At 70.7% G+C, this 115,343-nt stretch carries 92 protein-coding genes, 2 tRNA genes and 1 pseudogene (1 of these 95 running past the window's edge); 47 read left to right on the forward strand and 48 right to left on the reverse strand.

Annotated features, from left to right (window positions below; genetic code table 11):
* Nucleotides 1-456 precede the first annotated feature (456 nt).
* Complete coding sequence (locus tag ABZ027_RS22635) at nt 457-1,221, reverse strand: TIGR03936 family radical SAM-associated protein (RefSeq protein WP_356771067.1); 765 nt, start codon at nt 1,219-1,221, stop codon at nt 457-459.
* 48 nt (nt 1,222-1,269) lie between these two features.
* Nucleotides 1,270-2,391 (reverse strand): hypothetical protein, encoded by a 1,122-nt coding sequence (locus ABZ027_RS22640; protein WP_356771254.1) that lies wholly within the window; start codon nt 2,389-2,391, stop codon nt 1,270-1,272.
* Nucleotides 2,392-2,950: 559 nt separating this feature from the next.
* Here ABZ027_RS22640 and ABZ027_RS22645 point away from each other — a divergent pair.
* Nucleotides 2,951-4,078 (forward strand): hypothetical protein, encoded by a 1,128-nt coding sequence (locus tag ABZ027_RS22645; RefSeq protein ID WP_356771069.1) that lies wholly within the window; start codon nt 2,951-2,953, stop codon nt 4,076-4,078.
* 12 nt (nt 4,079-4,090) lie between these two features.
* Here ABZ027_RS22645 and ABZ027_RS22650 read toward each other — a convergent pair whose 3' ends face one another.
* On the reverse strand, nt 4,091-5,554 hold the full coding sequence (locus ABZ027_RS22650; RefSeq protein ID WP_356771071.1) for a hypothetical protein: 1,464 nt from the start codon (nt 5,552-5,554) through the stop codon (nt 4,091-4,093).
* A 141-nt stretch (nt 5,555-5,695) separates the two neighbouring features.
* On the opposite strand from ABZ027_RS22650, the gene ABZ027_RS22655 reads away from it, so the two are divergent.
* Nucleotides 5,696-6,280, forward strand: coding sequence for a TerD family protein (locus tag ABZ027_RS22655; RefSeq protein WP_356771073.1), 585 nt, complete (start codon nt 5,696-5,698; stop codon nt 6,278-6,280).
* Between the two features lie 116 nt (nt 6,281-6,396).
* Here the strand turns inward: ABZ027_RS22655 and ABZ027_RS22660 are convergent, their stop codons facing one another.
* Complete coding sequence (locus tag ABZ027_RS22660; protein WP_356771075.1) at nt 6,397-7,482, reverse strand: FUSC family protein; 1,086 nt, start codon at nt 7,480-7,482, stop codon at nt 6,397-6,399.
* 307 nt (nt 7,483-7,789) lie between these two features.
* Here ABZ027_RS22660 and ABZ027_RS22665 point away from each other — a divergent pair.
* Nucleotides 7,790-8,591 (forward strand): annotated as a pseudogene (locus ABZ027_RS22665) (alpha/beta hydrolase).
* Between the two features lie 43 nt (nt 8,592-8,634).
* On the opposite strand, the gene ABZ027_RS22670 reads toward ABZ027_RS22665, so the two are convergent.
* The 12 genes from ABZ027_RS22670 to ABZ027_RS22725 all read right to left on the reverse strand — a co-directional run bounded on the left by ABZ027_RS22670 (nt 8,635) and on the right by ABZ027_RS22725 (nt 24,872).
* Nucleotides 8,635-9,177, reverse strand: a complete 543-nt coding sequence (locus tag ABZ027_RS22670; protein ID WP_356771076.1) for a dihydrofolate reductase family protein — start codon at nt 9,175-9,177, stop codon at nt 8,635-8,637.
* Between the two features lie 170 nt (nt 9,178-9,347).
* Complete coding sequence (locus ABZ027_RS22675; RefSeq protein WP_356771078.1) at nt 9,348-11,309, reverse strand: TIGR03960 family B12-binding radical SAM protein; 1,962 nt, start codon at nt 11,307-11,309, stop codon at nt 9,348-9,350.
* Between the two features lie 135 nt (nt 11,310-11,444).
* Nucleotides 11,445-13,031, reverse strand: a complete 1,587-nt coding sequence (locus ABZ027_RS22680) for a CYTH and CHAD domain-containing protein (RefSeq protein ID WP_356771080.1) — start codon at nt 13,029-13,031, stop codon at nt 11,445-11,447.
* 45 nt (nt 13,032-13,076) lie between these two features.
* Nucleotides 13,077-14,276: a rod shape-determining protein RodA gene (gene rodA / locus ABZ027_RS22685; RefSeq protein WP_356771082.1), complete on the reverse strand. Its 1,200-nt coding sequence runs from the start codon at nt 14,274-14,276 to the stop codon at nt 13,077-13,079.
* Nucleotides 14,273-16,528: a penicillin-binding protein 2 gene (mrdA, locus tag ABZ027_RS22690; RefSeq protein ID WP_356771084.1), complete on the reverse strand. Its 2,256-nt coding sequence runs from the start codon at nt 16,526-16,528 to the stop codon at nt 14,273-14,275. Before mrdA ends, rodA begins: the two co-directional genes overlap by 4 nt.
* A 116-nt stretch (nt 16,529-16,644) precedes the next feature.
* Nucleotides 16,645-17,325 carry a rod shape-determining protein MreD gene (mreD, locus tag ABZ027_RS22695; protein ID WP_356771086.1) on the reverse strand — a complete coding sequence of 227 codons (681 nt, stop codon included), beginning with the start codon at nt 17,323-17,325 and terminating at the stop codon, nt 16,645-16,647.
* 12 nt (nt 17,326-17,337) lie between these two features.
* Complete coding sequence (gene mreC / locus ABZ027_RS22700; RefSeq protein WP_356771088.1) at nt 17,338-18,285, reverse strand: rod shape-determining protein MreC; 948 nt, start codon at nt 18,283-18,285, stop codon at nt 17,338-17,340.
* Nucleotides 18,286-18,452: 167 nt separating this feature from the next.
* Entirely contained in the window at nt 18,453-19,472 is a 1,020-nt protein-coding gene (locus tag ABZ027_RS22705) for a rod shape-determining protein (protein ID WP_123999956.1), read from the reverse strand.
* Between the two features lie 270 nt (nt 19,473-19,742).
* Nucleotides 19,743-20,156 carry a nucleoside-diphosphate kinase gene (gene ndk, locus ABZ027_RS22710; protein ID WP_356771090.1) on the reverse strand — a complete coding sequence of 138 codons (414 nt, stop codon included), beginning with the start codon at nt 20,154-20,156 and terminating at the stop codon, nt 19,743-19,745.
* 64 nt (nt 20,157-20,220) lie between these two features.
* Entirely contained in the window at nt 20,221-20,577 is a 357-nt protein-coding gene (locus ABZ027_RS22715) for a DUF4233 domain-containing protein (RefSeq protein WP_356771092.1), read from the reverse strand.
* 9 nt (nt 20,578-20,586) lie between these two features.
* Nucleotides 20,587-22,086: a folylpolyglutamate synthase/dihydrofolate synthase family protein gene (locus ABZ027_RS22720; RefSeq protein WP_356771094.1), complete on the reverse strand. Its 1,500-nt coding sequence runs from the start codon at nt 22,084-22,086 to the stop codon at nt 20,587-20,589.
* 161 nt (nt 22,087-22,247) lie between these two features.
* Entirely contained in the window at nt 22,248-24,872 is a 2,625-nt protein-coding gene (locus ABZ027_RS22725; protein ID WP_356771096.1) for a valine--tRNA ligase, read from the reverse strand.
* Nucleotides 24,873-25,008: 136 nt separating this feature from the next.
* Between ABZ027_RS22725 and ABZ027_RS22730 the strand changes: the two genes are divergently transcribed.
* Nucleotides 25,009-26,034: a hypothetical protein gene (locus tag ABZ027_RS22730; protein WP_356771098.1), complete on the forward strand. Its 1,026-nt coding sequence runs from the start codon at nt 25,009-25,011 to the stop codon at nt 26,032-26,034.
* A 72-nt stretch (nt 26,035-26,106) separates the two neighbouring features.
* On the opposite strand, the gene clpX is transcribed toward ABZ027_RS22730, so the two are convergent.
* The 5 genes from clpX to ABZ027_RS22755 form a co-directional block, all read right to left on the reverse strand.
* A complete protein-coding gene (gene clpX / locus ABZ027_RS22735) occupies nt 26,107-27,393 on the reverse strand; it encodes an ATP-dependent Clp protease ATP-binding subunit ClpX (protein ID WP_356771100.1) in 1,287 nt (428 codons plus the stop codon).
* Between the two features lie 171 nt (nt 27,394-27,564).
* On the reverse strand, nt 27,565-28,245 hold the full coding sequence (locus ABZ027_RS22740) for an ATP-dependent Clp protease proteolytic subunit (protein WP_356771102.1): 681 nt from the start codon (nt 28,243-28,245) through the stop codon (nt 27,565-27,567).
* A 68-nt stretch (nt 28,246-28,313) separates the two neighbouring features.
* Nucleotides 28,314-28,922: an ATP-dependent Clp protease proteolytic subunit gene (locus ABZ027_RS22745; protein WP_028807494.1), complete on the reverse strand. Its 609-nt coding sequence runs from the start codon at nt 28,920-28,922 to the stop codon at nt 28,314-28,316.
* A 310-nt stretch (nt 28,923-29,232) separates the two neighbouring features.
* Complete coding sequence (tig, locus tag ABZ027_RS22750; RefSeq protein ID WP_356771104.1) at nt 29,233-30,657, reverse strand: trigger factor; 1,425 nt, start codon at nt 30,655-30,657, stop codon at nt 29,233-29,235.
* Between the two features lie 214 nt (nt 30,658-30,871).
* Nucleotides 30,872-30,948: transfer RNA gene (locus ABZ027_RS22755), tRNA-Pro, on the reverse strand.
* 129 nt (nt 30,949-31,077) lie between these two features.
* Here ABZ027_RS22755 and ABZ027_RS22760 point away from each other — a divergent pair.
* A tRNA-Gly gene (locus ABZ027_RS22760) sits at nt 31,078-31,151 on the forward strand.
* Between the two features lie 257 nt (nt 31,152-31,408).
* Here the strand turns inward: ABZ027_RS22760 and ABZ027_RS22765 are convergent.
* Nucleotides 31,409-31,603 carry a hypothetical protein gene (locus ABZ027_RS22765; RefSeq protein ID WP_356771106.1) on the reverse strand — a complete coding sequence of 65 codons (195 nt, stop codon included), beginning with the start codon at nt 31,601-31,603 and terminating at the stop codon, nt 31,409-31,411.
* Nucleotides 31,604-32,146: 543 nt separating this feature from the next.
* On the opposite strand from ABZ027_RS22765, the gene ABZ027_RS22770 reads away from it, so the two are divergent.
* A complete protein-coding gene (locus tag ABZ027_RS22770; protein ID WP_356771108.1) occupies nt 32,147-33,373 on the forward strand; it encodes an acyltransferase family protein in 1,227 nt (408 codons plus the stop codon).
* Here ABZ027_RS22770 and ABZ027_RS22775 read toward each other — a convergent pair.
* From ABZ027_RS22775 to ABZ027_RS22790, 4 genes are all read right to left on the reverse strand, one after another.
* Nucleotides 33,370-33,882, reverse strand: a complete 513-nt coding sequence (locus ABZ027_RS22775; protein ID WP_356771110.1) for an HD domain-containing protein — start codon at nt 33,880-33,882, stop codon at nt 33,370-33,372. The two genes, ABZ027_RS22770 and ABZ027_RS22775, sit on opposite strands and share 4 nt — an antisense overlap.
* The gene (locus ABZ027_RS22780) at nt 33,879-36,329 is read right to left on the reverse strand and encodes an FtsX-like permease family protein (RefSeq protein WP_356771257.1); all 2,451 of its coding nucleotides are present in this window, start codon (nt 36,327-36,329) and stop codon (nt 33,879-33,881) included. Before ABZ027_RS22780 ends, ABZ027_RS22775 begins: the two co-directional genes overlap by 4 nt.
* Nucleotides 36,329-37,087 carry an ABC transporter ATP-binding protein gene (locus ABZ027_RS22785; RefSeq protein ID WP_356771112.1) on the reverse strand — a complete coding sequence of 253 codons (759 nt, stop codon included), beginning with the start codon at nt 37,085-37,087 and terminating at the stop codon, nt 36,329-36,331. Before ABZ027_RS22785 ends, ABZ027_RS22780 begins: the two co-directional genes overlap by 1 nt.
* A 183-nt stretch (nt 37,088-37,270) precedes the next feature.
* Nucleotides 37,271-38,449, reverse strand: coding sequence for a PP2C family protein-serine/threonine phosphatase (locus ABZ027_RS22790; RefSeq protein WP_356771114.1), 1,179 nt, complete (start codon nt 38,447-38,449; stop codon nt 37,271-37,273).
* Between the two features lie 161 nt (nt 38,450-38,610).
* Here ABZ027_RS22790 and ABZ027_RS22795 point away from each other — a divergent pair, with 161 nt between their 5' ends.
* Nucleotides 38,611-39,921 carry a GNAT family N-acetyltransferase gene (locus ABZ027_RS22795; RefSeq protein ID WP_356771116.1) on the forward strand — a complete coding sequence of 437 codons (1,311 nt, stop codon included), beginning with the start codon at nt 38,611-38,613 and terminating at the stop codon, nt 39,919-39,921.
* 6 nt (nt 39,922-39,927) lie between these two features.
* Here ABZ027_RS22795 and ABZ027_RS22800 read toward each other — a convergent pair whose 3' ends face one another.
* Both ABZ027_RS22800 and ABZ027_RS22805 read right to left on the reverse strand, forming a co-directional pair.
* Complete coding sequence (locus ABZ027_RS22800) at nt 39,928-40,734, reverse strand: DNA-formamidopyrimidine glycosylase family protein (protein ID WP_356771117.1); 807 nt, start codon at nt 40,732-40,734, stop codon at nt 39,928-39,930.
* A gap of 76 nt (nt 40,735-40,810) precedes the next feature.
* Nucleotides 40,811-41,296, reverse strand: a complete 486-nt coding sequence (locus tag ABZ027_RS22805) for a ribose-5-phosphate isomerase (protein WP_356771119.1) — start codon at nt 41,294-41,296, stop codon at nt 40,811-40,813.
* Nucleotides 41,297-41,511: 215 nt separating this feature from the next.
* Here ABZ027_RS22805 and ABZ027_RS22810 point away from each other — a divergent pair, with 215 nt between their 5' ends.
* The gene (locus ABZ027_RS22810; RefSeq protein WP_356771121.1) at nt 41,512-42,948 is read left to right on the forward strand and encodes an amino acid permease; all 1,437 of its coding nucleotides are present in this window, start codon (nt 41,512-41,514) and stop codon (nt 42,946-42,948) included.
* Between the two features lie 366 nt (nt 42,949-43,314).
* The gene (locus ABZ027_RS22815) at nt 43,315-44,535 is read left to right on the forward strand and encodes a transposase (protein WP_356771123.1); all 1,221 of its coding nucleotides are present in this window, start codon (nt 43,315-43,317) and stop codon (nt 44,533-44,535) included.
* A 34-nt stretch (nt 44,536-44,569) separates the two neighbouring features.
* On the opposite strand, the gene ABZ027_RS22820 is transcribed toward ABZ027_RS22815, so the two are convergent.
* Complete coding sequence (locus ABZ027_RS22820; protein WP_356771125.1) at nt 44,570-46,552, reverse strand: protein kinase; 1,983 nt, start codon at nt 46,550-46,552, stop codon at nt 44,570-44,572.
* A gap of 244 nt (nt 46,553-46,796) precedes the next feature.
* Between ABZ027_RS22820 and ABZ027_RS22825 the strand changes: the two genes are divergently transcribed.
* On the forward strand, nt 46,797-47,513 hold the full coding sequence (locus tag ABZ027_RS22825; protein ID WP_356771127.1) for a hypothetical protein: 717 nt from the start codon (nt 46,797-46,799) through the stop codon (nt 47,511-47,513).
* Between the two features lie 139 nt (nt 47,514-47,652).
* Here ABZ027_RS22825 and ABZ027_RS22830 read toward each other — a convergent pair whose 3' ends face one another.
* On the reverse strand, nt 47,653-48,228 hold the full coding sequence (locus ABZ027_RS22830) for a biotin transporter BioY (protein ID WP_356771129.1): 576 nt from the start codon (nt 48,226-48,228) through the stop codon (nt 47,653-47,655).
* A gap of 461 nt (nt 48,229-48,689) precedes the next feature.
* Between ABZ027_RS22830 and ABZ027_RS22835 the strand changes: the two genes are divergently transcribed.
* The 7 genes from ABZ027_RS22835 to ABZ027_RS22865 all read left to right on the forward strand — a co-directional run bounded on the left by ABZ027_RS22835 (nt 48,690) and on the right by ABZ027_RS22865 (nt 56,601).
* Nucleotides 48,690-49,892, forward strand: a complete 1,203-nt coding sequence (locus ABZ027_RS22835) for an ROK family protein (protein WP_356771131.1) — start codon at nt 48,690-48,692, stop codon at nt 49,890-49,892.
* Between the two features lie 302 nt (nt 49,893-50,194).
* A complete protein-coding gene (locus tag ABZ027_RS22840) occupies nt 50,195-51,259 on the forward strand; it encodes an ABC transporter substrate-binding protein (RefSeq protein WP_356771133.1) in 1,065 nt (354 codons plus the stop codon).
* Nucleotides 51,256-52,125: an ABC transporter permease gene (locus tag ABZ027_RS22845; protein ID WP_356771135.1), complete on the forward strand. Its 870-nt coding sequence runs from the start codon at nt 51,256-51,258 to the stop codon at nt 52,123-52,125. The genes ABZ027_RS22840 and ABZ027_RS22845 overlap by 4 nt, the downstream gene beginning before the upstream one ends.
* Entirely contained in the window at nt 52,101-52,835 is a 735-nt protein-coding gene (locus ABZ027_RS22850) for an ABC transporter ATP-binding protein (RefSeq protein ID WP_356771137.1), read from the forward strand. The genes ABZ027_RS22845 and ABZ027_RS22850 overlap by 25 nt, the downstream gene beginning before the upstream one ends.
* Entirely contained in the window at nt 52,832-54,187 is a 1,356-nt protein-coding gene (locus ABZ027_RS22855; protein ID WP_356771139.1) for an LLM class flavin-dependent oxidoreductase, read from the forward strand. Before ABZ027_RS22850 ends, ABZ027_RS22855 begins: the two co-directional genes overlap by 4 nt.
* Nucleotides 54,188-54,199: 12 nt before the next feature.
* Nucleotides 54,200-55,096 (forward strand): TauD/TfdA family dioxygenase, encoded by an 897-nt coding sequence (locus tag ABZ027_RS22860; RefSeq protein ID WP_356771141.1) that lies wholly within the window; start codon nt 54,200-54,202, stop codon nt 55,094-55,096.
* Between the two features lie 113 nt (nt 55,097-55,209).
* The gene (locus tag ABZ027_RS22865) at nt 55,210-56,601 is read left to right on the forward strand and encodes an amino acid permease (protein ID WP_356771143.1); all 1,392 of its coding nucleotides are present in this window, start codon (nt 55,210-55,212) and stop codon (nt 56,599-56,601) included.
* Between the two features lie 24 nt (nt 56,602-56,625).
* Here ABZ027_RS22865 and ABZ027_RS22870 read toward each other — a convergent pair whose 3' ends face one another.
* Nucleotides 56,626-57,249 carry a histidine phosphatase family protein gene (locus ABZ027_RS22870; RefSeq protein WP_356771145.1) on the reverse strand — a complete coding sequence of 208 codons (624 nt, stop codon included), beginning with the start codon at nt 57,247-57,249 and terminating at the stop codon, nt 56,626-56,628.
* Nucleotides 57,246-58,757, reverse strand: a complete 1,512-nt coding sequence (locus tag ABZ027_RS22875; RefSeq protein ID WP_356771147.1) for an FGGY-family carbohydrate kinase — start codon at nt 58,755-58,757, stop codon at nt 57,246-57,248. The genes ABZ027_RS22870 and ABZ027_RS22875 overlap by 4 nt, the downstream gene beginning before the upstream one ends.
* A 519-nt stretch (nt 58,758-59,276) precedes the next feature.
* Here ABZ027_RS22875 and ABZ027_RS22880 point away from each other — a divergent pair.
* The 3 genes from ABZ027_RS22880 to ABZ027_RS22890 all read left to right on the forward strand — a co-directional run bounded on the left by ABZ027_RS22880 (nt 59,277) and on the right by ABZ027_RS22890 (nt 62,157).
* Nucleotides 59,277-60,308, forward strand: coding sequence for a 2-hydroxyacid dehydrogenase (locus tag ABZ027_RS22880; RefSeq protein WP_356771149.1), 1,032 nt, complete (start codon nt 59,277-59,279; stop codon nt 60,306-60,308).
* Nucleotides 60,309-60,339: 31 nt separating this feature from the next.
* Nucleotides 60,340-61,767, forward strand: coding sequence for an FGGY-family carbohydrate kinase (locus ABZ027_RS22885; protein WP_356771151.1), 1,428 nt, complete (start codon nt 60,340-60,342; stop codon nt 61,765-61,767).
* 159 nt (nt 61,768-61,926) lie between these two features.
* Nucleotides 61,927-62,157 carry a hypothetical protein gene (locus ABZ027_RS22890; RefSeq protein ID WP_356771153.1) on the forward strand — a complete coding sequence of 77 codons (231 nt, stop codon included), beginning with the start codon at nt 61,927-61,929 and terminating at the stop codon, nt 62,155-62,157.
* A 213-nt stretch (nt 62,158-62,370) separates the two neighbouring features.
* Here ABZ027_RS22890 and ABZ027_RS22895 read toward each other — a convergent pair whose 3' ends face one another.
* Nucleotides 62,371-63,030, reverse strand: a complete 660-nt coding sequence (locus ABZ027_RS22895; RefSeq protein WP_356771155.1) for a DsbA family protein — start codon at nt 63,028-63,030, stop codon at nt 62,371-62,373.
* A gap of 167 nt (nt 63,031-63,197) precedes the next feature.
* Between ABZ027_RS22895 and pepN (ABZ027_RS22900) the strand changes: the two genes are divergently transcribed.
* A complete protein-coding gene (pepN, locus tag ABZ027_RS22900; protein ID WP_356771157.1) occupies nt 63,198-65,789 on the forward strand; it encodes an aminopeptidase N in 2,592 nt (863 codons plus the stop codon).
* 206 nt (nt 65,790-65,995) lie between these two features.
* Nucleotides 65,996-67,117 carry a hypothetical protein gene (locus tag ABZ027_RS22905; RefSeq protein ID WP_356771159.1) on the forward strand — a complete coding sequence of 374 codons (1,122 nt, stop codon included), beginning with the start codon at nt 65,996-65,998 and terminating at the stop codon, nt 67,115-67,117.
* A gap of 115 nt (nt 67,118-67,232) precedes the next feature.
* Here ABZ027_RS22905 and ABZ027_RS22910 read toward each other — a convergent pair whose 3' ends face one another.
* The 3 genes from ABZ027_RS22910 to ABZ027_RS22920 all read right to left on the reverse strand — a co-directional run bounded on the left by ABZ027_RS22910 (nt 67,233) and on the right by ABZ027_RS22920 (nt 70,953).
* Entirely contained in the window at nt 67,233-68,390 is a 1,158-nt protein-coding gene (locus ABZ027_RS22910) for a serine hydrolase domain-containing protein (RefSeq protein ID WP_356771161.1), read from the reverse strand.
* A 99-nt stretch (nt 68,391-68,489) separates the two neighbouring features.
* On the reverse strand, nt 68,490-70,250 hold the full coding sequence (locus tag ABZ027_RS22915; RefSeq protein WP_356771163.1) for a TIGR03767 family metallophosphoesterase: 1,761 nt from the start codon (nt 70,248-70,250) through the stop codon (nt 68,490-68,492).
* A 199-nt stretch (nt 70,251-70,449) separates the two neighbouring features.
* Nucleotides 70,450-70,953, reverse strand: coding sequence for an NUDIX hydrolase (locus tag ABZ027_RS22920; RefSeq protein ID WP_356771165.1), 504 nt, complete (start codon nt 70,951-70,953; stop codon nt 70,450-70,452).
* A 241-nt stretch (nt 70,954-71,194) separates the two neighbouring features.
* Between ABZ027_RS22920 and ABZ027_RS22925 the strand changes: the two genes are divergently transcribed.
* Complete coding sequence (locus ABZ027_RS22925) at nt 71,195-74,515, forward strand: S8 family serine peptidase (protein ID WP_356771167.1); 3,321 nt, start codon at nt 71,195-71,197, stop codon at nt 74,513-74,515.
* A gap of 65 nt (nt 74,516-74,580) precedes the next feature.
* On the opposite strand, the gene ABZ027_RS22930 is transcribed toward ABZ027_RS22925, so the two are convergent.
* Together ABZ027_RS22930 and ABZ027_RS22935 are read right to left on the reverse strand one after the other, a co-directional pair.
* On the reverse strand, nt 74,581-75,405 hold the full coding sequence (locus tag ABZ027_RS22930) for a hypothetical protein (RefSeq protein WP_356771169.1): 825 nt from the start codon (nt 75,403-75,405) through the stop codon (nt 74,581-74,583).
* Between the two features lies 1 nt (nt 75,406).
* Nucleotides 75,407-75,940, reverse strand: coding sequence for a sigma-70 family RNA polymerase sigma factor (locus ABZ027_RS22935; protein WP_356771259.1), 534 nt, complete (start codon nt 75,938-75,940; stop codon nt 75,407-75,409).
* 314 nt (nt 75,941-76,254) lie between these two features.
* Between ABZ027_RS22935 and ABZ027_RS22940 the strand changes: the two genes are divergently transcribed.
* Nucleotides 76,255-77,271, forward strand: a complete 1,017-nt coding sequence (locus ABZ027_RS22940; protein WP_356771171.1) for an aspartate-semialdehyde dehydrogenase — start codon at nt 76,255-76,257, stop codon at nt 77,269-77,271.
* Nucleotides 77,272-77,343: 72 nt separating this feature from the next.
* On the opposite strand, the gene ABZ027_RS22945 is transcribed toward ABZ027_RS22940, so the two are convergent.
* From ABZ027_RS22945 to ABZ027_RS22960, 4 genes are all read right to left on the reverse strand, one after another.
* A complete protein-coding gene (locus ABZ027_RS22945; protein ID WP_356771173.1) occupies nt 77,344-77,691 on the reverse strand; it encodes a type II toxin-antitoxin system PemK/MazF family toxin in 348 nt (115 codons plus the stop codon).
* On the reverse strand, nt 77,678-77,908 hold the full coding sequence (locus tag ABZ027_RS22950; RefSeq protein WP_356771175.1) for a ribbon-helix-helix domain-containing protein: 231 nt from the start codon (nt 77,906-77,908) through the stop codon (nt 77,678-77,680). Before ABZ027_RS22950 ends, ABZ027_RS22945 begins: the two co-directional genes overlap by 14 nt.
* 309 nt (nt 77,909-78,217) lie before the next feature.
* Nucleotides 78,218-78,517, reverse strand: coding sequence for a hypothetical protein (locus ABZ027_RS22955; RefSeq protein WP_356771177.1), 300 nt, complete (start codon nt 78,515-78,517; stop codon nt 78,218-78,220).
* 71 nt (nt 78,518-78,588) lie between these two features.
* Nucleotides 78,589-79,071, reverse strand: coding sequence for a DUF1203 domain-containing protein (locus ABZ027_RS22960; protein WP_356771179.1), 483 nt, complete (start codon nt 79,069-79,071; stop codon nt 78,589-78,591).
* A gap of 112 nt (nt 79,072-79,183) precedes the next feature.
* Here ABZ027_RS22960 and pepN (ABZ027_RS22965) point away from each other — a divergent pair, with 112 nt between their 5' ends.
* Nucleotides 79,184-81,763, forward strand: coding sequence for an aminopeptidase N (gene pepN, locus ABZ027_RS22965; RefSeq protein ID WP_356771181.1), 2,580 nt, complete (start codon nt 79,184-79,186; stop codon nt 81,761-81,763).
* Nucleotides 81,764-81,859: 96 nt separating this feature from the next.
* Here the strand turns inward: pepN (ABZ027_RS22965) and ABZ027_RS22970 are convergent, their stop codons facing one another.
* Nucleotides 81,860-82,849, reverse strand: coding sequence for an EamA family transporter (locus tag ABZ027_RS22970; RefSeq protein ID WP_356771183.1), 990 nt, complete (start codon nt 82,847-82,849; stop codon nt 81,860-81,862).
* Nucleotides 82,850-82,965: 116 nt separating this feature from the next.
* Between ABZ027_RS22970 and ABZ027_RS22975 the strand changes: the two genes are divergently transcribed.
* Nucleotides 82,966-83,475, forward strand: a complete 510-nt coding sequence (locus ABZ027_RS22975) for a MarR family transcriptional regulator (protein WP_356771185.1) — start codon at nt 82,966-82,968, stop codon at nt 83,473-83,475.
* A 23-nt stretch (nt 83,476-83,498) separates the two neighbouring features.
* Here ABZ027_RS22975 and ABZ027_RS22980 read toward each other — a convergent pair whose 3' ends face one another.
* Nucleotides 83,499-84,992 (reverse strand): FAD-dependent monooxygenase, encoded by a 1,494-nt coding sequence (locus tag ABZ027_RS22980; protein ID WP_356771187.1) that lies wholly within the window; start codon nt 84,990-84,992, stop codon nt 83,499-83,501.
* Between the two features lie 129 nt (nt 84,993-85,121).
* Here ABZ027_RS22980 and ABZ027_RS22985 point away from each other — a divergent pair, with 129 nt between their 5' ends.
* Nucleotides 85,122-85,700 carry a TetR family transcriptional regulator gene (locus tag ABZ027_RS22985; protein ID WP_356771189.1) on the forward strand — a complete coding sequence of 193 codons (579 nt, stop codon included), beginning with the start codon at nt 85,122-85,124 and terminating at the stop codon, nt 85,698-85,700.
* Nucleotides 85,701-85,866: 166 nt separating this feature from the next.
* Here the strand turns inward: ABZ027_RS22985 and ABZ027_RS22990 are convergent, their stop codons facing one another.
* The 3 genes from ABZ027_RS22990 to ABZ027_RS23000 form a co-directional block, all read right to left on the reverse strand.
* Nucleotides 85,867-86,154 carry a hypothetical protein gene (locus tag ABZ027_RS22990; protein WP_356771191.1) on the reverse strand — a complete coding sequence of 96 codons (288 nt, stop codon included), beginning with the start codon at nt 86,152-86,154 and terminating at the stop codon, nt 85,867-85,869.
* A gap of 170 nt (nt 86,155-86,324) precedes the next feature.
* Nucleotides 86,325-88,430, reverse strand: a complete 2,106-nt coding sequence (gene malQ / locus ABZ027_RS22995; protein ID WP_356771192.1) for a 4-alpha-glucanotransferase — start codon at nt 88,428-88,430, stop codon at nt 86,325-86,327.
* Nucleotides 88,431-88,628, reverse strand: coding sequence for a hypothetical protein (locus tag ABZ027_RS23000; protein ID WP_356771261.1), 198 nt, complete (start codon nt 88,626-88,628; stop codon nt 88,431-88,433). It abuts the gene before it with no gap.
* Between the two features lie 309 nt (nt 88,629-88,937).
* Here ABZ027_RS23000 and ABZ027_RS23005 point away from each other — a divergent pair, with 309 nt between their 5' ends.
* The 7 genes from ABZ027_RS23005 (at nt 88,938) to ABZ027_RS23035 (ending at nt 96,445) form a co-directional block, all read left to right on the forward strand.
* The gene (locus tag ABZ027_RS23005; protein WP_356771194.1) at nt 88,938-89,702 is read left to right on the forward strand and encodes an ABC transporter ATP-binding protein; all 765 of its coding nucleotides are present in this window, start codon (nt 88,938-88,940) and stop codon (nt 89,700-89,702) included.
* The gene (locus tag ABZ027_RS23010) at nt 89,699-91,912 is read left to right on the forward strand and encodes a permease (RefSeq protein ID WP_356771196.1); all 2,214 of its coding nucleotides are present in this window, start codon (nt 89,699-89,701) and stop codon (nt 91,910-91,912) included. Before ABZ027_RS23005 ends, ABZ027_RS23010 begins: the two co-directional genes overlap by 4 nt.
* Before the next feature lie 155 nt (nt 91,913-92,067).
* A complete protein-coding gene (locus ABZ027_RS23015; protein ID WP_356771198.1) occupies nt 92,068-92,682 on the forward strand; it encodes an RNA polymerase sigma factor in 615 nt (204 codons plus the stop codon).
* On the forward strand, nt 92,679-93,581 hold the full coding sequence (locus ABZ027_RS23020) for a zf-HC2 domain-containing protein (protein WP_356771199.1): 903 nt from the start codon (nt 92,679-92,681) through the stop codon (nt 93,579-93,581). The genes ABZ027_RS23015 and ABZ027_RS23020 overlap by 4 nt, the downstream gene beginning before the upstream one ends.
* 91 nt (nt 93,582-93,672) lie before the next feature.
* Nucleotides 93,673-94,461: an ABC transporter ATP-binding protein gene (locus ABZ027_RS23025; protein WP_356771201.1), complete on the forward strand. Its 789-nt coding sequence runs from the start codon at nt 93,673-93,675 to the stop codon at nt 94,459-94,461.
* A complete protein-coding gene (locus ABZ027_RS23030; RefSeq protein ID WP_356771203.1) occupies nt 94,458-95,798 on the forward strand; it encodes a hypothetical protein in 1,341 nt (446 codons plus the stop codon). Before ABZ027_RS23025 ends, ABZ027_RS23030 begins: the two co-directional genes overlap by 4 nt.
* A complete protein-coding gene (locus ABZ027_RS23035) occupies nt 95,795-96,445 on the forward strand; it encodes a hypothetical protein (protein WP_356771205.1) in 651 nt (216 codons plus the stop codon). Before ABZ027_RS23030 ends, ABZ027_RS23035 begins: the two co-directional genes overlap by 4 nt.
* A gap of 129 nt (nt 96,446-96,574) precedes the next feature.
* Here the strand turns inward: ABZ027_RS23035 and ABZ027_RS23040 are convergent, their stop codons facing one another.
* Nucleotides 96,575-97,111 (reverse strand): HNH endonuclease, encoded by a 537-nt coding sequence (locus tag ABZ027_RS23040; RefSeq protein WP_356771207.1) that lies wholly within the window; start codon nt 97,109-97,111, stop codon nt 96,575-96,577.
* A 350-nt stretch (nt 97,112-97,461) separates the two neighbouring features.
* Between ABZ027_RS23040 and ABZ027_RS23045 the strand changes: the two genes are divergently transcribed.
* The 13 genes from ABZ027_RS23045 to ABZ027_RS23105 form a co-directional block, all read left to right on the forward strand.
* A complete protein-coding gene (locus ABZ027_RS23045; protein WP_356771209.1) occupies nt 97,462-98,556 on the forward strand; it encodes a mechanosensitive ion channel family protein in 1,095 nt (364 codons plus the stop codon).
* A gap of 243 nt (nt 98,557-98,799) precedes the next feature.
* A complete protein-coding gene (locus ABZ027_RS23050; protein ID WP_356771211.1) occupies nt 98,800-100,011 on the forward strand; it encodes an ROK family transcriptional regulator in 1,212 nt (403 codons plus the stop codon).
* Between the two features lie 61 nt (nt 100,012-100,072).
* Nucleotides 100,073-101,416, forward strand: a complete 1,344-nt coding sequence (locus tag ABZ027_RS23055) for an ABC transporter substrate-binding protein (protein ID WP_356771213.1) — start codon at nt 100,073-100,075, stop codon at nt 101,414-101,416.
* Nucleotides 101,417-101,418: 2 nt separating this feature from the next.
* Nucleotides 101,419-102,384: a sugar ABC transporter permease gene (locus ABZ027_RS23060; RefSeq protein WP_356771215.1), complete on the forward strand. Its 966-nt coding sequence runs from the start codon at nt 101,419-101,421 to the stop codon at nt 102,382-102,384.
* 1 nt (nt 102,385) lies between these two features.
* Nucleotides 102,386-103,279, forward strand: a complete 894-nt coding sequence (locus tag ABZ027_RS23065; protein WP_356771217.1) for a carbohydrate ABC transporter permease — start codon at nt 102,386-102,388, stop codon at nt 103,277-103,279.
* Between the two features lie 114 nt (nt 103,280-103,393).
* Nucleotides 103,394-104,659, forward strand: a complete 1,266-nt coding sequence (locus ABZ027_RS23070) for a 6-phospho-beta-glucosidase (protein ID WP_356771219.1) — start codon at nt 103,394-103,396, stop codon at nt 104,657-104,659.
* Nucleotides 104,650-105,621 carry a BadF/BadG/BcrA/BcrD ATPase family protein gene (locus ABZ027_RS23075; protein ID WP_356771221.1) on the forward strand — a complete coding sequence of 324 codons (972 nt, stop codon included), beginning with the start codon at nt 104,650-104,652 and terminating at the stop codon, nt 105,619-105,621. Before ABZ027_RS23070 ends, ABZ027_RS23075 begins: the two co-directional genes overlap by 10 nt.
* Nucleotides 105,622-106,064: 443 nt before the next feature.
* Nucleotides 106,065-107,549, forward strand: a complete 1,485-nt coding sequence (locus ABZ027_RS23080; protein WP_356771223.1) for a hypothetical protein — start codon at nt 106,065-106,067, stop codon at nt 107,547-107,549.
* Nucleotides 107,550-107,563: 14 nt separating this feature from the next.
* Nucleotides 107,564-108,622 carry a glutamate ABC transporter substrate-binding protein gene (locus ABZ027_RS23085; RefSeq protein WP_356771225.1) on the forward strand — a complete coding sequence of 353 codons (1,059 nt, stop codon included), beginning with the start codon at nt 107,564-107,566 and terminating at the stop codon, nt 108,620-108,622.
* Between the two features lie 45 nt (nt 108,623-108,667).
* Complete coding sequence (locus tag ABZ027_RS23090; protein WP_356771227.1) at nt 108,668-109,999, forward strand: hypothetical protein; 1,332 nt, start codon at nt 108,668-108,670, stop codon at nt 109,997-109,999.
* On the forward strand, nt 109,996-112,602 hold the full coding sequence (locus ABZ027_RS23095; protein ID WP_356771229.1) for a tetratricopeptide repeat protein: 2,607 nt from the start codon (nt 109,996-109,998) through the stop codon (nt 112,600-112,602). The genes ABZ027_RS23090 and ABZ027_RS23095 overlap by 4 nt, the downstream gene beginning before the upstream one ends.
* The gene (locus ABZ027_RS23100) at nt 112,603-113,961 is read left to right on the forward strand and encodes a PP2C family serine/threonine-protein phosphatase (RefSeq protein WP_356771231.1); all 1,359 of its coding nucleotides are present in this window, start codon (nt 112,603-112,605) and stop codon (nt 113,959-113,961) included.
* Between the two features lie 111 nt (nt 113,962-114,072).
* A protein-coding gene (locus tag ABZ027_RS23105) for a VWA domain-containing protein (protein WP_356771233.1) crosses the window boundary here: on the forward strand, nt 114,073-115,343 show its 5' portion. Its footprint extends 76 nt past the window's final position; the window shows 1,271 of its 1,347 coding nt (coding positions 1-1,271); the start codon lies at nt 114,073-114,075; its stop codon lies beyond the right edge, outside the window.

Consider the following 115,343-nt stretch of genomic DNA (forward strand, 5'->3'; position numbering starts at 1 on the left):
CCCGCACGGCGAAGAGCTGCCCCTTGCCTCCGGCCGCGCCGACGACGTTCACGTCCTCCGAGCGCGTGGTGGTCTGCCAGTACGTTCCTTCGGCGAGAAGCGGCCCGGCGCCGACGACGCGGCGGCAGGGTGTCGCTGGGGGTGTTGGGTTCGGAACCCTCGGTGGGTTCGGTCGGTTCGAGCATGCGGGCTGGTCTCCCGTCAGGCTCCCGGGCGCCGCGCTGGTCCGGCGTCGATCATGTCGATCGCCGTTGACGTCCGCGGCTCGCGCGATGCGCGGTGCCGCCGTCCGGGGCGCGGGCGCCGCACGGGAGCTCTCTGTGTCCTGTCTCACCGGTTCCGTACGCCCATTGCGTACGGCCTGGCGAAAGTCTTGTGGTCGGTGCGCTGCCCGACCCAGGTGGCTCCCGAGTCCGAGGGCGACGCTACGACGTCCGTCCCTACGCGGAACCTTCCTTACGCCGACGCCGTCGCGGCGGCAGCGGGGGCGGCCGTGGATGGGGCCGTCACTGCCTCGCGGTCAGGCGCGAGCGGGTCGGTCACCGTGCCGGTCTCTTCATCGAACAGCCCCTGCGCCAGCCTGGTCACCGCTGCGGGGACCGGCGGCGCCAGGTCGGCCACGGCGCGAAGACCGGACAGGACGTCGTCGGGTCGTACGGCAGGCGTCACGTGCCGAACAACCAGCCGCAGTATCGCACAGGGCTGGTCGATAGGCCTATCAGCCTGGGAACTGTGTGTTTCGAGCTGGACCACCGCCGCGCGCGCGTCGAAGGTCCGGACGCCGTTCTTGGTCTTGCGCTGGACCTCGACCGCCTCGGCGGCGTTGAAGGCCGCCACCGCGCGCTCGGCCCCGGCCGGGTCCACTCCGTCCAGTCGCAGCTCCCAGACGGAAGCCGTGAGCCGGTCGGCGAGTCCCGAGGTCCGGGCCTCGACGGCGTCGATGACATCGAGGCCGGTCGGCATCGACTCGTCGAGCAGAAGTCTCAGTCGCTCCGGGTCACGCGCCTCGGTGAGCGCGATCTCCAGATACTCCGCCTCGCTGCCGGTGCCGGTGGGTGCGGCATTGGCGTACGACACCTTCGGATGCGGCGTGAACCCCGCCGAGTACGCCATCGGCACCTCGGCACGGCGCAACGCACGCTCGAAGGCGCGCTGGAAGTCACGGTGGCTGGTGAACCGGAGGCGGCCGCGCTTGGTGTAGCGCAGTCGGATGCGCTGCACCGCGGGTGCGGGCGGCGGGCCTTCGGGCTGTCGCTTGCCCAGTGTCGTTCAGTCCTTCGTGAGAGCGGTCGTACTACTACCAAGAGTACGTGTCTCGGCGCCCGTCGGTTCCCGCCGGTCCACCTTCTGTGACTGCCCCGGCTCCCCGAAGACCATGCGCCGGAAGTCGGCGCGGGCCTGTCGTACGGACTCCCGGGCCGCGGCGAGAGCCTGCCGGGTGGCCCGTCCGACGCTGCGGGCGGCCTCGGCGGCGGGCCGCAGGACGAGGTCCCGGACCACGTGTCCGACCGGGGTGAGGACCGTCCGGTACACCCAGCGCACCGGCTCCACGAAGATCCACCGGAGGAGCGTCCCGAGGAACCGGCCGACGGCGAGCGAGATGTGCCCCGCGATCCGCCAGGCGTGCCCCAGGGCGTCCGCGACCTCCCTCCCCACGACGGCGAGCACCCGGCCGACCGGTACCAGGATCCAGCGCCACAGGGCGAGGGCGGGCAGCACGAACAACACCCGGCTCCCCCAGTAGAGAGCCGTCCCCACCCCGGTGACGATCATGCCCAGGGTCCACACCAGCCCCCGCGCACACCAGGCGATCGCATGCCCGACCGGCGTGAGGACCCACGTGTACAGCCACCCCACGGGGACGAGGACGAGGTGGCGCACCAGCCAGGCCAGCACGCCGAAGATCCCGAGCCCCAGGGCTCCGAGCACCGCGCCGAGCCCCCGCAGCGCCCACCTGACGGCGTGCCCCACCGGGGTGAGCACACGCCCGTACACCCACGCCAGCCCGGCGCCGATCCCCCGCGCGACCCATGCGAGGGCGTGCCCGAGAGGCGTCAGCACATACCGGTACAGCCACCGAAGCGGCACCACGACGAGCACGTTCCCGAGCCATCCGAGAGCCTGCCCGAGCGGCACCACGACGTACCGCCACAGACCGACGAACGGCCAGACGAACAGGGCCCTGCCGAGCCACACCAGCGCCCGCCCGAACGGCCTGAGCACGGTGTCCCTCAGGACGCGCCCGGCAGCCACCAGCGCGTCCCACACCATCCGCACCGGTACCACCAGCACGAGCACCACGATCCGCACGGGGATCCGAATCGCAACGGCGAGACACCCCTCGGGCGTTGCCTGCCGCTGTGGCTGAGCAGGTCGCTTCTCCAGTTCCATGACGGCGTAGACGCCTGAAGTCACCCGTCCGGATCCCGTACCCCCGCGGTCTGCCCCACTCGTTCTCGAAATCCCCACTCCGACCGACAACAGCGGGCGCCGAGCCAGGCGTTCGCGTTGCGGGATGCCGCGCCCGGGTGAACAGTGGATTCATGGGCCCGGGTCCGCAACGGATGAAGCACACACCACGCGAAGCGCATCTGGAACCACCATGGCCAGATTCTTCCGGCGACGCGCCTGGCACAGCGTCAACGCATCCCTCTTGGCTGCGGCGCTCGCATGTCCAGCCGGCCTGACGAGTGCGGTGACAGCGTTTCAGGGCCCCAGCGAGAGCAGAGCGCAGTCGTCACCCGTTGACACGCCACCGCCTCCGCCCCCTGGCGACACGCCGCCTCCCGAGTACACGCCGCCCCCCGAGGACACGCCGAGCGATCCGGCGACGCCTCCGCCCCCCGACAGCCCGCCCCCACCGAGTGACACGCCGCCGTCGGATCCGGGGGACACACCGCCCTCTGACCAGCCGTCACAGCCGCCAGGTTCCGATGAGGCGGACACAGGGGTGTCCGACCCTCCGGCGGAACAGACCAGACAGATCGAAGCCGCCACGACGCGTCTGGCCGCGACGAAGGATGACGTCCCCGAGGAACTCGTGGCGACTGTTGACGAGTTGACGACCACTCTCGAAGCGGTCGAATCCCCGCACACGTCGCCTCAGGACAGACAGAAGGTCATCGAGAGCATCAACCACCTGACCACCGCGCTGACAGCCAGCGGTGACGACAGCACACCCGCCGAGCTGCGCAAACAACTGATCCCGCTCGTGAAGCAGGCGTCCTCGGCGCTGAAGACGGGGTACGACCCGCAGGTGCCGTCCGAGGCGCGTTCCTTCCTCCTCCTGGTCGTGAAGCGGACGACATCCGCGCTGGGCGTGATCTGCGCCCCCGGTACGCCGCAGAAGCTGCGGGACCAACTGATCGCGACCTCGGAGGTGGTGAACCGCACGGTGAGTACGGGAGTGGTGAACCACACGGTGAGTTCGGAAGCGCTGAGCCCGACAGCGAGGGCGCACCCCGGCGCGGAGAGATCCGGTTGGTTCGCGATGCAGCTGAGTGCCGCGGTGCAGACGGCCGCAGCCCAGCCGATGCCTCAGGAGAAGAGAGACGCTCTGGTCGGGACCGCGTACGAGCAGAGCAAGCAACTGGAGGTCCTCACCGACCCCAAGACGTCGTCGAACGACCGGGCCGAAGCCGCGCAGGACATGGAGGATCGGTCCACTCAACTGCGTGACCAGCAGGAGGATGCCGCTTCGGATCAGGCGGCGGAAGACCCCATAGGCAAGGCGGCCGAGGGCTGCGCCAACGCCATATTCGAGACGACGTCAGAGCACACACTCGCCCAACGGCTGAAGAACCTGATTCCCGACAGCTGGTCCCCAGAAGGGGTCAAGGACTTCTGGAAGACCCAGGAAAAGGGGGACGAGCAGCTTGACGTCTACGTCCAGTTGCAGAACGACACATACGCCCACGCCCCCGTCGAGATCTCGTCACTCATCATCAAGCTCGCCGAGATCGTCCCGAGGAGCCAATTGCTCTCCGCCATCGGCCCTCCGGGTTCCGCCAGATGTCTGTGGACAGCCACGTATCTCGACGAGGACTACGGGGTCGCCGTAGGGAGCTGGCTCGAGTAGGCCGCGCCGACGTCAGGCACCGGAAGAACTCAGCAGTTCCGCGAAGGACACCTCGGAGTTCGCCTGCGCTTTCGCGGCCCCGTACCGCTCCAACTCTCTCTTCTCCTCCTGCACCAGACGCCTCTCCCCTTCGAAGTGGAACGACGAGATGGCCGCCGTGGGGTCGCGCCCCGGAATCCAGGTCGCCGTCACATAACGCGGGCTGCGCGTCACATTGATGAGGTTATTGTTGTGCCGCACCCTCCCGTGATAATAGATCTGCTGGCCACACCCCCCTTCCGGGCGGCAGTAGTACCGCCCCGCGTTCACATCCCATGAATAATGAGGAGTTTTGAAATCCTCCACGTCGAGCTTCCCCCGGTCCTTCCTCATGTACGAGATCCTCAAGTCGACGCTCACCACGTCGAACTTGGGTTTTTTGGGAAACTGGACCACGTGTTTGAGCGTGTATTCCTCCCCGCTTTCGAGCCGGTTACCAGGGCCGTAGAAATGCCCGCTACTGATCGTACTGTACGCGAGTTTACCGATATAAAGTTCCGCTTCCCCCGAGTCCTTCCCCCGCTGCCCCGCACTCTCTCGCCACTCCCGCACCAGGCCCCCGTTGTTCGCGCGTTTGTAGTAGAAGGCAACTCTGCCGCGGACCGTGTAGTTGTCATTGAGGATGTACACCGGAATTCCTCCGGTGTTCTTCATGTAGAGCGTGATCGGGACCTGCAAGAACCCGAGCGACCGGTCCGTCCACGACTTCCCGAACTCCGCCTTCACGGTGAGATGCATCGGGGCCGCCGTGGGCTGGTACATGGTCGAATACGCCAGGCTGACGCCGGTCAGGACCGCGGTGGCGACCACTCCGGCCGCGAACCTCTTGGGCTGCGGGACGCCCTTCCACGATCTGTCGCGGACAAGAAGGCACAGTGCCCACAGGGACCAGCACCACAGGGGCATGAACACCAGCGCATAGGGGGTGAACTCCGTCTCCTCGAGCCACATGAACAGCAGGAGACTGTCGGTGGCCAGCGCGATGAGCACGCCGAGCAGGACGATCGCCCCGGAGGCCCGGAACTGCCGTCTCCCCGAGTAGTCGAGGGCCGCGAGCGCCGACAGGCCCTGCACCGCGCCGGACAGGACGAACACAACGCCGCTGATGCGTTGCGCGAAGGTCAGGGCCCCGGAGGCGTCCGGCCACCCGATGACCGCGCTGAGGACCATGGACGCGAGCAGACCGCCGACCATGAGCACGGTGACGGCGCGCCTTCTTCCCGTACGGTCCGGCCACGTCCCGCTGTCACCTCCCCGCCAGCAGAAGGATGCCGGATCCTCCAGATCCAGGTCCTCCGGGTAGCCGAGGCGCCCGAGAATCCTCCGCAGGTCGCCCGCTGACCAGGCTCGGCCCGCCGTCTGTCCGTCCACGACGACCCGGCGCAGCCCGCGACTGTCCGGCGGCTCGACAACGACCCAGGGGCGGATGCTCCTCATTGACCCAGGCTCGAACCCGGAACGGCCCGCTGCACGCGGGGCTACACCGTTCGGCCGCGCGGGGCCCGAGCGGCGATCACTCGCCAGGGTTTTGACCGGCCTGCCCTGGGTCCTCGGCGAAAGCCCAGGCAGTATGTGCCCATGATTACACTCACGAAGGAAGACGGCCCGGCCGATCTGGACGGGGTGACCCATCTGTCCATCGGTGTCTCCTGGGACCCCACCGCCGGCGCCAGCGGCGGCGTGATGGGCAAGTTCCGCCGCAAGACCGGCACCGATCTCGATCTGATCGCCATCGCCATGCACGACGGGGACCCGGTGCGCCTGGCCGGCCTCGACTCCCTCGACCCCATCGGCAACGGCTCCCTCCTGCACAGCGGCGACAACCAGACCGGCCACGGAGACGGCGACGACGAGACCGTCACGGTCGAGTTCGCGAAGATCCCGCCCCACATCAACTCGATCGTGTTCGTCGCAGCCGCCTACAAGAAGGGCAGCTCCTTCCAGAAGGCACGCAACATCAGCTTCAAGGTGTACGACGCGACGGGCGGCAGCACCCAACAGGTCGCCGACATCTGGCCCAGCATGCTCACCACGGACAACGGCTGCGCCGTAGCCAAGGCCGTCCGTTCCGGCGACGCCTGGAAGCTCGAAGTCATCAACGTCACCGGCAAGATCAAACAGGGCGACGAGCTGGCCCTGATGCGCTTCGCCGCGAGCAAGTAGCAGCGGACGTCCACCAGAAGCAGCCGTCACAAAAGGAAGCGGTCCAGCCTGGGCTGGACCGCACCCACCGCCGTTGACGCGGACGTGCGTGCCGCAACTGACCGGAGCCGGACGCGTCACCCCGGTTGTGGTGGCGCCTTGGCGGTGCGCTTGGCGAGCAGTCCCGTCAGCAGCATGACGGCCAGACTGATCCCCACCCCGCACAGCGTCCACAGCACCCGGTAGCCCTCCGCCGCGTTGTCGGAGGGCTGCGGCAGGCCCACCAGGATGAGGACGCCGGCGGCGATGGCGGCGCTGTAGAGCGCGTAGTTCCAGAAGCGGATCCCCGCCCCGTGCATCAGCAGGACGAGCGCGACCACTTCGAGCCCACGCTCCACCGCGAACAGCCTGAGCCCGCTCTCGCTCGCCGGCACCCACAGCAGCAACGCGGCCACGACCGCACCGATCAACGCACCGGCAAGACGCTGCGCGCCGACCAGCGCGGCCTGCTCCAGGCTCGGCTTCATCGCGATCATGGCCGCGATCGGCATCCAGTAGCCGTGCGACAGGTCCAGTCCGAAGGCCAGCGCGACCGTGCCGGCGATGACCACGGCGCGGATCACCGCGAACAGGATCAGCGGACGGGTCAGCTTCCTTCGCGACCTGTCACCCGGGAGCTCCGAGAAGGGCTGGCCCTGGTCCGTACGCCCAAGGACGAGCCACCACAGGAACGTCACCACGATCCACAGCGCCGCCCCTCCGATCCAGGACAGCACCTGAGCCCAGACGTAGCTGGTGACGTGGCCCCCTTGGTGGAGGCTGAACTCGTATCCGACGGCGACGATGAACCAGATGTTGAGAAGCAGGGCGTTGACGAATCGGTGTACCCCGAACGCGGCCGCCAGCCCGGCCACCAGCGTGACCATGAAGGACGCGAGCACCAACCAGCCCCAGGCGTCCGACCCGATGCCGAAGGCCAACGCGGTCAACCCGGCGCCGACCAGCGCGAAGACGGAGACATCGAACGCACGGTGTGCATAGCTGCCCCCGGGGTCACCCAACGCCGCGAACAACAGGCCGAACGCCGCGCTGAGCAGGTACACCTCATGCCCGATCGCCCAGAAGACGAACATCGGCACCAGCGCGGCGTCCAGCACCGCCACCGCTCGCGGCCAGTTCAGCCCCGCGGCGTTGAGCTCAAAGACCTTCGAAGCCCAGGTCATGACCTTGCTCCGACCGACGGGCTGTCCTTCTCGTTCGGATGCGCTAGCCATGGCCGCCCTCGTCCACCCCACCAGGGGGTACGCCGCAACAGGCCCACATTGTCCGATTTTTGACCGGATGACCGCGGTGCGACCCGCCGTGGGGTCCCCAGCACAGAGCGCGGCCGGTTCCACGTCCGGCCGATCCGGCGCCCCGCACCTCGTCACCCTCGTCCGCGCCGACGCCCGCTTCGAACGCGGCCAGGGCGTCGAACACCCCGGGCGGTTGCGGCATGATCAAGTCCAGCCGATTCCGTGGGGGGCCGACATGGCATGGTCTGAACATGTGCTGGTGCGAGACGGTGTCCGGCTTGTCTGCCGGGACTGGGGCGGCCCAGGTCTGCCGATCGTGTTGCTGCACGGCCTGGCCGGTCACGCGGGAGAATGGGACGTGTTGGCGCGGCGCTTGAGCTCCACGTATCGGGTCGTCGCGGTCGACCAGCGCGGGCACGGCGCCAGCGAGCGCCACCCGCGGGACGTCTCCCGCGCTGCGTACGTCGCCGACGTCACCGCGGTTGTTGATCAGCTGGCCCTGCCGCGGCCCGTGCTGGTGGGCCAGTCGCTCGGCGGACATACGGCCATGCTCATCGCCGCCGCACATCCCGGACGGGTCCGTGCGCTCGTGCTCGTCGAGGCCGGACCCGGCGGTCCGAACCCGAACGCCCCCGTGGACATCGGCGGATGGCTCGACTCATGGCCGACACCGTTCCCTTCACGCGAAGCGGCCGCCGCGTTCCTCGGCGGCGGACCGGTCGGCGCAGGCTGGGCGGCCGGACTGGAGGAACGCGAGGACGGATGGCGCCCTCGCTTCGACCGGGACGTAATGGTTCGCTCGCTGGCGGAGAACGCACAGCGTTCCTTCTGGCACGAGTGGGGGCAGGTCGCGTGCCCCACCCTCGTCGTTCCTGGCCCGATCCAGCTTTCTCCCCGCACACGAAGTCGAGAAGATGCTCCGCCGGCGGCCGGCCACCACGGCGATGAGCATCCCGGGCACCGGCCACGACCTGCACCTGGAACAGCCTGAAACCCTGCACACCGCGCTCTCGGACTTCCTCGAGGGCCTCGCCTGAGAAACCCTGCGCGGAAGAGCATCCGCGCCGCCGAGCGCTGCGCCTACTTCCGCACGCGGAAGCGGAGCGTCGTGACGGCGCCCGACTGGGTGTTGCTGAAGGGTTCCAGGTCGATCCTGTCGAGGCTCGGGGGCGAGAAGCGGACACCGTCGCCGAGTAGCACCGGTAGGACATACACCAGGATCTCGTCGACGAGCCCGCGCTGCAGGCACTGGGCGGCCACGTCAGCACCGAGGATCTCCAGGTTCTTGCCGCCCGCAGCGCTGCGTGCCGTGGCGACGGCTTCCTCGATCTCGCAGGTGAGAAACGTGACGGTAGGGTCCGGCTCGTCGGGAGGCTCGTGGGTGAGGACGAACTGTGCTCCGCCGTCGTAGGGGGTGCCCTGGTCGGTCATACGCTTGGCGACCTCGTAGGTGCCCCGGCCGACGAGCATGGCGCCCGTGGCCGCCATGACCTCCGGGACCGCATCCGCAGTCAGGTACTCGGCGATCCAGTCCATCGCGTGGTCAGGCCCGGCGATGAACCCGTCCAGCGACATCGCCCTGTTCACGACCACTTTGCCGGTGCCGATGCTCACATCACTCATGCGTGTTCTCCAAGGATTTTGGAGGCCAGAGGCCGGAACGAAGTTCGGCGGGACGCCGACAGCGCAGCGGGGCGAGGTATCGAAGCTCCGGCCGCCACAAGCGCGACCTTCAACTCGTCCTCACTCGCCCCCGCCAGCGCCTCTACCACCCGAGCGAGTGCCCGCTGACGTCAGTGCGTGTGCCCGCTGGTCGCGGCGTCCTTCTTGACCGTCAGCGGCAGCAGCTTCTTGCCCGTCGGCCCGATCTGGATGGACGTGTCCATCTGAGGACACACCCCGCAGTCGAAGCACGGCGTCCACCGGCAGTCCTCGACCTCTGTCTCGTCGAGGGAGTCCTGCCAGTCCTCCCAGAGCCAGTCCTTGTCGAGGCCTGAGTCGAGGTGGTCCCAGGGGAGGACCTCCTCGTAGGTGCGCTCGCGGGTGGTGTACCAGTCGACGTCGACGCCGAAGGCGGGCAGGGTCTTGTCCGCGCACCGCATCCAGCGGTCGTAGGAGAAGTGCTCGCGCCAGCCGTCGAAGCGGCCGCCGTCCTCGTAGACCGCGCGGATCACGGCGCCGATGCGGCGGTCGCCCCTGGACAGCAGGCCTTCCACGATGCCGGGCTTGCCGTCGTGGTAACGGAAGCCGATGGAGCGGCCGTACTTCTTGTCGCCGCGGATCTTGTCACGGAGCTTCTCCAGGCGGGCGTCCGTCTCCTCGGCGGAGAGCTGCGGGGCCCACTGGAAGGGGGTGTGGGGCTTGGGGACGAAGCCGCCGATCGACACCGTGCAGCGGATGTCGTTGGCGCCGGAGACCTCGCGGCCCTTCTGGATGACGTTCATCGCCATGTCGGCGATCTGGAGGACGTCCTCGTCGGTCTCGGTCGGCAGGCCGCACATGAAGTACAGCTTCACCTGGCGCCAGCCGTTGCCGTACGCCGTCGCGACGGTCCGGATGAGGTCCTCTTCCGAGACCATCTTGTTGATGACCTTGCGCATCCGCTCGGAGCCGCCCTCGGGGGCGAAGGTCAGACCGGAGCGGCGGCCGTTGCGGGTCAGCTCGTTCGCCAGGTCGACGTTGAACGCGTCCACCCGGGTCGAGGGGAGCGACAGGCCGATCTTGTCCTCGGTGTACCGGTCGGCCAGGCCCTTCGCGATGTCGCCGATCTCCGAGTGGTCCGCCGAGGACAGGGACAGCAGGCCCACCTCCTCGAAGCCCGTCGCCTTCAGGCCCTTGTCCACCATGTCGCCGATGCCGGTGATGGAGCGCTCACGGACCGGGCGGGTGATCATGCCCGCCTGGCAGAAGCGGCAGCCGCGGGTGCAGCCGCGGAAGATCTCCACCGACATGCGCTCGTGGACGGTCTCGGCGAGCGGGACCAGGGGCTGCTTCGGGTAGGGCCACTCGTCCAGGTCCATCACCGTGTGCTTGGACACGCGCCACGGGACGCCTGACTTGTTGGGGACGACGCGGGCGATACGGCCGTCCGCGAGGTACTCGACGTCGTAGAACGCCGGGATGTACACCGAGCCCGTCCTGGCGAGGCGGAAGAGGACCTCCTCGCGGCCGCCGGGGCAGCCCTCCGCCTTCCACTCGCGGATGATCCGCGTCATGTCGAGCACGGCCTGCTCGCCGTCGCCGATGATCGCCGCGTCGATGAAGTCGGCGATCGGCTCGGGGTTGAAGGCGGCGTGGCCGCCGGCCAGCACGATCGGGTCGTCAAGGCCACGGTCCTTGGACTCCAGCGGGATGCCCGCCAGGTCCAGCGCGGCCAGCATGTTGGTGTAGCCCAGCTCCGTGGAGAAGGACAGGCCGAACACGTCGAAGGCCTTCACGGGACGGTGGCTGTCGACCGTGAACTGCGGGACGCGGTGCTCCCGCATCAGCGCCTCCAGGTCCGGCCACACGCTGTAGGTGCGTTCGGCGAGGACGCCCTCCTGCTCGTTGAGGACCTCGTAGAGGATCATGACGCCCTGGTTGGGGAGCCCGACCTCGTACGCGTCCGGGTACATCAGCGCCCAGCGGACGTCGCACGACTCCCATGGTTTGACCGTGGAGTTGAGCTCTCCGCCGACATACTGGATCGGCTTCTGCACGTGCGGGAGCAGAGCTTCGAGCTGCGGGAACACCGACGCAGCGACTTCGGCAGGCATCTCGCGACCTTCGTGAGCGGGACAGGACTGACAGGGGTGACCATCCAGCCTAACGCCCCCACGGCCACCCTCCGTACGCCCGGAAGATCACCGCCCCACCTGCCCGGAGGATCAGAGCTCCGCAAACCCGGAGGATCAGAGCCCGGCCGCCCCGTCCCGGATCCCCGCCCAGAACCCGGGCAGCTCGGCCTCCACCGCCGCCGCACGGCTCTCCTCGCGCCCGTACAGCAGCCCGTACGTGAACGCGCTCTCCCCCGCCGCGTGCGCGACCGCCGACAGCTCGCGCAGGGCCAGTCGGGCCATCACGCTGTCCTGGTGGTCGCCGAGCAGACCCTGCAGCGACTTCATGGACCTGACCAGGTCCTGGGCCGGCGTCCCGAGGGCCGGCGTGGCCGCCTCCGCCGCGTAACGGGTGCGCTTGGTCTTCTTGCGGGCCTCGTGCACGGCCACGTCCCGGCCGACGCCGGGCGGCAGCTCCAGCGCCTGCTCGACGAGCGCGGCGACCTTGCCGAAGTCCTTCCGTACCGCTTTGGCGATCACCTTGGCGGGGTTCTTACCGGCCGCGTCGAGCAGCGGCGGGTCGGTGACCAGCGCGTCCAGGGTGTCGAGGAGGGCGAGATGGCGCTCGGAGTCCAGGACGCCGATCAGTCGGGCGCGGGCACCGCCGTGGCTGTCACTCGCCCATCTGCTCAGCCGGGCGGCGACCGGGCCCTGGACCAGGGTGTCGGGCACCTGGTCGAGGGCGGCTGTGAGGCGTTCGGTGAGCACCTCGCGGTCCCGGTCCACTCCCAACTCGCCGGCCAGCCACTTCAGCTCCTCGCCGATCGGGTCGGTGACGGCCCGGTCGAGGATCCCGCCGTACGACTTGAGGGTGCCGCGCATGCGGCGGGTGGCGACGCGCATGCTGTGCACGGAGTCGGCGAGGTCCTGGCGGACGGCCGGGTCGAGCGCGACGATCGCGTCCCGCTGGGCGCGGAGATAGACGAGGACGTGGTCGCCGGCGGTCACGGGCTCCCGCGCGGCCCGCGCCTTCTTCGCCGCCTTCTTGCCGCCTGAGGACTTGGGAGCCTTGGACGACCGGGAGGACTTGGAGGACTTGGAGGGCTTGGAGGACTTGGAGGACTTGGACCCCGTCTCCGACAGCGCCCGGGCCAGCTTCGAGGCGGACGCGGACGGCCGTACCCCCGCCTTCCGCAACCGTTTCTCCACCTTGTCGAGGAAGGCCGGGTCGACCCCGTCGGCGAGTTCCACCTCTATCTCGGTCCACTGGGCCTCGCCGTCGCCGCCGGTCAGCCGCTGCGCGCGGACGGCGTCCACGCTGACCTCGGCCAGCAGCCGGCCCGCCGCGTCGAGCAGCTCGCGTATGTCCCGGGCCGACCGCAGCCGGACCACCGGGGCCAGCTCGGCGTCCCGGACCCGGGAGCGGATCAGGCCGGCGAGGGTGTCGGGGAGTGAGTCGGACAGCGGTGCCTGGATCTCGTCGCGTACGCCCGGGGCGACCGGGAACTTCAGGTGCCAGCCCGCGTCCGTGCCTCCGGTGCGGCGGCGCAGGGTGATCGAGGACGCGGCGAGGCGTTCGTCCGCGGTGTCGTAGTAGGTGGCGTCCAGGTGCGCGACACCCTTGTCGAGCACCGACGCGACCCCGGCGATGCCGGTCAGGTCGGGGAGTCCGCTCTCGTCGGACTCGTACTTCCGCTCGATCTCGCGCTTGGTGTCCGCCATGGCCTGAATCTAGTGGTGGGCGACGGCTGTGCCCAGCCTGTAGACCTACGCGGACATCGGGCGCTGCACCCGGATGGACTGCAGCAGCCCCACCGCCACCCAGACCGCGAACATCGACGAGCCTCCGTACGACACGAACGGCAGTGGCAGACCGGTGACCGGCATGATGCCGAGGGTCATGCCGATGTTCTCGAAGGACTGGAAGGCGAACCAGGCCACGATGCCGGCGGCGACGATCGTGCCGTACAGCTCGGTCGTCTCGCGTGCGATGCGGCAGGCCCGCCACAGCAGCACGCCCAGCAGGAGGACGATCAGGCCCGCGCCGACGAAGCCCAGCTCCTCCCCCGCCACCGTGAACACGAAGTCCGTCTGCTGCTCGGGCACGAACTGGCCCGTGGTTTGCGAGCCGTGGAACAGCCCGGCGCCCGTCAGACCACCGGAGCCGATCGCGATGCGGGCCTGGTTGGTGTTGTAGCCGACGCCCGCGGGGTCGAGGCTGGGGTTGGCGAAGGCCGCGAACCGGGCGATCTGGTACTCGTCCAGGATGTGCAGCTGCCATACCGCGATCGCGCCGGCCGCGCCCGCGCCCAGCAGGCCGAACACCCACCGGTTCGACGCGCCGGAGGCGAGCAGCAGGCCCAGCACGATGATGACCATGACCATGACCGACCCGAGGTCGGGCATCAGCATCACGATCAGCATCGGTACGGCGGCCAGGCCGAGTGCCTGCAGGACGGTGCGGTGGTCGGGGTAGGGCTTGTCGCCCGCGTCCACCCGGGCCGCCAGCAGCATCGCCATGCCCAGGATGATCGTGATCTTCACGAACTCGGAGGGCTGGAGCGAGAAGCCGCCGCCCAGCACGATCCACGAGTGGGCGCCGTTGACCGTCGAGCCCAGTGGGGTCAGCACCAGGAGGATGAGGAACACCGAGGCGCCGTACAGCAGCGGCACGGCCGTGCGCAGGGCGCGGTGGCCGAGCCAGACCGTGCCGAGCATCAGGGCGAAGCCGATGCCGGTGTTCATGATGTGCCGGATCAGGAAGTAGTACTGGTCGCCCTGGTTGATCTCGGTGCGGTTGCGGGTCGCCGAGAAGACGAGGAGCGAGCCGATGCCGGAGAGCGCGAGGGCGGCCAGCAGTATCGGCCAGTCCAGTCGGCGGGCGAGGGAGTCACGGGCGAACACCCGGGCCCAGCCCGCGCGTGCGGGCCCGTACCCGGAGACCTGGAAGCTGTTGACGCCGGTCATGTGAGGATCCTCCGGCTTCCCCTCCTGCGCGACCGGCGCCGGGTGTCCCGGTTGCCGGTCGTCGGCGGGTTCACGGTCGCCGCCTGCTGGGTCTCGTCCTGTTGGGGTGCGCTCTTCTGGCTGGCCCGCTGGTCCTTCGCGGGGTCCTTCGCGACCTTCGGGGACGTGATCGTCCCGTCCGTCCGGACTTTCGGCAGGGCCTTCTGCGGGGTCGGCAGCAGCGCGTTCTTCTTGTTGATCGCGCCGTCGTCGGACACGCCGTACAGCGCGTCGTAGATGTTGCGGACGGCCGGTCCGGAGGCTCCGGAGCCGGTACCGCCCTGGGAGATCGTCATGACGACGGAGTAGTCCTTGGTGTACGTGGCGAACCACGACGTCGTCTGCTTGCCGTAGACCTCGGCGGTACCCGTCTTGGCGTGCATCGGGATCTTGTTCTGCGGCCAGCCGACCTGCGCGAACCGCCAGGCGGCGGTTCCCCGGGTGGCGACGCCCGCGAGGGCCTCGTCCATCTTGCTCAGCGTCTGGCGGCTTATCGGCAGCCTGCCGTGCGACTTGGGCTTGATCTCGTGGACGGTCTTGCCGTCGGGGCTGATGACGGCCTTGCCGACGGTCGGATCGTGCAGGGTGCCGCCGTTGGCGATGGCCGAGTAGATCGTGGCCATCTGGATCGGGGTGACGAGGGTGTCGCCCTGGCCGATGGAGTAGTTGATCTCGTCACCGGCGCGCATCTTGTTGCCTTCGAGGCAGTTCTCGTAGGCGATCTTCTGGACGTAGTCGCCGTCCTTCTTCCCCGTCTTGCACCAGCCGTCCTTGTTGGCCTTCCAGTAGTTCTCCTTCCACTGGCGGTCGGGGACCCGGCCGGTGACCTCGTTGGGCAGGTCGATGCCGGTCTCCTTGCCGAGGCCGAACTGGTGGGCGGCCTTGAAGAAGTAGTCCTTGGGCTCGCCCTTCCTCGGGTTGATGCCGCCGTCCTTCTGCCACTGGCTGTGGGCGAGACCGTAGAAGACGGTGTCGCAGGAGACCTCAAGGGCGCGGCCGAGGGAGATCGGGCCGAAGTTCTCCGACTCGAAGTTCTTGAAGACCTGACCGCCGACCGAGTACGAGCTGGTGCACGGGTAGCTGCCGTTGAAGTCGTAGCCGGCCTCGACGGCACCGGCCGTGGAGATCACCTTGAAGGTGGAGCCCGGCGCGGACTGACCCTGGATGGCCCGGTTGAGCAGCGGGTAGTTGGAGTTCTTGCCGGTGAGCCGGGCGTAGTCCTTGGCGGAGATGCCGCCGACCCAGGCGTTGGGGTCGTAGGTCGGGTTGGACGCCATGGCGACGACGCGGCCGGTCTTGTTCTCCATCACCACGACGGCGCCGGAGTCGGCCTTGTACTTCTCGTTGGTGTTGCGGTCCCACTCCTGGCGGGCCTTCTTCATGGCGTCGTTCAGCTCGTACTCGGCGACTCGCTGGACGCGGGCGTCGATGCTGGTGACGAGGTTGGAACCGGGCTGTGCGGGGTCGGCCTCGGCCTGGCCGATGACCCGGCCGAGGTTGTCGACCTCGTAGCGGGTGACGCCGGCCTTGCCGCGCAGTTCCTTGTCGTACTGGCGCTCCAGGCCGGAGCGGCCGACCTGGTCGGAGCGCAGGAACGGCGAGTCGGTGTCCTGGGCCTTGGTGATCTCCTCGTCGGTGACGGGCGAGAGGTAGCCGAGGACCTGGGCGGTGTTGGCCTCGCCGGGGGCGGCGTAGCGGCGCACGGCCTCCGGCTCGGCGGTGATGCCGGGGAAGTCCTCGGCGCGTTCACGGATCTGCAGGGCCTGCTTGGCGGTGGCCTCGTCGGTGATGGGGATCGGCTGGTACGGCGAGCCGTTCCAGCAGGGCTGCGGCGTCTTGGCGTCGCACAGCCGGACCTTCACCATGACCTCCTGGGGCTTCATGCCCAGCACGCCGGCCAGTTTGGTGAGGACGGCCTTGCCGTCGTCCTTCATCTTCAGCAGGTCGGTACGGGAGGCGGAGACCACCAGCCGGGTCTCGTTGTCGGCCAGGGGCACGCCGCGCGCGTCCAGGATCGAGCCGCGGACCGCGGGCTGCACGACCTGCTGGACGTGGTTGCCGGAGGCCTCCTTGGCGTACTCGTCGCCCTCGCGGATCTGGAGGTACCACAGGCGTCCGCCGAGGGTGCCGAGCAGGGAGAGGACGAGGATCTGGATGACGACGAGCCGGATCTGGACCCGTGGGGTCCGGCCGGTCTCGGGGATGTTTGTCACTGCGGCTGCCTCCCCCTCTCAGTGCGCCGACGTGTGTGCGCGTACGAATGATGAACGACCGACCTGTGAGGCCACGTTCCGCCAGAACTTCCCCGTACGGGTGAACTCCGCCGCCTTCACAGCCGCTTGACCCCCTTGATACGGCCCACCCGCGTGGTACGGGCCCGGGCTCTGGTCTTCAGGCCGCCGAGGGCGCCGCGTTGACCGCCGATCTTGAGACCGGTGCCGGAGGAGAGCCAGCCGGAGGAGATGTCGGTGGTCTTGGCGGCGCCGGTGCTGGTCTCGGCCAGCGGGTCGTTCTCGGCGCGCCGGGCCAGGGCCATGATCCCGGGGACCACGAACGGGGCGAGCAGCAGGTCGTACAGGGAGGCCGTGAACAGCAGGCTGGGGAGGCCGACATGGCGGGCGGCGGTGTCGCCGACGAGGGCGCCGACACCGGCGTACAGCAGGGTGGTGCCGATGGCGGCGGCGACCACGACGGCCATCGGGCCGGTGGCCGACTTCAGTCGGCCGTTGTCCGGTTTCGCCAGGCCCGCGAGGTAGCCGATGACGCACAGCACGAGGGCGTAGCGCCCGGCCGCGTGGTCGGCGGGCGGGGCGAGGTCGGCGAGCAGGCCGGCGCCGAAGCCGACGAGCGCGCCGCCGATATGGCCGTACACCATGGCGAGGCCCAGGACGGTGAGCAGCAGCAGGTCGGGGACGGCGCCGGGGAGGTGCAGGCGGGCGAGGACGCTCACCTGGACCACCAGGGCGACGACGACCAGGGCGGAGGAGAGCAGGATCCGGTTGACACGCATGGGTTACAGCTCCTACTGCTCAGGCTGGGTCTGGCCGTCGACCTGCGCGTTCGCGGACGGCGTGACGGTCACCGTCACGGTCGGCGTGGGGGTCGGTTTGGGCTTGGCGGGCAGCACCGTGTCGCGTGGGTCCTTCTTCGGGGCCTGGACGACGACGCCGACGACGTCGAGCTTGGTGAAGCTGACGTACGGCGTGACGTAGAGGATGCGGGTGAGACCGCCGCCGGAGGGGTCGACGCGGGAGACCACACCGACCGGGACGCCGGGCACGAAGGGCTTGTCGGACTGCGAGCCGAAGGTGACCAGGCGGTCGCCCTTCTTGATCTCGGCCTTGCTGTTGAGGAGTTCGACGCGCAGCGGGCGGTCGCCCTGGCCGGAGGCGAAACCGAGTTCGTCGCTGGCCTCCATGCGGGTGCCGACGGTGAAGTCGGGGTCGTTGGCGAGCAGGACGGTGGCGGTGTCGGGGCCGACGGTGGTGACGCGTCCGACGAGCCCGTCGCCGTTCAGGACGGTCATGTCGCGGGTGATGCCGTCGTTGGCGCCGACGTCGATGGTGATGGTCCAGGAAAAGCCCTGGGCCGCTCCTATCGCGATGACCTCGGCACCCTTGATGCCGTACTGTCCGGCGCCGGCGACCTTCAGCATCTTGTCGAGCTGGGTCAGGCGGGAGCGGTTGCGGTCGTCGCTGCCGAGTTTCGCCTTGAGGGCCGCGTTCTCCTTCTCCAGCCCGGCGAGCCGGTCGTGGCGTTCACCGGAGTCACGGATGGCCGATACGGCGTTGCCGACCGGGTCGACCGCGGCCGACATGCCGTCCTCGATCGGGCCGAAGACGGTGGCCGCGCCGCGCCGGGCACCGTCGACCGGCGAGTCCTCCCCGCCGCGGATGTCCACCGTGATCAGCGCGAACGCGATGGCGACCAGCAGCACCAGGAGCAGCCGGCTCTCTCGTGTGTCCCTCACGTGCGGCGGCCGTGCCTTCCTCATAGGAATGTGCAGAGGTTCAGGTGTCGAGGTGTTCTGATGTCGAGGTGGTGCGGTACGGAGGCTTGCGGGCGAGCTTATGCCTCGATACCAACGATCCGCCGCACGAGGTCGATCGTCTCGTACGGCGGAATCGAAGAGTTACGTCATCTGCGCGGCGAGGCGTCGAGCACCTGCTGCAGCGCCTCGAACTCCTCGACGCACTTGCCGGAGCCGAGCGCCACGCTGTCCAGCGGGTCCTCGGCGATGTGGATCGGCATGCCGGTCTCGCGCCGCAGCCGCTCGTCGAGGCCGCGCAGCAGCGCTCCGCCGCCGGTCAGAACGATTCCCCGGTCCATGATGTCGCCGGACAGCTCCGGCGGGCACTTGTCCAGGGTCGTCTTGACCGCGTCGACGATGGCGTTGACGGGTTCCTCGATCGCCTTGCGGACTTCGGCGGCCGAGATGACGACGGTCTTGGGCAGCCCGGAGACGAGGTCCCGGCCGCGGATTTCGGTGTGCTCGTCAGCGTCGAGGTCGTACGCCGAACCGATCGTGATCTTGATCTGCTCGGCCGTCCGCTCACCGAGGAGGAGCGAGTACTCCTTCTTGATGTGCTGGATGATCGCGTTGTCCAGTTCGTCGCCCGCGACGCGGATGGACTGAGCGGTGACGATGCCGCCGAGGGAGATGACCGCGACCTCCGTGGTGCCGCCGCCGATGTCCACCACCATGTTGCCCGTGGCCTCGTGGACCGGCAGGCCGGAGCCGATGGCCGCGGCCATGGGCTCCTCGATGATGTGCACCTGACGGGCGCCGGCCTGGGACGACGCCTCGATGACGGCGCGGCGCTCGACGCCCGTGATGCCCGAGGGCACACAGACGACGACCCGCGGGCGAGCCAGATACCGCCGCTTGTGGATCTTCAGGATGAAGTAGCGGAGCATCCGCTCGGTGATCTCGAAGTCGGCGATCACGCCGTCCTTCAGCGGACGTACGGCAACGATGTTGCCGGGCGTACGCCCGATCATCTTCTTCGCTTCGGCGCCGACCGCGAGGATGCCACCGGTGTTGGTGTTGATCGCGACGACGGACGGCTCGTTGAGTACGATCCCGCGACCCCTGACGTACACCAGCGTGTTGGCGGTCCCGAGGTCGACAGCCATGTCACGGCCGATGAACGACATTGAGTTCCCCATCAGGATTCTTCTGGCCTTCCCACGAGCTTTTTGAGGGCTTTTCAGGTCGGCGAGGTGGGCGCAGTGACGTGAAGGCTTCCATCGTAGACGCGCCTTCGCGAACACCGCGGGAGGGTCTCCGCCATTGTCAGCAGATGACGTGTGCGTCCGCTTGTGGAGACGGGCGTTCGGGGAAACCCGTTCCCCCGATCGGCGACGCATATGCCAAGGAGTCCGGGGGCGATGCCCCCAGACTCCACGTTCCAGCCGTCGCGGGTGTCAGGCGCGGCCGGGGAAGAAGATCTTCACCTCACGGTCGGCGGACTCCTCGGAGTCGGAGGCATGGATCAGGTTCTCCCGCACGATCACGCCGTAGTCGCCGCGGATGGAGCCGGGGGCGGCGGCGATCGGGTCGGTCGGGCCGGCCAGCGCCCGCACACCCTCGATGACCCGCTCACCCTCGACGATCAGCGCCACGACCGGACCGGAGGCCATGAACTCCACCAGCGGCTCGTAGAAGGGCTTGCCCTTGTGCTCGCCGTAGTGCTGCTCCAGGGTGTCCTGGTCCAGGGTGCGCAGTTCCAGCGCGGTGATCTGCCAGCCGGCCTTGCGCTCGATACGGCTGATGATCTCGCCGGTCAGGCCACGACGGACGGCGTCGGGCTTGAGGAGGACGAGGGTGCGCTGGCTCACGGGAGGGCTCCTTCTACGGCCGGTGTGCGGTGGGATGAGGTTACAGGGCGTGTCCGTACGGATGTCACGCAGCGTCAGGTGTGGAGGATCCGGCCTGCTCCGCGAAGCGGGCCTTGGCCTCATCGATCTTCCTGCCGTAGTGCACGGACGCCCACCACAGGGCCGCGAAGACCGCCCCCATGAAGAACATCGTCGGAACCACGAAACCGGAGGCGATCAGGGCGATCTGCAGGGCCCACCCGAGGACGACACCGCCGGGGCGGGTCACCATGCCGCACAGCAGCAGGCTCAGGAACATGGCGATGCCGCTGACCGTCCAGACCGTCGACGTGGACAGGTCGGGGTCCTTCATGGCGACCAGGCCGGCGAAGCCGATGACGAGGAACTCGCCGATCAGGGTCGAGGAACAGAGCGTACGCATTCTCGGGTCTCAGCCCTTCCCCAGCAGCAGCCGGGCCTCGCCGACGGTGATGACGGATCCGGTGACGAGCACACCGCCGCCCGCGAACTCGCCCTCCTCCTCGGCCAGCGTGATCGCGGCCTCCAGGGCGTCCGGCAGGCGGGGCTCCACCTGCACGCGCTCCTCGCCGAACACCTCGACGGCGATCGCGGCGAGCTCGTCGGCGTCCATGGCCCGGTGGCTGGAGTTCTGGGTGACGACGACCTCGGCGAAGACCGGCTCGAAGGCCTCCAGCAGTCCGCGCACGTTCTTGTCACCGCTGGTCCCGACCACGCCGATCAGCCGGCTGAAGTCGAAGGCCTCCTGAACCGCCTCGGTGGTGGCGCGGGCGCCGGCCGGGTTGTGGGCGGCGTCCAGGACGACGGTCGGGGACCGCCGTACGACCTCCAGCCGTCCCGGTGCGGAGACCGCGGCGAAGGCCTTGCGGACGGTGTCGATGTCGAGCGGCTCGGGCCGCTGGGAGCCGACGCCGAAGAACGCCTCGACGGCGGCGAGCGCGACGGCCGCGTTGTGCGCCTGGTAGGGGCCGTGCAGCGGGAGGTACACCTCGTGGTACTCCCCGCCGAGCCCGCGCAGGGTCAGCAGCTGCCCGCCCACGGCGACCTGCCGCGAGACGACCCCGAACTCCAGCCCCTCCCGGGCGACCGTGGCGTCCACCTCGACGGCCTTCTTCAGCAGCACCTGGGCCGCGTCGACCGGCTGCTGCGCCAGGATGACCGTCGCATCCTGCTTGACGATGCCGGCCTTCTCCGTGGCGATCGCGGCCGGCGTGTCACCGAGCCGGTCGGTGTGGTCGAGGTCGATGGGGGTGACGACGGCGACGTCCCCGTCGATGACGTTGGTGGCGTCCCAGGAGCCGCCCATACCCACTTCCACCACGGCCACGTCGACGGGCGCGTCCGCGAAGGCGGCGTACGCCATGCCCGTGAGCACCTCGAAGAACGACAGTCGGTACTCCTGCTGGGAGTCGACCATCTCGACGTACGGCTTGATGTCCTGGTAGGTCTCGATGAACCGCTCGGCGGAGATGGGCGCGCCGTCGAGGCTGATGCGCTCGGTGATCGACTGCACGTGGGGGGAGGTGTAGCGGCCGGTACGCAGTTCGAAGGCGCCGAGCAGGGCCTCGATCATGCGGGCGGTGGAGGTCTTGCCGTTGGTGCCGGTGATGTGGATCGAGGGGTACGCCCGCTGCGGCTCCCCCAGCACGTCCATCAGCGCGGAGATCCGGCTGACCGACGGTTCCAGCTTGGTCTCGCCCCAGCGGGTGGCGAGGTCCGCCTCGACCTCGCGCAGGGCCTTGTCGACCTCCGGGTCCTCGGGCCGCGCGGGCACGTCGGCCTGCGGGGGGCCGCCCTGGGCGCGCAGGGTGCGGCTGCCGGCCTCGATCAGCGCGAGATCCGGGTCCCGCTCGGTCTCGGCCTCGATGATCTCGTCGAAGGAGCTGTCGTCATGCGGGGGCAGGTCACTCACGGGGCCAGTCTACGTACCCAGCCCGCGGGCAGTCGTGCCGCTGGGCGGCACGGGTGGGCGCGGGCGGCACCCCGCTAGCGCCGGGCAGCGCGACCCACCCCCGGCAAGCGAAAACCCCCAGAACCATTGGGCTCCGGGGGCCTTCAGTACCGTACGAACCGTCAGGCGGCCGGCAGCCGATCAAGCTGCGCGGCGATCCGCGCGATGTCCTCGTCCGCCTTCGTCAGCCGCGTCCGGATCTTCTCCACGACGTGATCGGGAGCCTTCGCCAGGAACGCCTCGTTGCCGAGCTTGGCGTTGGCCTGGGCCTTCTCCTTCTCCGCGGCGGCGAGGTCCTTGGCCAGCCGCTTGCGCTCGGCCGCGATGTCGATCGTGCCGGAGAGGTCGAGGGCCACCTCGGCCCCCGCGACCGGCAGGGTCGCCGTGGCGGTGAACGCGTCACCCTCCGGCTGGAGCCGCAGCAACTGCCGGATGGCGGCCTCGTGCGGGGCGAGCGCCGTACCGTCCAGCGACAGGCGGGCCGGGACCCGCTGCCCGGGCTGCAGGCCCTGGTCGGCGCGGAAGCGGCGGACCTCGGTGATGACCGACTGGAGGGTCTCGATCTCCTTCTCGGCACCGGTGTCACGGAAGCCGCTGTCGGCGGGCCACTCGGCGATGACGAGGGACTCACCTCCGGTCAGCGTGGTCCACAGGGTCTCCGTGACGAAGGGGACGACCGGGTGGAGCAGACGCAAGGTCACGTCCAGGACCTCACCGAGGACCCGCTTGGAGACCTCGGCGGCCGGGCCGCCCGCCTGGAACGTGGTCTTCGACAGCTCGACGTACCAGTCGAAGACCTCGTCCCAAGCGAAGTGGAACAGCGCGTCGGAGAGCTTCGCGAACTGGTAGTCCTCGTAGAACGCGTCGACCTCGGCGACCACCGAGTTGAGGCGGGAGAGGATCCAGCGGTCCGTCGCCGACATCTCGGACGGCTCAGGCAGTGGGCCGTCCACCGTCGCGCCGTTCATCAGCGCGAAGCGTGTCGCGTTCCAGATCTTGTTGGCGAAGTTGCGGGAGCCCTGGACCCAGTCCTCGCCGATCGGGACGTCGACACCCGGGTTGGCGCCGCGGGCCAGCGTGAACCGGAGGGCGTCGCTGCCGTACTTGTCCATCCAGTCCAGCGGGTTGACGACGTTCCCGAAGGACTTCGACATCTTCTTGCCGTTCTGGTCACGGACCATGCCGTGCAGGGCGATGGTGTGGAACGGCGGGGTGCCGTCCATCGCGTAGAGGCCGAACATCATCATCCGGGCGACCCAGAAGAAGAGGATGTCGTAGCCGGTGACCAGGACGGAGTTCGGGTAGAACTTCGCGAGCGACTCGGTCTGTTCGGGCCAGCCCAGCGTGGAGAAGGGCCACAGACCCGAGGAGAACCAGGTGTCCAGGACGTCGGTGTCCTGACGCCAGCCCTCGCCGGTGGGCGCCTGTTCGTCGGGGCCGACGCAGACGACCTCGCCCTGCGGGCCGTACCAGACCGGGATCCGGTGTCCCCACCACAACTGCCGTGAGATGCACCAGTCGTGCAGGTTGTCGACCCAGTCGAAGTACCGCTTCTCCATCTCCTGCGGATGGATCTTGACCTTGCCGTCGCGGACCGCGTCGCCGGCCGCCTTCGCCAGCGGACCGACCTTGACCCACCACTGCATGGACAGCCGCGGCTCGATGGTCGTCTTGCAGCGCGAGCAGTGGCCGACCGAGTGGACGTACGGCCGCTTCTCGGCGACGATCCGGCCCTCGGCGCGCAGCGCGGCGACGATGGCGGAACGTGCCTCCAGCCGGTCCAGGCCCTGGAAGGGGCCGTGGGCGGTGATGACGGCGTGCTCGTCCATGATCGCGATGGCCGGCAGGTCGTGACGCTGGCCGATCTCGAAGTCGTTCGGGTCGTGGGCGGGGGTGACCTTGACGGCACCCGTGCCGAACTCGGGGTCGACGTGCGCGTCGGCGACGACCGGGATGGAACGCTCGGTCAGCGGCAGCTTGATGAGCTTGCCGACCAGGTGCTTGTACCGCTCGTCCTCGGGGTGGACGGCGACGGCCGTGTCACCGAGCATGGTCTCGGCGCGGGTGGTGGCGACGACGATGGTCTCGTCCCCGTCGCCGTACTTCATGGAGACGAGCTCGCCGTCGTCGTCCTGGTACTCCACCTCGATGTCCGAGATGGCGGTCAGGCAGCGGGGGCACCAGTTGATGATGCGCTCGGCGCGGTAGATCAGCTCTTCGTCGTAGAGCCGCTTGAAGATGGTCTGGACGGCCTGGGAGAGACCCTCGTCCATGGTGAACCGCTCACGCGACCACGCGACACCGTCTCCCAGGCGGCGCATCTGACCGCCGATCTGACCGCCGGACTCGGCCTTCCACTGCCAGACGCGCTCGACGAACGCCTCCCGGCCGAGGTCGTGCCGCGACTTGCCCTCCTTGCCGAGCTCACGCTCGACGACGTTCTGGGTCGCGATCCCCGCGTGGTCCATGCCGGGTTGCCACAGCGTCTCGTAACCCTGCATCCGCTTGCGGCGGGTGAGGGCGTCGATGAGGGTGTGCTCGAAGGCGTGCCCGAGGTGGAGCGAGCCCGTGACGTTCGGCGGCGGGATGACGATCGTGTACGGGGGCTTGTCGCTCTTCGCGTCGGCCTCGAAGTAACCCCGCTCCACCCAGCGCTCGTACAGCGGCCCCTCTACGTCGGCCGGCGCGTACTGGGTCGGCAGTTCGGTGTCGGGCGCTGGTGGCTGCTGCTGAGCGTTCTCGGTCACGGGCTCAGTTTAGGGGTGTCACCGGGCAGTCCCGAAACGCGTTTGTTCTGTAACGGTGGGGGCCCCGATGCCGTCCGCACCTGTCGCCTGGGCCAGGATGTCAGGAACACATAAGCATCTGGAGGGGAACCCAGAAATGAGTCACAACCAGCCGGGCCCGTACGGTGGGCAGCCCCAGCAGCCCGGCCCGTACGGTGGGCAGCCCCCGCAGGGCGGCCCGTACGGTCAGCCGGGCCCCTACGGCCAGCCGCCGCAGGCCCCGCAGCCCGGCTACGGCTACCCCCAGCAGACTCCCCCGGCCCAGCCGGGTTACGGCTATCCCCAGCAGCCCCCGCAGGGCGCTCCGCAGGGTGCTCCGCAGGGCGCTCCGCAACAGCAGCCCTACGGTCAGCAGCCCCCGTACGGCCAGCAGCCGCAGTACGGGCAGCAGCAGCCGTACGGGCAGGCCCCGTACGGGGCGCCGCAGCCGCCGGCGCCCGGGGGCGGCAAGAAGAAGATGGGGCTCATCATCGGCGCCGTGGCGGTCGTGGCCGCGATCGGCGTGGGGGCGTACTTGGTGATCGGCGGGGGCGGCGGGGGCGGGCTCGAGGACGACGGGCCGCACAAGCTCACCGCGCCGTCGAAGCTACTGTCCGAGAAGTACACGCGTGCGGGCAACGCCCAGGAGAAGAAGGTGAGTTCGAGCGACGCGAAGGACCTCGCCGCGTTCGGGGTGTCCAACGCCACGCAGGTCGCGGCCACCTACTCGACCGTGGACGTGTCGTCGCTCGACCCCAGTGACCCCAGCGCGGTGGAGAAGGCCAAGAAGGGTGAGGCCGTCGCCTTCTCCGGCTTCTACGGCAAGGTGGCCGACCCCGAGAAGGCCCTGGACGGCACCTTCGCGGAGATGAAGAAGAGCGCCACCTCGGACAACGACGCCACCATCGTCGGCGACGCCGAGTCCGTCTCGCCCAGCGGTCTGGACGGCGCCGTGATGAAGTGCCAGAAGATCCAGGGCAAGAGCCGCGTCACGGGCAAGGACCAGACGGTGTACATGTGCATCTGGGCGGACTACAGCACGATGGGCGTGGTCCAGCCGAACACGAGCACCAAGACGTACTCCATGGACGAGTCGGCCCAGATCGCGGCCGACCTCCGTAAGGAAGTCCGCGTCAAGAGCTGATCGGCTCCCGGCATGTGAAGAGGGCCCCGCCTGCGCGGGGCCCTCTTCATGTCCGCTGCGTACCGGACTCGGCTACGCCGTCTTCTGCTCCCCCGGACCCCGCCCCCGCGAATCGCGCGGGATCAGCGTCGGGTTGACGTTGGAGAGGACCACGTCGGCGGTGATGACCACGCGGGCCACGTCCTTGCGGGACGGCACCTCGTACATGACGCCCTGGAGGACCTCTTCCATGATGGCGCGCAGGCCGCGCGCGCCGGTCTGGCGGAGGATCGCCTGGTCGGCGATGGCTTCCAGCGCCTCGCGCTCGAAGTCCAGCTCCACACCGTCGAGTTCGAAGAGCCGCTCGTACTGCTTGACGAGCGCGTTGCGCGGCTCGACCAGGATCTGGAGCAGCGCCTCGCGGTCCAGGTTGTGGACCGAGGTGATGACGGGCAGCCGGCCGATGAACTCGGGGATCATGCCGAACTTGACCAGGTCCTCGGGCATGACGTCCTCGAACTGGTCCTTGGCCTCCAGCTCCCGCTTGGAGCGGATCGTCGCGCCGAAGCCGATGCCCTTCGCGCCGGCCCGGGACTCGATGAGCTTCTCCAGGCCCGAGAAGGCGCCGCCCACGATGAACAGCACGTTCGTCGTGTCGATCTGGATGAACTCCTGGTGCGGGTGCTTGCGGCCGCCCTGCGGCGGAACGGAGGCCGTGGTGCCCTCCAGGATCTTCAGCAGGGCCTGCTGGACGCCCTCGCCCGACACGTCGCGGGTGATCGACGGGTTCTCGCTCTTGCGGGCGACCTTGTCGATCTCGTCGATGTAGATGATCCCGGTCTCGGCCTTCTTGACGTCGTAGTCCGCCGCCTGGATCAGCTTGAGCAGGATGTTCTCGACGTCCTCGCCGACATAACCGGCCTCCGTCAGCGCCGTCGCGTCGGCGATGGCGAACGGGACGTTGAGCATGCGGGCCAGGGTCTGGGCCAGCAGGGTCTTGCCGGAGCCCGTGGGACCCAGCAGGAGGATGTTGGACTTCGCCAACTCGATGGCGTCGTCGCGGCCTTGGGCACCGCCGTTCTCACCGGCCTGGACCCGTTTGTAGTGGTTGTACACCGCGACCGAGAGTGCCTTCTTGGCCGACTCCTGGCCGACCACGTACCCCTCGAGGAACTCGTAGATCTCGCGGGGCTTCGGGAGTTCCTCCCAGCGGACCTCGCTCGTCTCCGCGAGTTCTTCCTCGATGATCTCGTTGCAGAGGTCGATGCACTCGTCGCAGATGTACACACCGGGCCCTGCGATGAGCTTCTTGACCTGCTTCTGGCTCTTGCCGCAGAACGAGCACTTGAGCAGATCGCCGCCGTCACCGATGCGTGCCACGGTGTGCTTCCCCTTCGCCTGGGAGACGCCTAGGTCCAGCGGCTCCTGGTGCTGCCTTATATCCGACGGTACCTTGCCGAGCCCCCCGTTCGGGCCCCCCTTGGCGCGGTTCACTTCGACGTGCAGCGTGTCGAACCGTGCCAAGGGGCGGCAGACGCCACAGCTTCCGTGTCAGCGCACGGACGCGTTGTTCATCTTCCGGGTGGAGATGATCTGGTCGATCAGGCCGTACGCCAGGGCGTCGTCAGCCGTGAGGATCTTGTCGCGCTCGATGTCCTCGCGGATCTTCTCGACCGGCGTGGTGGAGTGCTTGGCCAGCAGGTCTTCCAGCTGGGCGCGCATCCGCAGGATCTCGTTCGCCGCGATCTCGAGGTCGGAGACCTGGCCCCGGCCCGTCTCGCTGTACGGCTGGTGGATCAGCACCCGGGCGTTCGGCAGCGCCATGCGCTTGCCGGGCGTACCGGCGGCCAGCAGGATGGCGGCGGCCGAGGCGGCCTGGCCCATGCAGACCGTCTGGATGTCCGGCTTCACGAACTGCATCGTGTCGTAGATCGCAGTCAGCGCGGTGAAGGAGCCGCCGGGGCTGTTGATGTAGACCGAGATGTCCCGGTCGGGGTCCATCGACTCCAGGCACAGCAGCTGCGCCATGACGTCGTTGGCGGAGGCGTCGTCGATCTGGACGCCGAGGAAGATCACCCGCTCCTCGAAGAGCTTCGCGTACGGGTCGTACTCGCGGATGCCCTGCGAGGTGCGCTCGACGAACCGGGGGATCACGTAACGGGACTCGGCCGCGGGGCCCGTGTACTCGGCGCGCGTGCGGTCGTACAGGCCGCTGCCGGGGAAGTCGTTCACTGTCTGTCTCCTAGGGGCTGAGGCGGTCGGCTGGGGGCTTCTGGGGCCGGTGCGGCCCCATGGGGCGGTCAGGCCCCGGTGCCGCCGCCGCCCGGGATGCCGGCAGCCGTGCTGATCACGTCGTCGATGAGGCCGTACTCCTTGGCCTCCTCGGGGTCGAACCAGCGGTCACGGTCCGAGTCACGGGTGACCTGCTCGACGGTCTGGCCCGTGTGCTGGGCGGTGAGCTCGGCCATGCGCTTCTTGGTGTGCAGCAGCCGCTCGGCGTGGATCTTGATGTCCGACGCGGAGCCCGCGAGGCCGGCGGAGGGCTGGTGGATGAGGATCTCGGCGTTCGGCAGCGCGAAGCGCTTCCCGGGGGTGCCCGCGCTGAGCAGGAACTGCCCCATGGAGGCGGCGAGGCCCATCGCGATGGTCATCACGTCGTTCTTGATGAACTGCATGGTGTCGTAGATCGCCATGCCGGCCGTGATCGAACCGCCCGGGCTGTTGATGTAGAGGTTGATGTCCTTGTCGGGATCGGCCGCGGCAAGGAGCAGCAGCTGCGCGGTGATCTTGTTTGCGATGTCATCGTCGACCGGCTGGCCGAGGAAGATGATCCGCTCGTTGAGCAGCCGGTTGTAGACCTGGTCGCCGAGGCCACCACCGATGGAAGGCTCGCCGGCGGCTGAGGGCATCAGATTCGTCACGTATCCACCTGCTCGTCTTACGACGGCGCCGGGCCGTCTCACGTTTCCCTGCGGGGCTGGAGCCGTTCGGGGACTCCACTGCCCTCGTATTCATGGACCCTAACGCGCGGGTCCCTTCGGAGAATCCCGGGAAGGCGGGTGTTCGCCGGGGGCGTAGCGTCTGGCCCGCCGGTGGGGCCGCACATCGATACAGCCGCGCGCCTGGGCGGGCTGCCCCTGGCGTAAGGACCCCTAAGGCGAAGGGCCCCGGAGCCGATGTGCTCCAGGGCCCCTGCCTACGTCAGAGGTGACGCGGGAATCAGGCCTCGGCCTTCTTCTCACCCTCGTCCTCGGAGCCGCCCTCGGCCTTCTCCTCGGCCGGGGCGTCCTCGGTGGAGTCGGCGGTGGCCTCGACGGCCTCCGTCTCCTCCTCCTCGTCGTCCAGGTCGACGATCTCGCCGTTGGTGTCCTTGACGGTGGCCTTCTCGACCACGGCGGCCAGGGCCTTGCCGCGGGCGACCTCGCCGACCAGCATCGGGACCTGGCCACCCTCGACGACCGCCTGGGCGAACTGGTCGGGGGACATGCCGGAGGAGGCCGCGCGCCGCATGAGGTGCTCGGTGAGCTCCTCCTGGCTGACGTTGAGCTTCTCCTGCTTGACGAGCTCGTCGAGGACGAACTGGGTCTTGATGCCCTTGACCGCGGCCTCGCGGGTCTCGGCCTCGAACTCCTCGGCGCTCTTGCCCTGGATCTCCAGGTACTTGTCGAGGTCGAGGCCCATCTGACCGAGCTGGTGGTGCTCCAGGTTGTGCTTACGGGTGTTGACCTCGTCCTCGAGCAGCTTCTCGGGGACGGGCACCTCGACGAGCTCCAGCAGCTTCTCCAGGACGCGCTCCTGGGCCTGCGTGGCCTGGTCGTACTGCTTGGTGTTCTCGAGGCGCTTGCGGCTGTCCGCCCGAACCTCTTCGAGGGTGTCGAACTCAGAGGCGAGCTGCGCGAACTCGTCGTCCAGCTCGGGCAGTTCACGCGCGGCGACCTGGGTGACCTTGACGGTGACCTCGGCCTCCTTGCCGGCCGCCGAGCCGCCCTTGAGCTCGGAGGTGAAGGTGGCCTCGCCACCGGCCTCCAGGCCCTTCACGGCGTCGTCGATGCCGTCCAGCAGCTCGCCGGAACCGATGGTGTAGGAGACGCCGCTCGCGACGCCGTCCTCCAGCACCTCGCCGTCGACCTTGGCCTCCAGGTCGAGGGTGACGACGTCGCCGTCCTCGGCCGCACGCTCGACCGGGGAGGTCGACGCGAAGCGCTCACGCAGCTCGCTGACGGCCTTGTCGACGTCCTCGTCGCTGACCTCGACCGCGTCGACCTCGACCTCGATGCCGGAGTAGTCCGGGATCTCCAGGGCCGGGCGGACGTCGACCTCGGCGGTGAAGTTCAGCGTCTCGCCGTCCTTCAGGTCGGTGATGTCGACCTCGGGCTGGCCCAGCACGTTGAGCTCGGCCTCGTTGACCGCTTCGGTGTAGAACTTCGGAAGCGCGTCGTTGACGGCCTCCTCGAGCACGGCGCCACGACCGAACCGCTGGTCGATGACGCGGGCCGGGATCTTGCCCTTGCGGAAGCCCTTCACCGTGACCTGCTGGTTGATCTTCTTGTACGCCGCGTCGAGGCTGTCCTTGAGCTCCTCGAAGGGCACCTCGACAGTGAGCCGAACCCGAGTCGGGTTCAGGGTCTCCACGGCGCTCTTCACGGTTCGGTCTCCTTGTGGCTGACTGCTTGGGTTCTGCCGGGGCCAGAACGGCTCCGGCGGATTCGCCGCCCGGAGGACTTCGTAACGGAGAGACACACGGGCGACCAGCTTGCATAGTAACGGCAGCGGCGACACGCCCCAAAGGCGATCACGGAACGCGATCACGGACATGACCGCGCGAGTGGCCGACGACAGGCCGGGGACGGCCGATCAGTGGTCGGGGTGGCGGGATTTGAACCCACGGCCTTCCGCTCCCAAAGCGGACGCGCTACCAAGCTGCGCCACACCCCGTGCTGGTGCGACACGTAGGGTACATGCCCACAGGCAGCATGGCCGCCGCATTAACAGGGTGTGCGTCGAAGGGGTACGACCCGCTACGATGCCTGTGTGCCGCGGTCACCGACCTGCGGCGCGCGCTGTGCGGGCGTAGCTCAATGGTAGAGCCCTAGTCTTCCAAACTAGCTACGCGGGTTCGATTCCCGTCGCCCGCTCCACATGACGTAGGGCCAGGTCAGAGGATCATTCCTCCGCCTGGCCCTCGTCGTTTGCGCGGTCGTTTCCCGGTCGCTTCCCGGTCGCTTCCGCGGGCGCGGCAGGACCGGCACGCGACGACCGGGTGAGCTTCGAAAAAAGGCCTCCGGCCCATTCCTTGCGAGGAGCGGGCCGGAGGCCTTTTGTCGTGCCCTGCACGCGGTGTCCGCGGCGTCCACTGTTCGAGCACGGTTCGACGACGGACCATGGTCGGTCGCGCCTAGAACTGGATCGAGTTGATGGTCTCCGCTATCGAGTTCAGGAACCGCTGGATGTCGTCGGCCATGCCGGTCGAGGCGAGGAAGAAGCCGAAGAGCACCGCGACTATGGCGGGGCCGGCCTTGATTGAGCCTCCCCTGATCAACACCACCAAGATGATCGCCAACAGCAGCACCACTGACAGCGAAATGGCCACAACTGATCACACCCTCGATCGGTCCGCTCTCCCGGCCCGGAGGTGCAGCCCCTCGCACCCCCGCCAGAACCATCGTGCCACCAACGGGGCCCGCATATGCGGCACGTGACCCAACGTTGGCCAAGGCCGCCCGGGATCTCCCCGTGCGCGCGGGCCGGCAGGGGCTTCCCCTGGGCCCTCGCACAGCAATTCGACGGGGTCTCCCCGCAGGTAATTCAGCTGGATCGTTTCCGTGCCCACACACCGTGTTCGCAGGCGATTCGAAATTCAGCCACAAGGAGGCCGGTGACCTGCACGGCATGCCGATAATGCACCATTTAGTATGGATGAATCGTGACAAGTAAGGCACGTACGATGCCCTGGCCGGATATTCAGCGTGTGTCGGTCCTCACGTGGACAGGAATGTCAACTTCCGGAAAACGCGGGTAGGCGAAGCCATTAACCAGGAATGACGTCGGGAATTTTACGAATACGCACACCCAGGGCTAGGGTGCCTCAGATGTTCCACGCCGCCTCGTCCCCCGCCCGCGCAGCGAGGTCCCTGTGACGAACCCGCTGCGACCGCACGGCCAGAATCGATCTCCACTCCCTCCGGCACAGTCGTCGGCGGACGGAGTGCCGAGCCCGCGCACGCCGCAGAGCCAGCGCGAACCGGCCCCGCCCCGGGCCGCCGCCGGTTCCAAGCCCGGCGCCAAACAACGCGACGCGTTCTTCGACAACGCGAAGTACCTGGCGATCGTGCTGGTCGCCGTGGCCCATTCCTGGGAGCCCCTCAAGGGCGACAGCCGGATCCTGGAGGCCATGTACACGGTCGTGTACTCCTTCCACATGCCGGCGTTCATCATCATCTCCGGGTACTTCTCGCGCAGCTTCGACATGCGCGCCGACCGGCTCAAGCGCCTGATCACCGGCGTGGTGGTGCCGTACGTCCTCTTCGAGACGGCCTACTCCCTGTTCAAGCGCTACTTCGACCACTCGCCGGGCCAGGAGATCAGCCTGCTGGACCCCTGGTACCTGACCTGGTTCCTGTGCGCGCTGTTCGTCTGGCGGATGACCACGCCGATCTGGAAGATGGTGCGGTGGCCGCTGCCGCTCGCACTCGGCATCGCCATGCTGGCGTCCGCCTCGCCCGAGATCGGGGACGACCTGGACTTGCAGCGGGTGCTGCAGTTCCTGCCGTTCTTCGTGCTCGGCCTGTGCATGAAGCCCGAGCACTTCAAGCTGGTGCGCCGGCGTTCGATGCGGATCGCGTCGGTGCCGGTGGTCGCGGCCGCGTTGGTGGTCGGCTGGTGGGCCGTGCCCCGTATGAACACGTCGTGGTTCTACCACCGTGACGCCGCTCAGGAGATGGCCGCGCCCTGGTGGTCCGGGCCGGTCATGGTCCTCGCGCTGTTCGGCTGCTCGCTGCTGCTGACCGCCTGCTTCTTCGCCTGGGTGCCGGGCCGTCGGATGTGGTTCACGGCCCTCGGCGCGGGCACGCTGTACGGCTACCTGCTGCACGGCTTCCTGATCAAGGGCGGCGACTTCTGGGGCTGGTTCGACCACGCCTGGATGGAGCGGCCGCTCGGCGAGATCTTCGTGAGTGCCCTCGCGGCCGCCGCCGTGACCCTGCTGTGCACCGCGCCGGTGCGCCGGGTCTTCCGGTTCGCGATGGAACCGACGATGGACTGGGCCTTCAAGCGGGACGCGGCCGAACTGGCGCGCGGGCGCGAGAAGAACGACAAGAAGAACGAGACGGGCGTGCGCGAGCGCGAGAAGGTCAGCGCCTAGGTCACCGGACCCCGTTCACCGCTGTCAGCGACCAGACCGAGAAGCGCACGCATCCGCGTGTACTTCTCGGTCAGTCGTGTGCGGGTGGGCTCGTCCAGCACCGCGAGGCGGGCCGGGTCCGCGTTGTGGGCCAGGTCCGCCTCCTTCACCAACAGGGCGCCCGGGGTGGCGAGAACGCGCCGGGCATACGCCTCGGGCGGCTCCGCGGCCCGCTTGGTGACCGCGCGCACGATGTCCTTCGTACGGCGGCTGAGGGCCGCCTCCTCCAGCCACCTCTCGGAGAGCGCGTCGTCCTCGACGCTGTCGTGCAGCCAGGCCGCCGCGATCTGCTCCTCGTCGCCACCCCGCGCGCGTACCCCTTCCGCCACGGCCCGCAGGTGTTCGGCGTAGGGCCGGCCTGCCTTGTCACGCTGGCCCGCGTGGGCGGCGCGGGCGATGGCCTCGACTTCGGCCAACGTCAGGGACTGCGGCTCCGGCATGGCGGGCGGCGGCTGTGGAGTGTCTGTCATTCGTCCAGTGTGTCGGCGCGCAGGGCCGCGCGGGCCGGGAGGGTGACCGCCGTCAGGCCGAGCAGGACGATCCCGCCGGCGAAGGCGCCGTAGACCGGGGGCGGGATGTACGGTCCCTGGCCCGTCAGTCCCTTCGTCATCGGGATCAGTGTGGCCAGGGCGATCGCCGTGCCGAGGGCGATGCCCGCGAGGACGACCAGGAGGGCCTCCCAGCGGACCATGCGCAGCACCTGACGCCGGGTGGAGCCGATCAGTCGCAGCGTGCCGAGTTCGCCGCGGCGGTCGAGGACGGTCATCACCAGGGTGTTGGCCGCGGCGACGGCCGCGAATCCGCCGAGGACGGCGGCCATGACCGCGTTGGCCCAGGCGTTGAGCTCCCGTTCCGCCGACTGGGCGGCCGTGTGGTCGGCGCGGTCCAGGACCGTGCCGAGGGTGCCCAGACCGTCCGCCGTACCGCCCTTGGTCCACAGCTCGGTGTCGTAGGCGGAGGTGACGTGGGTGGCGAGGTCGGCGCGGCTCATCGTGACCTGGGACAGACCCAGACCCCGTCCGTAGGTCGCCACGATCCGCGGCTTCGCCCTGGTGCCGTCGGGCAGGCGCACCAGGATCCGGTCGCCGACGTCGACGTTCGCGTTGTCGGCCACGGCGGAGTCGACGGCCACCTCGCCCCGTTTCAGGGACAGTTGGCCATGTCGGACGTCCAGATCCTGTACGGCGGCCAGGTCGTGGGCGGACCCCGTGACGCCCTGCGCGGACACCGCCGTGATCACACCGCCCGAGGCGGGGACGAGCACCGAGGTCTTCAACAGGCCGACGGCGGCGGTGACTTCGGGGGCGCCGGCGGCCCGTCGTACGGCGTCCGGGGGCAGGCCCGGGTCCGCGGTGACGATGTGGTCGGCGAGGATGCCCGCCTCCTGCTGCCGTTCGGTGACCCGCTCCTCGCTGGTGTGCATGAAGACCAGCACCGAGGAGAAGGCCATGGCGAGGACGATCGGGGTGATCGCGGACGCCAGTCGGCGGGCGTTCGTACGGGAGTTGGCGGCGGCCAGTGAGGCGGGGGCGCCCGCGCCGCGCAGCGGGAGCCCGAACAGGGCTGCGCAGGCACGGGCGACCAGCGGGCCGAGCAGGGCCACCGCCAGCATGAACAGCATCACGATGCCGAGCGCCGCGTTGGCCGCGTCCTCACCGGTCGTGGAGGCGGCCAGACCCGCGCAGACGAATCCGCCGACCGCGGCGGCGACACCGAGCGGCATCCGGATCCAGCCCACCCGCAGTCGCTCCACGGCCGCCTCGCCCAGCGCCTGTCCCGGCTTGACGCGGGAGCTGCGGTGGGCGGCCGTGTACCCGGCCAGGAGGGCGGTGACGAGGACGGCGCCGACGGCGACGACCAGCGGGATCCAGGAGACGGACAGGTCGACGGCGTCGGGGATCGCGCCCCTGTCGCGCAGCTGCCCGAACCACCAGCGGGCCAGGGCGATTCCGGGAAGGCAGCCGGCCGCGCCCGCGAGCGGGGCGATCAGGAGCGTCTCGGTGGCGATCGTGCGGCGGATCTGGCGCGGGGTGGCTCCGACGGCGCGCAGCAGCGCGAACTCGCGGGCGCGCTGGCCGACGGCGAGGGCGACCGTGCCGGCCGCGGTGAACATGGCGACCGCGGTCGCGACGCCGCCGAAGGAGCCGCCGATTCCCATGAGGGTCTCGCGGGCCTCGACGAGGGTGGGGTCGGCCACGGCGCCGCGGTCGTCGCCGCTGTGGACCTGGGCACGGTCGCCGAGGGCGTGGGCCACCTGGGCGGCGAGGGTGCGGGTGGTCACCCCGGGCCTGGGCAGTACGGCGACGGCGTCCACGCGGCCGGGGTGGCCGGAGACCCGTACGGCTTCGGAGTCGGCGAACCAGACGGCGTCCTGGCCGGTGCCGTCGGCGCCGGTGTTGGCACTGGTGATGCCGGAGACGCGGTAGGCGCGGGTGCCGTCGGGTGTGGTGAGGGTGACGTGGTCGCCCACCGTGCCGTGCGGGAGGGCCACTTCGCCGGGGTGCGGGGCGCGCCCCTCGGTGAGGTGTTCGCCGGTGAAGGCGGTGGAGGACCAGTTGTGGGCGCTGCGGGCGCCGCGCGGGTCCCGGACCGGGAAGGTCACGTCGGCGACGGCCGTGCGGGCGCCGGGGGCCGAGGCGGCCTTCGTCACCAGGGAGACGTCGAGACGGGCGCGGTCCGGGACCGGCTCGCTGTCCGCGCTGTCGCCGTGGCCGTAGTGGGCCCGCTGGTCGGCGGCGGCCACCACGGGGGCGTCGGCGTAGCGCTGGGGCGGGACGGTGGCACGGGCGCCGGTCTCCAGGAGGACGCCGCAGGCCGAGACGATCGCCGCGGCCAGCACGAGCGCGACCAGCGTGCCGATGAACGCGGCGGGACGGAACCTGACGGCGGCACGGGCGAGGCCGTTGGGTACGAGCATCACGCCGCCGTCCGGTCGTAGGGCGCCGGGACGGTGAGGGTCGTCATGCGGGCGGCGATCCGCTCCGCCGGGGCGCGGTCGAGGTGGTCGGCGATCTCGCCGTCGGCCAGGAACAGGACCCGGTCCGCCCAGGTGGCGGCCGACGGGTCGTGGGTGACCATGACGACGGTGGAGCCCTGGGTGTCCACGGCCTGCCGGAGCAGGGCGAGGATCTCGGCGGCCGTCGTGGTGTCCAGGGCACCGGTCGGCTCGTCCGCGAAGATCACGTCGGGGCGGGTGACGAGGGCGCGGGCGATCGCGACGCGCTGCTGCTGTCCGCCGGAGAGCTGGCCCGGGCGGCGGCGTGCCTTGTCGCCGAGACCGACCTGGGCGAGTACCTCGGCGGCGCGGCGACGGTCGGGGCGGTGGCCGGCCAACCGCATCGGCAGCACGACGTTCTGCTCGACCGTCAGGGACGGAAGCAGGTTGAAGGCCTGGAAGACGAAGCCGAGGCGGGTGCGGCGCAGCGCGGTGAGCTTGTTCTCGCGCATGCCGGTGATCTGGGTGCCGCCGAGACGGACGGTGCCGGCGGTGGGGCGGTCGAGGCCCGCCGCGCACTGGAGGAACGTGGACTTGCCGGAGCCGGAGGGGCCCATCACGGCGGTGAAGCTGCCGGGCCGGAGGGTGAGGTCGATGCCGCGCAGGGCGTGGACCGCGTTACGGCCGCGGCCGTAACGCCGGGACACTCCGTGCAGTTCTACGGCCCACTCGCCTGCCATGCGCTCGCCCTCCGGTCGGTCGTCTGTGGAGCATCACGGTGGTGATGTCTCGAACCTACGAACCGGGGACGGTCGCCCACCATGAGGGCGACCGGCGGACCTGACCTGAGGAAAACCCCACCATGCGGGCTGAGCCGCAGGTGGGGGCGGGTGTCGGGGCCGGACGGGGGCGAGGGGGCCCGGTCAGCGGATGGCCGCCGCCGTCGGCCCCTCGCGGCAGATCAGCAGCAGGGCCCGGTCGTCGTTGACGTCCTTCGCCACCGCTTCGATCAGGTGCCAGGCCGCGCCGTGGAAACCGCCGGCGACATAGCGGTCGGCTTCACCGGTGAGGCGGTCGATGCCCTCCACTATGTCGCGGTCGGACGTTTCCACCAGACCGTCCGTGAACAGCATCAACACGTCCCCGGGGCGCAGTGAGCCCTTCACGGAGTCGAACTGGGCGCCGTCGTACACGCCCAGGAGGGGGCCGTCGGCGGCCTTCTCCTCCCAGCGGCCGCTGCCGGCGCTGAGCTGGAGGCCCGGCGGGTGTCCGGCGGAGTACAACTCGTAGTCGCCCGAGTCCAGATCGAGGACCAGGTGGATGGAGGTGGCGAAGCCCTCGTCCCAGTCCTGGCGGAGGAGGTAGCCGTTGGCCGCGGGCAGGAACGCGTGCGGGGGCAGACTGCCCAACAGGCCGCCGAACGCGCCCGACAGCAGCAGGGCCCTCGACGCGGCGTCCATGCCCTTGCCGGACACGTCCGTCAGGACGACCTCCAGGGTGCGGTCGCCGTTGGTCCGTGCCGCGACGACGAAGTCTCCGGAGAACGACTGGCCGCCCGCCGGGCGCAACGCCATCTCGCGGTGCCAACCCGGCGGCAGTTGCGGCAGTTTGCTCTGGACCCGGATGCGTTCGCGCAGGTCGAAGAGCATGGTGCCGCCGCGTCTCCAGGGGACGCCCACCCGGCTGCGGAACTGCGCGATCAGCAGTCCGAAGAAACCGCAGGCGGCGACCACGAGGACGACGCCCGGGGTGACCCGGGAGGGGCCCTCGGTGTACGGGCCCAGCTGCACCGACTCCACGATCAGCGCGGTGGCCGCCGCCGCGTACAGGCCGAGCAGGCTCGCCGGGCGCAGCAGCAGGCCGCCCGCGACGATCGGCAGGACCAGCGCGGCCGGGGAGCACCACACCGAGTTCGCGAGCGTGGTGGCGGCGATCACGGGCACGGTCAACAGCAGGCCCGCCAGGGCGACCCAGTCCGAGCCGTCGCCGCGGAAGTAGTCGACGGCGCTTCTGCGCATGCCGACGCGGACCCGGTGCCACTGCATCTTCAACCGGGCCGTGAACGTCTCGGCTTCTGCGCGCCGTTCTCGTCCTGCTGCCATTAGTTCGGGACCCTATCCATCGGACCAGCCGCTTGGCACGGGAGGTCCCACTTGTCCCCCGTCCGAGGCTCAACTCACAGTGAACTTCACAGAAAGGCTCCGCGTCGCCATCAAGGCGAAATCCCCTGGCCCGTCCCGCAATGCCCTGATAGGCATGGTCCATGGCGACTGACAACGGCACCGGCCAAGGCGATCACGACACTCACGGCGGGGCGGGCCGCGGGGCCGCGCACGAGTCCGGTCACGGGCTTGACGTGCGGGTACTGCGGCAGGACGAGTGGGACGAGTGGTACGACAACCTGCTCCGCGCCTTCGGCGGAGTCCCGGAGGCGCTCGGGGAGCGGGAGCTGTGGAACGCGCTCAAGGAGACGGACCGGTCGATAGGCGCCTGGGACGGGGACGTGTGCGTGGGCACGACGGGGGCGTTCAGCTTCCGGCTGACCGTGCCAGGCGGCGCCTCGGTGCCCGCCGCGGGCGTGACCATGGTCGGCGTGGCCGCCACGCACCGGCGGCGTGGCGTGCTGCGCTCGATGATGCGGCGCCAACTGGACGACGTACGGGAATGGGGCTGGCCCCTGGCGGTCCTCACGGCCTCCGAGCCCGCGATCTACGGCCGGTTCGGGTACGCCGCGGCGACGTTCTGCGTCAATGTCGAGGTCGACACCACACGCGTACGACTGTCCGTGCCGCCCGGCACCGATGACGTACGGCTGCGGTACGCCGCACCGGCCGACGTCCTGGACGCGTGCGAGGCGGTGTACGCGCGCCGGGTGCCCGTCCGGCCGGGGATGCTGGCCCGGATGCCCGGATGGGAGCGGGCCGGGGTGGTGGACCCGGAGAGCCGTCGGCAGGGGGCGTCGCCGCTGCAGTGCGTGGTCGCCGAGCGGGGCGGCGAGGTCGTGGGGTACGCGCGTTTCCGGATCAAGCCGGAGTGGGATACCGCAGGACCCAGGGGCGAGGTGCTCCTTCAGGACACCGAGGCGCTGGACGCGGCGGCGCACGCCGCGCTGTGGCGGTTCCTGTTCGAGATCGACCTGACGTCGACGCTGAGCGCGCAGGGGCGGCCTCTGGACGAGCCGTGGATGTCCATGGTGAGCGACATCCGGCGGTGCGGGTTGCGGGTGCGCGATTCCCTGTTCGTCCGGCTGGTGGACGTCGGGGCCGCCTTGGAGGCGCGGACGTATCAGGCGCCGGTGGATGTGGTGTTCGACGTCGACGACGCCTTCTGCCCCTGGAACGCGGGGCGTTGGCGGCTGGTGGGCGACGCGAAGGGCGCGTCGTGCGCTCGCACCACGGATCCCGCCGATCTCTCCCTGTCGGTACGGGAGTTGGGCGCGGCGTATCTCGGGGGCGTGAGCCTGGCCTCGCTGGCGGCGGCCGGCCGGGTGCGGGAGCTGCGGCGGGGCGCGTTGACGGAGGCGACGGTCGCGTTCGGGTCGCCGGTGCCGCCCTGGCTGCCGCACGGGTTCTGAGCCCGGTCAGCTCCGCTGGCAGGTCGGACACCAGAAGAGGTTGCGGGCGGCGAGGTCGGCGGTGCGGATCTCGCCGCCACAGAGGTGGCAGGGCAGGTTGGCCCTGCGGTAGACGTAGACCTCGCCGCCGTGGTCGTCGACGCGCGGGGGGCGGCCCATCGCCTCCGGGGTGTGTTCCGGGCGGACGGTGTCGATGCGGTTGGCGCGGACACCCTCGCGCATCAGCTCGACGAGGTCGTTCCAGAGCGCGTCCCACTCGGCCGGGGTGAGGTCCTTGCCGGCGCGGTACGGGTCGACGCGGTGCCGGAAGAGGACCTCGGCGCGGTAGACGTTGCCGACACCGGCGACGATCTTCTGGTCCATCAGCAGGGCGGCGATCGTCGTACGGCTGCGGGAGATCCGCCGGTACGCGGCCCCCGGGTCGGCGTCCTCGCGCAGCGGGTCGGGGCCGAGGCGGTCGTGGACCGCGTCCTTCTCGGCGTCCGTGATCAGGGCGCAGGTCGTCGGGCCGCGCAGATCGACGTACGACGTGCTGTTCGCGAGCCGGAGCCGGACGGTGTCCGTGGGCGGGGGCGCGGGGGCGGCTCCGAAGCCGACCTTGCCGAACAGGCCGAGGTGGATGTGGATCCAGGACTCGGCGAACCCGAGGAACAGGTGCTTGCCGTGGGCCTCGGTGCGGGTGAGTTCGGCGCCGTCGAGGAGGGCGGCGGAGTCGCTGAACTTGCCCTGGGGGCTGGTCACCCGGGGTGCGGTGCCGGTGAAGGCGGCGGCGTAGTCCTGCGCCAGCCGGTGGATCGTGTGCCCTTCCGGCACGGTGCTGTTCCTTTCCCCGACCCCTGGGGCGTCGCCGGGGCCCCGCCACAGGCTTCGCCCCGGGCCCGGTACTCCCTTACTGCTGCGGGTGGTGCGCCGGGATCGGCGGGAGGTCACCCGTCGTCTCGTAGCCGGCGAGCATCTCGATGCGGCGGAGGTGACGCTCGTCGCCGGAGAACGGTGTGTTGAGGAAGGTCTCGACGAACTTCGTCGCCTCCTCCTGCGAGTGCATGCGCGCACCCACCGCCACGACGTTCGCGTCGTTGTGCTGCCGGCCCAGGGACGCGGTCTCCTCGCTCCAGGCCAGTGCCGAGCGCACGCCCTTCACCTTGTTCGCCGCGATCTGCTCACCGTTGCCGGAGCCGCCGATCACGACACCGAGGGCGTCCGGGTCCGCGGCCGTCCGCTCGGCGGCACGGAGGCAGAACGGGGGGTAGTCGTCCTGGGCGTCGTAGATGTGCGGACCGCAGTCCACGGGGTCGTGGCCGGCCGCCTTGAGCCAGTCGACGAGGTGGTTCTTGAGTTCGAAGCCCGCATGGTCGGAGCCGAGATACACGCGCATGGGACGAGTGTGACACGACTGTTTTGGGGCAGCAGCCCCGGGGGCGCATGCCGAAAACTCCAGACAATACCGAGAAACCTCAGGAAAACCTCAAGTAACGATCCGGAATCGAAGGTTCACGAATTCCTTTGCCTCCGATTCACTGGACCGATTCGTTCACCCTCGTACACCGTTCGTATGGGGCAACAGCACAACCGGCGCAAAGGAATCCGTTCATGACCTCGCAGCCGACTCTCCCCGAGGCTGGTCAAGCCCAAGGAGCCCCCGGTGAACCCGGTGGGCTCCAGGCGGGACTCAAGAACCGACATCTTTCGATGATCGCCATCGGTGGCGTCATCGGAGCCGGACTGTTCGTCGGATCCAGTTCCGGTATCGCCACCGCGGGCCCCGGCATCCTCCTGTCGTACGCCCTCGTCGGCACGCTCGTGGTGCTGGTGATGCGGATGCTCGGTGAGATGTCCGCCGCCAACCCGACCTCGGGTTCCTTCTCGGCGCACGCCGACCGGGCGCTGGGGCCCTGGGCCGGGTTCTCCATCGGCTGGCTGTACTGGTTCTTCTGGGTCGTCGTGCTCGCCGTGGAGGCCACCGCCGGGGCCAAGATCCTGGAAGGGTGGATACCCGCCGTTCCGCAGTGGGGGTGGGCGCTGATCGTGATGGTGGTGCTGACCGCCACCAACCTGGTGTCGGTGGGTTCCTACGGCGAGTTCGAGTTCTGGTTCGCCGGCATCAAGGTCGTCGCCATCGGCGCGTTCATCGTCGTGGGCGGTCTGGCCGTGTTCGGTGTGCTGCCGGGCGCCGACAGCGACAAGGCCGGGCTGGGCAACCTCACCGACCACGGCGGCTTCCTGCCCAACGGGCCCGGCGCCATCCTCACCGGTGTCCTGCTGGTCGTCTTCTCCTTCATGGGCAGCGAGATCGCCACCCTCGCCGCGGGTGAGTCGGAGGACCCGCAGCGGGCCGTCACCAAGTCCACCAACAGCATCATCTGGCGTATCGGCGTCTTCTACCTCGGCTCGATCTTCGTGGTCGTGACGCTGCTGCCGTGGGACGACAAGTCCATCGCCGAACAGGGCTCCTACGTCGCCGCCCTGGACTCGCTGGGCATCGCGCACGCCGGTCAGATCATGAACTTCATCGTGCTGACCTCGGTGCTGTCCTGTCTCAACTCCGGCCTGTACACGGCCTCCCGCATGGCCTTCTCGCTCGGTGAGCGCGGCGACGCGCCCAAGGCGTTCGCGCGGGTCAACGGCCGGGGCGTGCCGATGGCGGCGATCCTGGCGTCGGTCGTGTTCGGTTTCGTCGCCGTCTTCTTCAACTACCTGTCCCCGGACACGATCTTCCTCTTCCTCGTCAACTCCTCCGGTGCGGTGGCCCTGTTCGTCTGGCTGGTGATCTGCTTCTCGCAGCTGCGCATGCGAAAGATCATCCAGGCCGAGGCGCCGGAGAAGCTGGTCGTGAGGATGTGGCTGTACCCGTATCTGACCTGGGCGTCGGCCGCGCTGATCGTCTTCGTGCTGGGCTACATGCTCACCGACACCGAACACGACGGGCGGGAGACCGTGCTGCTGACGCTGGCGGTCGCCGCGGGCGTGCTCGCGATCGCCTTCGCGAAGGAGAAGCTCAAGGGCGAACGGGCCGTCACGAAGGTCTGAGCGAAGCTGCTCGACTCTGCTTCGACTCTGTGGCGAAGGGGCCCCGTGGTGTGTCACCACGGGGCCCCTCCGCGTGCGGCCGCCTGTCGTCACGTCACCTGGGTCTTGCGAGGTGGCCCCGGGTTCGCGCTGGGGAGGAATCGCTTGCGGGTGCCGCGACGCGGAGCGTTGTCGCTTCCGGTTCGGCGTGGAGCACCCGTACCGCTGTCGGCATCGCCGAGATGATGCGAACGCGTGTGCGTGTGATCGCTGGTCGGGGTGGTGGCCGTGGAATCGAGGTGCGTTTGTGCGGCGGTCGTACATACGGTCCTTCGGAGGGTTCGGGACGGCACAGTGCCCCGGCCAGGGCCGTGAGGGGGGGGCGAGATGGCGCAGGTGGGGGTGGCTGCGGAGGGCGGGCATGCCCGGTACACCTACCGGCTGCGTGTGTCGTCCACCGCTCGTACTGCGCTGGCGGCGGAGTGGGACCGGTGCCGCTGGGTGTGGAACGAATGCGTCGCCAAGTCCAGGATCGTGCATCTGCACAACAAGGCGACCGGGGAAGACCAGACGTGTGGCCCGGCGCAGCTCGACAGGATGCTGACCGAAGCCCGGAAGATGACGCCGTGGCTGCGTGAGGGCTCGTCGGTTGTCCAGCAGCAGATCATCCGTGACTTTGGCCGCTCCCGCGCCAAGGCGCACAAGGACATTTGCGAACGCCTGCCCATGACGCGCCGGGCGGGGATGCCGAAGTGGAAGACCAAACGGGAGGCACTGCCGTCCCTCAACTACACCCGGCGCGGGTTCCGGTTGAAGGACGGCCGTCTGCACCTGGCCGGGGGCATCGTCGCGGGGGTGGTGTGGTCGCGGGACCTGCCGGCTGAGCCGTCCTCGGTACGCCTCTACCAGGACAGCCTCGGGCACTGGTACGCCTCGTTCGTCGTGCCCGCCCAGGTCCAGCTCCTGCCAGAGACCGGCCGGGTACTCGGTGTCGACTGGGGTGTGAAGGAGACCGCGACCACCACCTCCGAAGCTCACGACCTGCCGCACGCCGGGCACGGCCAAAAGGCTGAGGCGAAGCTGACCCGGTACGACCGGATGATGGCCCGTCGCAAACCGAAGAAGGGTCGGCCCGGATCGAAGGGCCACCGCGAGGCGAAGAAGCTGCGAGCAAAGGCGCACAAGAAGGTCGCCCGGCAGCGTGCGGACACCGGCCGCAAGTGGGCCAAGAAGGTGGTCCGCGACCATGACGCCATCGCGGTCGAGGACTTCCGCCCCAAGTTCCTCGCCAAGACCACCATGGCCCGCAAGGCCGCTGACGCCGCCATCGGCGCCACCAAAGCAGCCCTGTTGGAGATGAGCCGCAAGCACGGGCGGGACATCCGCCTCGTCCACCCCGCGCACACCACGATGGACTGCGCGCACTGCGATGCGAGAGCCAAGCACGCTTTGCCGCTGGGTGAGCGCACCTACACCTGCACCACGTGCGGAACCGTGTCCCCGCGGGACAAGAACTCCGCACGCGTGATGCTCGTCCGGGCTGGTCTCAACCCGGCTGGTGCTGATGGCGGAAGACCTCCTGGAGCGCTGCTCCAGGAGGCAGCCTGAGCCAGGAATCCCCTCCCTTCAGGGAGGGGAGGATTCAAAGCACGGTGAAACTGTCCCGCACCCTGCCGTACGTCTTGAGGGCCTGCGTCTCGATGTCCGGCTGGTACCAGGTGTTGATCTGGTACGACTTGCCGTCGGCGGTGAAGCCCAGCAGGCGGGCGCGCCAGGGGACGCCCTGGAGGGTGAAGGTGTACTCCCAGACGACCGCGGGGTGGCCGCGGAACGTCGTCTCCTCCAGGCGGATCTTCCGGTAGTCCTGCCCCTGGTGGGCGTTCTGCTCCGAGGTCTCCCAGGTCTCCATCAGGTCACCGCGGGCGAGAGCGGACTTGGCGGCCAGCTCCTGTCTGCCGTCCGGGGAGGTGTAGTGCACCTCCGCCCCCGTCTTCACATCCCTGCGCCAGTCCCGCGGCGTCGCCCACGCGAACCCACCCGCCTCCTGGTGCGCCCCGGGCGGCAGGCTCCGCGGGCGTGACGTGCCCTCGACGGTGGGCGTCGGGGTGTCGCTCGCGGTGGCGGACGGGGCCGGCGAGGAGGACGCCACGGCGGACGGCGTGGACCCCGCGGTGGTGTCCGGCGGTTCTGAGGTCGTCGCGAGCACGATCGCTACGACGGCACTCACGGTGACCACACCTGCGGCGACGACCAGCCTGGCACGACGCCGACCACGCCGAGATACGTCGGACGGGGCGGCGGGGCTGGGCAGTTGGGGCGGTGGGATGGCGAGGGGGCGGGGGCCGGTGGCGGTGATGTGGTCGGGGGTGGAGGGGGTGGCGGCGGTGGGTGGGGTGGTGGGTGGTTCGGCGGGTGGGGTGGTGGATGCGCTGGCGGGTGGTCCGGCGGCCGGATCGGCCCAGGACCCTGGACTCCGTGACACGGCCCCCACGCAGTTGCCCGACGGGGTCTCGGAGCGCGTCTCCGATCGCCTCTCCGAGGCGGCCTCGGTGGAGGCGTTGGCGGGAGCGGGGGCCTCGGGCGTGGAGGCGACCTCGGCTTCCGGCTCCGGCGTCGGTGCGGGCCGCCTGGGGTCGGGCAACTTCCGCAGGGAGCGGGTCCTTCCGGGCTCCCGGTCGGGCGGCACGTCCTGGACGGGCACCGCGTCACTGACGAACTCTGGGTCGGACTCGGACTCGGACTCGGACTCGGACTCGGACTCGCCGCCCTCCCCCGTCGCGGCGTCCGCCGCGATCCCGGCCGCCGCCTCCTCCTCCGGGACCAGCGCCGCCGGAACCACTTCCACTGTCGGTGTGGGCGGCGGGAACGCGAGGGGTCGTAGCGACGCCTCCAGGGCCGCCAGGCCTGGGCGGGACTCCGGCTCCTTCCGCAGCAACGCGGCCAGGATGTCGCGCAACGGCCCTGCGGCCGCGGGCAGTTCGGGCTCCTCGTAGAGGACCGCGTGCAGGGTCGCCAGTGTGGTGTCGCGGGAGAATGGGGAGTGGCCGCCCAATGCCGCGCACAGCGTCGCGCCGAGGGACCACACGTCGGACGGCGGGCCCTGCGGGCGGCCGGAGATCCGCTCGGGGGCCATGTAGTCGGGCGAGCCGACCAGCGTGCCGACCATGGTGAGCGCCTTGGCGTCCTGGATCGCGGCGATACCGAAGTCGGTGAGGACGACTCGCGGGTTGTTCGAGAACCGTCCGGCGTGTTCCACCAGGACGTTCCCGGGTTTGATGTCCCGGTGCAGCACGCCCCGTTCGTGGACCTGCCGCAACGCCTCCACCAGGCCGAGCCCGAGGCGTGCGGCCTCGCGCGGGCCCAGTGGGCCGTCCTCCGCCATGATGCGTTCGAGGGAGCGTCCGGAGACCAACTCCATGACGATCCACAGGCGTTCGCCCTCGTCCACGACGTCGTACACGCGCACCACGTTGGGATGGTCGATCCGGGCCGTCGCCCGGGCCTCGCGCAGGGTGCGTTCGCGGCGGGTGCGGGCGTCCTCGGCGTCGAGGCCATCGATGCGCATCTCCTTCACCGCGACCTGCCGGTCGAGTATGTCGTCGGCGGCTCGCCACACCCGCCCCATTCCCCCCTGGCCAATACTTTCGACCAACCGATAGCGCCCCGCCACCAATACCCCTGGAACTCCACCGCCGCTCGTATTCCCCGGCAATCCACTGCACCCCCTCAACGCTTTCCGGTCATTGCCTTCCGGACCGTCCTGACTGACACGCAATGGTCACACTTCGAGCCGTATCAGCATAGTGCGGAGAAATCTTGTGGTACCTCTTCAAGTACTGCGAATTCAGGCGCAGCCAAGGGGGACGAACATGAGTTCTCGTCGTACGACGACCATCGCGGGATCGCTGGTCACGGCATCGTTCTCGGTGGTGATGATCCTTTCCGGAACCGCCGGAGCGGACGACCAGGGACCCGGAAGCAGCAAGGGGGGAAAGGCCGTTGACACGGCACCGGCGGGCGTGAAGCTGACCACGCTGCTGCCCGAGAAGATCTCCGTCGACAACGCGTCGAAAAAAACGGACCTCACCGCCACGGTGAAGAACGAGGGGAGCAAGGAAAGCGGAAAGATCCAGCTTTTGGTCGTCGGTTTCGACGGCCTGACGGTCAAGAACGTTCAAGGCTGTTCCCCGATCGACGAAAAGAATCTTCCGAAGGGTTCGAACAGCGGTTTCTCCTGCCCCATCGACAATCTCGCGGCCGGCAAGTCGAAGTCGTTCGCCGTCGATGCCACGTTCGATCTCAAGAAGACCGGAAAGATCTGCCTGCCCGTACAGAGCGACGGCGGAAAGAAGACGTTCTGGCAGCAGGGCCCGGTTCCGTTCGGTACGACCAACCCGTCGCCGAACGCCCCGGCCACGCCACTGCTGCTCGGCACCGACAACCAGCCGGTGGCGCCGAACGGTGACGAACTCCCCAGGACCGGTCCGGGTGTTCTGCCGCTGGGCGCGGCGGGCGCGGCCCTGCTGACGGCGGGCGCGGCCGGCCTGTGGTGGTCGCAGCGACGGCCGGGGCAGCGGGAGAGCTGAGGAGACCGGAGCGACGGTCCGTGTCGGCACGCGTGCGGACGTAGGGGGTGACACAGATGGAGGGCATGACCTGACGGTGCGTCTGTCAGGTCATGCCCCCCACCAGTCGGCCGTGTGGCCTCGTACGTGGGCCGCGCGGTCAGCGCTTGAGGAGCTTCCAGGCGGCGGGCATGACACCCATCGCCAGGGCCGCCTTCACGGCGTCGCCGATCAGGAACGGGGTGAGTCCGGCCGCGATCGCGGCGGACGCTGAGATACCGGCCGCGTAGGCGAGGTAGGGCACCCCGACGGCGTAGATGATCGCCTCGCCCACCAGCATCGTGCCGGCCATGCGCAGCGTCGAGCGGTCGGCGCCGCGGCGGGCCAGGGCGCCCACGGCGGCGGACGCGAGGATCATGCCGACGATGTACCCGAAGGAGACGGAGACCCCGGAGGTGCCCTCCGCGAACCACGGCACTCCGGCGAGGCCGGCCAGCGCGTACAGGATGAGCGCGGACATGCCCCGGCTCACCCCGAGCGTCGTGCCGACCAGCAGGGCGGCGAAGGTCTGGCCGGTCACCGGCACCGGGGAGCCCGGCACCGGCACCGCGATCTGGGCGGCGATTCCGGTGAGCGCGGCACCGCCGACCACGAGCGCGACATCCCGCACGCGGGAGGCGGGGAGCAGGTCGGCGAGGACCTGCCCGGTGCGGTTGGGGGCGACGGCGGTGCTCATGGGGACTCCGCGAGGGTGTGGACGGCGAGGGACACGGCGACGCTATCCCAGCGCCATGGAGCCGATCACCGTCAGCGCTCGACAAAGGGTTGATCGGTAGCTTGGTGGACTCCGGACAACGGATGGCGGTTACACCGAAGTCGTCGTGATGCTGGTCACTGAGGTGGGGTGGTGTGAGAGACAGGGACAGGCGCATGGCATCTGTAGGGATTCACCAAAGGTCCCGGATTCGTGGACACCCGCCGTCTCGCCCGTCGGTCGCCGTCTGGGCAGCGGTGGGGCATTTTGCTAGCTTCGAGCGCATGGTTGCCCAGGCCCGGAACTTCTCGTCGCGTCGCTATGTCGACCTGCGACGCGTGGGCACGGCCACCTGTCGCCGCCTCTGAGGCGGGCGGAGCGGCTCCGACGCGCCTCACGCATGAGACGGCGCAGTGTCGGACCCGTTCCCGAGGAAGATCCCCATGCCCCATGCCGTGGCACCACCACTCCCCTCCCCCGTGCCCCGCGCCGCCGACAGCGACCGGCGCCGGACCAACGCGAGCGTCGTCCTGCGGTCCGTGCTGGAGCACGGTCCGGTGGCTCGCTCCACCATCTCCCGGCTGACCGGGCTGTCCCCGGCGTCGGTGACCGACCACTGCGCCCGCTTCACGGGCCTCGGCCTCATCCGCGAGGCCGAGCCGCCCCGAAGATCCAAGGGCTCGGGGCGCCCTCATGTGCCCCTCGACCTGGACAACTCCCGCTTCGTGGTGGGCGGAGTCCATGTGGCCGTGCCCTACACCACGGTCGCGTTGCTCGATCTGCGCGGGCGGGTGGTGGCCGAACGGCAGGTGCGGCACGAGGGCACCGAACCCGGCCGGGTACTGGCACGTGCCGCCGACGCCCTGACGGCCCTGTTGGACGGGGCCCCGGGGAGCCGGCCGCTGGGTGTCGGTTTCGCGGCCGGCGGCTGGGTGGACCGGGAGACCGGGACCGTCGTCGACCATCCGCTGCTCGGTTGGCGCGAGGTGCCGGTGCGGGAGGTGATCGCCGCCCGCACCGGGCTGCCGGTCCATGTGGACGGGCACGCGCGGGCGTTGGTCAACGCGGAACGGTTGTTCGGGCGGGCGCGCGGCAGCCGGAGTGTGCTGCACCTGTTCGTCGGCAATGTGGTGGACGCGGCGTTCGCGACCAACGACGAGGTGCACCACGGCCCCCGCTCACAGGCCGGCTCGATCGCCCATCTGCCCTTGGACGGCGGCACGGAGCCCTGTGACTGCGGTCGGATCGGCTGCCTCCAGGCGGAGCTGAGCGAGCTGACGCTGTGCCGGCGGGCCCGTGCGGCGGGCGTCATCACCGGGGCGAACCCGACGCGGGTGATGACGGCGGCGGCGCAGGGCGACCCGGTTGCCGTCCGGCTGTTGGTGGAGCGGGCTCGGATGGCGGGCCGGGCGGTGAGGCTGCTGCTAGACGTGCTGAATCCGGAGAGCGTGGTCGTCACCGAGATCGGGGTCATCGGCCGCGAGGACTGTCTTTCCGCCCTGCGAGCGGCGGTCGGCCCCGAACGAGCGGCGGACGTACGGCCGACGAGTTTCCCGGATTCCGTGCTGGCCACGGCGGGCGGAACAGTGGCCCTCGACATCCTCTACCGGGATCCACTGGGCGCCGCGGCCGGACAGTCGAATTAATTCAGAAACTCCGAATGTTGACAGACGATACGGAAGCCAAGGATCATCGTATTCATGCTGCTCACGACCTGTCGCACCCTCTGTTGCTGACACGTTGACGCGCCCTGGGCGCCTCCTTCTTCCTGCTTGAATTCCCGTTCCCCGGCCTTCGCCCGCCTGGAATTCCGCAGGTGCTCCTGCCGCTGCGCTCTGCCGCATGCTCTTCCGTACGCATTTCCTTCCAGCGCACTTCCCCGCGGCCTACACACGCCTTCCGCGCGCATTTTCGTGCGTGTTTCCACGTGAACTCAGGGAGTTCTCCCATGCCTTCTCCATCCATGTCCGGTGTCGACCGGCGGCTCTTTCTCTCCTCCCTGCTCGGCGTCACCGCCGCCGCGGCCGGACTGAGCGGGTGCGCCGGAAGCAGTGCCGCGGCCGACGCGTCCGACGCCGACGCGCCCCTCGCCACCAAGGTCCCCTCAGGCACCAGCCTGAAGATCTCCTCCTACCAGAACGTCCAGCAGGTGCAGTTCAAGCAGGCCGGGTTCGGCGACCTGCCGTTCAAGGTGAGCAGTTGGGCGAACATCGGCGCCGGCCCCGATGTCATCAACGCCTTCCGCGCGGGATCGCTGGACGTCGCCAACAACGCCGGCATCCCGCCGATCCAGGCGCATTTCCAGGGGTACGACGCGAAGATCGTCGCGATCGACATCACCCGGAAACCGAACTACCTCTTCGCCACCAAGCCCGGCAGCGACATCCGCACGGTCGAGGACTTCCGCGGCAAGAAGCTCGCGTTCTCACAGGGACAGGCCCAAGGTGTCGTCCTGCTGCGGGCGTTGAAGAAGGCCGGGCTCGCGTACGACGACGTGCAGCTCGTCCCGTTGACCAGCAACCAGTTCCTCACCGCGCTGCAGTCGGGCCAGGTGGACATCGCGCCGCTCGCCAACCAGCAGTCGCCCGCGTATCTGAAGCAGTACGGGTCCAAGGGCGCCCATGTCATCACCACCGACGTGGTCGACCTGCTCAACCTGCTGTGGGCGCCGGCCTCGGTCCTGGCCGACAAGGCGAAGGCCGCCGCGATCGCCGCGTACATCCCGTACTGGGCGAAGGGCCAGGTGTGGCAGTACGAGCACCCGGACGTGTGGAACAGGGAGTTCTACGTCAAGACCCAGAACCTGACCCTCGACCAGGCCGAGTCGATCACGTCCCTCGCCAACAAGCCGCTGTTCCCGCCCAGTTGGGACGAGGCCATCAAGTGGGAGCAGGAGACCGCCGACCTGCTGGCGGAGGGCGGCTTCGTGAAGAAGTTCGACGTGGGCTCGCTCTTCGACCACCGCTTCGAGGGCATCGCCGCGAAGTCCGTACCGGCCGAGTACCGGAGGTGACCGCCGTGACCACGACCACCGCCACCGCAACCGCTCCCGCAGCCTCCGTGACCGTACCGGCCGACGAGGAGCGCCCCCAGGTCCGCAGGCGCCGTCGGCTCTCCCCCGGCAGGCGACTGCCCGCCTCCCGGCTGATCGGCCCGGTCCTCTTCCTCGGCCTGTGGGCCGCCGCCTCCGCCGCCGGTCGACTCGACCCGGCCGCGATCCCGGCACCCTGGACGGTGCTGGAGACCGGCGCCCACCTGTGGACCGACGGGACGCTGCCGACCGACATCCTGACCTCGCTGCAACGCGCCGGATCCGGGTTCGCGATCGGCCTGACCGTCGGTGTCGCGCTCGCCCTGGCCGCCGGGCTCAGCCGGACCGGCGACGCGCTGATCGACGGGACCGTGCAGCTCAACCGGGCCGTCCCGACGCTGGGTCTGATCCCGCTGTTCATCCTCTGGCTGGGCATCGGCGAGACCTTCAAGATCGCGATCATCGCCATCGTCGTCTACATCCCCATCTACCTCAACACACACGCCGCGCTGTCCGGCATCGACCACCGCTACGTCGAACTCGCCGAGGTTCAGGGCCTGTCGAAGCTCGCCTTCATCCGGCAGATCGTCATCCCCGGCGCCCTGCCCGGGTTCTTCGTCGGGCTCCGGCTCGGGGTGACCGGCTCCTGGCTGGGGCTGGTCGTCCTGGAGCAGATCAACGCCACCAGCGGACTCGGCTACATGATGTTCCAGGCCCAGAACTACGGCCAGACGGACGTCATCCTCGTCGGCCTGGTCATCTACGGCATCTTCGGCCTGGTCTCCGACAGCGCGGTCCGTCTCATCGAACGGAGGGTGCTGTCATGGCGACGCACACTGAGCAACTGACCCGTCCCGCCGTCCGACTCCGGGAACTGACACGGTCGTTCGACGCGCGGACGGTCCTCGACCACATCGACCTCGACCTGCCGGCGGGGCAGTTCACCGCGCTCCTTGGGCACAGCGGCTCCGGCAAGAGCACCCTGCTGCGGGCGATCGCGGGCCTGGACCACGAGGTCGTCGGCAGCGGCCGGCTCACCGCGCCGGAACGGGTGTCGGTGGTCTTCCAGGACTCACGGCTGCTGCCCTGGCGGCGGGTGCTGGACAACGTACTGCTGGGGACGGAGGGCAAGGAGGCGGCGGAAAGGGGCCGGGCCGCGCTCGCCGAGGTCGGCCTGGCGGGGCGGGAACGCGCCTGGCCCAGCGAACTGTCGGGCGGCGAGGCCCAGCGCGCCGCCCTGGCCCGTTCCCTGGTGCGGGAGCCGGAACTCCTGCTCGCCGACGAGCCGTTCGGCGCCCTGGACGCGCTCACCCGGATCCGGATGCACGGGCTGCTGAGGGAGCTGTGGGAACGCCACCGGCCCTCCGTGCTGCTCGTCACCCACGACGTGGACGAGGCGATCGTGCTCGCCGACCGGGTGCTCGTGCTCGACCAGGGCCGTATCGGCCTCGACCTGACCATCGACCGCCCGCATCCCCGCTCCTACCGGGATCCGCTGCTGGGCGAGTACCGGGAGCGGCTGCTGGCCGCACTCGGTGTGACGGAGGACCACCAATGACCACCAGACAGCTGCACCTGAACGCGTTCCTGATGACCACCGGCCACCACGAGGCGTCGTGGCGGCTGCCGGAGAGCGACCCGTACGCGCATGTGTCCCTCGCGCACTACGTCCACCTCGCCCGGACCGCCGAGCGCGGCACCTTCGACTCCCTCTTCCTGGCCGACGGCCCGCAGCTGTGGGGAAGCGTCGCGCAGCGCCCCGCCGGCGCCCTGGAACCGCTCACCCTGCTGACCGCCCTGGCGACGGCCACCGAGCACATCGGCCTGATCGCCACCGCCTCCACCTCCTACAACTCGCCCTACAACCTGGCCCGCAAGTTCGCCTCCCTCGACATCATCAGCGGCGGCCGGGCGGGCTGGAACATCGTCACCACCGCCGGCGAGGAGGCCGCCCGCAACTTCGGTCTGGCCGCAGAACCCGCCCACGCCGAGCGCTACGCCCGCGCCTCCGAGTTCCTCGACGTGGCCCTCAAGCTCTGGGACAGCTGGGAGGACGACGCGATCGTCGCCGACAAGGCGAGGGGCGTCTGGGGCGACGACACGAAGATCCACCCGCCCCGGCACCAGGGGACGTACTTCAGCGTCGAGGGCGCCCTGAACGTGCCGCGCAGCCCGCAGGGTTACCCGCTGCTGGTGCAGGCGGGCTCCTCCGAGGACGGCAAGGCGTTCGCGGCCCGGTACGCGGAGGCGGTGTTCACCGCCCAGCAGACCATCGAGGACGCGCAGGCCTTCTACGCCGACCTCAAGGCCCGGACCGCGCAGACCGGCCGCGACCCCGACCACATCAAGGTGCTGCCCGGCATCGTCCCGGTGATCGGGTCGACGGAGGCGGAGGCCCTGGCGAACGAGCGGGTCCTTGAGGACCACATCGTGTACACGCACGGCGTGGACCGTCTGGAGCGGCTGCTGCAACTGGAGCCGGGAACACTGGAGTTGGACGCCCTGCTGCCGGCCGACCTGCCCCCGGAGAGCGCGATCGAGGGCGCCAAGAGCCGGTACACGCTCATCGTCGAACTGGCCCGGCGTGAACGCCTGACCGTACGGCAGCTGGTCGGGCGGCTCGGCGGCGGGCGCGGGCATCTCACCTTCGCCGGGACGCCCGAGCAGGTCGCCGACGCGATCGAGACCTGGTTCACGCACGGCGCCGCCGACGGCTTCAACATCATGCCGGCCGTGCTGCCGTCCGGCCTCGACCTCTTCGTCGACCACGTCGTCCCGATCCTGCGCGGCCGCGGTCTGCTCCGTGCGGAGTACGGCGGCGGCCCGCGGCAGACCCTGCGGGAGCGCTACGGCCTGCCGCGCCCGGCCAACCAGCACGTCACCTCCCGCAGGGAATCCGCCCTCGTCTGAAAGGACCCACCCATGTCCGAGATCCAGATCCGCAAGATCACCGGGAACATCGGCGCGCAGGTGTCGGGCGTCGACATCGCGAAGCCGCTGGACGAGGAGACGGTCGCCGCCGTCCGGGAGGCCCTCAACGTCCACAAGGCCCTGGTGTTCGACGAGGTGAACCTGGACGACGAGGGGCAGCAGGCCTTCGTCCGGCACTTCGGCGACCTCACCACCGCCCACCCGACCGTGCCGTCCGTCGCGGGCGTCCCGAACGTCCTGCCCGTGGACAGCGAGCGCGGCCGGGCCGCCAACAACTGGCACACGGACGTCACCTTCGTCCTCAACCCGCCCCAGGCCAGCACCCTGCGCAGCATCAAGCTCCCCCCGTACGGTGGCGAGACCCTCATCGCCAACTCGGCGGCGGCCTACCGGCAACTGCCTGACTCGCTCCGCCAGTTCGCCGACACGCTGTGGGCGGAACACACCAACGACTACGACTACGCGGTGCCGGAGGAGGCGGTCGACGATCAACAGGCCGCCGCGCGCGCCCAGTTCACGTCGATCAAGTACCGCACGGTCCACCCGGTGGTCCGGGTGCACCCGCTGACCGGTGAACGCGGGCTGTTCATCGGCGGGTTCGCGCAGCGGATCGTGGGCCTGTCGGTCAGCGAGTCCCGCAAGGTCCTCGACCTGTTCCAGTCGTACGTGACCCGGCCGGAGAACATCGTGCGCCACCGCTGGTCGGAGAACCAGCTGGTGCTGTTCGACAACCGGATCACCCAGCACTACGCGGTCGACAACTACGACCACCTGCCGCGCCGCCTGAACCGGGTCACCATCGCCGGTGACGTCCCGGTCGGCATCGAGGGCAAGGAGAGCTACTCCATCGAGGGGGACGCCTCGCACTACACGGCCGTAGCGGCGTAACCACGCTGCGTGCCGGACGCGTCCGTATGCTGGGCGGTCCCTCCGTGAGAGCGGAGGGGCCGCCCAGACTGTGGGCGTTTTTGCCCATCTCACGCACTGGACGAGCCGCGCCCATGCCCAGCACCACCACCGAGACGTCAGCGCAGCAGGACGGCGCCTCCCTCTCCCACGGCCTCAAGCAGCGCCATCTGTCGATGATCGCCCTCGGCGGGGTCATCGGCGCCGGGCTGTTCGTCGGCTCCGGCGCCGGTATCGCCGCCGCCGGACCCTCGATCGTCGTCGCCTACACCCTCTCCGGCCTCCTGGTGATGCTGGTGATGCGGATGCTGGGCGAGATGTCGGCCGCGTATCCGTCCTCGGGTTCCTTCTCGGCGCACGCGGAACGCGCGTTCGGCCCGTGGGCCGGCTTCACGGTGGGCTGGGCCTTCTGGGTCCTGCTCTGTACGGCGGTCGGTCTGGAGGGCATCGGCGCCGCGAAGATCGTCACCGGCTGGCTGCCGGGCACGCCCGAGTGGGCCTGGGTGGCCTTGTTCATGGTCGTGTTCTGCGGGACGAACCTGGCCGCCGTGAAGAACTTCGGCGAGTTCGAGTTCTGGTTCGCGGCCCTGAAGATCGGCGCGATCAGCCTGTTCCTGGTGCTGGGCGTGCTGGCGATCGTGGGCGTCCTGCCCGGCACCGACGCCCCGGGCACCGCGAACCTCACCGGCGAGGGCGGTTTCCTCCCGAACGGCGGCGAGGGCCTGGTCGTCGGCCTGCTCGCCTCCGTCTTCGCGTACGGCGGTCTGGAGACGGTCACCATCGCGGCGGCCGAGTCGCCGGACCCGGTGCGCGGGGTGGCCAGCGCGGTGCGCACCGCGATGTGGCGCATCGCGCTGTTCTACATCGGCTCGATGGCGGTCATCGTCACCCTGGTCCCGTGGGACGCGAAGGAGATCGTCGAGAAGGGCCCGTACATCGCCACCCTCGACCACCTCGGCATCCCGGGCGCGGGCCAGGTGATGAACGTGGTGATCCTGGTGGCCCTCCTGTCGGCGATGAACGCCAACGTCTACGGCGCCTCACGCATCGCCTACTCCCTGGTCGCGCGCGGCCAGGGCCCGAAGGTGCTGGGCCGGGTGTCCGGCGGGGTCCCCCGGGTCGCGGTCCTCGCGTCCTCGGTCTTCGGTTTCGGCTGCGTGGTGCTGAGCTACTGGCGGCCCGACGACGTCTTCTCCTGGCTGCTGAACATGATCGGCGCGGTCATCCTGGTCGTCTGGATCTTCATCGCGGTCTCGCAGCTCAGGCTGCGCGCCCGCCTGGAGCGCGAGGCACCGGAGCAACTCGCCGTACGGATGTGGGCGTTCCCGGTGCTGACCTGGGTCGCGCTGGCGGGTATGGCGGCGGTGTTCGTCCTGATGGCCCGGGAGCCGGACACCAGGGTGCAGCTGTACTCGACGGGCGGGATGACGGCGGTCATGGCGGCCGCCGGGTACGGGTGGCAGCGGGTCCGGACAGCCAGGGCCTGACCTGCCACGACGGGGAACTTCGGACTACGGCAGATCCGGCTCGCACGGCACGTTGAGGGACAGGAGTGCGGCGCCGCCGTCCCCGTTCATGCGGAGTTCGCTGATCGCCGTGTTGCGCAAGCGGGGGAACACCCTGCGGTACTCCCCGGCCGGGATCGACAGCAGAGTGCACAGCACCAGACGGAACAGGGTGTTGTGGGCGACCACGAGGACGCGTTCGCCGGGGTGGGCGGCGGCGATGCGGCGCAGGGCCTCGCACCCGCGGGCGGCGGCCGCTCTCGGATCCTCGGCGGCCGGGAAGGGGTTCGCCACCGGGTCGGCGCGGTAGGCCTCCGCGGCGGCCGGGTCCTCGGCCGCGAACTCCGCGAGCGTACGGCCCTCCAGCACCCCGAAGTCACACTCGCGCAGGCCCGGTTCGCGGTGCGGGGTGAGGTCCAGGGCACGGCAGGCGGGGTCGGCGGTGACGACGGCCCGGGACAGCGGTGACGTCCAGATCGCGTCGACGGGGTGGGCGGCGGCCCAGCGGCCGAGGGCGGCGGCCTGGGCGCGTCCGGTGTCGGTGAGGGACACGTCGCTGGTCCCGGCGTAACGGTTCTCGGCGTGCCAGACGGTCTGCCCGTGCCGGGCCAGCAGCAAGGTCGTACTCATGACTGAGCAGTATCCCGGTCCAGGCGGGCGAGCGCGTGCGCGGCGACCGGTGCCGGCAGCCAGCCGCGGACGGTCAACTCGTCGACGAGCCGGGCGTACGGCTCGGCGAACAGGGCCGTGCGGCCGGGGCGGGGTTCGACGACCGTACGGACTCGCACCATGCGTCCGGCGACGTCCGCGAGCCCGGGCCCGCCCGTGCCGCCGTACCGGGCCAGCGCGGCCATCCCCAGCGCCGGCTCGGTCTGCTCCGGCACCCGGGCGGGGCGGCCGAGGATGTCGGCGCGCAGCTGGTTCCAGTACGGGCTGCGGGCGGCCCCGCCGGTGAAGGTGAGCGGCCCGTCCACGGGGGCGCCGAGGTGGTGCAGGTAGTCCAGGCACAGGCGTTCCGCGAAGGCGACGCCCTGGAGCAGTGCCGCCCACAGGTCGGCGTCGTTCTCCGGCTCGCCGAGGATGAGGGCGGTGGCGTCCGGCGCCGCGAACGGGAACCGCTCCCCCGGCGACACCAGCGGGTAGGTCACCACCCCGGACGGTTCGAAGGCCGCCGCCCGCTCGTCCATGGCGGCCGGGTCGGCGCCCGCGAAGGCCGCTGTGAGCGCGCCGGCGCCCACGCTGGAGGCCCCGCCGGGCAGCCATGTCCCGTCGGGCGCACGGTGGTTGTAGACGACGCCCGTGGCGTCCCGGACGGGGACGAGCGAGGCGCCCTTCAGGACCAGCGTGGTTCCGAGCACCGAGTTCCAGGAGCCGGGCCGCAGCGCGCCCGAGGCGATCTGCGCCGCGCAGCCGTCCGTCATCCCGGCGATGACGGGGGTGCCCGCGGGTACGCCGGTCGCCTCGGCGGCGGCCGGGCAGACCTCACCCAGGCGGCTTCCGGGGCGCACCACCTCGGGCATGGCACCCTCGGGCAGGCCCGGGACGTCCGGCCAGGCGTCGCGTCGCAGGTCGTAGCCGGTCTTGAAGGCGTGGCTGGAGTCGGTCGGCACCGGCCGGCCCACGAGCCGTGCGGTGATCACGTCGGGCTGGTGGGTGATCCGCCTCGCGTCAGATCCCGTGCCCGGCCCCGGCCCCGTGACCGGCTCCGTGCCCGCCCTCCGCCCGTGCTCCGTCATGAGCCACAGCGCCTTGGGCAACGCCCAGGTGTCCTGCACCGCGAGCCCCGCCTCCCGCAACCGGGCCGCCTCCCGCGCCGCCCGCCCGTCGTCGTACATCAGCGCCGGACTCGCCGCCCGCCCGGCCCCGTCGGTCAGCAGCACCGTCCCGGACGTCCCGCACACCGCGAGCCCGCCGATCCGCGGGCCCGCCGACGGAGCGAGCGCCGCCCGGGACGCCTCGCACACCGCCCTCCACCAGTCCTCGGGATCCTGTTCGTGCCGTGCCCCGTCCCGCCGCCCCGCCAGCGGAGCCGAGCCGCGCCCGAGGACCGTCCCGTCCGCGGTGACCGCCAGCACCCGGACGCTCTGCGTGCCCAGGTCGATCCCCAGCCAGGCCTCGCCGTCGCCCTCACCCGCCACCGGGGGCCTCCCTTTGTCGCGACCTGGTCCGTGAAGTTCTCACTGTGCACCGGTATTTCCCGCGCGCGAGGGATTGACGCCCGCCTTCCGTCGTTACACGCTCGAGGCCGACCCGCCTCAACGGACCCTTCACCATGAGCGCCCAGGACGACGGACGGGGAAGAGCGCGCGATGAGCGACAGCGACGACAGCGCGCCGCGCGGACCCGCGGAGCGCTTCGGGGTGAGTCTGATGACCGCCGGGGCTCCGCGTACCACCAGGAGCGGCACATCGTGTCCGTGAGCCCCACGGGATGTCGTCCGCGCGGCGCCCGGCGGTGCACGCGCCGCACGGCACCGGTCCCGCGCTCCGGTCGGGTGAACTCCTGGGGCCGCCCGGCCCGTCGGACCGAGGCGAGTGAACCACCCTGCGGATGATCGCCGGATTGGTGACGATGACCGGAGGACATCCTGGTGAAAGGCGCGTCGCTGGTCGGCAGGCCCGCCCGGCGGTGCGAAGCCGAGACGGGAGGCACCTGAAATGAGCCGGACACTGCAAGTCGTGGCCGCCGGCGACCACTTCGTCCTGCCGGGTCTGATCGCGCGGGCGGTGGCCGACGAGGTCGGCGAACACCCCGTGAAAATGAGCGAGTTGAGGCTCGGCTGGCCCCTGGAGCCGTTCGGCCCGGTGGCGGAGGTGACGGAGGCGAGCGATGCCGAGGACGAGCTGATCGAGGCGCTGGCCGGGGCGGAGGTACTGGTCACCCAGATGGGGCCGGTCACCGAACGCGTCCTCGCGGCCGCTCCGGACCTGCGCCTGGTCGTCGTCTGCCGGGGCGGGCCGGTGAACGTGAACCTGGACGCGGCGAAGGCGCACGACGTACGGGTGTGCTTCGCACCGGGCCGCAACGCCGCCGCCACCGCCGAGTTCACCGTCGGTCTGCTGCTCGCGGCCCTGCGCCGCATCCCGCAGGCCCACGACCTGCTCGCCCGGCAGGGCAGCTGGGAGGGCGCGACGTACTACACGTACGAGCACAGCGGCCTGGAGCTGGAGGACCTGCCGGTCGGGCTGGTCGGCTACGGGGCGGTCGGCAGCCGGGTCGCCCGGGTGCTGTGCGCCTTCGGCGCGCAGGTGATGGTGTACGACCCCTATGTGCGCGGCGAGATCCACGGACTGCGGGTGACCTCGCTCGACGACCTCCTGACGCGTTCCCGGGTGGTCACGCTGCACGCCCGTCTCACCCCCGAGACGCGGGGCATGGTGGGCGCCCGTGAGCTGGCGCTGCTGCCGCCCGGCGCGGTCGTGGTGAACGTGGCGCGCGGCCCGCTCCTTGACGAGGACGCGCTGTGCGACGCGCTGGAGAGCGGGCGGTTGTCGGCGGCCGCGCTGGACACCTACGCGCACGAGCCGCTCCCGGCCCACTCGCGGCTGCGGGCTCTGACCGACCGTGTGGTGCTGACCCCGCACCTGGGCGGTGCCAGCCGGGCGGTGGCCGAGAAGGCGGCGGCGATCGCGGCGGCGGAGGTGGGCCGCTGGGTGCGCGGGGAGCCGCTCGCGCACTGCCTGACCTGACATCCGGGACGACTGTGGAGGAGGCGCCGGCATGTACGTCGGTATCGATGTGGGCACGTCCATGGTGAAGGCCGCCGCCTTCGACGACACCGGCCGCCAACTGGCCGTCGAGTCCCGCCCGGTCGGCCTGGACCTGCACGGTGGCCGGGTCGAGCAGGACATGGACGAGGTGTACGGGGCGGTCGTCGCCGTGCTCGGCGAGCTGACCGCCCGGGTGCCGGAGCCGGTCGAGCTGGCCGGGCTGACCGGGCAGGGCGACGGGGTGTGGCTGGTCGACGCGGCGGGCCGTCCGGTGCGGTCGGCGGCGTCCTGGATGGACGGACGCGCGCACGAACTGCTCGACCAGTGGCTGGCCGACGGGACCTTCGAGACGGTGTTCCGGCGCACCGGCGGCGCCATGTTCCCGGGCTCTCCGGGCCCGCTGCTGGCCTGGCTGGACCGGCACGAGCCTGCGTCCCTCGACGCCGCCACCGCGGCCGTGTACTGCAAGGACATGGTCTTCCAGCGGCTGACCGGCGCGGCGCGGGCCGTGACGGACGTCTCGGACGCGTCGATGCCGTTCCTCGACCCGCGCACCCGCGCCTACGACAACCGGGTGGTGGAGCTGCTGGGCCTGACGCACCGCCGTCGGCTGCTGGCGCCGGTCAGCGATCCGGTCGCGACGGCGAAGACACGCGGCGAGGGCCTCCCGCCGGGCACCCGGATCGCGAACGGGCCCTACGACCTGCCGGCCTGTGCGCTGGGCGCCGGAGTCACCGCGCCCGGGGACGGTCTGCTCATCGTCGGCACCTGTCTGGCCGCGCTGGTCGCCACCACCGACCTGGACCTGACCGGTGAACCGGCCGGCCTGTACATCTCCACCGACCGCCCCGGCCACCGGTTGCGCGCCATGCCCGCGATGGTCGGCACCGCCGCGCTGGACTGGGTCCTGTCGACGACCGGGGTGCGGCACGAGGAGGTGGACGGGCTGCTCGCCGAGACCCCGCCCGGGGCGCACGGGGTGCGGGTGCTGCCGTACTTCGCGCCCTCCGGTGAACGGGCGCCCTTCGTGGACCCGCATCTGCGGGCCGAACTCAGCGGTGTCTCCTTGGAGTCGACGCGCGGCGACCTGGTCCGGGCGACCTGCGAGGGCATCGGCTACGCGGCCCGGCACTGCCTGGCGGCGGCCGGTCTGACGGGTTCGCTGGCGGTGTGCGGCGGCGGCACCCGCAGCCCCGCCTGGATGCGGCTCCTTGCGGACGTCCTCGGCCGTCCGCTGCGGGTCGTCGAGGGCGAGGTGGGCGCCCGGGGGGCGGTGCTCGCGGCGGCCGAACGTCACGGGGTGGCGCTGGACACGGCGGCGTGGACCCGGCCGACGGAGGTCGTCGAGCCGGACCCGGTCCGGGCCGCGTACTACACGAAGGGGTACGACGAGCACCTGGTGAGGCTGGCGGCGGCCCGCGACCGGGCACGCGGGTGAACGACCCGGAGCCGACGATTTCGGGGACACGTCCGCGCCGCACGCGCTGTACTGAGGACTGGAGGCCGACGCCGGTGGTGGCCGGCTTCCGTTGCCTGGCGGGAGCCGACGCCGTGGTGGCCGGCTCCCGGACCTGGCGGTGATCGCGAGGAGGACGTGATGGGGACGCGCACACTGGACTGCCCGACCTGCGGCACCATGCAGGAGTTCCGGGGTCTCACCGACGAGGAGAAGGCGGCGATCCGTGCGGAGAAGGGGGACCGTCACCCGGTGGACAACCTCTGGCGTTGCACCGCGACGGGCTGTCTGACGTACTACCGCCACCTGAACAAGTACGACCGCGGCCTCCTCCCCGAGAAGTTCCGGGAGGAGGCCGCGGCGCAGGACTGAGGGGTCCTTTCACTATGAGCGTCCGATCAGGGCGCGTGGTCTGGTGCCGTGCATCGCAAGGCGCCGGAGAGCCCTCGATGGGGGTCCCCCCGCTCGAGCGCAGCCGAGAGTGGGGGAGGAGCTACTAGGGCTTTTCGGCAACGCGGCGAGGTGCGGTGCCAGGCCGCGCGCCCCGGGCGCTCATAGTGAAAGGACCCCTGAGCCCGCGGTTTCTTACAGGTTGCTGAAGTCCGGGCCCTTGGTGCGGGTGCGCTTGATCTCGTAGAAGCCGGGGACCGAGGCGACGGCGAGGGTGCCGTCCCAGAGGCGGGCCGCCTCCTCGCCCTTGGGGGCGGGGGTGACGACCGGGCCGAAGAAGGCGATCTGCTCGCCGTCGGAGCCGGGGACCGCGATGACCGGGGTTCCGACGTCCTGGCCGACCTTGTCGATGCCCTCCTTGTGGGAGGCGCGCAGCTCGGCGTCGAACTCGAAGTCCTTCTGGTCGAAGTACTCGATCAGGTCGGCGGGCAGGCCGACGTCCGCCAGCGCGCCCTCGACAGCCTCCCGCGTCGGGCCCTGGCCCTCGTTGTGGATCCGGGTGCCGAGCGCGGTGTACAGCGGGCCGAGGATGTCGGAGCCGTGCTTCTGCCAGGCCGCGGTGACGACCCGGATGGGCTGCCAGGCCTTGGTCTCAAGGAGCTCGCGGTACTCCTCGGGCAGCTCGTCGATCTTCGGCTCGTTGAGGACCGCGAGGCTCATGATGTGCCAGCGGACCTCGATGTCCCGGACCTTCTCGACCTCCAGCACCCAGCGTGAGGTCATCCAGGCCCAGGGGCACAGCGGGTCGAACCAGAAGTCGACGGGGGTCTTGCCGGAGGCAGCGGTCTCGGACATGGGTCTCCTCGGAATCCGGTGTGAATCTGGTGCGCGATACGTGATGACTTACCTCGACCTGGAACACCGGCCGGGCCCCGCCTCATTCCCGCCTGCCGCGGTTCGAAGGCACATGGCAGGATCAACCGTGGTCCACATACTGAAACACACCCGAGGGAGTGCCATCCGTGCCCGGTGAGAACCTGTCCCGCGACGAGGCCCGGGAGCGGGCCGCCCTGCTGTCCGTCGACGGGTACGACGTGTCCCTCGACGTCCGTACGGCGGTCGGCGACGAGACGGGGGACGGCCCGCGGACCTTCCGCTCGGTCACCACGATCCGCTTCCGGTGCGGTGAGCCGGGCGCCTCCAGCTTCGCCGACCTGATCGCGCCGGATGTGACCGCCGTCTCACTGAACGGCAAGGACCTCGACCCCAGCGAGGTCTTCGACGGCTCCCGGATCCTCCTGGAGGACCTCGCCGCCGACAACGAGCTGATCGTCGACGCCCGGTGTGCCTACTCCCGCACCGGCGAGGGCCTGCACCGGTTCGTCGACCCCGAGGACGGCGAGGTCTACCTCTACACGCAGTACGAGCCGGCCGACTCCCGCCGGGTCTTCGCGAACTTCGAGCAGCCGGACCTGAAGGCCCCGTTCCGTTTCGAGGTTCGGGCGCCCGAGGGGTGGACGGTGTGGGGCAACGGCGTCGGTGAACTCACCGACGGTGTCTGGCGGTTCGCGGAGACCAAGCCGATCTCGACGTACATCACCTGCGTGGTGGCGGGCCCGTACCACTATGTGACGGACACCTACGAGCGCGTCCTCGACGACGGCAGCCGGCTGGAGATCCCCCTGGGCGCGCTGTGCCGCAAGGGCCTGGCTCCGCACTTCGACGCCGATGACGTGTTCCTGGTGACCAAGCAGGGCCTGGACTTCTTCCACGACCACTTCGACTACCCCTACCCCTTCGGGAAGTACGACCAGGCCTTCGTGCCCGAGTACAACCTGGGCGCGATGGAGAACCCGGGTCTGGTGACCTTCCGGGAGGAGTTCATCTTCCGGGGCAAGGTGACGCGGGCGTCCTACGAGAGCCGCGCCAACGTGATCCTGCACGAGATGGCGCACATGTGGTTCGGCGACCTGGTGACCATGGAGTGGTGGGACGACCTGTGGCTGAAGGAGTCCTTCGCGGACTTCATGGGCGCGTTCGCGCTGGTCGGCGCCACCCGGTTCACGGACGGCTGGATCACCTTCGCCAACCGCCGCAAGGCCTGGGCGTACCGTGCCGACCAGCTGCCGTCCACGCACCCCGTCACGGCCGACATCCGTGACCTCCAGGACGCCAAGCTGAACTTCGACGGCATCACGTACGCGAAGGGTGCCAGCGTGCTGAAGCAACTGGTGGCGTACGTCGGCCAGGACGCGTTCCTGGAGGGCGCGCGGCGCTACTTCAAGCGGCACGCGTACGGCAACACCAGGCTCGGCGATCTGTTGTCGGTCCTCGCGGAGACCAGCGGCCGGGACATGCACGCGTGGTCGCGGGCGTGGCTGCAGACGGCGGGCGTCAACTCGCTGACCCCGCAGGTGCTGCTGAGTCCACAGGGCCTGGTCGACGAGCTGGCGGTGGTGCAGGAGGCCGCCGAATCACACCCCGAACTGCGTCCGCACCGGGTGGCGGTGGGACTGTACCGGCGGTCCGCGTCCGGCGCGCTGGAGCGGTACGCCCGTGCCGAGGCGGACGTCGACGGCCCGCGTACGGTCGTGTCCGAGCTGGCCGGCGCCGAGGCCCCCGAGCTGGTGCTGGTCAACGACGACGACCTCACCTACTGCAAGATCCGCTTCGACGTGACCTCGCTGGAGACCCTGAAGGCGCGGCTGGGTGACCTCACCGATCCGCTCGCCCGGGCGCTGTGCTGGTCCGCGCTGTGGAACATGACCCGGGACGCGCTGCTGCCGGCGCGGGACTTCGTGGACCTGGTGCTGCGGTTCGCCGGGCGCGAGTCGGACATCGGCGTGCTGCAGATGCTGCACGCGTGGGCCGAGTCGGCGATCGTCCACTACGCGGCCGCGGAGTGGCGTGACCGGGGCGCCGCGCTGCTCGCCGAGGGCGCCGAGCGGGAGCTGTCCGGCGCCGAGCCGGGCAGCGAGCAGCAGCTGGCCTGGGCGCGGTTCCTCGCGCGTACGGCCGACAGCCGCGGCGGCTTCGACCTGCTGCGGGGGCTGCTGGAGGGCACGTCGAAGATCGCGGGACTGGAGATCGACCAGGAGCTGCGGTGGGCCTTCCTGGAGCCGCTCGCGGCCCACGGCATCGCCGACGAGAGCGCCCTGGCCGCCGAACTGGCCCGCGACGACACGGCGTCCGGCAAGCGCCATCAGGTGCGCTGCCTGGCCGCCCGCCCCTCGGCGGCGGTCAAGGCGCAGGCGTGGGCGCAGGTGGTGGAGTCCGACGCGTTGTCGAACGCGCTGGTGGAGGCGACGATCGCGGGCTTCGACCGGCCCTCCCAGCGGGAGCTGCTCGCGCCGTACGCCGAGAAGTACTTCGACGTGATCGAGCGGGTGTGGCAGCAGCGGTCGATCCAGATCGCGATGCACGTGGTGCAGGGCCTGTTCCCCGCCCTCCAGGACTCGCAGGAGACGCTGGACGCGACGGACGCCTGGCTCGCCGCCCATGAGGAGTCGGCGCCCGCCCTGCGCAGGCTGGTGCTGGAGGCGCGGGACGACCTGGCACGGGCGTTGCGGGGACAGGCGTGCGACGCGGAGGCGGCGGCCACCAGCCGACCGTAGCTTTGGCCAAAGCCTGAGCTTGCCGTCACCGTTACGAAATTCGGTCAAAGGACGCCGTAACCCCTGGGACGCACCCGAACGGACCAGGGGTTTTCCTCACCTACTCGGCACCCGAACATCCGTCCTTTAGTGCGACCTTGTCCACATTTGTCGACGAACATGTAACAGCGGTTAAAAGCCGGTTCGATGGCGGGAACCTGCTGGTCATGAACCACAACACCCCGGTCCCCCCGCTCTCCTCGCGCCCCGTCCAGCACCACTCCGAGGTGCACCGCCGGGTGCTGACGGCCGCCCGCCTGCGCTCGCACGGCGTCTCGGCCGCGGAGATGAACGAGCAGTGCCGACCCGGCGGCGCCTGGCAGCAGATCCTCCCGGGGGTCTACCTGCTCCACCCCAACGCTCCGACCAGCGAGGAGAGGCTGCACGCGGTGCTGATGTACGCGGCACGGGAACAGCCGACCGGAGTCCCGGCGCAGCCCGGCGCGCACGGCCCGCACCGCCCGATGTACGCGGACGCGATGATCACCGGCCTGGCGGCGCTCACCCTGCACGGGTTCAGCTCGACCCCACGGCTGCCCTCCCTGGACCGGATCGACGTCCTGGTCCCCCGGATGCGCCGGTTGCGCTCGACGGGCTGTGCGCGGATCGTCCGCACGGGGGCGCTCCCCACGCCCGAGCCGGTGACGGACCTGCCCCTCGCCCCGGTCCCGCGCGCCCTGGCCGACGCGGTGGCCGAACTGGCGGACGCGGACGCCGTACGCCTGCTGCTGACCGAGGCGGTACGCGGTCGGTACTGCGAACCGGCGTCGGTGGTACGGGCGTTGAACGACGCCAGCCTGCTGAGCCGCCCGCACGTGGTGGACGCGGTGGACTCCCTCCTCGCGGAGGGCCGGGCGATCGCCGAGAGCCGGCTGTACCGGATGGTCGAGGAGTACGGCCTGCCCGCCCCGGTGTGGAACGTGGACCTGCGCCTCCCCGGCGGCCCGCACCTGGGCGGCCTGGACGCGTACTGGCCGGAGCAGGCGGTGGCGGTCGAACTCGACACCCGCGCACCCCGCCGGCACGAGCGCCAGGACCAGCGGCAGGACCAGCGCCCGGACCGCCGGCAGGACCGCCGGCAGGACCGCCGCCAGGACGAGAACGACGCCCTGTGGTCCGAGTACGCCCGCAAGCGCGAGCACCTGGAGCGACTGGGCATCACCGTCGTCCACATCACCCCGAAGAAGCTCCGGGACAGTATGGAGCAGCAGGCGGCGGTCGTCCGTACGGCACTCATGGCGGCCGGGGACCGGGATCCGGCGGCGTATGTCGTGGTGCTGCCCCGATAGTGAGGGGACGGGGCAGGACCAGGCGGGGAGCGGAGGGGCCCACCGGGATCGGGTGATCCGGCGGGCCCTTCCGCATGTCGTCGCCCTGGACGTTCTGGGCAGGTCGCGACCGTGACTACCGCCCGCAGAACTCCGCGTCGACCACCGCCGTGGTGTCCCCCGACCAGTCGCCGTTGAAGTTGACGGCGAGGGTGTGCCTTCCGTCCTCCGTGGTCACGGCCATCGAGTCCGAGCCGTGGATTCCGCCGGTGTGGCCCCAGACGTGGACACCGCAGCTGAGGGTGACGTCACCGAGGCCCAGGCCGTACTGGACGTTCTCGAGGGTGGTCTCGGGCACCGTCGTCTTCATCTCCTTCAGCTGGGCCGGCGGGAGCAGTCGGCCCCGCAGCAACGCGGAGTAGAAGCGGCCGAGGTCGGCCGACGTGGAGACCATGTCGCCGGAGCCGAAGGCCATCGCGGGATTCAGCTCGGTGACGTCGTACGTCGGCCCTGTGGTGGTCTTCGCGAGCTTGGAGTAGGCACGGCTGCTGGGCTTCGGGAGGGTCGGGCTGGTGCCGGGGACCTGGGTGTCCTTCAGACCCAGAGGGGCGGTGATACGGCGGTGGACCTCCGTGCCGTACGGGTGGCCGGTGACCTTCTCGATCACGAGCGCGGCCAGCGTGTAGTTGGTGTTGGAGTAGGACCAGGACTTGCCCGGATCGAACCTCGGCGATTGGGACATGGCGATCGCGACCAGGTCCTGGGGCGTCAAGCGGTCGTAACGGTGCTTCAGGAAGCCGCCCGCGAGCATGTACGTCTCCTGGAAGCCCCGGTCGTCCAAGTAGTTGAAGACACCGCTGGTGTGGTTGAGGAGCTGGCGCAGGGTGATCGCGCGGCCGTCGTGGCCGTTGCCGCGGACCAGTCCTGGCAGCCACTTCTCCACCGTGTCGTCGAGGGACAGCCGCCCCTCAGCCTCCAGTTGGAGCAGCACCGTGGCGACGAAGGTCTTGGTGATGCTGCCCGCCCGGTAGTGGTCCCGCGGCGAACGGGGCTTGCCGGTGCGGAGGTCTCCCACACCCGCTGTCGCCGACCATCCGCCCCGACCGTCCCGGGCCGTCACCGTCACCCCGGGTACGCCGTCCGCGACGGCCGCCTCGATCGCCTCGCGGGTGGCGTCATGGTGCCCGTCCCGGCCTGCCGGCCCGGTGTTCGCCGCGATCGCGGGTGCCGCCAGAGCGGCCGTCAGGGCCAGAGCCGTCGCCGCCACCAGGGTCCCCCGTACTCGTACGGTCATGTTCTCCCCTTCTCGAACGCTCACTGTCGAGCGTGGTCGGGGAGGCAGACCCGGGGCACCGCGAAAGAGTTGACGGCCGGTGTGACGGTTGAGTGGGTTTCAGCCCTTCTTCAACACCAGCTCCGTGTTCCGGTCCTCCGCGTCGCCGCCGAGGCTCGTGCCGGCGCCGGGCGCGTTGAAGGACAGCTCGCGGTAGAGGGCCGCGAGGCCGGTCTGGGAGAGGTCGGAGAAGTCCGTGCGGTGCGGGGCGGCGGACTCGATGCAGGTGGTGAAGATCGAGAGCGTGCCGTCCTTGTTGTCCACCAGCTCGATCACCCGGGCGAGCTGGGGGTAGTCGACGTGGGAGGCGGTGGAGATCTCCCAGAAGGAACGGCCGCCGGAGCCAGAGTGCGGAGTGATCTCGTTGCGGTGGATATGACCGTTCACCCAGGCCAGGACGTTGGTGTGGCGCCCGAGGAGGGAGAGGACCTCCTGGCCGTCGTGCCGCCGTTCGCCGGGGCGGGCCGGGTCGGGGCGGGTGTTGGTCATCGTCTTGCTGGTGTGGTGGCTGAAGAGGACCACGTACGAGTCCTTGTTCTCCCGCAGGGTCTTCTCCAGCCACCTCAGCTGGGCGGTCCCGATGGAGCCCTCGTAGTGGCCGGCCGCGTCGGTGGTGTCGAGGCTGATGCCCACGACGTCGTCCGCGATCCGGAAGCTGTAGTACTGGGTGCCCGCGTCGAGGTTGGCGGTGGAGTAGCCGTGGCCGACCGGACCCAGACCGCGGTGCGCCGGGTCGAGGTGGGCCTGGAGGTACTCGGTGGCGGTGAAGGGGGCGCGGCTCTCGTCGGGCGTGACCGAGCGCATGTCGCGGGAGTGGGCCTTGAGGAAGTCGCGGAACGCGGTCCCCTTGGGGTCCTTGGCGTTCTTGATGGCGTCCTGGAGCTTGCTCGCCTCGGACGCGGACACGCTCATCAGCTTCTTGCCGCCGACCGCGTACTCGGCGAGCCAGGAGTCGCCGTGGCCGTAGCAGCCGAGCGGCATGGAGTCGTGGTTGCCGACGGTGGAGTACCAGGGCAGGTTGAGGCCGGGGCTGTTCAACTCCCGCAGGGCGGCGGTCAGATAGCCCTGGAGCTGCGGGAATCCGAGCTGCTTGTCGGAGTCGCGCACGGTGGAGTCGGGCTGCCAGTACTGCTTGAGGCCGCTGTTCTGCACGCCCTCGTAGTGGCGTGGGTCGCCGGAGTTGGCGGTGACCCGGCCACCGCTCATGACCGTCAGGAACCAGTCGAGCTCGGTTCTGGCGTTGTTGTCGGTGTTGTCGCCGGTGGTCATGGCGAAGTACAGCGGGGAGCCGGTGACGGGCGCGCCCCGCAGCGCGTTGATCCGCTCCACGAGCGAGATGGCGCCGGGCACGGTGAGCGCCTCGTGCGGCCGCCAGGCGTGCGCGTCGGTGGAGCGCAGGTACTCCAGCCGCATCGGGTGTTGGACGTCGATCAGGTGCATGTCGGTGATCTGCACGAAGGAGGCCAGCGCGGTACGGCGGGCGGTACGGCCGGACTTGGGCGCCGCGAGCTCGCTGCGGACCGTGCGGCTCCAGCCGGGGCCGTCGCCGAGTCGGCGGTAGCCGGAGCCGGTGCGCGGGGCGGCGACCGAGGCGAGGGTGGTGCCGCGGGTGTAGGGGGCCAGCGGCGCGGCCGGGGCCTTGCGGCCCTCGGCCACGGGCGTCGCGGCGGATGCGGTGTCCGCGGCGGAGGCGGCCTGGCTGTCGGTGGGCCGCAGGGCGTAGCCGAGGCCCGCGGAGAAAGTGACCGCCGCGGTGGCGGCGAGGACGGTACGGCGGTGGGTCCCCAGTGCGGGACCGGCGACAGAGCGTGTGCGCGACATGGCGCGATCTCCCCGAGTGCGAACGCGTCGGCAGTGGTCGCGGGCGGTCGCTGTTGCGAACGTCCCGCTCACTACCGATCGTTGGCAGCGGGTATGACCTGCGCGTGAACGAGGCAGCAACGCACAGCGCCGATCACCGTACGTGGATCTTGGACTACCCTGCGCGCCCTCGACCGCTCCCCGGACGGCCCGGGGCCGGTTACTCCGCGTTCATCTTCCCGGGTAGGGGAGCTGTCCCCGGAGAGGATTCGACCGGTGCGAGGTGTCCGGTGGCCGGCCGTTCCCGCCACAGCCGCAGTCCGAGGTGGACCGTGCTCACCAGGTTCAGGGCGGGCACGGCGTCCAGGTCGTGCCAGGCGGCCATGTCGGTGGAGCCGCCGATCTCGTAGCGCAGCTCGCCGCCGGTGATCCGGGCCTCGTAGAAGAGCCGTACGCCGTGGTGGTCGACGTCGCGCCCGAAACGGCCGGGGAAGGTGCGGTGGCTGGAGTCCACACCGAGCAGGCCGGTGACCTCGATGACGTACCCGGTCTCCTCCTCCACCTCCCGCACGACGGTGTCGTAGGGATCCTCACCGTGCTCCATCCCCCCGCCGGGCGGAACCCACTCCGGCGGGCCGCCGTCCGGTGCCGGGGACCGGGAGAGCAGGAGCTGTCCGTCACGGACGCATATGGCGTAGGCCGCCACCCGCAGGTTCTTGAGCACCAACGGAAGTTAACCCGAACCGGGGCTTGCGAGGGGCGAGTTGCCCCATTCATGACTCATCTCCGCAAAGCGCATAGGGGGTTTTCCCCATGCGCCCATATCGTTTCGGTCAACTCTCCCTAAACATCCCTCCCATGGGTAAAGCTGTGCGATCGTCCGGGATCGAAATCCGGACCCCGGCGGCCAGGACCGATCGGTTCTGGTCGCGCACCGTTCGTTCCTTTACCTACAAGGGATGCCGATGACCCTCACCCCCCAGCGCGATCCGATATCCGGCGCGAGACGCTTGGCCCGTGTCGCCGCGGCCGCCGGACTGGTGGCCGCGCTCTGTGCCGCCGGGCCGATACCCATGGCCCTCGCCGCCGACGAAGCCCCCGTCGCCGCCGACCCGGGTGTGAAGTCCGCCCACGACAAGCTCGGCTCCGACGACGCCGACGCGCTCGCCGAGGCCAAGGCCGACGGCGACAAGAGCGTCACGATGATGATCGCGACCGCGCCCGGGCAGACCGAGCAGGTCGCCCGGCAACTCGACGCGGTCCGGGGCGGCCTGGTCGGCAAGACCTACGACAAGCTCGGCTACGTGCGGGCCACCGTCCCCACCGGCAGGGCGGACGCGGCCATCGCCGCCGCCGCGAAGCTGACCGCCGTGCACGGCATCGACCTGCGGCAGGAGATCCTGCTGGACGACCCGTCCCCGGCCGCGGACACCGCCAAGGGCGCCGCGGCCAAGGGCGAGACCCAGGGCACGGCCTCCTACCCGGCGCCGAACCGGAAGACCCCCGCCGAGAACCCGTACAACCCGTCCTTCGAGACGGGCGCCGTCGACTTCGTGAAGAAGAACCCGAAGGCGGACGGCCGGGGCGTCACCATCGGCATCCTCGACTCGGGCGTGGACCTCGCCCACCCGGCGCTGCGGAAGACCAGCACCGGTGAGCGCAAGATCGTCGACTGGGTGACCTCGACCGACCCGGTCTCCGACGGCGACGGCTCGTGGCGCCGGATGCTCACCTCGGTGACCGGCCCGGCGTTCTCCGCGACCCCGGCCGGCACCGGCGTCGCCGAGACCTTCAAGGCCCCGTCCGGCTCGTACAAGTTCAACTACTTCTACGAGTCCGCGACCGCCGGCGGCGACCAGGCCGGCGACGTCAACCGCGACGGCGACAAGACCGACGCCTGGGGCGTGCTGTACGACGCCGCGGCCGGCACGGTGCGGGTCGACCTCGACGACGACCACGACTTCGCCGACGAGCAGCCGATGAAGCCGTACAAGGACGGCTACCGGATCGGCTACTTCGGCACCGACGACCCGGAGACGGACGTCGCCGAGCGCATCCCGTTCGTCATCGAGATCCGCAAGGACGTCGTCTACAACGACGCCGGAGCCAAGGCCGACTACGTCAACATCGGCATGATCTCCAGCGAACACGGCACCCACGTGGCCGGCATCACCGCCGCCAACGGCCTGTTCGGCGGCAAGATGAACGGTGCCGCCCCCGGAGCGAAGATCGTCTCCTCCCGGGCCTGCGAGTTCGGCCCCGGCTGCACCAACGTGGCGCTCACCGAGGGCATGATCGACCTCGTCGCGAACCGCGGCGTCGACATCGTCAACATGTCGATCGGCGGCCTGCCCGCGCTGAACGACGGCAACAACGCGCGCGCCGAGCTGTACACGCGCCTCATCGACACCTACGGCGTGCAGCTGGTGATCTCGGCCGGCAACTCCGGTCCCGGCGCCAACACCATCGGCGACCCGGGCCTGGCCGACAAGGTCATCTCGGTCGGCGCGACCATCTCCAAGCAGACCTGGGCCGCCAACTACGGCTCGGTCGTGGAGAAGAAGTACGCGATGATGCCGTTCTCCTCGCGCGGCCCGCGTGAGGACGGTGGCTTCACGCCGACCCTGTCCGCGCCGGGCGCCGCGATCAACACCACCCAGACCTGGCTGCCGGGCGGCCCGGTCGCCGAGGCGGGCTACGCCCTGCCGGCCGGCTACTCGATGCTCCAGGGCACGTCGATGGCGTCCCCGCAGGCCGCGGGCGCGACCGCGCTGCTGCTGTCCGCCGCCAAGGCGAAGAACATCGACCTGACCCCGGCCACCCTGCGCACCGCGCTCACCTCGACCGCCGACCACATCAAGGGTGTGCAGGCGTACGAGGAGGGGGCCGGCCTCATCGACATCGTGGACGCCTGGAAGTCGATCCGCGACGGCGCCCTCGCGCACACCTACACCGTGAAGGCGCCGGTCGACACCGCGATCGACCAGTTCCTCAAGACGCCGGGCTTCGGCACCGGCCTCTACGACCGTGAGGGCGGCCTGAAGGCCGGCCAGAAGAAGACGTACGACGTCACGATCACCCGTACGTCCGGCGCCGACAAGGCGATCCGGCACGAGCTGTACTTCGAGAACGACGCGGCGGACACGTTCCGGATCGTCGGCTCGGACGAGGTGCGGCTGCCGCTGAACCAGCCGGTGACCGTCAAGGTGCAGGCCGCCCCGAGGTCCGCGGGCCTCAAGAGCGCCATCCTGGAGGTCGACGACCCGAAGACCGAGGGCATCGACCAGCAGGTCCTGTCCACCGTCGTGGTCTCGCAGCCGCTGAAGTACACCTACGCGGCGTCGGACACCGTGCAGCGCAACAGCAACCACTCGTACTTCGTGACCGTGCCCGAGGGCGCCAAGTCGCTGGAGGTCGCGATCGGCGGGCTGAAGGGCAAGAGCCAGACCCGGTTCATCGCCATCCACCCGTACGGCGTCCCGGTCGACAACACCTCCACCCCGTACTGCTACAACAACTACCTCGACGGCAACGGCTGCAAGCCCGACGTGCGCTCGTACGCCGACCCGGTGCCGGGTGTCTGGGAGATCGAGGTCGAGTCGCGCCGTACGTCGCCGCTGCTCGACAACCCGTACAAGCTGGACGTCGCCGTTCTCGGCGCGGCCTTCGACCCGGAGGTCGTGACCGTCCCCGAGGCCAAGGTCGGCACCCCGGCCGCCGTCTCCTGGAAGGTGACCAACCGCTTCGCCGCGATCGACGGCAAGCTGGTGGGCGGTCCGCTCGGCTCCGCCAAGGCGACCCGGCCGACGATCGCCACGGGGGACACGCAGACCACCACGGTCGAGGTGCCCGCGGGCGCCACGTCCCTGGACGTCGCCATCGGCAACGTCTCCGACCCGGCGGCAGACCTCGACCTGGTCGTGCGGGACGCGGCCGGCACCGAGGTGGGCACCTCCGCCGACGGTGACTCGGAGGAGGCGGTCTCCCTTCCCACGCCGGCCGCCGGCACCTACACCATCGAGGTCATCGGCTACTCGGTTCCGTCCGGGTCCACCACGTACGACTACCAGGACGTGTTCTTCTCCGCCGCCCTCGGTGCCGTCACGGTCGACGGGGCGGCGCCCGTCAAGCTCGGCACGGGCGCCTCGGCGACGGTCTCCGGCAGCGTCACCGCCGCCGCGGCAGCGCCCGAGGGCCGTGAGTTCTTCGGCCAGGTCCAGCTGGTGAACGCCCGCGGCACGGTCGCGGGCACCGGCAACGTGAAGATCGAGAAGGTCACGCCGTAACCCGTCCGGTACGGCTGACGGGGCGGGCGTTCGTCGTCATGACGGGCGCCCGCCCTTTCTCCTTCTCATGAGCAGGTCAGGGTGCGGGACTCGGGCAGCGAGGCGGTGATCCAGGCCCGTTCGCGGGCGACCTCCCGCTCGCCGACGGCCCAGTGGTCGGGGGTGGCGCTGTCGCGGGGGACGCCGAGCAGCACCTGATCCCCCTTGTGCAGTTCGGTGACGTCGTACCGGCCGATCACGAAGGTGAGCCGGTCCTCTCCCCGCTCCGGCTTGTAGTAGCGGGTCACCTGCACGGTGACGCGCAGCTGTTCGGTGTCCGGGAGCTGTTCGAGACGGGCGACCGTGCCCGCGACGACGGTGCGGGCGCAGGCCAGGTACCGGGGGCTGCCGAAGCGGACACCGGCGTCCTGCTTGGAGGCCGCGCTGCCGCCGGCGCTGTCCGACGCGTCGCCGATGCCGCTCCCGGCCTGGCTCAGCAGCCAGCCCATGCCCGACAGCACGACCGCGACGGCGGCCACCGCGAGGGTGCCGAAGGCGAGCCTGAAGGCTCGGCGGCGGGGCAGCGGCGGACGTACGGGAACGGTCCGCGGAGCCTCCGTGGGCTCGCCGAGGGCATCGCCGATGAACCCCAACTGCTCACGCAGCAGCGCGAGATCGGCCTCGGCGGAACGGTGCTCGGCCATGAAGGCGGCGTCCGCGCGGGCGGCTTCGGACAGCGGCTCGCCGGTGATCGCGACCATCAGCGCGTCCGCGCGGGCGGATGCGTCGTGTTCGGCGGGTTCGCCGTGGGCGGCGGATGCGTCGCGTCCGAGGGAGCCGTCCCGTCCGACGGAACCGCTCCGTCCGGCGGAGCCCTCGTGTTCGGCGAAGCCGTCGTGTTCGGCGGTCATGTCACACCACCTCGTCCTTGTGCAGGCGGACGCGCAGGGCCCGGACCGCCGTGTGCAGCCTGCTTTTGACCGTGCCCTCCGGGATGCCGAGTTCCGTGGCGATCCCGCGCACCGGCAGGTCGGCGTAGAAACGCAGGACGACGACCTGGCGCAGGGCGTCCGGCAGCTCGTCCAGGCCCTGCGCGACGGCAAGGGAGAGCACGCTGGTGTCCTCGCCGGAGGGGTGTTCCAGCTGACGCAGGGAGGCCAGGCGCTCGCCGATGCGCTCCTGGCGGCGCTTGGCCCGGTGCCAGTCCATGGCCAGGTTGGAGGCGACCACCGCCGCCCAGGCGGACACGTCACGCGGCGCCTCGTCACCCCGCGCCACCCGCTCCAGCAACCGCAGGCGGACCTGCTGCACCCCGTCCGGCAGATCCGCCTGCGGCACCCCGCCCAGGGCGAGCACCGCTCGCACCCGGCGTTCCTGAGCCGCGTCCAGGGGATCGGCGTGTTCGTCCCCCGGCGCGCGGCGGGCCTTTCTGCGCAGCACAGACACCCCTCCCCTCACCGCGTCTCCTCTACGACGCCGGGGCGCGCGGAAACGTTCGGTCCGGGCGTGGGAAAAACTTCAGAGGTGTACGTCACACCGTCGCGCGAGGCCGCACAGCTTGCGGCTCGAAGCGGCCGTGGGGCGAATTCCTGCAGCTCAGTGGGGGCGCGGACGGGAGTTCCGCAACCGTGGGCGGTCCTGGCGTGTCCTAGCTCTCGGCATGGCGGCCAAAGAATTGGACAGGTAGGCCCATGTCGGCCGCATCATGGAAAAGCCTCGGCCAGGCAACACGCACGCAAAGACAGACACAGGGAGTCACCGTGAGGGTCGGAATCGTCGGAGCCACCGGTCAGGTCGGCACGGTCATGCGCAGGATTCTCTCGGAGCGCGACTTCACCGTGACCGAGCTGCGGCTGTTCGCCTCGGCCCGCTCCGCGGGGACGGTCCTGGACGGCGTGACCGTGGAGGACGCGACCACCGCCGACTACACCGGCCTGGACATCGTGCTGTTCTCGGCGGGCGGCTCGACCTCGAAGGCGCTGGCCGAGAAGGTGGCCTCGCAGGGCGCGGTCGTGATCGACAACTCCTCCGCGTGGCGCCGTGACCCGGACGTACCCCTCGTGGTGGCCGAGGTGAACCCGCACGCGATCGCCAACCGCCCCAAGGGCATCATCGCCAACCCGAACTGCACGACGATGGCCGCGATGCCGGTCCTGCGGCCGCTGCACGCCGAGGCGGGCCTCGAAGCGCTGGTCGTCGCCACCTACCAGGCGGTCTCCGGCTCCGGTCTGGCCGGCGTGGACGAGCTGTTCGAGCAGGTCAAGAAGGTCGGCGAGGACGCGCCGAAGCTCACGCACGACGGCTCGGCGGCGGAGTTCCCCGAGCCGAACAAGTACGTCGCCCCGATCGCGTACAACGTGCTGCCGATGGCCGGCTCGATCGTCGACGACGGACTGAACGAGACCGACGAGGAGCAGAAGCTCCGCCACGAGTCCCGCAAGATCCTGGAGATCCCCGAGCTGAAGGTATCCGGCACCTGCGTCCGCGTCCCCGTCTTCACGGGCCACTCCCTGCAGGTCAACGCCCGCTTCGCCCGCCCGATCAGCGTGGAGCGCGCGAAGGAGGTGCTCGGCGGTGCCCCCGGCGTCGCCCTCACCGACGTCCCCACCCCGCTCCAGGCGGCCGGCCAGGACCCGTCGTACGTCGGCCGCATCCGCCAGGACGAGACCGTCGACAACGGCCTCGCCCTGTTCCTCTCCAACGACAACCTCCGCAAGGGCGCCGCGCTGAACGCGATCCAGATCGCGGAGCTGGTGGCGGCGGAGCTGAAGGGCTGACGCCGTTCCGTATGCGAAAGGGGGCGCCCATCGGTGTGACTGTGACCGGTGGGCGCCCCCTTCTTCGCGTACTCAGAGAGCCAGATGTCGCCGCAGCGCCGCGTCGATCTCGGTCATTCGCTGCCGAGGTACGGTCCCGATCGGCCGCAGCAGCCGATCGGGAGCGAGCGCACGGACTTGCTCGCACTGCACCTTGGAGTCCTTCGGAAGACCGCACTCCCCGGAAGGCAGCAGCACCTGGAACGGGTGGACGCGAGAGGTGTTGGTCGTCAGGGGCACCAACGTGACCACACCTCGCCCGGTCCGCTCCACCGCCGCGTTGGCACCGTCGTTCGAGACGATCACCGCTGGGCGCGCCTTGTTGGCCTCACTGCCGCGCGTCGGTTCGTAGTCGACCAGGTAGATGTCACCGCGCTTCATCAGTCAGCCCGTCCCCGGAGAACTGGTCCCAGAACCCCGCGTCCTCGCTCCCGTCCCAGTCGGCGAACGCCTCCGCGTACTCCTGCTCCAGCTGCGCCTGCCGTAGCAGTTCGATGGCTGCGTGTATGACGGCGGACCGGGAATCGGCGTCCGTGCGCGATGCGTACTCGTCGACGAAGGCGACATCCTCCTGCGGCAGGCTCACACTGATCTTCATACCTTCACGGTAGCAGGGTATGACCACTGTAGCTACCGTTCGCACTACCGCTTGGTAGCACTCCCCTGCACACCGCACCTCGAGCCTGTCTCATGCCCACGGCTCGTCCCCCCCGTTCCGGAGTGGTACGGAGCGGGGGGCGAGCCGTGTGGCCGGACTCGCGTCAGAGGGTGTTCGGCGGAAACCCGTAATGGGCTCCACCGCGAACGAAGACCCGCCATGCCTCTATGGCACCGGAACAGTCCGGGAACGCCACGAGCCTGAACGCAGGCGCCCAGTTCACGGTGAGCTCACCCGCGTCATCCACGGTCACGCCGTCCACGGAGGGCCGCAGCTGCCTGAGAATTCCGTTGAGCGTGGTGGCACGAGCGTCGAAAACCGTGCGGAATTCGCCGAAAGCCCCCTCTCATACGTGCCTGCGAGCGCCCCCTCGCTCGCGGGGATCGTCACGTTCGAGCGCAGGACGCGGTACAGCCGGTAATAGGCCACGATCTTGTTGGTGTAGGCGTCGGCGCCGACGTAGCGAGTGGCCTCGGCCAGCTGGCCCTTCGCACCGCTGACGGTGTCGTAGACCCCCTTGGCACGCAGCGTTCCGGTGGTGCTGGGCACCGGCCACCGTAAGCGCCAAATAGGCACAGTTGATCGAGTGGCGCGCACCCATACCCTTCAGCGGCGGACGCTCACCCAACGTCCTGGCGCACCTCGTAGTAGAAGCACCCGTATTCGACGGCCCGGACGTGGACGAGCGCCACGGACGGGTCGTCGAACGCTTCCGCGAAGGCCGCCTCGAAGTCGTCGGGACTCTCCACCAGCCGGCCGCCCAGGATGTGCCCCTCGGCCGAGTACCGGCGAACCGTGCGGTGTGCGTTGGTGAAGGGGAGGTCGTCTCCGTCCGGGCCCGCGCAGTCCTCCGCATGGATGAACACCGGCCCCTGTTCGTCGTACGCCCCCGGATCGGCGCCCGTTTCGGCCGCCCAGCGGCGCAGCGGGGCGTAGGAGACGAGCGCGACGCGCTCGCCCGGCGCGCTGCGGCGCAGGCAGCAGCGGAGGGGGGCGCCGCCCTCCTCGTCGGTCTTGGGAACCGTGGTCCGTCCCGCGTCGTCAACGGAGCGCAGGTCCTTCAGGGCCACCTGGTCGATGGGTCGTGCGGTGTAGATCGTCATGTCCTCAGGTTCGCGCGCGTCCGCCCCGCCCACCGGCGGGAAATGGACATCGCTTTCCCCGTACGTGCCGTGGAAGGATGACCGAACCGTCCCATAACGAGGAGATGACCGCGTGCCTGGCACAAACCTGACCCGCGAAGAGGCGCAGCAGCGGGCGAAGCTGCTCACCGTTGACTCGTACGAGATCGATCTCGACCTCTCCGGTGCGCAGGGCGGGGGAGGTACCTACCGGTCCGTGACCACGGTGCGCTTCGATGTCGCCGAACCCGGCGCGGAGTCCTTCATCGACCTGGTCGCCCCGACCGTCCACGAGGTCGCTCTCAACGGCGACCCGCTCGACCCCGCCGAGGTCTTCGCGGACTCCCGGATCGCGCTGCCCGGTCTGCTGGAGGGCCGCAACATCCTGCGGGTGGTCGCCGACTGCGCGTACACCAACACCGGCGAGGGACTGCACCGGTTCGTCGACCCCGTCGACAACCAGGCCTATCTGTACACCCAGTTCGAGGTGCCGGACGCCCGCCGCGTCTTCGCGAGCTTCGAGCAGCCCGACCTCAAGGCCACCTTCCAGTTCACCGTGAAGGCGCCCGAGGGCTGGACGGTCATCTCCAACTCGCCGACGCCCGAACCGAAGGACAGCGTCTGGGAGTTCGAGCCGACGCCGCGGATCTCGTCGTACATCACCGCGCTGATCGTCGGCCCGTACCACTCGGTGCACAGCGTGTACGAGAAGGACGGCCAGTCGGTGCCGCTCGGCATCTACTGCCGCCCCTCGCTCGCCGAGCACCTCGACTCGGACGCCATCTTCGAGGTGACCCGGCAGGGCTTCGACTGGTTCCAGGAGAAGTTCGACTACCAGTACCCGTTCAAGAAGTACGACCAGCTGTTCGTGCCGGAGTTCAACGCGGGCGCGATGGAGAACGCGGGCGCGGTCACCATCCGCGACCAGTACGTCTTCCGGTCCAAGGTGACCGACGCCGCCTACGAGGTGCGCGCCGAGACGATCCTGCACGAGCTGGCGCACATGTGGTTCGGCGACCTGGTCACCATGGAGTGGTGGAACGACCTGTGGCTGAACGAGTCGTTCGCCACCTACACCTCCATCGCCTGCCAGGCGCACGCGCCGGGGAGCCGCTGGCCGCACTCCTGGACCACCTTCGCCAACTCCATGAAGACGTGGGCGTACCGCCAGGACCAACTGCCGTCCACGCACCCGATCATGGCCGAGATCAACGACCTCGACGACGTGCTCGTCAACTTCGACGGCATCACGTACGCCAAGGGCGCCTCCGTACTGAAGCAGCTCGTCGCGTATGTCGGCGTGGACGAGTTCTTCGCGGGCGTGCAGGCGTACTTCAAGGCGCACGCGTACGGCAACACGCGCCTGTCCGACCTGCTGGGCGCCCTGGAGAAGACCTCCGGGCGTGATCTGAAGGCCTGGTCGAAGGCGTGGCTGGAGACCGCCGGCATCAACGTCCTGCGTCCGGAGATCGAGACGGACGCGCACGGCGTCATCACGTCCTTCGCGATCCGCCAGGAGGCCCCGGCGCTGCCGGCGGGCGCGAAGGGTGAGCCCACGCTGCGTCCGCACCGGATCGCGGTCGGTCTGTACGAACTCGACGATGACAGCGGCAAGCTGGTGCGGGACGAGCGTGTCGAGCTGGACGTGGACGGCGAACTGACCGCCGTACCGCAGCTGGTGGGCAAGCGCCGGACGGCCGTGGTGCTGCTCAACGACGACGACCTGTCGTACGCGAAGGTCCGCCTCGACGAGCGGTCCCTCGCCTTCGTCACCGAGCACCTCGGCGACTTCGAGTCGTCCCTTCCGCGTGCGCTGTGCTGGGCGTCGGCGTGGGACATGACCCGGGACGCCGAGCTCCCGACCCGTGACTACCTGTCCCTGGTGCTGTCCGGCATCGGCAAGGAGTCCGACATCGGCGTCGTGCAGACGCTGCACCGTCAGGTGAAGCTGGCGATCGAGCTGTACGCCGACCCGAGCGCCCGTGAGGCCCTGCTGACCCGCTGGACGGACGCCACGCTGGCGCACCTGCGTGCGGCGGCGCCGGGCAGCGACCACCAGCTGGCGTGGGCGCGCGCGTTCGCCGCGACCGCGCGGACGCCGGAGCAGCTCGATCTGCTGGACGCCCTGTTGGAGGGCACGCAGACGATCGAGGGCCTGGCCGTCGACACCGAGCTGCGCTGGGCGTTCGTACAGCGTCTGGCCGCGGTGGGCCGTTACGACGAGGCGGAGATCACCGGCGAGTACGAGCGCGACAAGACCGCCGCCGGTGAGCGGCACGCGGCCACCGCCCGGGCCGCCCGTCCGACCGAGGAGGCCAAGGCGGAGGCGTGGGCGTCGGTCGTCGAGTCCGACAAGCTGCCGAACGCCGTGCAGGAGGCGGTCATCGGCGGCTTCGTCCAGACCGACCAGCGTGAGCTGCTCGCCCCGTACACGGAGAAGTACTTCACCGTGGTGAAGGACATCTGGGACAACCGCTCGCACGAGATCGCCCAGCAGATCGCGGTCGGCCTCTACCCGTCGCTCCAGGTCTCGCCGGAGACGCTGCGCGCGACGGACGAGTGGCTGGCCTCCGCGGAGCCCAGCGCGGCCCTGCGGCGGCTGATCTCCGAGTCCCGCGCCGGCGTGGAACGCGCGCTGAAGGCGCAGGCGGCGGACGCGGCGACGGCCGAGTGACGCGGTAGTAGCAGGCTGTAGCAGGTAGTACGCCGATGGGGGCGCCCGGTGCCGAACCGGGCGCCCCCATTCGCCTTTCGCCGCGTCGGACAGGCCCTACGGGCGCGGCGCAGGGCCCGCCAGGTCCATCGAGTCCTTTCGCGCGTCCCTTCGCTCGTCCCTTCGCTCGTTCCTTCGCGCATCCCTCCGCGCGTTCCTTTCGGCGATACCGAACGATCGAGTGGGTGTGCGCGGCCCCAACGCCCCGAGCTGCCCCGCCACCGTCGCCCCGAAGGCCAGCGCCATTCCCGCCAGTTGCACCGGGGTGAGCGCCTGCCCGAGCGCCGCCCAGCCGACCACCGCGGCGGTCAGCGGCGAGAGCGGGCCGAGGAAGGTGACCTGGGTGGCGGTGAGCCGGCCGATGCCGCGGAACCAGAGCCAGTACGCGACCGCCGTGTTCGCCAGCGCCAGGTAGAGGTAGCCGCCCACCGCCCGGCCGTCCAGCGCGGGCGGCGCGCCCTCGACGATGAGGGCGAGCGGGGCGATGAGCAGACCGCCCGCGGTGAGCTGCCAGGCGGTGAGCGCCAGCGGGCCCACACCGTCCGGGCGCCCCCACCGCTTGGTCAGTACGGTGCCGGCCGACATCGAGGCGGTCGAGGCGAGGGCGGCCAGCACCCCGACGGGGTCGAGCGCGCCGGCCGCCTTCAGCACGACCAGGCTCACCCCCAAGGCGGCGACGAACCCGGTGAGCACGCTGCGGGCGGTCGGCCGCTGTCCCAGCAGCAGCGCCGACAGGCCCACGACGAACAGGGGGCCGACTGACCCGACGACCGCCGCCATACCGCCCGGCATCCGGTACGCCGACAGGAACAGCAGCGGGAAGAAGGCGCCGATGTTCAACGCCCCCAGCACCGCCGCCTTGCCCCACCAGACACCGCGCGGCAGCACCCGGACGATCGCCAGCAGGACCAACCCCGCGGGCAGGGCACGCATGAGGCCGGTGAACAGAGGGCGGTCGGCCGGCAGGAACTCGGTGGTGACGGCGTAGGTGGTGCCCCAGGAGACGGGGGCGAGGGCGGTGAGCAGGACCGCGGTGGGCCGCTTCATGACCGGAACCCTTCCCATAGGCAGCTTGACGGTGAGTAGCTTAGCGCTAAGCAACTTACAGTCAAGTTACTTTCTCGCGGGTGACCGGAACTGGCGGAATGACGGATACTCGTCGTATGAGTGCACAGCGCAAGGACCCGGTCGACGCGATCATCGAGCAGTGGGCGACCGTGCGGCCCGACCTCGACACCACCGCGATGGAGGTCTTCGGCCGGATCTACCGGCTGTCCCGCGCGATGGGCGACCGTGTGGAGAAGGCGTACGCCACCCTCGGCATCGCCCGCGGCGAGTTCGACGTGCTGGCCACCCTGCGCCGCTCCGGCGAGCCCTACACCCTCTCGCCCCGCCAGCTGTCGGCGACGCTCATGATCACCACCGGCGGGATGACCGGCCGCCTGGACAGGCTGGAACGGGCCGGACTGCTGCGCCGCTCCCCCGACCCGCACGACCGCCGGGGCCTGAAGGTGACGCTCACGGATACGGGGCTGGAGCTGGTCGACCGGGCCGTCGGCGCGGGCCTGGCCGAGCAGACCGAGGCCCTGTCCGCCCTACCCGCCGAACAGGCCGGCCAACTGGCCGACCTGTTGCGGGAGTTGCTGCTCTCGACGGAGACGGCGGAGAAGTAGGGCACTCGCCCCTCGCGGACGACTCAGCCGACGTGCGTGGCGAGGGCCGTCTCGATCACGGACGGGTCGGCGGTGTCGGCCGCCCAGGCCACGTACCCGTCGGGGCGCACCAGCACGGCCGTACGCCGGTCGCTCGCCCAGTGCTCCAACGAGAGCCGGTCCTTGCGGGCGGCGCCCTGACCCTCGTACGACTCGAAGGTCTTCGGTGTGATCAGGACGAACCGTCCGCCGCGCAGGGCCTCGTAGAGGCGGCCGCTCTCCAGGGCCACGTCCGGGACGCGGGTGCCGGTGAGACGGTGGGCACCCCGGGGCGCTCCATACGTGTAGCCGATGCCGCTGATCTGGCCGACCATCCTGCGGCGGGCCGGACCGACGGCCCGAAGGAAGCCGGTCAGGGCCGCCCGCAGTGCCAAAGTCCAGGGTCGCCTGGCCATGCCGAGCCGAACCAGACCACCGCTGCTGCGCAGCACGGACCTGCCGACGGGGTGCCTTTCGGCCTGGTAGGTGTCAAGGAGCTCCGGACCCGTGTGGCCGTGGAGGACCTGGGCGAGCTTCCAGCCGAGGTTGGCAGCGTCCTGCAGGCCGGTGTTCATGCCCTGACCGCCTGCCGGGCTGTGGACATGCGCGGCGTCCCCGGCGAGGAACACGCGGCCGACACGGTAGGCGGGCGCCTGGCGTTCGTCGCTGTGGAAGCGGGACACCCAGCGAGGGTCGTGCATCCCGAAGTCGTGGCCGAAGGCGATCCGGGCGATCTCCTTGATCTCGTCGAGGTCGACGGGCTCGCTGTCGGCGACGTCGCGGCCGTAGTGCCAGCCGAAGACGCGGTAGTACCCGTCCCCGAAGGGCGCGAGGAAGGCGAAGGCGCCACGGGCGGCGTTGGCCGTGAACACGACCTCGGGCTCCTCGGCGAGCTTCACGTCCGCGAGCACGATGGACCGGATGACGGAGCGGCCGGGGAAGGGCAGCCCGACGGCGTTCCGGACGGCACTGCGCATGCCGTCGGCACCGACGACGTACGCGGCCCGCAACCTCTCCGCCTTCCCGCCGCGGCCGCCGACCTCGACGGTGACGCCGTCCGCGTCCTGGGCGACGCCGGTCACCTCGGACTCGTACCGGAACTCCACGCCCGCCTCGACGGCCCGCCGCTCCAGCACCTTCTCCACCTCGTACTGCGGGATGACGAGCAGGTGGTTGAAGCGGGAGGGGAGCGAGCGCAGGTCGATGTCGAGGCGGGTGAAGAGGCGAAGGCTGTCGAGGGTGCGACCGGCGGCCTCCAGCCGGTCGGCGAGACCGCGGGCGTCGAGCTGTTCGAGGGTGCGGGCGTGCAGGACGAAGGCGCGGGAGAGGTTGCTGATCTCGGGGGAGCGCTTCTCGACGAGGGTGACGGGGATACCGGCGGTGGCGAGGTCGCCGGCCAGGAGGAGGCCGGTGGGGCCGGAGCCGACGACGATCACGCGGGCGGGGGTGGGGGTGCCGGTGGTGCCGGTGGTGCCGGTGGTGCCAGTGGTGCCGTCCATGGGGGCCTCCTGGAATGCCAACGACTGTGGGTCAACAACTGTTGGTCAACACTTGTTGGCAAAGCTAAGACAGCTCCATGTCAGTGTCAACACTTGTTGGCCAACAGATGTTGGCCTACGCTCGTTGGCATGCTTGAAAGCACCTCTCCCCCGCAGACGAGACGCTCTGACACAACCCGGAACGCGATCCTCGCCGCCGCGCGCGAGCGCTTCGCCGCAGACGGCTACGAGCGGGCCACCATCCGCGCCATCGCCAAGGACGCGGCCATCGACCCCTCAATGGTGATGCGCTACTTCGGCAACAAGGAGGGCCTGTTCGCGGCGGCGGTCGCGGTCGACCTGAAACTGCCGGACCTGGGTTCGCTGCCCCGGCAGGACGTCGGCCGGGTGCTGGTGACCCACTTCCTGGACATGTGGGAGGAGAACGAGGTGCTCACCGCGCTGCTGCGGGTCGGCGTGACCAATCAGGACGGGTCCGCGCGCATGCAGGGCATCTTCCGGGACCAACTGCTGCCGGTCGCCCGCCAGGTGTGCCCCGACCCCGAGCAGGTACCGGCACGGGCGGGACTCGCGGCGACCCAGTTGCTGGGGTTGGCGCTGACGCGTTACGTGCTGCGATTCCCGCCGACCGTGGCGCTGGCCCGTGAGGAGGTCGTGGCGTGGCTGGGGCCGACGGTGCAGCGCTATCTCACGGCGGCGAGTCCTTGAGGGGGCCGGCGGTGCCGGCCGCTTGGGCCCCGGTCGAGCCGGACCAGGCTAGGGACATGCCGAAGGCGCCGGTCTCGTCCACGTACGGCTGGGCACGTGGGCGGGGGCGGCGCCCCGGAGGAAGCGTGCGGGCGGCTGGAGCGGGGCTCGGGCCGCGACGCCTCGGTCAGACCTTCGACGCGGCCTCGGCCTTGGGCTTGGTCTTGATGTTGCGGGTGGTGACCCGGTGCGACTCGTGCGACTTGTCGAGGACGAGGACCAGGCCCGCGATGACCCCGAACAGCACGATGGGGGCCACGACGAAGAGGCCCAGCGTCTCGATGACGCTCAGGCCCGAGCCGGGGTCGTCGCCGTCGTCGCGGGTCACCGCGAGGGCGGGGGACGACATGAGCAGCATCATCAGCGTCGTTCCGGCAGCCAGGGCGCCGGCGCGCAGGGCGTTCTTCTTGTCCACGGTGCCAAAAGTACCGAACGCCGGTCGGGGGTGCTCGCCCGGGGTGCCGTACGAAGCGATCGGGGGCCGGGCGAGGCCGGTGCGCCGGGGGCGGGGACCGGGTGGAGCGGCTGCCCGAACTGGGGCCGTGTGGGGGGCGACTGCCCGCCAGGGGACCGCGGGCGGGCCGGTCACGAGGGGCCGCCTTCCACCGACTCCCGCAGCGCCCGCACCAGCGCGTGCAGCCTCGGTGACGCCGCCAGCTCCTCCAGCGTCACCGGCCTGCCCTCCGCGTCCGCGATCGGCAGGCGCCAGTTCGGGTACTGGTCCCACGTTCCCGGCAGGTTCTGGGGTCGTCGGTCGCCCACGCCGTCCGGGAGCCAGATGCCGAGCATGCGGGCCGGGGTGCGCCCCAGGAAGCGGTGGACGGCCTGGATCTCGGCCTCCTCCGAGGAGGGGTCCGTGCCGCCGGTCGTGGCCTGGAGGAGGCCCAGGCGGGTGAGCTCGGCCAGCCAGTCGGCGATGTCGGCGGACGCCTCGGCCCGTTCCTCGTCCAGGGGGCGGGTCAACAGACCCAGGCTGTCGCGGAGTTCGACGTGTTCGCCGGTGAGGCGGGACGCGGTGGGCGGCAGGTCGTGGGTGGTCGCGGTGGCGAGGCAGTCTGCGCGCCAGCCGTCGGGCGGGAGGGGGCGGCCGTCGCCCTCCCAGTCCCGCTCGAACCACAGCACCGAGGTGCCCAGCACCCCCCGTTCGCGCAGCGCCTCGCGCACCCCGGGTTCCACCGTGCCGAGGTCCTCGCCGATGACGACGGCCCCGGCCCGCGAGGCCTCCAGCACCAGTACGGCGAGCATGGCCTCGGCGTCGTAGTGGACGTACGTCCCTTCTGTGGGCGCCTCGCCCAGCGGGACCCACCACAGCCGGAACAGGCCCATGACGTGGTCGATGCGCAGGGCGCCCGCGTAGCGGAACAAGGCCCGCAGCAGCTGCCGGAAGGGCGCGTAGCCGGACTTGGCCAGACGGTCGGGGCGCCAGGGCGGCAGCCCCCAGTCCTGGCCGCGCGCGTTGAAGGCGTCCGGGGGCGCACCGACCGACATGCCGGCCGCGAAGTGCTCCTGCTGCGCCCAGGCGTCGGCACCCCCGGGGTGCACCCCGACCGCGAGGTCATGGACGACCCCGACCGTCATGCCCGCCTCACGGGCAGTGCGCTGGGCGGCGGTGAGCTGGGTGTCGGTGAGCCAGGCGAGGCGGCGGTGGAAGTCGACACGGTCCAGCAACTCCCCGCGGGCGCGGGCCGTTTCGGCCGAGCGCGGGTCACGCAGGCCGTCCGGCCACCGGTGCCAGTCGCAGCCGTGCACCTCGGCGAGGGCGTACCAGGTGGCGTGGTCCTCCAGGGCCTCGCCCTGTTCGGCGAGGTAGTCGCGGTAGGCGGCGAGGCGGCCCGGCCCGAGCGGCACGTCCCGCACCAGCTCCAGCGCCTCCCGCTTGAGCTCCCACACGGCGTCCCGGTCGATCAGCGCGCCGGCCTCCAGTACCGAGGCGCGCAGTCGGTCGGCCCGCTCCAGCAGGGCCCGCGCTCGCTCACGGTCCTCGACATGGGCGTACTCGGGGATGTCCGCCACTCGCAGATGGACCGGGTCCGGGAAGCGGCGCGAGGAGGGACGGTAGGGGGAGGGATCCGTGGGAGCGCCGGGAGCGCCGGGCACGGCCGCGTGCAGCGGGTTGACCTGGACGAATCCGGCACCGAGCGCGCGGCCCGCCCAGGAGGTCAGTTCGGCCAGGTCGCCGAGGTCGCCCATGCCCCAGGAGCGGCGGGACAGGAGGGAGTAGAGCTGCACGAGCAGGCCGTACGAGCGTCCGGGGGGCGTGGGCAGTCGGGGCGGGGCGACGATCAGGTGGGCGTCGGCGGTGCGGCCGTCGGGGGCGGTCACGGTCAACCGGTGTACTCCGGGCGGGAGTTCGTCGGTGTCGGTGCGGGTCTCGCCCTGTTCGGTGGTGATGCGCAGCCGGGTGCCGGCCGGAAGAGCGTCGAGGGCTTCGGGCGCGGCGCCGCTCCAGCCCACGACGGTCGGCGGCAGCAGCCGTGCGCGCAGTTCCTCTTCCCGGGCGGCGCGCGCGGCGCGGACCGCCTCGGGGCTGTCGGTGTCGACGCCCAGGGCGGCCAGGGCCCGGGTGACGGCGGTGGCCGAGGCCGTGACCGTACGGTCCGGGGAGGGGCTGTAGGAGGTGGCGACGCCATACAGCGCGGCGAGCCGGGACAGGTCCTCGGTGAGCGGCTCGACCGGCCGGGGTGCGGTCATCTACCCCTCCGCGTAGGCATCGGACTCGCTGGTCAGCGGGGCGGCATCGGCGAGCGGCGGCTCGCTGGTGAGGGGCTCGGCGTCGGGCAGGGGCGGTTCGCTGGTGAGGGGTGCCTCGACGCAGGCGCCCTCGGCGCTGAACACGCAGAAGTGCAGATCGGATGCGGCGGACGACTCCGCCCCGGACAGGACGGACAGGGCGGAGGGGTCCGCCTCGGGTTTGGAGAGGGGCGGGAGAAGAACGGGTGCCGATGTGGCCACGGGGGCCTCCTTGTCGAGTACGACTGGCGGATACCGCAGCCCTACCCCGTGGTCGCGACGGCAGACGTAACCGAGGGGGCAACGTGCGTCTCCTCACATCCCTTTCCGGTGCGGTATTCCCGAACTGGGGCAAACCGCACATGACGCATTCTGGCTCCCTGACGGGCATGTCCGCCAGGGCGCGGGGGCGCGCAGGGGCGGCGCGTCGCGTGAACCGCGCGGCCCGAGGTTGCCGATAGAGGGGGTGTGAGACTGTTCCGCCCCATGGGGGCCCACCGGGAGAAGGACGACGAGGCCGGGACGCCGCACTGTCCCACCCGGCCGAGGGCTCGGTGGGCCGGTCTGCAGGTGGAGGACCTCCACTATCGCCTGGGCGAGCGCGTGCTGCTGGACGGTGTCGGTCTGAGAGTGGAGCCCGGTGAGTCGGTTGCGGTCACCGGGCCGAGCGGATCCGGGAAGTCGACGCTCCTCATGTGCGTCCTCGGCCTGGTCGAACCGGACAGCGGGACCGTGCGGGTCAGCGGGCGGGAACTGACGGGGCTGTCCTCGGGGCGGTTGGCGCAGGTGCGCCGCGCACACATGGGGATGGTGTTCCAGTTCGGTGAGCTGCTGCCCGAACTCACCCCCGTGGAGAACGTCGCGCTGCCGCTGCTGCTCAGCGGCGGCGACCACCGGGCCGCGTACCGGCGCGCGACGGAACTGCTCGCCGAACTGGGAGTGCCGCACGACGGGACACCGACCGGCCTGCTCTCCGGCGGCGAACGCCAGCGCGCGGCCGTCGCCCGCGCGCTCATCACGGACCCCGCCGTTCTCCTGGCCGACGAGCCGACCGGTGCCCTCGACCCGGAGGCCCGGGAGGCCGTGGCCGACCTTCTGTTCGCGGTGTCCCGGGAGCAGGGCTGTGCCCTGCTGCTCGTCACCCATGATCTGTCGGTCGCCGCACGGGCCCAGCGGACACTGCGGCTGGAATCCGGTGTGCTGACGGACGTCCGGGACGGGGTGGACGCGTGAGCACGGTCACCGAGCGGACCCCCGGCACGGGGTCCGCCGCCCCACCGGCGGGGCGGGGCGGGCGGCTGTGGGGGCGGCTGCTCCGGATCGGGTTCGCGGCCGGGCGCGGCAGCCCGGGCGACCGGCTGCGCTTCTGGGCCCTGTTCGCGGCCGCGGCCGCGGTCGCCGTGGTCGCCCTGGGGTCGGTCGCCGCGATCGCCACCTACGACGGACGCGAGACCCGGGACCAGGCGCGCGGACCGATACTCACCGACCGGCGGCAGGACGCCGTCGCCCTGTGGCGGGAGAGTTTCGACGCGGTCGGCGAGGTCCAGCACTCCGTCATCTACGTCTCCCCCCTGAAAGCCGACGCCCCGCCCCCGCCCGGGTTGTCCCACTGGCCGGGCCCTGGCGAGGCCGTACTCTCCCCGGAGCTGGCCCGCGCAGGCAAGCAGGACCAGATCACCAGCCGGTACGGTCGCTACGCGGGCACGATCGGCAAGTCCGGCCTCGTCTCCCCTTCGGAGCACTTCGCCTACGTCCGGCCCGCGCAGACTCCGGGCGAGCTCCGAAAGAGCGACTCCTGGCAGTACGCGGAGGGGTTCGGACGGGCCTACCCCATGGGCGAGGACCTGTACGGACGCCCGCTCGGCCAGGTACTGCTCGCCCTCGGCGTACTGACCGGCCTGCCCGCGCTGTCCCTGCTGGTCGTCGCCGCACGCGTGGGCTCCCGCACCCGTGACCGCCGCAGCGGCCTGCTGCAGGCGCTCGGCGGGACCTGGCGGCACCGCGCGGTCGTCAACATCGGCGAGGCCGCACTGCCCATCGCGGCCGGAACGGCCCTGGCGATCCTCCCGCTGCTCGCGGCGTCGGCCACGGACCTCAGGATTCCGCCCACCGGCTACCTGTTGGACAGCGACGACCTGCGTACGGCCTGGCCGATGTCGGTCACCGCGCTGCTGGTGTCCTTCGTGATCAGCCTGGGTGCGGTGGTCCTCCTGCACCGCGTCGAACGCAACGGCACCGCCACGCGGCCTCGGTCCTTCACCTCGCGGATACCGCGATGGCGGCTGTACGGGTGCGGCGCAGGCATCGCCCTCGTGGCGGTCAGCCAGTACTTCAGGGGGACACCCGGCCTCCTCGGCTTCGCCTTCGGCACGGTGGCCATGTGGGCGTTGCTCCCGTCGGTGGCCGCCGCGGCCAGCCGTGCGCTGGGAGAGAAGTTCGCCGCGCGGGGCTTCCGCGACGGCCGTCCGGGCCAGCTGATCGGAGGACGCTGGACGGTCGCGCACCCCGGCGTCGTGGTCCGGCTGGCGATCGCCATGGTCATCGGACTCGGCCTGATCTGCCAGCTCCAGGTGTGGAACAGCCGACTGGGTGAGAAGGCCGCCGCGGCACGCGCCTCCGAGGCCCGCGTCGGCGACAGCGTCCTCACCGTCTACAACCGCGACATCACGCCGCAGGCGATCCGGGACCTCGTCGCCTCCCTCCCCACGGGAGCCGGGTTGTTCTCCCTGACCATGAATCCCGAGCAGCCGACGCCGCCGCTCCTCCAGGGATCCTGCGCCGCCCTGCGGTCGCTGGGCCTGACGTGCCCCACCGCGCCGGAGGCGGCCAAGGGCGGCGACCGGCGCCTGGAGGAGATCCGCCGGTGGTACGGACCAGAGCTCCGCATCCAGGTCGCCCCCTCGGACCTGCCGCTCGACAAGCTCTACGGCCAGCTCCTCGTGGTCCCCGAGACCACGGGGCAGCATGCCGAGGTGGAGCGTGCGGCCTACGCGGCGCTGCCGGCGATCAATGTCGAAACCCTCGGGGAGAACTGGCTGACCGGCGCCTCCAACAAGGCCCGGCTGAACAACTGGATCCTGCTGTTCGGCTCCGTGGGTCTCGCCCTTCTGCTTCTCGCCGGCATCATGAGCGCGGCCGCGGAGTTCGTACGGGTGCGGCACGTCCTGGCACCTCTCACCGTCCTGACCGGCAGCCACGGCGTCTTCAGATCGGTGGCACTGTGGCACCTGACCGTCCCCCTGTTGATCGCCACACTCATCACCGGAGCCGTCAGCGCCTGGCATTCGATGTTCTTCATCGCCGTCGTGCAGGAGGGCAGTTTCTCCTGGAGCGTGCTGGCCGGCGCGATGGTCGGATGCGCCGTACTGGCCGTGGTGGTGGGACTGCTGGCCGCCAGAACCGCGATCCGCGCCGCCCGCCACTGGCGCCCCGCGGCGGACTGACCCCGGGCCCCCTCATGAGCGCCGGCGGGCCGACCCACGTCGACTCGCCGGCGCTCACGCGTGTCCGACGGCCTGGAGAAATCCGCGTAGGGAGGGAGCCGTGAACCGGCTGACCCGAACGGGTCGATAGACGTGGTGTGAGACTGTTCCGCCCCATGGGGGGCCACCGGAAGAAAAACGCGGGGGACGCGGAGGGCTCCGACGCGGCGCTGCTGCGGGCGGTCGCGGGCGGGGACTCGGCGGCGATGGCCGCGCTGTACGACCGGCACGCGGGATGGCTGCACGCGCGGCTGACCCGGCGTTGTGCGGATCCCGAGGTCGTGCGGGAGGTGTTGCAGGACACCTTCGTGACCGTGTGGCGGTCGGCGGCCGGGCATCGCGGCGAGGAGGCCGGCGGCTGGCTGTGGACGATCGCCGCCCGCCGCCTGGTCGACGCGCGCCGGGCGCAGGAGCGGGCGTCGCGGCTGGCGACGACGCCGATGAACTCGCCGGCGGACGAGGCGGGCGCCGGGCCGTCGGTCCCGTCCGCGGAGGACCGGGTGCTGGCGGCGCTGGAGTACGGCGACGTGGGCACCGCCCTCGACCGGATCTCGCCCGAGCTGCGCGAGGTGCTGCGCGCCACCGTCGTCGACGGCCTGACCACCCGCGAGACGGCCCGGCTGCTCGGCATCCCGGAGGGCACCGTGAAGTCCCGCGCGATGCGCGCCCGCGCCGAACTCCGCGCTGCTCTCGCCCAGTTGAACCCGTCACCGATGGGAGACCCGGCATGACCGGCTGGCACGCGTCCGACGACCTCGTCACCCGCTACGGCGACGGTTCCCTCCCGGAACCGGACGCCTGGTCCCTGGAGAAGCACCTCGAAACCTGCGGCCGGTGCGCCACCCGGGTGTCCCGTGCCGTACGCGAGACGGCGGCGGGAGCGGCCCTTGCGGAGATCCGGGAGGCAGTCCTGGCAGCCGCACCCGCCCTGCCGACCACTGCGTCGCCGACCCCAACTCGGCCTCGGCCCCGCGCCCGCCCGCTCGCTCTCCCCTCCCCCGGCCCCCGCCTCGCCCACCTGCTCTGGGCCGCCGGTCCCGCCGTGCGCGGGGCCTGGCTGCCCGCCGTGCTGCTCGTGGCCTGCGGTGCCGTGGCGCTCGCGTACGGGGCCGACGTCACCGGCGTACGGCCTCTGCTGCTGGCCGTCGCCCCCGTCGTACCGGTCGCCGGAGTGGCCCTGTCCTACGGGGCGCACGCCGACCCGCTGCACGAGATCGCCGCTTCGACACCGTCCGCCGGGTTGCGGCTGGTGCTGACGCGGACGGCGGCCGTGCTGGCGGTGAGCGTGCCGCTGCTGACGCTGGCCGGGCTGCTGGTGCCGTCCGCGAACGCCCCGGGCGCGGCCGCCTGGCTGCTGCCGGGCCTGGCGCTGACGCTGGCCTCCCTGGCCCTGGCCGGCTTCGTCGGCGTCCGGGCGGCGACGGCCGTGACCGGCGGCGGTTGGCTGTGCGCCGTACTCGCGCCCGTGCTCGCCGCGCCCGGCGGGCGGTTGACGGCCCGGCTGGCCGAGCAGCTCCAGTACTGCCTCGACGGCGCCCCGGCGCAGGGCGGCTGGGCCGCGGCGGCCGTCCTGTCCGCCGCCCTGCTGGCCGCCCGGCGGCCCGCCTACGACCACTTGGAACAGCGTTGAGCGCGGTCGACTCGGCCGACCCGCCCGGCGCGGCCCATACGGCTACGAGCGCACGAACCGTGTCCGCCTCCCACCCACCCCTGGAGAACCGTTGAGCACGATACGAGTGACCGGTCTGCACGTCCGGCACCGCAAAACCGTCGCCCTCGACTCGGTGGACCTCGACTTCGGTCCCGGCGTGCACGGCCTGCTGGGGCCGAACGGCGCCGGCAAGACCTCGCTGATCCGGGTCCTCGCCACGGTCGCCACGCCGACCGGTGGCCGGGTGGAGCTGCTCGGGGACGACGTCCGCGAGCACCGCAAGCGGGCCGCGGTGCGGCGACGGCTGGGTTATCTGCCGCAGGAGTTCGGCTACTACCCGGGCTTCACCGTGCGGGAGTTCGTCGCGTATGTGGCCTGGCTGAAGGAGATGCCCGGCGCCGAGGTCCCGGCCGCCGTGGAACGGGCCGTCACCCGCGTCGGTCTCGCCGACCGCATCGACGCCAAGGTGAAGACGCTGTCCGGCGGCATGGTGCGCCGCGTCGGCATCGCGCAGGCCATCGTCAACGAACCCGACGTACTGCTGCTCGACGAACCGACCGCGGGGCTCGATCCGGAGCAGCGGGTGGAGTTCCGGCAGTTGCTGCGGGAACTGGGCGGTTCATCCACCGTCATCGTCTCGACGCACCTGGTCGAGGACGTGGCGGCGGCCTGCACGCAGGTCACCCTCGTCGAGTCGGGCCGGGTCGCCTATCGCGGTACGCCCGAGTCGCTGAGCGCGCTCGGCGAGGCGGCCGACGGTGTCGGCGACAACCCGATCGAGCGCGGCTACACGGCGGCACTGCGCGCCCACCGCACGTCCGGCGTCGAGGCCTCCGCGCTGGAAGGGACGTCCCGATGACCGTGGTGACGGAAGGCAGACGGGACATCGCAGCACGCCCGCCACATCCTCTGCGCGCCGAGGTGGTCCGCGGTTTCGGCCCGTGGGCCGGTGCCGCCGTCCTGTTGACGGTCGCGGTCGCGTTGGGGGCCGACGCCGACCAGTGGCAGGGCGGCTGGGCCGAGACCCGCGAGCGGTTGCACACGGCCGCGGGACTGCTCGGGGTGCCGCTGGCGCTGGCCGCGGGGTGCTGGCACGGCGGGCGCGAAGGCAGACGCCGTACCGAGGAGCTGCTGGCGTCGGCCGCGCGCGGCCCGCTCGCCCGGCTGCTGGCGTCGGGGCTGCCGCTGGTGCTGTGGGTGGTCGGGGGGTACGCGGCGGCGGCCGGCCTCGCGCTGCTCGCCACCTGGTTCGACGCCACGGGGGACAGCCCGTACCTGGTCGCGCTGGTCACGGACGCGGTCGTCCTGGCGTCGGCGGTCGTGGCGGGCCAGGTGGTGGGTCGGCTGGTCGCCTGGCGGCTCGCGGCACCGCTGCTGGCGGTGGGCGGGTACGTCGCCATCGGCATGCTCACGTACGGCAGCGTCAACAACTCCTACGCGCCGCTGTCGCCGGTCGCTGACTCGATGACCGACTCGGTCCCGGTGTGGTGGCAGCCGCTCGCGATGGTGGCGTGGGCCGGCGGTCTCGCGGGCACCGCGGTGCTGGCGTACGCGGCCCGCCGCCGGGCCGTCGCGCTGCTGCCGCTGGCCGCCGCCATCGCCGCGGGCACGCTGCTGGTGCAGACCGGGGACGGACTGTGGCACACCAGCCCGGTCGCCCGCCGTCAGGTCTGCGACACCTCCACCACCCCGCAGATCTGCGTGAACGCCCGCTTCGAGAAGCTCCTGCCGCAGATCACGGACGCCCTGTCCGGGATCACCGGCCGGCTGGAGGGTGTACGCAATCTGCCGGTGCGGTTCGAGGACAGGGCGGGCCGGCCGGCCCGGGACGAGGTCGAGCTGCCGATGCTCGCGCCGATCGGCCGGGCGGTCGTGCGGGGCGAACTGGCCGATCCGCGGGAGTACGCGTGGGCGGCCGGGTGGGCGTTGTACGGGCGCGGTGAGTGCGACAAGCCGGACCCGCGGCTCGACCCGGTCGACAACGCCGTGGAGCACTATCTGGCGGCGAGCCCCCTGGAGAAGGTCTTCGACGAGCAGCTCGCCGAACGGGGTGGGGCCGACCGCGCGAGGCTCCGCGCCAGGGTCGCCGCCCGCGCCCGGCTGGAGGCGATGGGCGAGGAGCAGCGCCGCGCCTGGCTGTCGGAGTACTTCGCGACCACGGACCGGTGCGACACGAAGGGGGTGCCGACCCTGTGAACGCCTACTTTTCCTCGCGCGCCCGCGCGAGCTCCGGCACCGCACTCCACGGCCCGCTTCTCTACGCCCGCTCGCGTACCGTTCCGCGCGCCCTGGTCGTGCTCCTCACCACCGCCGCCCTCGCCGTCTGGGCGGCGGACGGCCTGGACGCCTACCTCGATCCGGAGCGGCGGGTGCCGATCGTGGCGCTGGCCCCGCTGTTCGCCGCCGCGGTGATCGGGGCGAGCCTGTACTCGGCGTCCGAGGAGCTGGACCGTACGGCGGTCAGCCCCTGGTGGCGGCGCCGCCTGGTCCACCTCCTGGCGCTGACCGCGCTCACCGCGGCCCTGCTGTCCGTGGCGGTGCTCGGACACACCTCCGTGTTCGGTCCCCCCGCGATGATCCGCAACACGCTCGGCAGCACGGGCCTGACCGCGGCGGCGGCCGCCCTGCTCGGCGCCCGGCTGAGCTGGCTGCCGGCCTTCGGTTATGTCAGCGCGGTGTACCTGGGGTCGGCCGGTGCGCACGGCCGCTCCAGCGCGGTGTGGGCGTGGCCGGTGCAGCCGGGCGGCGGGACCGGAGCGTGGACGGCGGCGGCGGTCGTCTTCGTGTTGGGCGGGGCGCTGTACGTCGTACGGGGGGCGCGGGCGGAGGCCGGGCGCTCCTGAGGGACCGCCTCACGCGGGCCCCACGCCACAGGCCATGGACGGACATGGGGCCCTGGCGGTCACCGGGGATCACCGGGTGCCGCCGATTGGCGCCGATTGCCGCCGGGTACGCAAAAGCCCGGATCGTGGTCAGGCGGAGATGCCGTCGATCCGGGCCATGGCGTCGTCGGCGCCGTACGGTTGCAAGTAGGGCAACCAGCGCGGGTCCCGGTGCCCGGTCCCGATGATGCGCCAGGCCAGGCCCGTGGGCGGGGCGGGTTTGTGGCGCAGCCGCCAGCCGATCTCGACGAGATGGCGGTCGGCCTTGACGTGGTTGCAGCGACGGCAGGACGCGACGACGTTGTCCCAGACGTGCTTGCCCCCGCGACTGCGCGGGATGACGTGGTCGACGCTGGTTGCGACGCCACCGCAGTACATGCACCGGCCCCCGTCACGGGCGAAGAGAGCCCGCCGGGTGAGAGGAACGGGCCCCCGGTAGGGAACCCGTACGAATCGCTTGAGCCGGACCACGCTGGGTGCGGGGACTGTGACGGTCGCGCTGTGCATGAAGGCGCCGGACTCCTCAAGGCACACGGCCTTGTTCTCGAGAACGAGAATGAGCGCGCGGCGGAGCGGTACGACGCCGAGAGGCTCGTACGACGCGTTCAGGACCAGGACATGCGGCACGGATGGCCTCCTTGGACGCCGGCGGCGCGTGGCTCGCGCCGGGACGATTCGTTAGTCAGTCTCCCCTCATGCCTGGTGGAAGCGCCACCATGTCCCGGTAACGGGCTGGGAGTGTTTTCGACCACATCTGGTACATCCCCAGAATCACGAGCGGTTCATCCCACCTGTTCATCCCCAGGTGGGCGCGTTCTCTCCCCCGAACATCGCAACGATCCACACACGATGCCCCGATAGTGTGGTGGGTCTGCCCCACCGGTGACCTTTTCGTGACCTTGAACACGACGTACGACCAGGACGTACGACCCTGACCGCGACCGGAGGGGCGGACCGCCGCACTGGAGGTAGCTGCCGTGTCCTTGTCCGCCGTCCTACTGGCCGCCGGTCCGTCGCCGACCCCCTCCGGGACGCCGACCGCTCCGGCGGTGCCGTCTCTCCAGGACGCCCAGGAGAGCGCGACGAACGCCGCCAGCTGGGTCCAGCAGAACTGGTCCACATGGCTGGCGATCGGGCTGAGGGTCCTGCTGATCCTGGTGATAGCGGCGGTGCTGCGCGCCGCGGTTCGGCGGGCCATCACCAAGCTGATAGACCGGATGAACCGCGCGGTGAACCCGGTCGACGGCAGCGCGCTCGGCGGCCTGCTGGTGAACGTGGAGCGCCGCCGCCAGCGTTCCCAGGCGATCGGTTCGGTGCTGCGTTCGGTGGCCAGCTTCCTGATCCTGGGGACCGCGGCGCTGATGATCCTCAGCGCCTTCGAGATCAACCTCGCCCCGCTGCTGGCGTCCGCCGGTGTGGCCGGTGTGGCGATCGGTTTCGGCGCCCGGAACCTGGTGACGGACTTCCTCTCCGGCGTCTTCATGATCCTGGAGGACCAGTACGGCGTCGGCGACACCATCGACGCGGGGGTCGCCTCCGGCGAGGTCATCGAGGTCGGCCTGCGGGTGACGAAGCTGCGCGGCGACAACGGCGAGATCTGGTACGTCCGCAACGGCGAGGTCAAGCGCATCGGCAACCTGTCCCAGGGCTGGGCGACGGCCGGGGTGGATGTGACCGTCCGCCCGAACGAGGACCTGGACAAGGTGCGGCGGACCCTCAACGAGGTCAGCGAGAAGATGAGCAAGGAAGAGCCCTGGAACGAGCTCCTGTGGGGCCCGATCGAGGTCCTCGGCCTGGACAGCGTCCTGCTCGACTCGATGGTGGTGCGCGTCTCCGCCAAGACCATGCCGGGCAAGGCCCTCACCGTCGAGCGCGAGCTGCGCTGGCGCATCAAGCGGGCCTTCGACGCGGCGGACATCCCGATCGTGGGCGGCGCGGCCGTCGCGACCCAGGACGAGGCGGCCGCCGACCCTACGGCCGCGGTGGCGGCCCCCTCGGTGTACGCCAACACGGCGTCTCCGCAGGCGGAGGCGGCTTCCCCGATCGTCCAGCCGAGGCCGACCCCCAAGTAACCGAAGTAGCCGGAGGAACCGAAACCGGGGGTACGACACGCCCCCGCAGGTAACGCTCACGCACAGCCGCCGCCCCCGCAGGTAACGACTCCGTTGCCGCGGGGGCTCTCTCTTGACGACTCCTCGACACCGGGCCTATGGTCCAGGCCATCAGATAGGAAACCTTCCTAACAGTCATCGCCGGATGGACTTCCCGGCTCGATCACTGGGAAGCTGTACGGCCGAGAGGCAGGTGTCGACCCCATGGCAGGAATCGCCGGTACGCCGGGCACCCCGCGCGTCCTGCGCGCCATGAACGACCGTGCCGCGCTGGACCTGCTGCTGGAGCACGGGCCGCTGTCCCGCACCCGGATCGGCAAGCTCACCGGCCTGTCCAAGCCGACCGCCTCCCAGCTGCTGGCCCGACTGGAGTCCTCGGGGCTGGTCCTGGCGACCGGCACCACCGAGGGCCGCCCGGGCCCCGGCGCCCAGCTCTACGAGGTCAACCCGGCCGCCGCGTACGCCGCCGGACTCGACGTCACCCCGGAGCGCATCCTGGCCGCCGTCGCCGACGTCACCGGCCGGACGGTGGGCACGCACGAACTGCTCACCCCCGGCAGGCGGTCGGCGAAGTCCGTCGTCCAGCAGGTCACCGACGCCCTCGACGGCGCGGTCAAGGCGGCCGGGCTCGCCCGCGACGACCTGCACCGCCTCGTCATCGGCACCCCCGGCGCCTTCGACCCGGGCACCGGCCGGCTGCGCTACGCCTCCCACCTCCCCGGCTGGCACTCCCCCACGCTGCTCGACGAACTGGCCGCGGCGCTGCCGATGCCGGTCGAGTACGAGAACGACGTCAACCTCGTCGCCGTCGCCGAGCAGCGGCTCGGTGCGGCGCGCGGGTACGGCGACTTCGTACTGCTCTGGAGCGAGGGCGGCCTCGGTGCCGCCCTGGTCCTCGGCGGGCGGCTGCACCGGGGCTGGACCGGCGGCGCCGGCGAGGTCGGTTTCCTGCCGGTGCCGGGAACCCCCCTGGTCCGCCAGGTGGCCAAGGCCAACAGCGGCGGCTACCAGGAACTGGCCGGCTCGCAGGCGATCCCCCGGCTGGCCCGTGAACTCGGCGTCCAGGACATCCCCTCGGGCCCTTACCCCGAGGTCGCCGCCGCTCTCGTGACCCGTGCCGCGGCGGCCGACGACGACCTCCACCGGCGTCTGCTGCAGACCTACGCGACGAACCTCGCCACCGGTCTGGCCTCGCTCGTCTCCGTCCTCGACCCCGAACTCGTCGTCCTCAGCGGCGCCTCGCTCACCTCGGGCGGGGAGCCACTGCGCGCCCTCGTCCAGGCCGAACTGGAGGAGCTGGCCGCACCCCGGCCCCGGCTCGTCGTGGGCGACGTCCGTGAACACCCCGTACTGCGCGGCGCGCTGGAGAGCGCGCTCGCGACGACCCGCGACGAGGTCTTCGACACCTCGCGCTGAACCGCGTCACCCCCTCGCACCACCCACCATCACCTCGCCCTGGCCCTAGGGAGATCCCGTCATGCCCACAACCATCCCCTCGGTCGCCCGAAATGCGGCCTTCGCCCTCACCGCGTCCCTCGCTCTCCTCACCACGGCCTGCACGGGCCAGTCCGCGTCCTCGGCCTCCGACGACGCCTCCAAGGACACGACCATCACCTTCTGGCACGCCTGGAGCGCGCCGAACGAGGTGAAGGGCGTGAAGGCACTGATCGCCGGCTTCGAGAAGGCCCACCCCAACATTCATGTGAACGTCGTTGGCAACATGACCGACGACAAGATCAACCAGGCACTGCGCGCGGGCGGCAGCAAGGCGCCCGACGTGATCTCGTCGTTCACCACCAACGGCGTCGGGAAGTTCTGCTCCTCGGGCGCGCTGGTCGACCTCAACCCGCTCTTCAAGAAGTCGAACATCGACCCGGCGACCACCTTCCCGAAGGCGATGGGCGAGTACACCCAGTTCGACGGCAACCGCTGCGCCGCCCCGCTGCTGGGCGACGCCTACGGCCTCTACTACAACAAGACCGCGTTCAAGAAGGCCGGCATCGCCGCCCCGCCGAAGACCTGGTCCGAGTTCGAGTCCGACGCCAAGAAGCTGACGATCACTCAGGGCGACACGTACAAGCAGCTCGGCTTCATGCCGGACTACCACGGCTGGGAGACCACGACCGAGCACTACATGGGCCAGTTCTCCCCGACGTACTTCGACAAGAGCGGCAAGTCGACGATCGCCACCGACCCGGCCGTCACCGACGCCTTCACCCTCCAGAAGAAGCTGGTCGACGACCTCGGCGGCTTCAAGAAGCTGGAGAAGTTCCGTTCCGGCCTCGGTGACGAGTGGGGTCCGAAGCACCCCTTCCAGACCGGCCAGGTCGCCATGCAGCTCGACGGCGAGTGGCGCCTGGGCATGGCCATGGACGCCAAGCCCGACTTCGAGATCGGCGTCGCCCCGCTGCCCGTCCCGGACGACCAGGCCGACCAGTACGGCAAGGGCTACATCACCGGCACCATCGCGGGCATCGCCGCCACCAGCCAGAAGCAGAACGCGGCCTGGGAGCTGCTGAAGTACATCACCACGGACACGGACGCGGTGGTCGGCTTCTCCAACGCCATCCACAACGTCCCCTCCACCCTCGCGGCCCTGAAGTCCCCGAAGCTGACGTACGACCCGCGCTTCAAGACCTTCCTCGACATCGCCGCGAACCCGCACTCCACCACCTCCCCGGCCTCCGTCAACGGCGGCGTCTACCTCACCACCATCCAGGAGCTCGGCTACGACTACGAGAGCGGCAAGGTGACCGACCTCAAGGCCGGTCTGAAGAAGGCCGCCGCGCAGATCGACACGGACATCGCGCAGGCGAAGTAGTCATGGCCCTCCACACCTCGCGGGCGACGCGGCCCCCCGGCCTCGTCGCGAAACAGCGGAAACAGGCGCTGCGCACTCTCGCCTTCCTCTCGCCCTGGCTGATCGGGTTCACGGTGTTCTTCGCGTACCCGATGCTCTCGACGGTGTACTTCTCGTTCATGCACTACGACGGCTTCAAGCCGCCGACCTGGAGCGGGACGAAGAACTGGACGTACGTCTTCGAGCACTACCCCTTCTTCTGGCCCGCGCTGCGCAACACGCTGTGGCTGGTGGTCGTCATGGTGACCCTCCGTGTCCTGTTCGGGCTCGGGATCGGCATGCTCATCACAAAGATCAAGACGGGTACGGGCGTCTTCCGCACCCTCTTCTACCTGCCCTACCTCGCCCCACCGGTGGCCGCGACCATGGCGTTCGCGTTCCTCCTCAACCCCGGCACGGGGCCGGTCAACTCCATACTGGAGAAGATCGGCATCCCGGCACCGGGCTGGTTCAACGACCCCACCTGGTCCAAGCCGGCGCTCACCCTGCTCGCCCTGTGGGGCGTCGGCGACCTGATGGTGATCTTCATGGCCGCGCTGCTCGACGTACCGAGGGAGCAGTACGAGGCGGCCGAGCTGGACGGCGCGTCGGCGTGGCAACGGTTCCGGTACGTCACGCTGCCGAACATCTCGCCGATCATCATGTTCGCCGTCGTCACCGGCGTCATCGCGGCGATGCAGTACTACACCCAGCCACTGGTCGCCGGGAAGGTCGCCTCGGGCGTGATCCAGGGCGCGGGCACCATGTTCCAGCCCGGCTACCCCGAGCACTCCACGCTCACCCTCCCCCAACTCGTCTACAACCTCGGCTTCCAGCGCTTCGACTACGGCTCCGCCTGTGTCGTCGCCCTGGTCCTGTTCGCCCTGTCCATGGCGTTCACCGCGCTGTTGATGCGGCGCCGGGGCGGCCTCATCCAGGCAGGTGACTGACATGACCCAAGTACTGGACCGTCCCGTGGAGGTGCGGGCGCCCGCCTCGCCCGCCGAGCGCACGGCCCGCCGCAAGGCGCTCCTGGAGTGGATCGCGGTCCACTCCCTGGGCGTCGCGGCCGCGCTCTTCTTCACCCTGCCCTTCGTGTTTGTCTTCCTGACCTCGCTGATGAGCGACTCGCAGGCACTCAGCCGGGACCTGATCCCGCACACCTGGGAATGGGCGAACTACCGCAAGGTCTTCGACACCCCCGGCTTCCTCACCTGGTGGAAGAACACCCTGATCTACGCCGGACTGGGCACGGTCCTGACCGTCGTCTCCTCGGTCCCCGTGGCGTACGCGCTGGCCAAGTTCCGCTTCCGGGGCCGCAATCTGACGCTCATGCTGGTGATCTCGATGATGATGCTGCCCCCGCAGGTGGTCGTCATCCCGATGTACCTGTTCTGGGCCAAGCAGCTGGACCTGTCCGGCACACTGTGGCCGATGATCATTCCGCTGGCGTTCGGCGACGCGTTCTCGATCTTCCTGCTGCGCCAGTTCCTGATGACCATCCCCAACGAGTACGTGGACGCGGCCAAGGTGGACGGCTGCGGTGACCTGCGGACCCTGCTGAAGGTCATCCTCCCGATGGCGAAGCCCGGCATCGCGGCCATCGCCCTCTTCCAGTTCTTCAACGCCTGGAACGACTACTTCGGCCCGCAGATCTACGCCTCGGAGAACCCGGGCGCGTGGACCCTGTCCTACGGCCTGGAGTCGTTCAAGGGCGCCCACCACACCGACTGGAACCTCACCATGGCCGCGACCGTGCTGGTCCTGGCCCCCGTGCTCCTCGTGTTCTTCTTCGCCCAGAAGGCGTTCGTCGAAGGCGTCACTCTTACCGGCGTAAAGGGTTGATCCTGCTATGCAGCAGTTCCCCGGGGGCCCCTCCCCTCAATTGCCGCCGCGCGGCGGGCCGGACCCCCGGCCGATGAACACCGTCCCCACCGCCCCGAAGCGAGGCACCTCTCAGTGAAACTCACCGTGGTCGGCGGAGGATCGACCTACACCCCCGAACTCATCGACGGTTTCGCCCGGTTGCGAGACACCCTGCCCATAGCGGAACTGGTACTCGTCGACCCCGCCGCCGAACGGCTGGAACTGGTCGGCGGGCTGGCCCGGCGCATCTTCGCCAAGCAGGGGCACCCGGGGCGGATCGTCACGACCGACGACCTGGACAAGGGCGTCGAGGGCGCCGACGCCGTCCTGCTCCAACTGCGCGTCGGCGGCCAGGCCGCGCGTCAGCAGGACGAGACCTGGCCGCTGGAGTGCGGCTGCGTCGGCCAGGAGACGACCGGCGCGGGCGGCCTCGCCAAGGCGCTGCGCACGGTCCCGGTGGTCCTGGACATCGCCGAACGCGTCCGCCGCACCAACCCGGACGCCTGGATCATCGACTTCACCAACCCGGTCGGCATCGTCACCCGGGCCCTGCTCCAGGCCGACCACAAGGCGGTCGGCCTGTGCAACGTGGCGATCGGCTTCCAGCGGAAGTTCGCGGGCATGCTCGGCGTGGCGCCCGCCGACGTCCACCTCGACCACGTGGGCCTCAACCACCTCACCTGGGAGACGGGCGTGCGCCTCGGAGGCCCCGAGGGCGAGGACGTCCTGCCCAAGCTCCTCACCGCCCACGGCACGGACATCGCCGCGGACCTGCGCCTCCCCCGGCCCCTCCTGGACCGTCTGGGCGTGGTCCCGTCGTACTACCTGCGCTACTACTACGCGCACGACGAGGTGGTACGGGAGCTGCGCACCAAGCCGTCCCGGGCGGCGGAAGTCGCCGCCATGGAGCGGGAGTTGCTGGACCTGTACGCGGACCCGGCGCTCGACGAGAAGCCGGAGCTGCTGGCCAGGCGCGGCGGCGCCTTCTACTCGGAGGCGGCCGTGGACCTGACCGCGTCCCTGCTCGGCAGGGGCGGCAGCACCTATCAGGTGGTGAACGCGTACAACCGGGGCACCCTGCCCTTCCTGCCGGACGACGCGGTGATCGAGGTGCAGGCGGCGGTGGGCCCCAAGGGGCCGGCCCCGCTGCCCGTGCCGTCCGTGGACCCGCTGTACGCGGGCCTGATGGCGAGCGTGACGACGTACGAGGACCTGGCCCTGCGAGCCGCCCTGCACGGCGGTCGCGACCGGGTCTTCCGGGCCCTGCTCGCCCACCCGCTCGTCGGCCAGTACGCGTACGCCGAATCCCTCACCGACCAGCTGATCGCACACAACCGGGAGCACCTCGCGTGGGCCTGACCGCAAGCGTCCTCGCCGTCGACGCGGGCAACAGCAAGACCGACGTCGCGGTCGTGGCGGCCGACGGAACCGTCCTCGCCACGGCCCGCGGCGGGGCGTTCCGGCCGCCGGCGGTGGGCGTGGAGACGGCGGTGGACAAGGTCGCGGACGCGGTGACGCGGGCGTTCGCCGCGGCGGGCGTCGAGTCGGCCGACCATGTCTCCGCCTGCCTCGCCAACGCCGACTTCCCCGTGGAGGAGGAGCAGCTGACGGTCGCGCTGCAGGCGCGCGCGTGGGGCGCGAGCACGGAGGTCCGCAACGACACGTTCGCGGTGCTGCGCGCGGGCGTCACCGAGCCACGCGGGGTCGCCGTCGTCTGCGGCGCGGGCATCAACTGCGTCGGCATGCGCCCCGACGGCCGCACCGCCCGTTTCCCCGCGCTCGGCCGCATCTCCGGCGACTGGGGCGGCGGCTGGGGCCTGGCGGAGGAGGCCCTGTGGCACGCCTCCCGCGCGGAGGACGGCCGCGGCGCCCCCACGACGCTGGCGCGCACCCTCCCCGCCCACTTCGGCCTCCCCTCCATGTACGCCCTCGTCGAGGCCCTGCACCTGGAACACGTCGAACCCGTCCGACAGCACGAACTGACCCCGGTGCTGTTCGCCACCGCGGCCGACGGCGACCCGATCGCCCGGTCCATCGTCGACCGGCTGGCCGAGGAGGTGGTCACCATGGCCACGGTGGCCCTGGACCGGCTCGACCTGCTGGAGGAGGAGACCCCGGTCCTGCTGGGCGGAGGCGTCCTGGCCGCCCGTCACCCCCAGCTCGACGACGCCGTACGGGACCTGCTGGCATCCCGGGCCCCCAAGGCGGTCCCCCGCGTGGTGACCGCGCCCCCGGTACTGGGAGCGGCCCTACTGGGACTGGACCGAGCACAGGCACGGAAGGAGGCCCACGAGCGCCTGCGGGCCCACTTCGTCACCTGAGTCCCAGGCCGACGGCGCTCCTGAGACACAGCCCAGCTCCCCCAAGCCCCCGGTGCTCTTGGGGCACAGCCCAGCTCCCCCAGGCCCACGGCGCTCCTGGGACACAGCCCAGCTCCCCCAAGCCCACCGCGCTCCTGGGACACAGCCCAGCTCCCCCAGCCCGTCCGGCGTTTGAGGACGAGGCCCTTCAGGCCGACGGGGGGTCTGGGGGCACAGCCCCCAGGGACCGCGACCACAACGCACCCGCACACACCCCCCACCCGGCAGGGAACCGAACACATTCCCAGGGCGTATACATGGGCAAGGGGTGGTGAAGGGGGCGCGTCAAGCCGCCGGCAGGCATTCCGCACTGCGATCCGATCAAGATCCAGCCAAGGCCGATGCGGATGTCAGTCCCGCCAGCGATACTTGCGGCGACGGATGACCATGGGGGAGGTCAAACAGTGACACACCCGCCGAAGAGCAGCGCGGCGCCACCACCGGCACCGGGCGTACCCACCGTGCCCGCGATGCCTGCGCAGCCGGGGCCGCCGGGCCGACCGGACCAGTACACCCGCCCCGCCCCCCAGGGCGCCCCCGGCCGCCCGCTACCCCCCGCGCCCCCGCCGCAGGCACGCCGTACCGCGTTCGCCGAGGGAGCCGACCGCCTGCGCGCCGCGGCCACCACGGAGCCGGGCCGGCTGCGCGTCATCGGCGCCCTCCTCGCGCTCCTGGTCGTGGCCTTCGGCGCCGTCACCGCCTGGCAGACGGCCGACCGGTCGGCCGCCGCCGACGACGTCCTCAACAACAGCCAGCCGCTCAGCTCGGCCGCGGCCGACATCTACCGCTCCCTCGCCGACGCCAACACCACCGCCTCCAGCGGCTTCCTGGCCGGTGGCCAGGAGACGGCGGCTTCCCGTGAGCGGTACGAGAAGGACATAGACAACGCTGCCGAGGGCCTCGTCGAGGCCGCCGCCAACTCCGACCCCGGCTCCCCCGCGGCGGCGACCGTGGCCGATCTGAACCGGCTGCTGCCCGAGTACAAGGGCCTGGTGGAGCGCGCCCGGACGTACAACCGGCAGGGCTTCCCGGTCGGCGGCGCGTATCTGCGGTACGCCAACGAGAAGATGCAGAAGGAGATGCTCCCGAAGGCCGAGGATCTCTACACCAAGGAGAACCAGCGGCTGCGCGCCGACTACGCGGACGCCACGCCCTACCCGTGGGCGGCGATCGGCCTGGGCGTCCTCGCGCTGACCGGCCTCGCCTGGGCCCAGCACCGCAACTACCGGCGTACCAACCGGGTGTTGAACCACGGCCTGGTCGCCGCCACCGCGACCGCCACGGTGGTCCTGCTCTGGCTGGTCGTCGGCCACAGCGTCGCGCGCGCGGAGCTCGACGCCTCCTACGACGACGGTGTCCGCTCGCTGAACGTGCTGCACGACGCCCGGATCGCCTCCCTCAAGGCCCGCGGCAACGAGAACCTGACGCTGGTGGCGCGCGGCGCCGAGACCAAGAAGGTGGGCGACGAGAGCGTCGACGCCTACGACTACGACTTCAAGACCAACATGGCCACCCTCGGCAAGGGCCTCACCGAGGCGGAGAAGCTCGCCGACGACACGAGGGGCGAGCAGCCGGTCACCAAGGCCGTCGGCAACATGGCGGAGTGGAAGAAGCGCCACACCGCCGCCCGCGCGAACGACGAGAACGGCAACTACGCGGCCGCGCTGGCGGGGGTGATCGGCGCCCAGGGAGCGACCGGTGAGTGCTTCGACAGCGTCGACGCCAACCTCGCCAAGGCGATCGACCACGAGACGGCCCAGTTCGAGCAGGCGGCCGGTGACGGTCTGGACGCGATGACGGGGCTGTCGGTGGGCGCCGCCGTCCTCGCGGTCCTGGGTGCCGCCGGCGCGGTGCTGGGCATCGGGCGCAGGCTTTCGGAGTACCGGTGAAAGGGGGCGTGACGATGCAAGGACGACGACTGCGGGCCCGCCTGAGGGGCTGGGGCGGCGTGGGGGCGATGGCTGTCGTGTGCGCCGTCGCACTGGTCTTCGCGCTGCTGCTGCCGCTGGCCGAGCCGCGTGACGGCTCCGTCGGCACCGGCGGGTCGGGCCTCGCCCGGGTCACCCAGGCCAAGGCCGAAGACGGCTGCCCCACACCGGCGATGCGCGAAGCGCCGGAGAAGCAGACCCTGTCCCCGTCGGGCGCGGACGGCAGCACCATCGAGGCGATCAAGAACCGTACCGGCGAGAAGCGCAAGCTGATCGTCGGTGTCGACCAGAACAGCTACCGCTGGGGTTACCGCGACCCCAACAGCGGCGGCACCGGCGACCTGGAGGGCTTCGACATCGACCTGGTCCACCGGATCGCCAAGGACATCCTCGGCGACGAGAACGACGTCCAGTTCAAGGCCATCCCCACCGACCAGCGCATCCCCGCCATCCGGGACGGCCGCGTCGACATGGTCGTCCGCACCATGACCATCAACTGCGCCCGCCTGGCCGACGTCGCCTTCTCCGCCCCCTACTTCGAGACCGGCCAGCAGGTCCTCGCCCCCAAGTCCTCGCCGATCACCGGGTACGACGAGTCGCTCGCGAAGAAGAAGATCTGCACCGCGACCGGCTCCACCGCCAACACCAAGCTGACCGACGACCAGCAGGAGCACAAGCTCGTCTCCTCGGCGGACCTGAGGACCACCGTGCCCAACCAACTCGACTGTCTGGTCAGGCTCCAGCTCGGTGAGGTCGACGCGGTGGTCACCGACGGCGCGCTGGCCGCGAGCCAGGCCGCGCAGGACCCCACGGTCGAGCTGAAGGGCGACCCCTTCACCGTCGAGTACTACGGGGTGGCGATGAAGAAGGACGCCGACGACCTGGTACGCCGGGTCAACCAGATACTGGTGGACTACCGCCAGGACAAGACGAACGGCTGGCAGGCTTCGTACGACAGGTGGCTGTCGGCGACACTGGGCAAGGACTCCTCCACCTCCGAGCCGCCACCACCGCAGTACCTGCGCAAGGGTTGACGCATCATCAGCACTGTCGGAACACAACGCAGCGAGGGGTGATCGATGGGCGTCACGGACCCCGCCGGGCCGGTGATGGACCGGGACGAGGTGGACCGTGCGCTGGCTCGGCTCGGCGCGGAGCACGAGGCGATCGAGACCTCGCTCCTCGCCCTGCAGGACCACGCGGGCCGCAGACTCCTGGAGGGCGCCGACCTCACCGGTGTCACCAAGGAGCGCTGGACGGGCGCGGAGGCGTCGATCACGCTGCTGTGGGCGTACTTCGACGCGTACACGGACGCGTTGCGTACCGGCCGCGAGATCCGCTCCCGGCGCCGCTGGTCCAGCCGCGAGGACCTGGTGGAGCTGACCGAGCTGCTGCGCGGCGAGGCCGTCACCGTCGCCGGTTCCGCCACCGCGACCGCCAACGCGCCCACGCTGCACGGCGGCCCGGGCAAACTCAGCGAGCGTTTCTCGCTGGTCACGCTCGTGGAGCGGATGAACGAGTTGTACGCGTCCTCGCTCGACATGGTCGTCACCGCCGACACCGTCTGGTCGGCGCTGCCCGCCCGGATCGATCTGCTGGCCGCGGAACTCCAGCGCACCCGCCGGCTCGCCCACTCGGTCGGCGTGCGCCCGGGCGAGCACCCGGCCGGCGACGACCTGGAGCGGATCACCCGCACGCTGACCCGGCTGCGCGAGCAGGTGATCTCGGACCCGCTGGCGTTCTGGGTACCGGCGCAGGGCAGTTCGGCCCCCGGCGGCGGCAGACCGGACACCACGGTCTACGACCGGGAGGCGCGCGCCCTGGAGGACGTACGCCGGGAGATCGACGCCGTGCTCACGGTCCGGCAGGACGCCGAGGCCCGGCTGATGAGACTGCGGGACGTGCTCTCCCGCGCGGACCGCACCCTCGCCGAGGCGCGTACCGCGCGCGGGGAGGTCCTGGCGAAGATCGCGGCCACCGAGGTACCGGTGGTCAGCGGCCCGCCGACCGCGTTGCAGGAGCAGCTGTCGACCGCCGCCGAGTACCGCAGACACGCCCAGTGGAACCGCCTGTCCCCGCTCCTGGAATCCCTGGAACAGAAGGCGGAGGACGAACTGCTGCGCGCTCGTGAGTCGTTGACCGCGGTCACCCAGCCCCTGGCGGTCCGCGCGGAACTGCGCGGCCGCCTCGACGCGTACAAGGCGAAGGTCGCCCGGCACGGCCTCGCGGAGGACCCGTTCCTGGTGGAGCGGTACGACGCGGCGCGCCGCATGCTGTGGAGCGCGCCCTGCGACCTGCGCGTCGCCGAACAAGCCGTCCTGCGCTACCAGCGGGCGGCCGCCGAACTGCTCGGCGCACCACGGGTGCCCGGTCAGGACGGATCCGAGGACCGTAGGGGGGAGCCGTCATGAGTCAGGCGGAGCAGAGCCGAGCGGAGCAGCGTCAAGCCGAGCAGAGCCAGGCACAGCAGAGCCGGGCGGAGCCGAGTGAGGCGGAGGGGAGCCGGACCCCGCGGGCCTGTCAGCGGCCCGGCTGCGGCGGGGCGTACGAGGATGTCGGCGGTGGCGAGCTGTACTGCGACACCTGCGGTCTCGCCCCCGTCGTGTCGGCGACCGGCATGGTCGGCTCGCCGCCCACCGGGATCACCGTCGGCGCCCGGGGCTCCCGGGGGACGTCGGGCAGCAGTTCCCGCTCCAGCAGCCGCAGTTCGCGTACGTCCTCACACTCGTCGAAGTCCCGGCGCTCGGTGTCGGGGCGGCTGTCACGGTCCGTGTCGGGCAAGTCCACGGGCCGCTCGGTGTCGGTGCGCAGCTCCGGTTCGAGCACGGGCTCGTCCAGCCGCGGGCGGCTCGGCGCGGGACTGGTCGAGGTGCCGGGTGTGCCGCGGCCCGATCCGCGCGCGATGGTGCTGGACAACCCCGAGGTGCCCGAGCGCAAGCGGTTCTGCTCGCGCTCGGACTGCGGGGCACCGGTGGGGCGGGCCCGCGGGGACCGGCCGGGGCGCACCGAGGGTTTCTGCACCAAGTGCGGCCACCCGTACTCGTTCGTCCCGAAGCTGAAGACCGGCGACGTCGTACACGGGCAGTACGAGGTGGTGGGCTGTCTGGCGCACGGCGGCCTGGGCTGGGTCTACCTCGCCGTGGACCGCGCGGTGTCGGACCGCTGGGTGGTCCTCAAGGGCCTCCTCGACACCGGCGACCAGGACGCGATGGCGGCGGCGATCTCCGAGCGGCGCTTCCTCGCGGAGATCGAGCACGCCAACATCGTCCGGATCTACAACTTCGTCGAGCACCTCGACCAGCGCACCGGCTCGCTGGACGGGTACATCGTCATGGAGTACGTCGGCGGCAAGTCCCTCAAGGAGATCGCCAACGCCCGCCGCGGCCCGACCGGCAGGCGGGACCCGCTGCCGGTGGAGCAGGGGTGCGCGTACGGCATCGAGGCCCTGGAGGCGCTGGGCCACCTGCACAGCCGCAACCTGCTGTACTGCGACTTCAAGGTCGACAACGCGATCCAGACCGAGGACCAGCTCAAGCTGATCGACATGGGCGCGGTGCGCAGGATGGACGACGACGAGTCGGCCATCTACGGCACGGTCGGCTACCAGGCGCCGGAGGTCGCGGAGGTCGGCCCGTCCGTGGCGTCCGACCTGTACACGGTCGCGCGTACGCTGGCCGTCCTCACCTTCGACTTCCAGGGCTACACGAACGTCTTCGTGGACTCCCTGCCGGACCCGGACAACATCGAGGTCTTCCGCCAGTACGAGTCCTTCTACCGTCTGCTGGTCCGGGCCACCGACCCCGACCCGGCCCGACGGTTCGCCTCCGCCCAGGAGATGTCGGAACAGCTGACGGGTGTGCTGCGGGAGGTCGTGTCGCTGCAGACGGGCCGGGCCCGGCCCGCGCTGTCGACCCTGTTCGGGCCCGAAGTCCGCGTCACCGACACGGTGTTGTTCCCCAAGCTGGACGGCGAGGTGTCCCGGTTGGGGTCGCGGGCGACGCGCCCCGCCCGCGCCTCCGCTGCTGCCGGTTCCCTCCTCCCCGCCTCCACCGGCGCCGCTCCCGGCCTGGTCAGGACGGTCGACGCCGCCGCCGCGGGACTCGCGTTGCCCGTCCCGCACGTCGACCCCGGCGACCCGAACGCCGGGTTCCTGGCCGGGCTGATGACGACCGCTCCGGCCGAGCTGCTCGGGGCGCTCGCCGCCGCGCCCGCCCCGTCGACCGAGACCCGGCTCAGGCAGATCCGCGCCTGGCTGGAGAACGGCGACACGTACACCGCGCACGAGGCCCTGCTGCGCCTGGAGGGGGAGCGGCCCGACGACTGGCGGGTGGTCTGGTACCGGGGCGTGGCCGCCCTGGTGACCGGCGACCAGGAGGCGGCCGCGCTCGCCTTCGACGCGATCTACGACGCCTTCCCGGGCGAAATGGCCCCCAAGCTGGCGCTGGGGCTGTGCGCGGAGGTGCTGGGCCAGTTGGACAACGCCGCCGAGTACTACCGGCTGGTCTGGGCGACCGACCCGAGCTATGTGAGCGCCGCCTTCGGCCTGGCCCGCGTCCAGCTCGCGACCGGGGACCGTCGTAGCGCCGTGAGAACGCTGGAATCGGTACCGGAATCGTCCATCCACTACACCGCCGCTCGCGTGGCGGCCGTACGGGCGAGGCTGCGACAACGCACCGCGGCCGCTTCCGACGTACCCTTCCTGGACGATCTGACCGCGGCCGCCGGTCAGGTCGAAGCCCTGGACGCGTACGGTCTGGATCCGGCCCGGCGTGAGCAGTTGTCGGCGGAAGTCCTCGGCTGCGCGCTGGACTGGATACTCTCCGGTGGCCAGGGTTCCGTGCCGCCCGGGGCCGCCGGGGGACGGATGCTGCTCGGCAGCGGCCTGGACGAGCGAGGCCTGCGTTTCGGCCTGGAACGTTCGTACCGCACGCTGGCCCGGCTGGCGTCGGGCGGCGAGGAGAGGATCGACCTGGTGGAACGTGCCAACCGTTACCGCCCCCGGACATGGGTGTAGTTGATGTCGCAGATGCCCCAACTGTCCGCCTGCCCGAGCTGCGAGGAACCCCTCGACTCGGGTGACCGTTTCTGCGGTGCGTGCGGATACGACCTGTCCGCCGTGCCCGCACGGCCGGACGACAACCCGACCATCGCCATGAACGGCGGCGCGCCACCCCCGCCGGGCGGCGTCGCCGGCGTGCCCTGGCCCGCGGCCCCCGAGGCCGGCGGCGCGGGGTCACCCGCCCCGGCGCACCTGCCGACGGATCTCCCGGGCACCGACTCGGGCGGCGGCGCCCTGCCCACGGTGCCGCCCCAGCCGCCGCTCACCGGTTCCCCGGTGCCTCCGGCGTCCCCGGCCACGGGGGGTGTCCGCTTCGACCATCCGGCGGAGCCCGACGACTACCCGCTCCAGGCACCGGACCCGCGGGTCACGCCGGGTGTCCCCACCCCGGCCGAGGGCACCCAGGTGTGTGTGGCCTGCCGGGCGGGCCGTGTCGACAGCGACGGCTACTGCGAGAACTGCGGGCACGCCCAGCCGCGCGAACGCGACCACATGGAGCAGGAGTACGGTCCGGTCGCCGCCGTCAGCGACCGGGGCCGGCGCCACCACCGCAACGAGGACGCGTTCGGCCTCGGGTACGCCACGCTGCCCGACGGTTCGCCCGCGGTGCTGGCGGTCGTCTGCGACGGCGTGTCCTCCGCGACCCGCCCCGACGACGCCTCCATGGCCGCGTCCCGGGTGGCGAGCGAGGCGCTGCTGGCGGCCCTGCCGCGCGGCACGCACCCGCAGCAGGCCATGCACGACGCGATCGTCGCCGCCTCCGGCGCGGTCAACTCGCTGGCCGACGAGCCCGCCACGGCACGCGAGCACGCGCCGCACCAGAACGCCCCCGCCTGCACCCTGGTCGGCGCGGTGGTGACATCCGGTCTGCTGATCGTCGGCTGGGTCGGAGACAGCCGCGCCTACTGGGTGCCGGTGGACCGCAGCGCTCCCCCGGCCCGGCTCACCGAGGACGACTCGTGGGCGGCGCAGATGGTCGCCGCGGGCCTGATGAACGAGGCGGAGGCGTACGCCGACGAGCGCGCCCACGCGATCACCGGCTGGCTCGGCGCGGACGCGTACGAACTGGAGCCGCACACCGCCTCCTTCAAGCCGGACCGGCCGGGAGTGGTCGTGGTGTGCACGGACGGCCTGTGGAACTACGCGGAGGCGGCCGAGGAGATGGCGGAGGTGCTGCCGCTGGACGCGGCGGTACGCCCCCTGCACAGCGCCCGGGTCCTGGTCGGTCACGCCCTGGACGGCGGGGGCCACGACAACGTAACAGTGGCCGTCCTGCCGTTCCCCGCCCCGCCGCAGGGGGCAGGATCGGCCTGAGGGGTCGCGTACGCCTCGCGCAGCAACGGGGAAGTCTGACGGACCGGAGGGGACCGGTCCGTCCACAGTCATCGCCCCGCCCGGCGGGGTTCGAGGGGGAGTCGATCAGGCATGGCCAATTTCTCGAAGTCGAACGCGCCACGGTTCTCGGTGGACGTGTACCAGAACGAGTACCTGCCGGAGGGCGGCCGCGAGGTCAACGCGATCGTCACGGTGACCTCCACCGGCGGCGGCACGGTCGGAAGCGCGGTCTCGGCGCCCCACCTCTACGCGCCGGGGCAGGGCCCGTCCGCCGCGGTGGCGATCATGGTGGACTGTTCGGGCTCGATGGACTATCCGCCGACCAAGATGCGCAACGCCCGTGACGCGACGGGCGCCGCGATCGACACCCTGCGCGACGGTGTGCACTTCGCGGTGATCGGCGGCACGCACGTCGCCAAGGAGGTCTATCCGGGCAACGGCCGCCTCGCGGTGGCCGACGCGACCACCCGCGACCAGGCCAAGCAGGCCCTGCGCAAGCTCAGCGCGGGCGGCGGCACCGCCATCGGCACCTGGCTGCGTCTCGCCGACCAGCTGCTGTCCTCCGCGGACGTCGCCATCCGCCACGGCATCCTGCTCACCGACGGCCGCAACGAACACGAGTCGCCCGAGGACCTGAAGGCCTCCCTGGACGCCTGCGCCGGCCGCTTCACCTGTGACGCCCGCGGCGTGGGCACCGACTGGGAAGTGAAAGAAGTCACAGGGATCGCCTCGGCGCTGCTCGGCACCGCCGACATCGTCGCCGACCCGGCCGCGCTCGCCGCCGACTTCACGCGGATGATGGAGACGGCCATGGGCAAGGAGGTCGCGGACGTCGCTCTGCGGCTGTGGACCCCCGTCGGCACCACCGTGAAGTTCGTCAAGCAGGTCGCGCCGACCGTCGAGGAGCTCACCGACCGTCGCACGGAGGCCGGCCCGCGCGCCGGGGACTACCCCACCGGATCCTGGGGGGACGAGTCCCGTGACTACCACGTCTGCGTCGAGGTCCCGGTCGCCGACCTCGGCCAGGAGATGCTCGCCGCCCGGATCTCCCTGGTGGTCCCGCAGGCCGACGGGACGGTCCACAACCTCGGTGCCCAGGGCCTGGTACGGGCCGTGTGGACCGACGACATGGTCGCCTCGACCTCCATTAACCCCCAGGTCGCCCACTACACCGGCCAGGCAGAACTGGCACAAGCCATCCAACAGGGTCTGGACCTTCGCAAAGCGGGAGATATGGATGGAGCAACGGCCAAACTGGGCCGGGCCGTTCAGCTCGCGAGCGACTCCGGGAACGCGGATACTGCGAAACTGCTTGCGAAGGTGGTGGACGTGGTCGACGCCACGACAGGTACTGTGCGACT

This window comes from Streptomyces sp. NPDC006332 (genome assembly GCF_040612855.1).
Lineage (GTDB): Bacteria > Actinomycetota > Actinomycetes > Streptomycetales > Streptomycetaceae > Streptomyces.

Bases quoted from the DNA above. Each gene is read 5' to 3' on its own strand.
- ABZ027_RS23060 (WP_356771215.1), top strand. From the start codon at position 101,419: ATGGCCCTCCACACCTCGCGGGCGACGCGGCCCCCCGGCCTCGTCGCG.
- ABZ027_RS22930 (WP_356771169.1), bottom strand. From the start codon at position 75,405: ATGACCGCCGAACACGACGGCTTCGCCGAACACGAGGGCTCCGCCGGA.
- ABZ027_RS22985 (WP_356771189.1), top strand. From the start codon at position 85,122: ATGCTTGAAAGCACCTCTCCCCCGCAGACGAGACGCTCTGACACAACC.
- ABZ027_RS22675 (WP_356771078.1), bottom strand. From the start codon at position 11,309: ATGCCTGCCGAAGTCGCTGCGTCGGTGTTCCCGCAGCTCGAAGCTCTG.
- ABZ027_RS23050 (WP_356771211.1), top strand. From the start codon at position 98,800: ATGGCAGGAATCGCCGGTACGCCGGGCACCCCGCGCGTCCTGCGCGCC.
- ABZ027_RS22810 (WP_356771121.1), top strand. From the start codon at position 41,512: ATGACCTCGCAGCCGACTCTCCCCGAGGCTGGTCAAGCCCAAGGAGCC.
- ABZ027_RS22915 (WP_356771163.1), bottom strand. From the start codon at position 70,250: ATGTCGCGCACACGCTCTGTCGCCGGTCCCGCACTGGGGACCCACCGC.
- ABZ027_RS22980 (WP_356771187.1), bottom strand. From the start codon at position 84,992: ATGGACGGCACCACTGGCACCACCGGCACCACCGGCACCACCGGCACC.
- ABZ027_RS22975 (WP_356771185.1), top strand. From the start codon at position 82,966: ATGAGTGCACAGCGCAAGGACCCGGTCGACGCGATCATCGAGCAGTGG.
- ABZ027_RS22775 (WP_356771110.1), bottom strand. From the start codon at position 33,882: ATGACAGACACTCCACAGCCGCCGCCCGCCATGCCGGAGCCGCAGTCC.
- ABZ027_RS22670 (WP_356771076.1), bottom strand. From the start codon at position 9,177: ATGAGTGATGTGAGCATCGGCACCGGCAAAGTGGTCGTGAACAGGGCG.
- ABZ027_RS23055 (WP_356771213.1), top strand. From the start codon at position 100,073: ATGCCCACAACCATCCCCTCGGTCGCCCGAAATGCGGCCTTCGCCCTC.
- ABZ027_RS22910 (WP_356771161.1), bottom strand. From the start codon at position 68,390: ATGACCGTACGAGTACGGGGGACCCTGGTGGCGGCGACGGCTCTGGCC.
- ABZ027_RS22820 (WP_356771125.1), bottom strand. From the start codon at position 46,552: ATGGGGCGGGTGTGGCGAGCCGCCGACGACATACTCGACCGGCAGGTC.
- ABZ027_RS22805 (WP_356771119.1), bottom strand. From the start codon at position 41,296: ATGCGCGTGTATCTCGGCTCCGACCATGCGGGCTTCGAACTCAAGAAC.
- ABZ027_RS22795 (WP_356771116.1), top strand. From the start codon at position 38,611: ATGGCGACTGACAACGGCACCGGCCAAGGCGATCACGACACTCACGGC.
- ABZ027_RS22730 (WP_356771098.1), top strand. From the start codon at position 25,009: ATGAGTCACAACCAGCCGGGCCCGTACGGTGGGCAGCCCCAGCAGCCC.
- rodA (WP_356771082.1), bottom strand. From the start codon at position 14,276: ATGACCGGCGTCAACAGCTTCCAGGTCTCCGGGTACGGGCCCGCACGC.
- ABZ027_RS22785 (WP_356771112.1), bottom strand. From the start codon at position 37,087: ATGGCAGGCGAGTGGGCCGTAGAACTGCACGGAGTGTCCCGGCGTTAC.
- ABZ027_RS22890 (WP_356771153.1), top strand. From the start codon at position 61,927: ATGGGGACGCGCACACTGGACTGCCCGACCTGCGGCACCATGCAGGAG.
- ABZ027_RS22745 (WP_028807494.1), bottom strand. From the start codon at position 28,922: ATGCCCTCAGCCGCCGGCGAGCCTTCCATCGGTGGTGGCCTCGGCGAC.
- ABZ027_RS22885 (WP_356771151.1), top strand. From the start codon at position 60,340: ATGTACGTCGGTATCGATGTGGGCACGTCCATGGTGAAGGCCGCCGCC.
- ABZ027_RS22680 (WP_356771080.1), bottom strand. From the start codon at position 13,031: ATGGCGGACACCAAGCGCGAGATCGAGCGGAAGTACGAGTCCGACGAG.
- ABZ027_RS22780 (WP_356771257.1), bottom strand. From the start codon at position 36,329: ATGCTCGTACCCAACGGCCTCGCCCGTGCCGCCGTCAGGTTCCGTCCC.
- mreD (WP_356771086.1), bottom strand. From the start codon at position 17,325: ATGCGTGTCAACCGGATCCTGCTCTCCTCCGCCCTGGTCGTCGTCGCC.
- ABZ027_RS22925 (WP_356771167.1), top strand. From the start codon at position 71,195: ATGACCCTCACCCCCCAGCGCGATCCGATATCCGGCGCGAGACGCTTG.
- ABZ027_RS22830 (WP_356771129.1), bottom strand. From the start codon at position 48,228: ATGAGCACCGCCGTCGCCCCCAACCGCACCGGGCAGGTCCTCGCCGAC.
- ABZ027_RS22865 (WP_356771143.1), top strand. From the start codon at position 55,210: ATGCCCAGCACCACCACCGAGACGTCAGCGCAGCAGGACGGCGCCTCC.
- ABZ027_RS22705 (WP_123999956.1), bottom strand. From the start codon at position 19,472: ATGTCGTTCATCGGCCGTGACATGGCTGTCGACCTCGGGACCGCCAAC.
- ABZ027_RS22825 (WP_356771127.1), top strand. From the start codon at position 46,797: ATGAGTTCTCGTCGTACGACGACCATCGCGGGATCGCTGGTCACGGCA.
- ABZ027_RS22840 (WP_356771133.1), top strand. From the start codon at position 50,195: ATGCCTTCTCCATCCATGTCCGGTGTCGACCGGCGGCTCTTTCTCTCC.
- malQ (WP_356771192.1), bottom strand. From the start codon at position 88,430: ATGACCGCACCCCGGCCGGTCGAGCCGCTCACCGAGGACCTGTCCCGG.
- ABZ027_RS23095 (WP_356771229.1), top strand. From the start codon at position 109,996: ATGAGTCAGGCGGAGCAGAGCCGAGCGGAGCAGCGTCAAGCCGAGCAG.
- ABZ027_RS23020 (WP_356771199.1), top strand. From the start codon at position 92,679: ATGACCGGCTGGCACGCGTCCGACGACCTCGTCACCCGCTACGGCGAC.
- ABZ027_RS23030 (WP_356771203.1), top strand. From the start codon at position 94,458: ATGACCGTGGTGACGGAAGGCAGACGGGACATCGCAGCACGCCCGCCA.
- ABZ027_RS23085 (WP_356771225.1), top strand. From the start codon at position 107,564: ATGCAAGGACGACGACTGCGGGCCCGCCTGAGGGGCTGGGGCGGCGTG.
- ABZ027_RS22855 (WP_356771139.1), top strand. From the start codon at position 52,832: ATGACCACCAGACAGCTGCACCTGAACGCGTTCCTGATGACCACCGGC.
- ABZ027_RS22970 (WP_356771183.1), bottom strand. From the start codon at position 82,849: ATGAAGCGGCCCACCGCGGTCCTGCTCACCGCCCTCGCCCCCGTCTCC.
- ABZ027_RS23065 (WP_356771217.1), top strand. From the start codon at position 102,386: ATGACCCAAGTACTGGACCGTCCCGTGGAGGTGCGGGCGCCCGCCTCG.
- ABZ027_RS22660 (WP_356771075.1), bottom strand. From the start codon at position 7,482: ATGACCTGGGCTTCGAAGGTCTTTGAGCTCAACGCCGCGGGGCTGAAC.
- ABZ027_RS22870 (WP_356771145.1), bottom strand. From the start codon at position 57,249: ATGAGTACGACCTTGCTGCTGGCCCGGCACGGGCAGACCGTCTGGCAC.
- ABZ027_RS23015 (WP_356771198.1), top strand. From the start codon at position 92,068: ATGGGGGGCCACCGGAAGAAAAACGCGGGGGACGCGGAGGGCTCCGAC.
- ABZ027_RS22835 (WP_356771131.1), top strand. From the start codon at position 48,690: ATGCCCCATGCCGTGGCACCACCACTCCCCTCCCCCGTGCCCCGCGCC.
- ABZ027_RS22815 (WP_356771123.1), top strand. From the start codon at position 43,315: ATGGCGCAGGTGGGGGTGGCTGCGGAGGGCGGGCATGCCCGGTACACC.
- ABZ027_RS22655 (WP_356771073.1), top strand. From the start codon at position 5,696: ATGATTACACTCACGAAGGAAGACGGCCCGGCCGATCTGGACGGGGTG.
- ABZ027_RS22950 (WP_356771175.1), bottom strand. From the start codon at position 77,908: ATGAAGATCAGTGTGAGCCTGCCGCAGGAGGATGTCGCCTTCGTCGAC.
- ABZ027_RS22905 (WP_356771159.1), top strand. From the start codon at position 65,996: ATGAACCACAACACCCCGGTCCCCCCGCTCTCCTCGCGCCCCGTCCAG.
- ABZ027_RS22895 (WP_356771155.1), bottom strand. From the start codon at position 63,030: ATGTCCGAGACCGCTGCCTCCGGCAAGACCCCCGTCGACTTCTGGTTC.
- ABZ027_RS22715 (WP_356771092.1), bottom strand. From the start codon at position 20,577: ATGCGTACGCTCTGTTCCTCGACCCTGATCGGCGAGTTCCTCGTCATC.
- ABZ027_RS22960 (WP_356771179.1), bottom strand. From the start codon at position 79,071: ATGACGATCTACACCGCACGACCCATCGACCAGGTGGCCCTGAAGGAC.
- ABZ027_RS22945 (WP_356771173.1), bottom strand. From the start codon at position 77,691: ATGAAGCGCGGTGACATCTACCTGGTCGACTACGAACCGACGCGCGGC.
- ABZ027_RS22860 (WP_356771141.1), top strand. From the start codon at position 54,200: ATGTCCGAGATCCAGATCCGCAAGATCACCGGGAACATCGGCGCGCAG.
- ABZ027_RS22850 (WP_356771137.1), top strand. From the start codon at position 52,101: ATGGCGACGCACACTGAGCAACTGACCCGTCCCGCCGTCCGACTCCGG.
- ABZ027_RS22880 (WP_356771149.1), top strand. From the start codon at position 59,277: ATGAGCCGGACACTGCAAGTCGTGGCCGCCGGCGACCACTTCGTCCTG.
- ABZ027_RS22650 (WP_356771071.1), bottom strand. From the start codon at position 5,554: ATGAGGAGCATCCGCCCCTGGGTCGTTGTCGAGCCGCCGGACAGTCGC.
- ABZ027_RS22790 (WP_356771114.1), bottom strand. From the start codon at position 38,449: ATGGCAGCAGGACGAGAACGGCGCGCAGAAGCCGAGACGTTCACGGCC.
- ABZ027_RS23090 (WP_356771227.1), top strand. From the start codon at position 108,668: ATGGGCGTCACGGACCCCGCCGGGCCGGTGATGGACCGGGACGAGGTG.
- ABZ027_RS22640 (WP_356771254.1), bottom strand. From the start codon at position 2,391: ATGGAACTGGAGAAGCGACCTGCTCAGCCACAGCGGCAGGCAACGCCC.